The 115105-nt window shown below is 71.1% G+C and carries 99 protein-coding genes, 2 tRNA genes, 2 rRNA genes and 2 pseudogenes (2 of these 105 only partly in view); 33 read left to right on the top strand and 72 right to left on the bottom strand.

From position 1 onward, the window contains the following. From FDF13_RS08125 to FDF13_RS08115, 3 genes and pseudogenes are all read right to left on the bottom strand, one after another. Positions 1-442 (bottom strand): annotated as a pseudogene (locus FDF13_RS08125) (IS3 family transposase) (it extends 755 nt beyond the left edge of the window). A gap of 85 nt (positions 443-527) precedes the next feature. Further along, positions 528-917, bottom strand: a complete 390-nt coding sequence (locus tag FDF13_RS08120) for a Mu transposase C-terminal domain-containing protein (RefSeq protein ID WP_254668743.1) — start codon at positions 915-917, stop codon at positions 528-530. Between the two features lie 141 nt (positions 918-1058). After that, positions 1059-1956, bottom strand: a protein-coding gene (locus FDF13_RS08115) for an IS5 family transposase (RefSeq protein WP_175406849.1) whose coding sequence is annotated in 2 segments (ribosomal slippage) — positions 1059-1598 and positions 1600-1956 — 897 coding nt in all. Because the reading frame shifts where the segments join, the coding sequence is not laid out codon by codon here. An 89-nt stretch (positions 1957-2045) separates the two neighbouring features. Here FDF13_RS08115 and FDF13_RS08110 point away from each other — a divergent pair. Next, positions 2046-2363 carry a helix-turn-helix domain-containing protein gene (locus FDF13_RS08110; protein WP_010080477.1) on the top strand — a complete coding sequence of 106 codons (318 nt, stop codon included), beginning with the start codon at positions 2046-2048 and terminating at the stop codon, positions 2361-2363. A 17-nt stretch (positions 2364-2380) separates the two neighbouring features. Then, a complete protein-coding gene (locus FDF13_RS08105) occupies positions 2381-3439 on the top strand; it encodes a transposase (RefSeq protein ID WP_368074059.1) in 1059 nt (352 codons plus the stop codon). Here the strand turns inward: FDF13_RS08105 and FDF13_RS08100 are convergent. Both FDF13_RS08100 and FDF13_RS08095 read right to left on the bottom strand, forming a co-directional pair. Continuing rightward, positions 3322-4101: pseudogene (locus FDF13_RS08100) on the bottom strand (DDE-type integrase/transposase/recombinase); the annotation flags it as partial. The gene FDF13_RS08105 and the pseudogene FDF13_RS08100 overlap by 118 nt on opposite strands. Positions 4102-4108: 7 nt before the next feature. Further along, positions 4109-4705: a recombinase family protein gene (locus FDF13_RS08095; RefSeq protein WP_010534181.1), complete on the bottom strand. Its 597-nt coding sequence runs from the start codon at positions 4703-4705 to the stop codon at positions 4109-4111. A gap of 193 nt (positions 4706-4898) precedes the next feature. On the opposite strand from FDF13_RS08095, the gene FDF13_RS08090 reads away from it, so the two are divergent. Together FDF13_RS08090 and FDF13_RS08085 are read left to right on the top strand one after the other, a co-directional pair. Beyond that, positions 4899-5258 carry a helix-turn-helix transcriptional regulator gene (locus FDF13_RS08090; protein ID WP_006590980.1) on the top strand — a complete coding sequence of 120 codons (360 nt, stop codon included), beginning with the start codon at positions 4899-4901 and terminating at the stop codon, positions 5256-5258. Next, entirely contained in the window at positions 5255-5857 is a 603-nt protein-coding gene (locus tag FDF13_RS08085) for a cadmium resistance transporter (protein WP_016997609.1), read from the top strand. Before FDF13_RS08090 ends, FDF13_RS08085 begins: the two co-directional genes overlap by 4 nt. 704 nt (positions 5858-6561) lie before the next feature. On the opposite strand, the gene FDF13_RS08080 is transcribed toward FDF13_RS08085, so the two are convergent. Beyond that, positions 6562-7653: an ArsO family NAD(P)H-dependent flavin-containing monooxygenase gene (locus tag FDF13_RS08080; protein WP_137320433.1), complete on the bottom strand. Its 1092-nt coding sequence runs from the start codon at positions 7651-7653 to the stop codon at positions 6562-6564. Between the two features lie 13 nt (positions 7654-7666). Continuing rightward, positions 7667-8026, bottom strand: a complete 360-nt coding sequence (locus FDF13_RS08075; RefSeq protein ID WP_254668742.1) for a helix-turn-helix transcriptional regulator — start codon at positions 8024-8026, stop codon at positions 7667-7669. 77 nt (positions 8027-8103) lie between these two features. Between FDF13_RS08075 and arsB the strand changes: the two genes are divergently transcribed. From arsB to FDF13_RS08025, 11 genes are all read left to right on the top strand, one after another. Then, entirely contained in the window at positions 8104-9222 is a 1119-nt protein-coding gene (gene arsB / locus FDF13_RS08070) for an ACR3 family arsenite efflux transporter (protein ID WP_137319199.1), read from the top strand. After that, positions 9219-9653, top strand: a complete 435-nt coding sequence (locus FDF13_RS14990) for a low molecular weight phosphatase family protein (protein ID WP_217494835.1) — start codon at positions 9219-9221, stop codon at positions 9651-9653. Before arsB ends, FDF13_RS14990 begins: the two co-directional genes overlap by 4 nt. A 27-nt stretch (positions 9654-9680) precedes the next feature. Beyond that, positions 9681-10121, top strand: coding sequence for an arsenate reductase ArsC (locus tag FDF13_RS14985; RefSeq protein WP_217494834.1), 441 nt, complete (start codon positions 9681-9683; stop codon positions 10119-10121). Positions 10122-10133: 12 nt separating this feature from the next. Continuing rightward, entirely contained in the window at positions 10134-11117 is a 984-nt protein-coding gene (gene trxB, locus FDF13_RS08060) for a thioredoxin-disulfide reductase (protein WP_137319198.1), read from the top strand. Next, positions 11110-12456 (top strand): FAD-dependent oxidoreductase, encoded by a 1347-nt coding sequence (locus FDF13_RS08055; RefSeq protein ID WP_137319197.1) that lies wholly within the window; start codon positions 11110-11112, stop codon positions 12454-12456. Before trxB ends, FDF13_RS08055 begins: the two co-directional genes overlap by 8 nt. Before the next feature lie 12 nt (positions 12457-12468). Continuing rightward, a complete protein-coding gene (locus tag FDF13_RS08050; protein ID WP_137319196.1) occupies positions 12469-13098 on the top strand; it encodes an arsenate reductase ArsC in 630 nt (209 codons plus the stop codon). A gap of 205 nt (positions 13099-13303) precedes the next feature. Beyond that, a complete protein-coding gene (locus FDF13_RS08045; protein ID WP_175406915.1) occupies positions 13304-14092 on the top strand; it encodes a 2-phospho-L-lactate transferase CofD family protein in 789 nt (262 codons plus the stop codon). Next, positions 14089-15267 carry a coenzyme F420-0:L-glutamate ligase gene (locus FDF13_RS08040; protein WP_254668741.1) on the top strand — a complete coding sequence of 393 codons (1179 nt, stop codon included), beginning with the start codon at positions 14089-14091 and terminating at the stop codon, positions 15265-15267. The genes FDF13_RS08045 and FDF13_RS08040 overlap by 4 nt, the downstream gene beginning before the upstream one ends. Before the next feature lie 4 nt (positions 15268-15271). Continuing rightward, positions 15272-16036, top strand: a complete 765-nt coding sequence (locus FDF13_RS08035) for a TIGR03089 family protein (RefSeq protein WP_137319194.1) — start codon at positions 15272-15274, stop codon at positions 16034-16036. Next, a complete protein-coding gene (locus FDF13_RS08030) occupies positions 16024-16794 on the top strand; it encodes a CoA transferase subunit A (RefSeq protein ID WP_137319193.1) in 771 nt (256 codons plus the stop codon). Before FDF13_RS08035 ends, FDF13_RS08030 begins: the two co-directional genes overlap by 13 nt. Before the next feature lies 1 nt (position 16795). Beyond that, entirely contained in the window at positions 16796-17467 is a 672-nt protein-coding gene (locus FDF13_RS08025; RefSeq protein ID WP_137319192.1) for a 3-oxoacid CoA-transferase subunit B, read from the top strand. A gap of 108 nt (positions 17468-17575) precedes the next feature. Here FDF13_RS08025 and manA read toward each other — a convergent pair whose 3' ends face one another. The 7 genes from manA to FDF13_RS07990 all read right to left on the bottom strand — a co-directional run bounded on the left by manA (position 17576) and on the right by FDF13_RS07990 (position 26368). After that, positions 17576-18808, bottom strand: a complete 1233-nt coding sequence (gene manA / locus FDF13_RS08020; protein WP_254668740.1) for a mannose-6-phosphate isomerase, class I — start codon at positions 18806-18808, stop codon at positions 17576-17578. A gap of 240 nt (positions 18809-19048) precedes the next feature. Then, the gene (locus tag FDF13_RS14775) at positions 19049-19354 is read right to left on the bottom strand and encodes a C40 family peptidase (RefSeq protein ID WP_175406914.1); all 306 of its coding nucleotides are present in this window, start codon (positions 19352-19354) and stop codon (positions 19049-19051) included. Between the two features lie 187 nt (positions 19355-19541). Continuing rightward, a complete protein-coding gene (locus FDF13_RS08010; protein WP_175406913.1) occupies positions 19542-21650 on the bottom strand; it encodes an N-acetylmuramoyl-L-alanine amidase in 2109 nt (702 codons plus the stop codon). Positions 21651-21952: 302 nt separating this feature from the next. After that, on the bottom strand, positions 21953-23449 hold the full coding sequence (locus FDF13_RS08005) for an LCP family protein (RefSeq protein ID WP_137319189.1): 1497 nt from the start codon (positions 23447-23449) through the stop codon (positions 21953-21955). Positions 23450-23526: 77 nt separating this feature from the next. Next, complete coding sequence (locus tag FDF13_RS08000; RefSeq protein ID WP_137319188.1) at positions 23527-24675, bottom strand: acyl-CoA dehydrogenase family protein; 1149 nt, start codon at positions 24673-24675, stop codon at positions 23527-23529. A 20-nt stretch (positions 24676-24695) separates the two neighbouring features. Further along, positions 24696-25211 (bottom strand): 5-(carboxyamino)imidazole ribonucleotide mutase, encoded by a 516-nt coding sequence (purE, locus tag FDF13_RS07995; RefSeq protein ID WP_137319187.1) that lies wholly within the window; start codon positions 25209-25211, stop codon positions 24696-24698. After that, positions 25208-26368 (bottom strand): 5-(carboxyamino)imidazole ribonucleotide synthase, encoded by a 1161-nt coding sequence (locus tag FDF13_RS07990; protein ID WP_137319186.1) that lies wholly within the window; start codon positions 26366-26368, stop codon positions 25208-25210. Before FDF13_RS07990 ends, purE begins: the two co-directional genes overlap by 4 nt. A 210-nt stretch (positions 26369-26578) precedes the next feature. Between FDF13_RS07990 and FDF13_RS07985 the strand changes: the two genes are divergently transcribed. Then, positions 26579-27034, top strand: coding sequence for a GtrA family protein (locus FDF13_RS07985; protein ID WP_137319185.1), 456 nt, complete (start codon positions 26579-26581; stop codon positions 27032-27034). A gap of 140 nt (positions 27035-27174) precedes the next feature. On the opposite strand, the gene FDF13_RS07980 is transcribed toward FDF13_RS07985, so the two are convergent. Next, the gene (locus FDF13_RS07980) at positions 27175-28326 is read right to left on the bottom strand and encodes an alkaline phosphatase family protein (RefSeq protein ID WP_137319184.1); all 1152 of its coding nucleotides are present in this window, start codon (positions 28324-28326) and stop codon (positions 27175-27177) included. Between the two features lies 1 nt (position 28327). Further along, positions 28328-28912, bottom strand: coding sequence for a DUF5998 family protein (locus FDF13_RS07975; RefSeq protein WP_137319183.1), 585 nt, complete (start codon positions 28910-28912; stop codon positions 28328-28330). A gap of 138 nt (positions 28913-29050) precedes the next feature. Between FDF13_RS07975 and FDF13_RS07970 the strand changes: the two genes are divergently transcribed. Beyond that, a complete protein-coding gene (locus FDF13_RS07970) occupies positions 29051-31732 on the top strand; it encodes a GNAT family N-acetyltransferase (protein ID WP_137319182.1) in 2682 nt (893 codons plus the stop codon). A 197-nt stretch (positions 31733-31929) separates the two neighbouring features. Here the strand turns inward: FDF13_RS07970 and FDF13_RS07965 are convergent, their stop codons facing one another. After that, complete coding sequence (locus FDF13_RS07965) at positions 31930-32442, bottom strand: GNAT family N-acetyltransferase (protein WP_137319181.1); 513 nt, start codon at positions 32440-32442, stop codon at positions 31930-31932. Positions 32443-32592: 150 nt separating this feature from the next. Then, complete coding sequence (locus FDF13_RS07960; RefSeq protein WP_137319180.1) at positions 32593-33663, bottom strand: hypothetical protein; 1071 nt, start codon at positions 33661-33663, stop codon at positions 32593-32595. Positions 33664-34223: 560 nt separating this feature from the next. On the opposite strand from FDF13_RS07960, the gene FDF13_RS07955 reads away from it, so the two are divergent. After that, positions 34224-36911 carry a DNA topoisomerase (ATP-hydrolyzing) subunit A gene (locus FDF13_RS07955; protein ID WP_137319179.1) on the top strand — a complete coding sequence of 896 codons (2688 nt, stop codon included), beginning with the start codon at positions 34224-34226 and terminating at the stop codon, positions 36909-36911. A gap of 97 nt (positions 36912-37008) precedes the next feature. On the opposite strand, the gene FDF13_RS07950 is transcribed toward FDF13_RS07955, so the two are convergent. Beyond that, entirely contained in the window at positions 37009-38277 is a 1269-nt protein-coding gene (locus tag FDF13_RS07950) for an adenylate/guanylate cyclase domain-containing protein (RefSeq protein ID WP_254668739.1), read from the bottom strand. Next, complete coding sequence (locus tag FDF13_RS07945; protein ID WP_175406912.1) at positions 38274-39101, bottom strand: biotin--[acetyl-CoA-carboxylase] ligase; 828 nt, start codon at positions 39099-39101, stop codon at positions 38274-38276. Before FDF13_RS07945 ends, FDF13_RS07950 begins: the two co-directional genes overlap by 4 nt. A 64-nt stretch (positions 39102-39165) precedes the next feature. Between FDF13_RS07945 and FDF13_RS07940 the strand changes: the two genes are divergently transcribed. Further along, a complete protein-coding gene (locus tag FDF13_RS07940; protein ID WP_137319177.1) occupies positions 39166-40752 on the top strand; it encodes an acyl-CoA carboxylase subunit beta in 1587 nt (528 codons plus the stop codon). Continuing rightward, a complete protein-coding gene (locus FDF13_RS07935) occupies positions 40749-41060 on the top strand; it encodes a hypothetical protein (protein ID WP_137319176.1) in 312 nt (103 codons plus the stop codon). Before FDF13_RS07940 ends, FDF13_RS07935 begins: the two co-directional genes overlap by 4 nt. Positions 41061-41190: 130 nt before the next feature. Here FDF13_RS07935 and FDF13_RS07930 read toward each other — a convergent pair whose 3' ends face one another. Further along, positions 41191-42366, bottom strand: a complete 1176-nt coding sequence (locus FDF13_RS07930; protein WP_254668738.1) for an MFS transporter — start codon at positions 42364-42366, stop codon at positions 41191-41193. A 93-nt stretch (positions 42367-42459) separates the two neighbouring features. On the opposite strand from FDF13_RS07930, the gene FDF13_RS07925 reads away from it, so the two are divergent. Next, a complete protein-coding gene (locus FDF13_RS07925) occupies positions 42460-44163 on the top strand; it encodes a DUF885 domain-containing protein (protein ID WP_137319174.1) in 1704 nt (567 codons plus the stop codon). Between the two features lie 104 nt (positions 44164-44267). Here FDF13_RS07925 and FDF13_RS07920 read toward each other — a convergent pair whose 3' ends face one another. The 13 genes from FDF13_RS07920 to FDF13_RS07860 form a co-directional block, all read right to left on the bottom strand. After that, positions 44268-45476 carry an MFS transporter gene (locus FDF13_RS07920; protein ID WP_137319173.1) on the bottom strand — a complete coding sequence of 403 codons (1209 nt, stop codon included), beginning with the start codon at positions 45474-45476 and terminating at the stop codon, positions 44268-44270. Between the two features lie 147 nt (positions 45477-45623). Next, positions 45624-46817, bottom strand: coding sequence for an FAD-binding oxidoreductase (locus FDF13_RS07915; protein ID WP_137319172.1), 1194 nt, complete (start codon positions 46815-46817; stop codon positions 45624-45626). A gap of 17 nt (positions 46818-46834) precedes the next feature. Then, positions 46835-47395, bottom strand: coding sequence for a hypothetical protein (locus FDF13_RS07910; RefSeq protein WP_137319171.1), 561 nt, complete (start codon positions 47393-47395; stop codon positions 46835-46837). Then, positions 47392-48948 (bottom strand): sodium/proline symporter, encoded by a 1557-nt coding sequence (locus tag FDF13_RS07905; protein WP_137319170.1) that lies wholly within the window; start codon positions 48946-48948, stop codon positions 47392-47394. Before FDF13_RS07905 ends, FDF13_RS07910 begins: the two co-directional genes overlap by 4 nt. Continuing rightward, positions 48945-49148, bottom strand: coding sequence for a hypothetical protein (locus tag FDF13_RS07900; protein WP_137319169.1), 204 nt, complete (start codon positions 49146-49148; stop codon positions 48945-48947). Before FDF13_RS07900 ends, FDF13_RS07905 begins: the two co-directional genes overlap by 4 nt. 147 nt (positions 49149-49295) lie before the next feature. Further along, positions 49296-49592: a hypothetical protein gene (locus tag FDF13_RS07895; protein ID WP_137319168.1), complete on the bottom strand. Its 297-nt coding sequence runs from the start codon at positions 49590-49592 to the stop codon at positions 49296-49298. 30 nt (positions 49593-49622) lie between these two features. Beyond that, a complete protein-coding gene (locus FDF13_RS07890; protein WP_101651294.1) occupies positions 49623-50426 on the bottom strand; it encodes a Bax inhibitor-1/YccA family protein in 804 nt (267 codons plus the stop codon). Between the two features lie 124 nt (positions 50427-50550). Further along, positions 50551-52143: an AbgT family transporter gene (locus tag FDF13_RS07885; protein ID WP_137319167.1), complete on the bottom strand. Its 1593-nt coding sequence runs from the start codon at positions 52141-52143 to the stop codon at positions 50551-50553. Positions 52144-52350: 207 nt separating this feature from the next. Further along, a complete protein-coding gene (locus FDF13_RS07880) occupies positions 52351-53436 on the bottom strand; it encodes an inositol-3-phosphate synthase (RefSeq protein ID WP_137319166.1) in 1086 nt (361 codons plus the stop codon). Between the two features lie 256 nt (positions 53437-53692). Continuing rightward, positions 53693-55288, bottom strand: coding sequence for a peptide chain release factor 3 (locus FDF13_RS07875; protein ID WP_137319165.1), 1596 nt, complete (start codon positions 55286-55288; stop codon positions 53693-53695). Between the two features lie 75 nt (positions 55289-55363). Then, a complete protein-coding gene (locus FDF13_RS07870; RefSeq protein ID WP_137319164.1) occupies positions 55364-56074 on the bottom strand; it encodes an LUD domain-containing protein in 711 nt (236 codons plus the stop codon). Then, positions 56071-57567 (bottom strand): lactate utilization protein B, encoded by a 1497-nt coding sequence (locus FDF13_RS07865; RefSeq protein WP_137319163.1) that lies wholly within the window; start codon positions 57565-57567, stop codon positions 56071-56073. Before FDF13_RS07865 ends, FDF13_RS07870 begins: the two co-directional genes overlap by 4 nt. Continuing rightward, a complete protein-coding gene (locus FDF13_RS07860; RefSeq protein ID WP_137319162.1) occupies positions 57564-58460 on the bottom strand; it encodes a (Fe-S)-binding protein in 897 nt (298 codons plus the stop codon). The genes FDF13_RS07865 and FDF13_RS07860 overlap by 4 nt, the downstream gene beginning before the upstream one ends. 83 nt (positions 58461-58543) lie before the next feature. On the opposite strand from FDF13_RS07860, the gene FDF13_RS07855 reads away from it, so the two are divergent. Next, positions 58544-58915, top strand: a complete 372-nt coding sequence (locus tag FDF13_RS07855; protein WP_137319161.1) for a hypothetical protein — start codon at positions 58544-58546, stop codon at positions 58913-58915. A gap of 20 nt (positions 58916-58935) precedes the next feature. Here the strand turns inward: FDF13_RS07855 and FDF13_RS07850 are convergent, their stop codons facing one another. Further along, positions 58936-59874, bottom strand: coding sequence for an ArgP/LysG family DNA-binding transcriptional regulator (locus FDF13_RS07850; RefSeq protein ID WP_137319160.1), 939 nt, complete (start codon positions 59872-59874; stop codon positions 58936-58938). A 94-nt stretch (positions 59875-59968) separates the two neighbouring features. Here FDF13_RS07850 and FDF13_RS07845 point away from each other — a divergent pair, with 94 nt between their 5' ends. Next, the gene (locus FDF13_RS07845) at positions 59969-60544 is read left to right on the top strand and encodes a LysE/ArgO family amino acid transporter (RefSeq protein WP_137320430.1); all 576 of its coding nucleotides are present in this window, start codon (positions 59969-59971) and stop codon (positions 60542-60544) included. A 138-nt stretch (positions 60545-60682) separates the two neighbouring features. Here the strand turns inward: FDF13_RS07845 and hrpA are convergent, their stop codons facing one another. Then, positions 60683-64834 (bottom strand): ATP-dependent RNA helicase HrpA, encoded by a 4152-nt coding sequence (gene hrpA, locus FDF13_RS07840; RefSeq protein ID WP_137319159.1) that lies wholly within the window; start codon positions 64832-64834, stop codon positions 60683-60685. A 276-nt stretch (positions 64835-65110) separates the two neighbouring features. On the opposite strand from hrpA, the gene FDF13_RS07835 reads away from it, so the two are divergent. Next, positions 65111-66037, top strand: coding sequence for an AEC family transporter (locus tag FDF13_RS07835; protein ID WP_137319158.1), 927 nt, complete (start codon positions 65111-65113; stop codon positions 66035-66037). 72 nt (positions 66038-66109) lie between these two features. Next, positions 66110-67261, top strand: coding sequence for a TIGR01906 family membrane protein (locus tag FDF13_RS15260; RefSeq protein ID WP_254668737.1), 1152 nt, complete (start codon positions 66110-66112; stop codon positions 67259-67261). A 193-nt stretch (positions 67262-67454) separates the two neighbouring features. Here FDF13_RS15260 and ppk2 read toward each other — a convergent pair whose 3' ends face one another. Beyond that, the gene (gene ppk2 / locus FDF13_RS07825; protein ID WP_137319157.1) at positions 67455-68357 is read right to left on the bottom strand and encodes a polyphosphate kinase 2; all 903 of its coding nucleotides are present in this window, start codon (positions 68355-68357) and stop codon (positions 67455-67457) included. A gap of 225 nt (positions 68358-68582) precedes the next feature. Here ppk2 and FDF13_RS07820 point away from each other — a divergent pair, with 225 nt between their 5' ends. Then, on the top strand, positions 68583-69353 hold the full coding sequence (locus tag FDF13_RS07820; RefSeq protein WP_137319156.1) for an SGNH/GDSL hydrolase family protein: 771 nt from the start codon (positions 68583-68585) through the stop codon (positions 69351-69353). Between the two features lie 122 nt (positions 69354-69475). Here the strand turns inward: FDF13_RS07820 and FDF13_RS07815 are convergent. The 10 genes from FDF13_RS07815 to mfd all read right to left on the bottom strand — a co-directional run bounded on the left by FDF13_RS07815 (position 69476) and on the right by mfd (position 81755). Next, positions 69476-69552, bottom strand: a tRNA-Leu gene (locus FDF13_RS07815). Between the two features lie 182 nt (positions 69553-69734). Continuing rightward, positions 69735-71108: an NAD(P)/FAD-dependent oxidoreductase gene (locus FDF13_RS07810; RefSeq protein ID WP_137319155.1), complete on the bottom strand. Its 1374-nt coding sequence runs from the start codon at positions 71106-71108 to the stop codon at positions 69735-69737. A gap of 32 nt (positions 71109-71140) precedes the next feature. Further along, positions 71141-72655 (bottom strand): S8 family serine peptidase, encoded by a 1515-nt coding sequence (locus FDF13_RS07805; protein ID WP_254668736.1) that lies wholly within the window; start codon positions 72653-72655, stop codon positions 71141-71143. 43 nt (positions 72656-72698) lie between these two features. Continuing rightward, positions 72699-73655 carry a Ppx/GppA phosphatase family protein gene (locus tag FDF13_RS07800; RefSeq protein WP_137319154.1) on the bottom strand — a complete coding sequence of 319 codons (957 nt, stop codon included), beginning with the start codon at positions 73653-73655 and terminating at the stop codon, positions 72699-72701. A gap of 107 nt (positions 73656-73762) precedes the next feature. Next, a complete protein-coding gene (locus FDF13_RS07795) occupies positions 73763-74260 on the bottom strand; it encodes a DUF501 domain-containing protein (RefSeq protein ID WP_137319153.1) in 498 nt (165 codons plus the stop codon). Further along, the gene (locus tag FDF13_RS07790) at positions 74257-74898 is read right to left on the bottom strand and encodes a septum formation initiator family protein (RefSeq protein ID WP_175406911.1); all 642 of its coding nucleotides are present in this window, start codon (positions 74896-74898) and stop codon (positions 74257-74259) included. Before FDF13_RS07790 ends, FDF13_RS07795 begins: the two co-directional genes overlap by 4 nt. 182 nt (positions 74899-75080) lie before the next feature. After that, the gene (gene eno, locus FDF13_RS07785) at positions 75081-76361 is read right to left on the bottom strand and encodes a phosphopyruvate hydratase (RefSeq protein ID WP_137319151.1); all 1281 of its coding nucleotides are present in this window, start codon (positions 76359-76361) and stop codon (positions 75081-75083) included. A gap of 81 nt (positions 76362-76442) precedes the next feature. Continuing rightward, a complete protein-coding gene (locus FDF13_RS07780) occupies positions 76443-77246 on the bottom strand; it encodes a tyrosine-protein phosphatase (RefSeq protein ID WP_137319150.1) in 804 nt (267 codons plus the stop codon). Then, on the bottom strand, positions 77243-78127 hold the full coding sequence (locus tag FDF13_RS07775; RefSeq protein WP_137319149.1) for a MazG nucleotide pyrophosphohydrolase domain-containing protein: 885 nt from the start codon (positions 78125-78127) through the stop codon (positions 77243-77245). Before FDF13_RS07775 ends, FDF13_RS07780 begins: the two co-directional genes overlap by 4 nt. A 1-nt stretch (position 78128) precedes the next feature. Next, positions 78129-81755 (bottom strand): transcription-repair coupling factor, encoded by a 3627-nt coding sequence (gene mfd / locus FDF13_RS07770; RefSeq protein WP_137319148.1) that lies wholly within the window; start codon positions 81753-81755, stop codon positions 78129-78131. A 144-nt stretch (positions 81756-81899) separates the two neighbouring features. Here mfd and FDF13_RS07765 point away from each other — a divergent pair, with 144 nt between their 5' ends. Next, positions 81900-82592, top strand: a complete 693-nt coding sequence (locus FDF13_RS07765; protein WP_137319147.1) for a rhomboid family intramembrane serine protease — start codon at positions 81900-81902, stop codon at positions 82590-82592. 81 nt (positions 82593-82673) lie between these two features. Here FDF13_RS07765 and pth read toward each other — a convergent pair whose 3' ends face one another. From pth to FDF13_RS07740, 5 genes are all read right to left on the bottom strand, one after another. Continuing rightward, on the bottom strand, positions 82674-83279 hold the full coding sequence (pth, locus tag FDF13_RS07760; RefSeq protein ID WP_137319146.1) for an aminoacyl-tRNA hydrolase: 606 nt from the start codon (positions 83277-83279) through the stop codon (positions 82674-82676). Between the two features lie 228 nt (positions 83280-83507). Then, the gene (locus FDF13_RS07755; RefSeq protein WP_137319145.1) at positions 83508-84197 is read right to left on the bottom strand and encodes a 50S ribosomal protein L25/general stress protein Ctc; all 690 of its coding nucleotides are present in this window, start codon (positions 84195-84197) and stop codon (positions 83508-83510) included. A 330-nt stretch (positions 84198-84527) separates the two neighbouring features. Next, positions 84528-85499 carry a ribose-phosphate diphosphokinase gene (locus FDF13_RS07750; RefSeq protein WP_137319144.1) on the bottom strand — a complete coding sequence of 324 codons (972 nt, stop codon included), beginning with the start codon at positions 85497-85499 and terminating at the stop codon, positions 84528-84530. Next, complete coding sequence (gene glmU, locus FDF13_RS07745; RefSeq protein WP_137319143.1) at positions 85500-86957, bottom strand: bifunctional UDP-N-acetylglucosamine diphosphorylase/glucosamine-1-phosphate N-acetyltransferase GlmU; 1458 nt, start codon at positions 86955-86957, stop codon at positions 85500-85502. Between the two features lie 56 nt (positions 86958-87013). Continuing rightward, positions 87014-87085: transfer RNA gene (locus FDF13_RS07740), tRNA-Gln, on the bottom strand. A 58-nt stretch (positions 87086-87143) separates the two neighbouring features. Between FDF13_RS07740 and FDF13_RS07735 the strand changes: the two genes are divergently transcribed. Continuing rightward, positions 87144-87563, top strand: a complete 420-nt coding sequence (locus tag FDF13_RS07735; RefSeq protein WP_137319142.1) for a hypothetical protein — start codon at positions 87144-87146, stop codon at positions 87561-87563. Positions 87564-87703: 140 nt separating this feature from the next. Next, positions 87704-90157, top strand: coding sequence for a DNA helicase PcrA (gene pcrA / locus FDF13_RS07730; protein ID WP_137319141.1), 2454 nt, complete (start codon positions 87704-87706; stop codon positions 90155-90157). A 103-nt stretch (positions 90158-90260) separates the two neighbouring features. Here pcrA and FDF13_RS07725 read toward each other — a convergent pair whose 3' ends face one another. The 4 genes from FDF13_RS07725 to purN form a co-directional block, all read right to left on the bottom strand. After that, positions 90261-90458, bottom strand: a complete 198-nt coding sequence (locus FDF13_RS07725) for an antitoxin (RefSeq protein WP_137319140.1) — start codon at positions 90456-90458, stop codon at positions 90261-90263. Between the two features lie 104 nt (positions 90459-90562). Next, complete coding sequence (locus FDF13_RS07720) at positions 90563-90901, bottom strand: hypothetical protein (protein ID WP_247618793.1); 339 nt, start codon at positions 90899-90901, stop codon at positions 90563-90565. Between the two features lie 175 nt (positions 90902-91076). Then, complete coding sequence (purH, locus tag FDF13_RS07715; protein ID WP_137319139.1) at positions 91077-92687, bottom strand: bifunctional phosphoribosylaminoimidazolecarboxamide formyltransferase/IMP cyclohydrolase; 1611 nt, start codon at positions 92685-92687, stop codon at positions 91077-91079. A gap of 24 nt (positions 92688-92711) precedes the next feature. Then, on the bottom strand, positions 92712-93401 hold the full coding sequence (gene purN, locus FDF13_RS07710) for a phosphoribosylglycinamide formyltransferase (protein WP_137319138.1): 690 nt from the start codon (positions 93399-93401) through the stop codon (positions 92712-92714). 27 nt (positions 93402-93428) lie between these two features. Between purN and FDF13_RS07705 the strand changes: the two genes are divergently transcribed. Then, the gene (locus FDF13_RS07705; protein ID WP_137319137.1) at positions 93429-93881 is read left to right on the top strand and encodes a hypothetical protein; all 453 of its coding nucleotides are present in this window, start codon (positions 93429-93431) and stop codon (positions 93879-93881) included. Positions 93882-93921: 40 nt separating this feature from the next. Here FDF13_RS07705 and FDF13_RS07700 read toward each other — a convergent pair whose 3' ends face one another. Next, a complete protein-coding gene (locus tag FDF13_RS07700; RefSeq protein WP_137319136.1) occupies positions 93922-95139 on the bottom strand; it encodes a DUF6350 family protein in 1218 nt (405 codons plus the stop codon). Between the two features lie 213 nt (positions 95140-95352). Here FDF13_RS07700 and FDF13_RS07695 point away from each other — a divergent pair, with 213 nt between their 5' ends. After that, positions 95353-96591: a hypothetical protein gene (locus FDF13_RS07695; protein WP_137319135.1), complete on the top strand. Its 1239-nt coding sequence runs from the start codon at positions 95353-95355 to the stop codon at positions 96589-96591. Positions 96592-96714: 123 nt separating this feature from the next. Here FDF13_RS07695 and FDF13_RS07690 read toward each other — a convergent pair whose 3' ends face one another. From FDF13_RS07690 to clpS, 10 genes are all read right to left on the bottom strand, one after another. Continuing rightward, complete coding sequence (locus FDF13_RS07690; RefSeq protein ID WP_137319134.1) at positions 96715-98112, bottom strand: amidase; 1398 nt, start codon at positions 98110-98112, stop codon at positions 96715-96717. Further along, positions 98109-99953 (bottom strand): ABC transporter ATP-binding protein, encoded by a 1845-nt coding sequence (locus FDF13_RS07685; protein ID WP_137319133.1) that lies wholly within the window; start codon positions 99951-99953, stop codon positions 98109-98111. Before FDF13_RS07685 ends, FDF13_RS07690 begins: the two co-directional genes overlap by 4 nt. Before the next feature lies 1 nt (position 99954). Continuing rightward, positions 99955-101001 carry an ABC transporter permease gene (locus FDF13_RS07680; RefSeq protein WP_137319132.1) on the bottom strand — a complete coding sequence of 349 codons (1047 nt, stop codon included), beginning with the start codon at positions 100999-101001 and terminating at the stop codon, positions 99955-99957. Then, a complete protein-coding gene (locus FDF13_RS07675) occupies positions 100998-101945 on the bottom strand; it encodes an ABC transporter permease (RefSeq protein WP_137319131.1) in 948 nt (315 codons plus the stop codon). The genes FDF13_RS07680 and FDF13_RS07675 overlap by 4 nt, the downstream gene beginning before the upstream one ends. Positions 101946-101964: 19 nt before the next feature. Beyond that, positions 101965-103479: an ABC transporter substrate-binding protein gene (locus FDF13_RS07670; protein WP_254668735.1), complete on the bottom strand. Its 1515-nt coding sequence runs from the start codon at positions 103477-103479 to the stop codon at positions 101965-101967. A 215-nt stretch (positions 103480-103694) separates the two neighbouring features. After that, positions 103695-104300 carry an RdgB/HAM1 family non-canonical purine NTP pyrophosphatase gene (gene rdgB / locus FDF13_RS07665; RefSeq protein ID WP_175406909.1) on the bottom strand — a complete coding sequence of 202 codons (606 nt, stop codon included), beginning with the start codon at positions 104298-104300 and terminating at the stop codon, positions 103695-103697. After that, positions 104300-105037, bottom strand: a complete 738-nt coding sequence (gene rph / locus FDF13_RS07660; RefSeq protein ID WP_137319128.1) for a ribonuclease PH — start codon at positions 105035-105037, stop codon at positions 104300-104302. Before rph ends, rdgB begins: the two co-directional genes overlap by 1 nt. Beyond that, positions 105034-105900, bottom strand: coding sequence for an MBL fold metallo-hydrolase (locus FDF13_RS07655; RefSeq protein WP_137319127.1), 867 nt, complete (start codon positions 105898-105900; stop codon positions 105034-105036). The genes rph and FDF13_RS07655 overlap by 4 nt, the downstream gene beginning before the upstream one ends. Further along, on the bottom strand, positions 105900-106490 hold the full coding sequence (locus FDF13_RS07650; RefSeq protein WP_137319126.1) for a DUF2017 domain-containing protein: 591 nt from the start codon (positions 106488-106490) through the stop codon (positions 105900-105902). Before FDF13_RS07650 ends, FDF13_RS07655 begins: the two co-directional genes overlap by 1 nt. After that, positions 106491-106775: an ATP-dependent Clp protease adapter ClpS gene (gene clpS / locus FDF13_RS07645; protein ID WP_247618848.1), complete on the bottom strand. Its 285-nt coding sequence runs from the start codon at positions 106773-106775 to the stop codon at positions 106491-106493. 96 nt (positions 106776-106871) lie between these two features. On the opposite strand from clpS, the gene FDF13_RS07640 reads away from it, so the two are divergent. After that, positions 106872-108191 carry a nicotinate phosphoribosyltransferase gene (locus FDF13_RS07640; protein ID WP_137319124.1) on the top strand — a complete coding sequence of 440 codons (1320 nt, stop codon included), beginning with the start codon at positions 106872-106874 and terminating at the stop codon, positions 108189-108191. Between the two features lie 9 nt (positions 108192-108200). Here the strand turns inward: FDF13_RS07640 and FDF13_RS07635 are convergent, their stop codons facing one another. After that, positions 108201-109991, bottom strand: coding sequence for a DEAD/DEAH box helicase (locus FDF13_RS07635; RefSeq protein WP_137319123.1), 1791 nt, complete (start codon positions 109989-109991; stop codon positions 108201-108203). Next, complete coding sequence (locus tag FDF13_RS07630; protein WP_137319122.1) at positions 109992-110252, bottom strand: DUF3039 domain-containing protein; 261 nt, start codon at positions 110250-110252, stop codon at positions 109992-109994. It abuts the gene before it with no gap. Positions 110253-110284: 32 nt separating this feature from the next. Here FDF13_RS07630 and FDF13_RS07625 point away from each other — a divergent pair, with 32 nt between their 5' ends. Then, on the top strand, positions 110285-110905 hold the full coding sequence (locus tag FDF13_RS07625; RefSeq protein ID WP_137319121.1) for a flavin reductase family protein: 621 nt from the start codon (positions 110285-110287) through the stop codon (positions 110903-110905). Between the two features lie 99 nt (positions 110906-111004). Here FDF13_RS07625 and gdhA read toward each other — a convergent pair whose 3' ends face one another. The 3 genes from gdhA to FDF13_RS07610 all read right to left on the bottom strand — a co-directional run. After that, on the bottom strand, positions 111005-112348 hold the full coding sequence (gdhA, locus tag FDF13_RS07620) for an NADP-specific glutamate dehydrogenase (RefSeq protein WP_175406908.1): 1344 nt from the start codon (positions 112346-112348) through the stop codon (positions 111005-111007). 619 nt (positions 112349-112967) lie between these two features. Then, positions 112968-113084: ribosomal RNA gene (gene rrf, locus FDF13_RS07615) — 5S ribosomal RNA — on the bottom strand. Between the two features lie 201 nt (positions 113085-113285). Continuing rightward, positions 113286-115105, bottom strand: a 23S ribosomal RNA gene (locus tag FDF13_RS07610); it runs 1290 nt beyond the window's last position.

The following is a 115105-nucleotide window of genomic DNA, read 5'->3' as shown; positions in this document are numbered from 1 at the left end:
AGCGCCTCGCGACGCGCCTGCGTCGCCGTGAGGGTCCCGACTCGAGCCCGCCACGCGTAGAACGACGACCGGGCCACGCCCAGCTTCTGACACATCCAGCTGATCGGATAGTTTCCCTTCTCCGCCTCGATCAGGGCTGACTTCTCATTCAGTCCTGCTCCCTGGCGAAGAAGGCCGCGGCTTTTTTTAAGAACTCGTTCTCCATCCGCAGCCGCCGGACCTCGTCTTCCAACTCAGCCAGCCGAGCGTGATCGGCCGGCTTCAACTCTTGAACCGGTTCCGGGTTGTCCTGCCGGTAACGCTTGACCCAATTGCCCAAAGTCCCCGGATTGACCTGCAGCTCGCCGGCCACCTCGACGATCGGCCGATCGTTCTGCACGACCAGCTGGACCGCCTCAGCCTTGAACTGCGGGCTGAACTTCCGCCGTGATGCACTTGCCATGCTCTTGATCCTCTCCCATCAAGAGGAACTGTCCAAGAACCTTGATACACCCCATCTCGGTAGGTGCGGCCACGAGGGCGATGCGTTAGTTGATGCTGGCTCGCAGCGCTCGGCGGCGGGCGTTGCGCGCGGCCTGGATCTCCTTGAGGCTGACCTTTTGATCGTGGTGCTCTTGGTTGACGGCCTTGCAGACGAATTCGGCGTGATCGAAGACGCGGATCTCGGTGATGTCGCGGGGGTCGTAGCGGATCACGACCGAGCGTCCGACGTAGCCGGCCAGAGTTGGCGAGACGTAGCGCAGGCCCTGGAAGCGGATGCCATCGCGGCGCACGACGCGGGTCTTGGCGACGGTCAACAGCAGTCTGTCGAGGTCTTCCAGGCTGTCGGGCATTCGGGGCAGCCAGCCGTCCGCGATCCACGCGCTGCGCGGGGAGGTTCCGAGCTCGCTGTGCGTGCGGTCGTTGTAGGTGGCCACGAACGCCTCCAGGGCGCTATCGAGGTCGGCCAGGGACAGTTTCGGTGTCGGCCAGGGGTCCCCTTCGGTGATGTGTCCGGGCAGGGTGGCGAGTAGCTCGGTGTTGATGGTCCCGAAGAACCGCTCTGTCGCGCGTCAGACTTAGGGCGTGTCCGATAAATGGTGTAGCCACGCAATAGCCGCGTTGAGTACGACTGCTGCGCGGTAGACGATGGCGAGTTTGTCGTAGCGGGTGGCCAGGGCCCGCCACTGCTTCAGGCGGCTGTAGCCGCGCTCGATGACGTTCCTGCCCCGGTACTTCTCGGCGTCGAACTTCGGCGGCCTGCCTCCCTTGGAGCCGCGGCGCTTGCGGTGGCCCTGTTGATCTTTCGGCTCGGGGATGACTGCTTCAATCCGGCGGCTGCGCAGGTAGGCACGATTGGCCCGCGAGGAGTACGCCTTATCGCCCAGCAGTGCTGTCGGCCGGGTGCGGGCGCTACCGAGTCCGGGGCGCTGGACCCGCAGCTGATCCATGAGCGGGATGAGCATCGGGCAGTCGCCGTCCTGGCCGGCGGTGCACACGGTGACCAACGGCAGTCCGTGGCCGTCGACGAGCTGATGGGTCTTTGTCGACAGCCCACCCCGGGACCGGCCCAGCGCGTGGTCAGGCGGCTCGACGTCCGGATTCGTGTAGTTCGACGAATCCCTTTTTTAGGCGCGTGATGTTCGTTGAGTGTTGATGAGCACGCGCGATCGTGGAGTCCACCGACAGCGACCAGTCGAGCTCGCCGGCAGCGTCAGCGTGAGCGGTCAAGCGGGCCAGCGCGGTGTCCCAGGTGCCGTCGCCGGCCATCCGGCGATGCCAGGTCCATACCGTCTGCCACTTGCCGAACGTCTCGGGCAGGTCCCGCCAGGCGATCCCGCATCGGTAGCGGTAGATGATGCCCTCGACCATCTGGCGGGCATCAGCGAAGGGCCGGCCCCTGCGGCCGGTCGGAGCAGGCAGCAAGTCAGCAATCAGCGACCATTGAGCATCCGTGAGCAGTTGGAATCTCGACATGCTCCCAGGCTCTCAGCCAGCGAACCACATCATTGTCAGACACGCCCTAGTGGCAGGGTCGTTATGTAGGTCCTGAAGGAGAGTCAGACATGGGTAGACCACCCTCGATTCCGGCGGAGAAGAAGACCCGGATCGTGTTGAGCGTGCTGGCCGGCGAGATGTCCATCGCCGAAGCGGCACGCAAGGAGAAAGTCAGTGAGCAGTCCATCGGACGGTGGAAGGCCGAGTTCCTGGAAGCCGGCAAGACCGCCCTGGTGGCCGGCAGGTCCGGACCATCCTCCCGAGAGGAACAGCTGGAGGCCGAGGTCGCCGAGCTGACCCAGGCCTTGGGCGAGGCACACCTGGAAGCCAGGGTGTGGAAGAAGTCCGCGGAGGGCCGGCTGGGCCCTTCGAGGACCTCGAGGTGATCCGCGTGGAAGCGGGCATGTCGACCGCGAGGTTCTGCCAGCTCTTCGACATGCCCGAGCGGACCTGGCGCCGCTGGCAGGCCAAGGCCCGCACCGGGACGGCGGTGAAGGGACCGTGGCCGCAACCGGCACGGCAGGCCGCCAGCGAACTGGTGGTCACGCACGCGCTGGCCCATCCGGCGTGGGGGCATCGGAAGATCTGGGCAATGGTCCGCCACGACGGGCATGTGGTTTCCGAGGCGACCGTGCTGCGAATCCTGCGCGACGAGGGGCTGATTCTGCCCGCGCAGTACCAACGGGAGCGACGGAAGCCGGCCGAGCGGCGCAAGGCCGCGTTCGCCACCGAGCCGACCGGTCCGAACCAAGTCTGGCAGCTGGACTTCAGCGAGTTCGAGACCACCACCGGAGGGACCTGGCGGCTGGCCGGGTGCCGGGACTACTGGTCCAAGTACGAGCACCCCTTCCACGTTTTGCCCACCGGGAACCAGCACGACGCGATCGACGCGATCGAGTTGGCCCTGGCCGACTACGAGGCCATGTTCGGTCACCCGCTGGTCGAGGCCTGCCCGGTCGATCCCGAGACCGGTGAGCTGTTGCCCGTGGTGACCATCGTGACGGACAACGGCGGGCCGTTCCGGTCCTTCCGCTTCGAGTCCTTCATCGCCGCCCACCCCGAGCTACACCACGTGCGCACCCGAGTGAAGACCACGGGGCAGAACGGGTCCCGTGAACGCGGCTTCGGCACGCTGAAGTACGAACGGCTCTACCTGGACGAGATCGACGACGCGATCGTGCTCGCCGAGCGGGCCGAGGACTACCGGATCGAGTACAACGAGCTCCGGCCCCACGAGGCCATCTCATGGAACCGGCCCAAGGAGGTGCACCCGGGGCCTGGCCGACCCCACCACCCCGACATTCAAAACCAAGGAAATCCTGCCAACTACTTGACGCGGGACAGCTCGATCTTGCCCCGTCCCTGGGGTCGGGCGACGGTGGAGTGGATCAGTCGGATATGGAGGTCGACGGCGGTGTGGGCGAGCTGGTCACTGGTGAAGTCGCTGCCGTGGTCGACGTAGAGCACGTCGGGCAAGCCGCACATCGGCCAGGCCGGGTCGGTCTTGTGCCAGATCGCTTGGCGCAGCGCCAGGGCGGTGTTCATCGCCGACGGTGCGCCCAGGAAGACTGTGTAGCCGCAGACCGCCCGGGAGCAGTCGTCGAGGATCGTTGTCAGCCATGGCCGTGCGGGCTTGCCGTCGGTGCCCACCACCAGGATGTCGAGCATGGTGTGATCGGATTGCCACATCGCGTTGGGCAGCTCTGCTTGCCGGCGTAGCACCAGCTCGTGCTTGTCGCGGTAGGACGCTGCGCCCTCCAGGGCGAGGGTGACCATGCCGGGATCCAGGGTCCGCACGATGTCCCACACCACCGAGTAGGAGGGGACCGGCCATCTCCGGGTGGCGCAGATGCCGGTGACTTTGCGATGGATCGTGGCGATGGCCGGCCGCGGCTTGCTCAGTGCCAGGCCCTCGATCAGGTCGACGAGGTCGGGCGGAAGGCGGCGGGTCCCGGTGTCCGCCCGTGAGGCTGTCTCCAGTCCGGCGTAGCCGTCGGCGCGGTAGCGGGCGTGCCAGCGCTCCAGGGTCCGCAGCCCTACATCGGTCTCGCGAGCTAAGCGCGCGAGGGGCACCTGGTCCTCGACGTGGAGCCTGAGGATTCGCCACCGCGCTCGAGCGTCCACGACGCACCTACTGCAAGGCGTTCTCGCGCCCGCGCTCGGCGCGCTGAAGGGCGCGGTAGACCGTGGAGCGGCCCACGCTGAACAGCTCGGCCAGCTCGCCCACGGTGTGCTCGTCGGCGGCATGTAGCTGGACGAGGTGAGCTTCTTGCCGGGGGGTGAGTTTCGGTGACTTCCCGCGCAGCCGGCCCTTGGCCTTGGCGACCTTCATCCCCTCGCGGGTGCGGGCACGGATGAGGTCGGCTTCGAACTCGGCGACCATCGCCAGCACGTTGAACAACAGTTTCCCCATCGGGTCGGTCGGGTCGTACACCGATCCGGCGATGCTCAGCTTCACTTCCCGCGCCGCGAGGTCGTCGGCGATCTGGTGGGCATCACGGACTGAACGCGCCAGCCGATCGAGCTTGGTGACCACGAACGTATCGCCGTCCCGACAGGCAGCCAGCGCCTGCCGCAGGCCCTCACGGTCGGCGTTGCGGCCCGTGAGCCCGTGATCGACGTAGATGCGCTTGGGATCGACGCCGAACGCCGCGAGTCCGTCACGCTGCGCGGTCAGGTCCTGCTCGTCGGTGGAGACTCGGGCATAGCCGACCTTCAAGGGGGACATGCTCCCCAGTGTGTCATATAGCCTCCCTTCACCGGACAGTTCACCGGACGGGTCTTACGGGACAGCCCGCCAGGCGTGCCGTCGTTCCTCTCGATAAGTAGCGGTGGTGTCCGGTGAGGGTTCCCCTTACGGGCATGCGATCTGGGCTGACGCCTGTGACCGAGTGTTCAGTGCGCGCTGTATAGTTCAGTCCATGCTGACTATTGCTTCGCGTCTCGACGTGATGAACCGCCTGGGTCGTGCACTGGCCGACCCCACTCGATCCCGGATCATCTTGACCCTGCTCGACCATCCCGCTTACCCGGCGGAACTGGCCCGAGATCTGGACCTGACACGCCCGAACGTGTCCAACCACCTGGCATGCCTGCGCGATTGCGGGATCGTCGTCTCCGAGCCCGAGGGTCGTCGGACACGATATGAGATCGCCGATTCGCACCTGGCGCAGGCGCTGACGGCACTGGTCGATGCCACCCTGGCAGTGGACGAAGACGCCCCGTGCATCGATCCCGCCTGCTCGCTTCCCGGATGCGACGCAGCTGGGGAGGGCGCATGATCCTCACCTCGGTCTTGCAGGCGATGGGCCTGTTCGCAGCGACCAACATCGACGACATCATCGTGCTCTCCCTCTTCTTCGCGCGAGGGGCAGGCCAGCGCGGCACTACCGCCCGCATTCTGGCCGGCCAGTACCTCGGATTCGCCGGCATCCTCGGTGCCGCGGTCCTGGTGACCATCGGTGCCGGAGCATTCCTGCCCTCGGCAGCCATCCCGTACTTCGGTCTCATCCCTCTGGGCCTCGGCCTCTGGGCCGCATGGCAGGCCTGGCGCGGAGACGATGACGACGATGACGACGAGGCCAAGGTTGCCGGCAAGAAGGTCGGCGTGTGGACAGTCGCAGGCGTCACCCTTGCCAACGGCGGCGACAACATCGGCGTCTACACCCCTGTCTTCCTCAGCGTGGAACCTCTCGCAGTAGTCGCCTACTGCATCGTCTTCCTCGCGCTCGTCGCGGTCCTGGTGGCCCTGGCAAAGTTCGTCGCCACCCGCCCCCCGATCGCCGAAGTGCTCGAACGCTGGGAGCACATCCTCTTCCCCATCGTTCTCATCGGCCTCGGCATCGTGATCCTCGTCAGCGGCGGAGCCTTCGGACTCTGACGTAGCGGCAGCGATCCAAACGGCCCCGACCGGGCGCACCCCTCTCGGTTCAGACCGCGACACCTACCTGCAGCCAGTCCTGCGTGATCGCGGCAACAAGACCGCCACGGAGCGCTGCAAAAACCCCGCCACCAAGCGAACGAAGCCACAGATTTCTCCTGGTGCCGACGACGATGCGCCGGTGGCGCGATGTCTTGTAGCGAAAACGGTCGTTACTGCTACAGCCGCAGCCTGACCGCGTTGTCGGTGAGATAAGCAGGCCGGAGGAAGCCCCCACCTGCTGAGGGTGACGATCATGGATCGAACCGCGATCAGAGATGGATACAGCCGCAACTGTGCCGAGTTAGAGGCTGCCTGCCCTGCACCGCGCGAGCGGCTCCGAGGCGCGACGGGGCAGCAACGGCACCCGATGGACGTGTACGCCTACCCGATCCGGCATTTCGACTTTCATGCATCCCAGCTCAGCCTGCCCGGAACCCGGACGGCTTCTGCTTGAGACGAGCAGGATCGCCCTGGGTGCGGCCGACCAGAATATGGTCACTCGTGGCGAAGAGCGTCATGCATCGCGCGCAGTGCCATGGTCGCCCGCGACGGCCAGATCCTCACAGCAGCAATCCGGATACTGCTCACAGGCGCGCACGATCACGCCCCGCCTGACCGCGCATCCGCAGTCCGCGCACATCATCTCCATGCGCTGATGGTACTCACCGTGCTCGTGCAGAGATGGCCGCAGCAGTCGTGGCGGACTCAAGATCGCCGGCGATGGCGCCGACCGTGGCTTTCGCGGTGGATCCGACTCCGATGAGGGTGGCCGATCCGGGGCCGGTCCAGTCCCCGTAGCCTGCGAAGTAGAGACCCGGGATCCGGGGTGAGGCCGTTCCATTGAGCTTGATCGTCCCGTCTGACTCCCGGAGGTTGAGTTTGTGCAGATGGCGCAGCGCCGGTCGGAAGCCGGTGCACCAGATCACCGTGTCGATCCGGCGTGTGCTGCCGTCATTCCAGATCACGCTGTCGGGGGTGAAGCGTTCGAACATCGGGTGCGGGATCAGCAGCCCTGCGCCCCGCGCTTTCTTGACGGGTGGGACGGCGACGATGTCGCCCAGGTCCGCGACGCCGCCGGAGTCCGGCTCTCCGGCGGCCAGTGCGCGCACCCGCTGGCTGGCCACCCGGAAAAGTTCACGCCCGTCGACGCCGTCGGGCAGGTAGCGCGGCGCACCGCGCAGGCACCAGGTCACCGTCGCGGCGTCGACGAGATCGGCTGCGATCTGCGCAGCTGAGTTCGCTCCGCCGACGACGAGGACGGATTGGCCCTCGAACTGCTGCGGGCCGCGATAGTCGGCACTGTGGATCTGGCTCCCGCGGAAATTCCTCTGTCCGGGCATGGTTGGCCAGAAGGGCTGAGACCATGTGCCTGTCGTGTTGACGACGGCACGCGCCCGCCACTCGCCGGCATCGGTGAGCAGCTGGAATCCCTCGCTGGTTTGGACGACCTGATCGACTCGAACCGGGCGTACGACCGGGAGCGAATACCGCTCCTCGTAGTCGGCCAGATACCGGATCACGTGATCGGGGTCCGGGTTGCCACCGGCGGTCCTCGGCATCAGTCGGCCGGGCAGTGATGAGTACTCTGCCGGCGAGAACAGCCGCAGCGAGGGCCACACGTGCCTCCAGGCCCCACCGGGGTCCTCCTGGTCGTCGAGAATCACGAAGGACAATCCGGCGCGGCGCAGGTAGTAGCCGACTGCCAGGCCGGCCTGTCCGCCACCGATGACGGCAACATCGACTCGTTCTCTCACGTCCACTGCGCGGTCATCCGTCCAGGGCGAGGAACTGGCGCAGTTCGGCGAACGCTTCGTGCAGCACGGTGTAGTGCGCCCACTTCCCACGCTGTTCACGGGTCAGGAGGCCTGCCTCGACGAGTTTCTTGAGGTGGTGGCTGATCGTCGGCTGGCTGATGCCGAGTGTCTCGGTCAGGTCGCAGGCGCACACCGCGTCGCATCCCTGTGCGACCACATGCGACAGCACCCGCAGCCGAGTGGGGTCGGACAGCGCTTTGAGCTTTTTCGCCATTTGCTCGGCCTGGTCCGCGCTCAAGGGTGCGACTGCCAGCGAGCAGCAGTCGTTCGCATGGAGTGTGAGCAGTGTCACGTTTTCGAATGCAGTAGCCATCACTACATTATACATTGACGGCTATCGATGCGTCGGTTTAGTCTTCTCATAGACGTTCGTCGATACGAGGAGTTTGGATGAGTACCACTGCCACCACCCCCGCGCCTGCTGCGGCGCCGGTTCTGAAGGAGATGTCGTTCCTGGACCGGTGGCTGCCGGCGTGGATTCTGCTGGCGATGGCGGTGGGGCTATTGCTGGGTCGCTTCATCCCGGGACTGAACACCGCTTTGGAGGCGGTGAAGATCGGTGAGGTGTCGCTGCCGATCGCGATCGGCCTGCTGGTCATGATGTACCCGGTGCTGGCCAAGGTCCGCTACGACGAGACCCACCGCGTCACGGGTGACAAGCGCCTGCTCACCCTGTCGCTGGTCCTCAACTGGATCGTCGGCCCGGCGCTCATGTTCGTGCTGGCGTGGATCTTCCTGTCCGACCTGCCCGAGTACCGCACGGGACTGATCATCGTGGGCCTGGCCCGGTGCATCGCGATGGTGTTCATCTGGAACGACCTGGCCTGTGGCGACCGCGAGGCCGCCGCCGTGCTCGTCGCCATCAACTCGGTGTTCCAGGTTGTCGCCTTCGGCGCCCTCGGCTGGTTCTACCTGCAGCTCCTGCCGTCGTGGCTGGGACTGCCCACCACCTCGGCGGACTTCTCCGTCTGGGCGATCGTGGCCTCGGTCCTCGTCTTCCTCGGCATTCCGCTCCTGGCCGGCTTCCTCACCCGCGTGTTCGGGGAGAAGGCCAAGGGTCGGCAGTGGTACGAGGAGACGTTCCTGCCCAAGATCGGTCCCTGGGCGCTCTACGGACTGCTGTTCACCATCGTGCTGCTGTTCGCGCTGCAGGGGGATGCCATCACCTCCCAGCCGCTGGACGTCGCCCGGATCGCAGTGCCCCTGCTGCTGTACTTCGTGCTGATGTTCGCCATCAGCCTCTTCGCATCCAAAGCTGTGGGACTCAACTACGCGAAGTCGACCGCGGTGGCGTTCACCGCCGCGGGCAACAACTTCGAACTCGCGATTGCCGTGGCGATCGGCACCTTCGGAGTCACCTCCGGGCAGGCGCTGGCAGGAGTCGTCGGCCCCCTCATCGAAGTCCCCGTCCTCGTCGGCCTCGTCTACGTGTCACTGTGGGCCGGCCGCAGACTCTTCCCCAACGACCCGACTGTCCCCGCACGCAGAACCTCTGGAGTCCGAGCATGACCAGCACCTCTGACACGAACAAGCCCAGCGTCCTCTTCGTCTGCGTCAAGAACGGCGGCAAGTCCCAGATGGCCGCCGCGCTGATGCGCCACCATGCCGGCGACGCGGTTGAGGTGCACTCGGCCGGCACCAAGCCCGGCACCTCCCTCAACAACCTGTCCGCCGACGTGGTCGCCGAGGTGGGCGCAGACATGTCCGGAGAATCGCCCAAGCCCATCGATCCCGAGCTGCTGCGCCGGGTCGACCGGGTCATCGTCCTCGGCGAGGAAGCCCACGTCGAACCCGTCGACGGTATGACCGCCACGATCGAAACCTGGAACACCGATGAGCCCTCGAAGCGCGGCATCGAGGGCATCGAACGGATGCGGCTGGTCCGCGACGACATCGACGCCCGCGTGCAGGCTCTGCACTCTGAACTTCTCAACGACTGAATACCCACTCCCGGATTGGATGGTCCTATGACCGCTGCCCCCAACACCACCACGACCAAGCCCAGCGTGCTGTTCGTGTGCGTCCACAACGCCGGCCGCTCCCAGATGGCCGCCGGCTACCTCACCGAACTGTCGGGCGGCCGGATCGAGGTCCGGTCGGCCGGCTCGGAACCCGCCGACCAGATCAACCCGGTCGCCGTCGAGGCGATGGCCGAAGACGGCATCGACATCACCGCCGCGTCCCCGAAGATCCTCACCACCGACGCCGTCAAGGCCTCCGACGTCGTCATCACCATGGGCTGCGGGGACGCGTGCCCGATCTTCCCGGGCAAGCGCTACGAGGACTGGGACCTCGCAGACCCGGCCGGCCAGGGCATCGAGGCGGTCCGCCCGATCCGCGATGACATCAAGGCCCGCATCGAGCAGCTCGTCTCCGAGCTGCTGCCGGCATCGACCGGCGCGAAGTGAGGCGCTGACACCATGACGACCACCAGCACCCAAACGGATGAGCTGATCATCATCGGGTCCGGCCCCGCAGGTTATACCGCCGCGATCTACGCGGCACGCGCCGGGCTGTCCCCGCGCGTGATCGCCGGATCCGTCACCCACGGCGGCGCCTTGATGAACACCACCGACGTCGAGAACTTCCCCGGATTCCCCGGCGGCATCCAGGGCCCGGAACTCATGATGGGACTCAGCGAGCAGGCCGCAAACTTCGGGGCCCGCATCGAGTACGACGACGCTTCCGCCGTCGACCTGACCGGGCCCCTGAAAGAGGTCACGACCCTGTCCGGTGCCACCTACCGAGCACCGGCCGTCATCGTCGCCGCGGGTTCGGCGTACAAGGAGCTGGGACTGGCCGATGAGAAGCGGCTCACCGGGCACGGCGTGTCCTGGTGCGCCACCTGCGACGGGTTCTTCTTCCGCGACCAGCACATCATCGTCGTCGGCGGTGGGGACTCGGCCATGGAGGAGGCACTGTTCCTGACCCGGTTCACCGCGACCGTGACCGTGGTGGTCCGGCGCGACACCCTGCGCGCATCGAAGATCATGGCCCAGCGGGCACAACAGAACGAGAAGATCCGCTTCCTGTACAACAGCCAGATCACCGCCATCCACGGAGACGAAAAGGTCACGGGCGTGAGCGTGACCGACTCACTCACCGGCAACACCAGCCAGCTGGATGCCACCGGGATCTTCGTCGCCATCGGGCACCTGCCCCGCACCGAACTCGTCAAGGGCCAGCTGGAACTCGACCCGGACGGCTACATCGTCGTCGACGCCCCGACCACCGCCACCAACCTGCCCGGCGTCTTCGCCTGCGGCGACGCGGTCGACCACCGCTACCGGCAGGCCATTACCGCCGCCGGCACCGGGTGCGCCGCCGCCCTAGACGCCGAACGCTTCCTCGCCGCCACCGAACCGGCAACCGCCCCCGTCCTTCAGGAGACCAGCCATGGCTGACACCACCAACCACACCGAGAGTCTGCCGGTCGTCGTCATCGGCGCCGGCCCCGTCGGGCTGGCCACCGCCGCCCACCTGCGCGAACGCGGCCTGACCCCGCTGGTGCTGGAGGCCGGCAGCACCAGCGGCGCCGCGATCCGCGACTGGGGCCACACCCGCCTGTTCTCGCCGTGGCGGTTCAACATCGACGACGCCGCCCGCCGCCTCCTCGAGGCAGACGGCTGGCAGGCCCCGAACCCGGAAGTCCTGCCCACCGGTCACGAGCTGATCACCGACTACCTGACCCCGCTGGCAGACGCGCTGGGCGACGTCGTCCGCACCGACGCCCGCGTCATCGCGGTCTCCCGGGAAGGGATCGACAAGACCCGCAGCACCGGCAGGGAGACCACCCCGTTCCTCGTCCGCATCGCCTCCTCCGACGGATCGTCCGAGGACGTGTTGGCGCGCAGCGTCATCGACGCCTCGGGCACCTGGCACCAGCCCAACCCACTCGGCCGGTCCGGCCTGCCCGCCCCCGGAGAAGCCGAGGCGACAGCCCGCGGCCTCATCACCCAGCCCCTGCCCGCCGTCACCGGTGTCGACCGTGACCGGTTCGCCGGCCGCCACGTCCTCGTCGTCGGCGCTGGCCACTCCGCGGCCAACACGCTGCTCGACCTCGCCGAGCTCGCCGACGACAACCCCGCGACCCGGATCAGCTGGGCCGTCCGGTCAGCGGACGCCTCCCGCGCCTACGGCGGCGAAGACCGCGACGAGCTCGCCGCCCGCGGCGCCCTGGGCACCCGCCTCCGGGACCTGGTCGAATCCGGCCGAATCGATGTCCACACCTCGTTCGTGATCACCGGCTTCGAAACTCACGGCGAGCAGCTGCACGTCCAGGCCGCAGGACCCAGCGGCGCCGAGAAGCTCACCGTGGACGTCCTCGTCCCGGCCACCGGGTTCCGCCCCGACCTGTCGATGCTGACCGAGCTGCGCCTCGACCTCGACCCGACCGTCGATGCACCCCAGAAGCTCGGCCCGCTCATCGATCCGGAGTTCCTCTCCTGCGGCAGCGTGCCCCCGCACGGCGAACGCGTGCTGGCCCACCCCGAGCCCGGGTTCTACATCGTCGGCATGAAGAGCTACGGCCGCGCACCGACGTTCCTCATGGCCACCGGCTACGAACAGGTCCGCTCCATCGCCGCAGCACTGGCAGGTGACCGGGTCGCCGCCGACACCGTCCACCTCGAACTGCCCGAGACCGGCGTCTGCACCACAGACCTCGGCGGATACTGCGACGTGCCAGCCGGGCCACTCCCGGTGACCATCGGCGGCGCACCCACCTCCTCCTGCTGCTCCTGAAAGGACCAGGCCATGGCCGCCGACACCCCGCCGCTCGACACCCAAGTCCTCCAACACACAGCCGATGACCTCGCCCGCAAGTACGAGGGAATCTTCTCCCCGGAGACCATCGAGCGCTACGTCTTCGAGTCCTACACCACCCTGTCGCGGACCGCGAGAATCCGCGACCACCTGGCGATCCTCGCCGAACGGTTCGCCGCCGACCGCCTCCGCGCTCTCGCCCTGGCACAGGGCAAAATCGAGACAACCGTCCCGCAGGTGCTGTTCGTCTGCGTGCACAACGTCGGACGCTCCCAGATCGCCAGCGCCCTGCTGGCCCACTACGCCGGCGACCGGGTCGAGGTCCGCTCGGCCGGCTCGCTGCCCGGATCCGAGGTCCACCCCCTGGTGATCGACGCGCTGGCCGAACGCCACATCGACCTGTCCGGAGCCTTCCCCAAACCACTGACCGACGACGTCGTCCGCGCAGCCGACTACGTCATCACCATGGGCTGCGGCGACGCCTGCCCCATCTACCCCGGCAAACGCTACCTGGACTGGGAACTGGCCGACCCCGCCGAGGAGACACCGGAACGAATCCGCGAAATCGTCGACCAGATCGACGACCGCGTCCGCGCCCTGTGGACCGAGATCCAGAACTGACGACGGCCCACCGGGCAAGAACAGAAGCACCCGGAGCCGCCAAGCGAAACTGCGATTCCCCGCCATCTCCCGCTAACAGTCACACCCATGATTCTCCTCGCACTCTCCCCCACCGGGTGGGCGCCGTGCTGCAGTGGTGCGCGCGGGGCCGCGCTCGCGGTCGCGCGGTGGGCACGGCCGGTCGAATCCTGAGAACATGGAGTCCATGAGAATCACAGTGCTGCCGCTCACGGACACCTCGACCGACGTGCTCGCCGACGTCCTCGCCTTCACCTCCGACCGGACCGAGGACCGGGTCACCGTCATCGCCTCGACGTTCACCGACGTCACCGTGCACGGGCTGCGCTTCAGCCCGGACATCGACGCCTGCCTGCTCCCGCCGAGCACCGCGCTGCCCGGCGGTGCGGTCGAGGAGCTCGCCGCCTATCACGTCGACGCCGAGTGGTTCCCGATGACCGAGGCGAGCCTCGCCGCCGCAGTGCTGCGCACCCGCCTGCTCGCGCTCGGCTACCCGCTGTCCCAGGTCGTGCAGGCGATGGCGAGCCGCTTCTCCCCCGCCTTCAGCCTGCTGCCGGCCTCCGACGACGCCGTGGAGACCCTCGTCGTCGTGGAGCGCGACGGCCAGGAGGAGGCGTGGCCCGCCCGCCGGTTCCGCGCCGCCGACCCGCAGCGGGTGACCCGGGTGGTCCGCACCGGGATCGAGGGCGCGACCGCCGCCCCGGGGGTGCTGCGCGCGCTGCGCCAGGCCGACGCGATCATCGTCCGCGCCGACGAGTACGCCGCCCTCGACACCGTGCCGGTGCTCGAGCTCCCCGGCGTCCTCGACGCGCTCACCGGCACGCGCGCCACCGTGCTCCTCAGCGGCGGCGACTCCCTCCCCTCCGAGCTCCGCAGCCGGCTCGGAGCGACGGAGATCACCGGCGCCGTCGCCGAGGCGCTCGCCGGCGTGGAGCCCGCGGCACCGGCCGGCACCACGGTCTGGGACCGGGCGTGAGCGCCGAACCCGGCGCGTCCGCGCCCTCCCGCCTCCTCACCGCCTACGCGATCGCCGGCATCGAGCGGATCGCCCCGGGCACCGACCTCCCCGCAGTGCTGTGCACGGCGATCGACCGGAACCGGATCGAGATCAAGGACGGAGACGTGCTCGTCGTCGCCTCGAAGATCGTCGCGAAAGCCGAGGGACGGATCCGGCAGGCGGGCTCCCGCGCCGCCTTCGAATCCCTCGTCGCCGAGGCGAGCCTGAGCGAGGTCGCCGCCCGCACCTTCGACTCCGGAGCCGGGCCCGCCGTCGTCACGGTCGCGCGCACCGCCGCCGGCACCGTGCAGGCCGCCGCCGGGCTCGACCGCTCCAACGCGGACGGGCACGTCGTGCTCCACCCCGCCGACCCGGACGGCTCGGCGGCGATGCTGCGCGCCGCATTCGAGCGCTGGTTCGGCGTCCGGCTCGCCGTCGTCGTGTCCGATTCGACCTCGCGCCCGTGGCGCCGCGGCGTGTTCGACTTCGCGCTCGGCTCCGCAGGTCTCGCCGGCCTCGATTCCCAGCGCGGGCGCCCCGACGACGACGGCCGGGTGCAGACCGCGACCGAGCGCGCGGTCGCCGACGAGATCGCCGCGGCCGCCGACCTCGTCAAGGGTGCCGCCCGCGGGCTCCCGCTCGCCGTGGTGCGCGGGGTCGGCGACCTCCTCGACGAGGCGGACCCGGGGGCCCGCGCCCTCAACCGGCCCGAGGCGGAGGACTGGTTCCGCACCGGGCACGTCGAGGCGGTGCACGCGGCACTCGACTCCACCGGGCTCGCATGGCCGCCGGCCTCGGCCTCGGGCGACGACGACGTCCTCACCCGGGTGACCCGGGCGCTCGGCGCCGCCCGCGGCCGCACCGGGCGCACCCCGGGTCAGGACCGGTGGCGGCTGCGCGTCGACGGCGCAGGCGCCCGGATCCTCGTCCAGCGCAGCGGCTCGAACCCCCTCCCGGAGGCCGAGGGCCATCCGCTCGTCGAGGCGGCGATCGGTCTCGGAGCGCTCGTCGAGCGCCTCCACACCGCGCTCCACGCCGAGGGTCTGCGTGCCCGCGTGCGCTACGACTGGGCCGCCGATGCCTCGCCCAAGGGCGCCGCGCTCGCGATCGAGCTCGACCTCGCGCCCGGCACCAATGCCCCCGAGAGAGGATGAACCGATGAGAGACGTCGTCACCGCCCTGTCCGCCCGCTCCGAACCCGCCCTGATCTCCGTCACCGGCGACGGCGAGCGCCTCGAGCTCACCGGTGCGGTGCTCGGCAACTGGGTGCACAAGTCCGTCGGCCTGCTCGGCGAGCTCGAGATCGGGACCGACACCGCGCTCGGCATCGTCTGCCCCGCTCCCGCCGCGCTCCACTGGCGAGCGCTCGCAGCAGCGCTCGCCGCCTGGTCGCTCGGCGCCCCCGTCCACCTCCTCACCCAGGACTCCCCCGCTCCGGACGGACCGTGGGTCGCCCTCCGTCCGGAGGCGCTCCCGGGCGCGGGGTCCGGCATCGACGACTCCGCTGCCGAGGAGGTCCTCGTGTTCGCGACCGCCGCCCTCGCCCTGCGCTCGGAGACCGAGCCCGGCTGCACCGACTTCATCGCCGCCGTGCGCGCCCACCCGGACGTCGCCGCCCTCGGGAACCCGGCCTCCGCCGTGCTCGTCGGACCAGACGGCGACGCCGGGCCGATCCCGCTCGACCCGGCGGCCCTCGACGCGGCCGCCGCGGCCGCCGCACCGTCGGGCGATGGCGCTGCGGGCGACCCGGGCCCGCGGGCGCTGCTCGCCGGTCTGCCGGATGCCGCGGAGGTTCCGCTGCTGCTCGCGGCGCTGCGCTCCGGCGTGCTCGTCCTCACCGACACCGACGACCCGGTCCGGCTCGCGGAGCTCAGCCGCCTCGACGGTGTGGTCCATGGCACAATCGGGGCATGGACAAAGTAGTTGCATCGGCCGCTCAGGCGGTCGCGGACATTCCAGCCGGCGCGCAGATCGCGGTCGGGGGTTTCGGTCTCGTCGGGGTCCCGCAGGTGCTCATCAGGGCGCTGCGCGATGCCGGGGTCGGTGACCTCGAGGTGATCTCGAACAACGCCGGGGCCGGAGACTTCGGACTCGGGATGCTGCTGAATACGAAGCAGATCCGGCGCATGATCGCCTCCTACGTCGGGGAGAGCAAGGAGTTCGCCCGCCAGTACCTCGAGGGCGAGCTCGAGGTCGAGCTCACCCCGCAGGGCACCCTGGCGGAGAAGCTGCGCGCCGGCGGCGCCGGGATCCCGGCGTTCTACACCATCACCGGGTCCGGCACGCAGGTCGCCGAGGGCGGGATGCCATGGAAGTACGCCGCCGACGGCAGCGTGGAGATCGAGTCCCCACCGAAGGACACCCGGGTGTTCGACACCTTCGGATCCGAGCACACCTACGTCCTCGAGGAGTCCCTGGCCCCGGATTTCGCGCTCGTGCGCGCCGCGGTCGGGGACCGGCACGGCAACCTCGTGTTCCATCGCTCGGCCAGGAACTTCAACCCGCCGGCCGCGCAGGCCGCCCGGGTCACGATCGCGGAGGTCGAGAAGCTCGTCGAGCCCGGGGAGATCGCCCCGGACGAGGTGCACCTGCCCGGTGTGTTCGTCCACCGGGTGGTCGAGCTGACCGCGGAGCAGGCGGCGGACAAGAACATCGAGAAGCGGACTGTGAGGGAGGCCTGAGATGGCACTGACACGCAACCAGATGGCCGCCCGCGCGGCCGCCGAGCTCGCCGACGGCTCCTACGTCAACCTCGGCATCGGGCTGCCCACCCTGGTCCCGAACTACGTGCCCGACGGGGTGCATCTCGTGCTCCAGTCGGAGAACGGGATCCTCGGGGTCGGCCCCTACCCCACCGCCGAGGAGCTCGACGCGGACCTCATCAACGCGGGCAAGGAGACCGTCACGGTACTGCCCGGGGCGAGCTTCTTCGATTCCGCGACGAGCTTCGGGATGATCCGCGGCGGCAAGATCGATGCCGCGATCCTCGGGGCGATGCAGGTCGCGGGCAACGGCGACATCGCGAACTGGATGATCCCGGGCAAGATGGTCAAGGGCATGGGCGGGGCGATGGACCTCGTCCACGGGGCGCAGAAGGTCATCGTCGTCATGGAGCACGTCGCCCGCGACGGCTCCCACAAGCTCCTCGACACCTGCCTGCTGCCGCTGACCGGCAAGGGCGTGGTCGAGCGGGTCGTGACCGACCTCGCCGTGCTCGACGTCACCGGCACCGGGTTCCGCCTCCTCGAGCGCGCCCCCGGCGTGACCGTCGAGGAGATCACCGAGAAGACCGGCGCGAGGCTCGACATCCCCGACGAGGTCCCGGAGATCGAGGTCCCCGCCCACGTGAGCTGAGCTCCGGCCTCCCGGAGCCTCCCCTGCGCAACTGTGGGGCTTTCGGTGAACCGTGGTGGCGTTGATGCCACCACACTCCACCGAAAGCCCCACATTCGTGTGCGGCCGTCAGCCGCTCAGGCGGGTGCGGGCAGGCCAGTGGTCGCGACGAACAGCTGCCCGGTGCCGGTGACGTGCGGCAGCGGCTCGTCGGCGCCGACGAAGACGCTGTCCCCCGCCGGCGAGCTCCGTGCTCTCCTCCCCGCTGCGCACGGTGAAGCCGCCGGCGGTGCACAGGAGGATCGCCGCGCCGCTGCGCGCGATCGGGAGGTCGGCGGCGGAGTCGATGCGCTGCAGGGCGAAGTCGTCGGTGGCCCCGCGCACCACCCCGCGGGCGTCGGGCGCCGCCCGCCGCGGTTCGACGCTGTCGTAGACGACGACCGCATCGAGCTCCGCGAGGTCGATGTGCTTGCTCGTCAGCCCGCCGCGCAGCACGTTGTCCGAGGACGCCATGATCTCCACCCCGAGGCCTCCGAGGTAGGCGTGGAGCACCCCCGCGTCGAGTGCGAGCGACTCCCCGGCCCGCAGGCGCAGGCGGCGCAGCATGAGCGCGACGAGAGTCCCCGCATCCCCGGGGAAGTCCGCAGTGACCTCGCGCAGGGTGTCCTGCGGGTCGACCGCGCTGCCCTGCCTGCAGGGATGGTCCGCACCGACGCCGGGGAGGTCGAGGGCGGCGAGGCGATCGGCGAGCGGTCCGTATTCGGCGGCGCGGCCGAGCACCAGATCGGTCGCCTCCCGCAGCGCCGCGGCCTCGTCGTCCTGCCCGCCGGAGGGCGTGAGCGCGGTCAGCCAGGCCTCGAGCAGCGGTCGGTCGGCCGGGGAGGCCGCGGCGCACAGGCGTTCCACGGTGGCCCGGATCGCCGGGAGCGGGCGGAAGCCGCAGAGCGCGTCGAAGTCGCCGAGCGCATGGATGAGCTCCGGTTTGTGCCAGGTGTCGCGGTAGTTCCGATGCGGAGCGTCGACCGGGACTCCCGCGGCGTCCTCGCGCGCGTACCCGGCCTGCGCCTGCTCCCGGGAGGGGTGCGCCTGGATCGAGAGCGCGGTCCGGGCGGAGAGGATCTTGAGGAGGAACGGCAGCCGCTCCCCGTAGACGTCCACCGAGCCGGCTCCGAGCCGCGTGTGCGGGTCCCGCGCGATCCACTCGCGCAGATCCGTGTCCTCGACGCCCGAGGGCGCTCCGGGGTGGGCGCCGATCCACAGTTCCGCGGCCGGCGTGCCGTCGGGCTCGCGCCCGAGGATCTCGGGGATCCCCGTCGGGCTCCCCCAGGGGTAGTCGCGCACCGTGTTCGTCAGCTTCTGCATCCTCGTCGTTCCCTGTTCTCCGTCCGCCGGCCGGCGCCCCTGCAGGACCGCCCTGTTCGCCTCGGTCAGCCTAGGCGAGAGCGCGCGGGGTCGCGAAACCGGGGAACCCGGGGCGGGGCCGGGAGCGGCTCGGGGGGCTCGGGCGGTGCCGGGAGGCCGGGAGCGCTGCACGCCCGGGCCACGCACGAGGCGGCCGGCATGCTCTTCGCATGCCGACCGCCCCATCGGAGTCAGGGTCCGTCAGATCACCCGGACGAACACCGCACCCCGCTTGAGCATCCAGTCGTAGCTGCGCTTGCTCGTGTTGGTGCGGGTCGATCCCGCGTCGTACATCTGGCCCTCGGTCTCGGACACGATCCCGAGGTGGCCGGGGATCCAGATGAGGTCGCCGGGCTTCGCCTGCGAGGCCGGGATCACTTCCCCTGCCGCTTTCTGCGCCCCGGAGGAGCGCGGCAGCTTGATCCCGTTCTGCGCGTAGACGTACTGCACGTAGCCCGAGCAGTCCCAGCCGGAGCGCGGCGAGGTCCCGCCCCACCGGTACTTCACGCCGAGGTGCTTCTTGGCCGTTGCGATGACCGCGTCGCGCTTCTCCTTGTCGAGCTGCTCGGCGCTCTTCTTCGGCTTCTCCTTCTTCGGCTCGTCCTTCTTCTCGGACTCGTCCTTCTTCGGAGTCTCCTGCTTCGGCTCCTCCTGCTTCGGAGTCTCCTGCTTCGGCTCCTCCGCCTTCGGCTGCTCACTCGGAGCCGGTGCCGGAGACGGAGTCTGCGAGGGTGCCGGCGACTGCTCGGTCTCCGGATCTGCTGAACCTTCCCCGGGTCCAGCAGGCCCGGAGCCGGGCTCCCGCGGACTCGTCGTCCGCGGAGCCGGGCCGGGACGCGTTGAGATCGCGCGCCCCTCCGGAGATCTCGCCGCGCGGTGAGAACTCCGTCACCCCGTAGCCTTCGGCCCAGACCAGCCGGGCCCCTTCGTAGAGCTGCTCGCACCGGCCGTCGGAGCACTGCGGTGCGGACTTCGGGTAGCCGATGTGGCCGTTCTCGTAGCCCTTCTGGGCCCAGTAGCCCTGGAGCACGCCCCAGGTCGGCTGGGCGCCGGACTTCGACGACCAGTGCATCGAGCCGCCCTGGAACTTCTGGAACGCGCCGCCGCCCTTGAGGCCGCCCTGCTCCCCGGTGACGGGGAGGCCGAGCTCGGTGCGGGTGGCGCCGTTCCAGGCCGAGGCGATCGCGCCGGTGATGACGCGCGGACCGGTGGCCTTCGACCACGTGATGTAGCCGCGCTCGTAGTTCTTGACCTTGCCGCCGGCGAGGTCCCATTCCTGCGAGGTGGGCTTGCCGAGGACCTTCTCCTTGCCCTCGTAGTGCGTGTCGATCGCGGTCTTCTTGGGGGCGGGCTTCGGGGTCTCCTTCTCGGGAGACGCCGGGGCCCCGCCCTGCTGGAGCTTCTCGATGTCCTTGCGCATGCTGCCGAACTTCGAGTAGAAGGCCGCTCCCGGGCACGAGGTGGAGCCGAGATCGCGGTGTCCGACGACGGCCGGGATGCTCCGGCCGCCCACGGTGGCGCGGTCGTTGACGGACACGCCGCTGCCCGAGAGCTTCCACGCGATCGCGTGGTTGACGGCGTTCAGCGCCGCCTGCGGCGGGGCCGACTTCCCGTAGGAGCCCATGACGGAGATGCCGAAGGTCCCGGTGTTGTAGCCGGCCACGTGGGCGCCGATCACCGCGCGGTCGATGCCGCCGGCGCGGCCCTCCCAGAGGCGGCCGTACTTGTCGACGAGGACGTTGTAGCCCACGTCGGACCAGCCGCGGCCCTTGGTGTGGAAGCTGTAGATGCCGCGCAGGATGCCGGGCACGTCGCCGGCGCTGTAGCTGTTCGAGCCGGCGGTGTGGTGGACGACGGCGGCGCGGACCTTGGGCGCGTAGGACGCCTTGCCCTTGCGCAGGCGCTCATTGGCGCCCCACGACTTGCGCGAGCCGATCTTGGGCTGCGAGACCTTCTTCACCGCGACGGTCTGCGCGGTGGCCGAACCGGGCGCTGCGGTCGCGGGGACCGCGGCGGCCGGCTGCGCGGCGTAGCCCTCGGCCCCGGCGGCGGCGCCCTCGGCGGCCGCCTCGTCCGATGCCTCGGCGCCCGGTGCCGGCGCGGCGACCGGGGCGTTCTGCTCGACGGCCTGCTGGTCGGCGGCGGAGTGCTTGGGGTCGATGACGAGCAGGCGCGCGTCGTCGGGAGCGGCGTCGCCGAGCACGCGCATCTGCACCTCGCTCGCGCCGCTCACGACGAACGGCTCGGTGCCGGGGGTGCCCTCACCGACGACGTCCTCCTCGAGCTCGTCCCAGGCGGACCAGCCCTCGCCGGTCCGGATGCGGACCTCGATGGTGACCTCGGTCTCGGTGTCGTAGGTGACGCCGACGACGGAGGACCGGGACTCGGGCACCTCGAGGACGTCGGAGATCGCGGCGATGTTCACGCCGTCCTCGGTCTTCTCGCGGACGCCGCCGGACATGTCCGGGGTCTCCGTGGGTGCCGGGGAGGTCTCCTCGGCCGGCGCGGGGGCCGATTCGCCCGGGGTGCTCGACTCCGATTCCTGCAGCGAGACCGGCGAGATCGCCGTGCCGCCGGAGCCGAAGGTACCGAGCGGGGCCATGCCGAGCGCGTTCACGGCGCTCGGGGACCGCAGGAGGTTCGGCAGGTTGGTCGTGCTCGAGTTGGTGACCTGTGCGGTGACGGGCGAGGACTCGCGCGCACCGGGCGCATCGAGGCCGTCCTCGCTCACCTCGGTGAGCGCGTGCTCGTCGATGGTCGGTGTGACGGTGGCGGATCCTGCAGCAGCGGCGGGGACGGTCAACCCGAGGGTCGAAACCATCACCGCGGATGCGCACGATGCCACGATGGGCAGTGCAAATCTCATCGTTTCAGCCTTTTCGAGGAAGTCAGGGAAGAGAGGCTTCACGAGATGAACTCGTCATTGGAAGGATGACGAATCAGCTCAACATCTCAGAATTGTTACACACTTTTCGGCGTGTCGGACTGGATTTTTCGACGTCGAGCGGAGTTACACGGATGTCGTTCCGCGAGATCTCGCGGCGACACGCGGCTGAAAGATTTTCGAGGAATCCGGGAGGAAACCTCGAGAATGCCGGGAGGACCTCAGGGCACGTAACAGATGGCCCGGTCCTTCTCGTCTTCTCCTCCCTCGGTCGGGGCGGCGGCGAGAACCGCCCCGGGCACGGCTCCGGCGACCGGATCGAGCCCTGCGGGAGCGGCTCCGGCGGCGAGCACGCTCGGCCCGTCCGGGGAGGCGGCGCGCGCCTCGGCGGGCTCGAGCGCCTCGGCGACGAGGGCGTGGACCGCGGCGTAGTCGGGGTCGGCGGGGATGACCTCGGGCGGGGTGAGGTTGAGCGAGCGGATCTTCTGCGCCTTCGCCTTGAGCGCGAGGTCGACGAACCGGTCGACCTGGAGCTGCGGGATGTCGGTGGACACGACCTCGGGCGCAGCCTGCGCGATCGACTGGTAGCGGGTGAGCACGGTCGCCGGGTCGAGCTGGGCGATCATCGCCTCCTGCACGCAGCGCTGGCGGACCATCCGCTCGTAGTCGCTGGCGAACTCGCGCGAGCGGGCGTACCAGAGGGCGTGGAAGCCGTCGAGGTGGAGCTCGCCGGGCTCGATCCAGCCGCGCACCGGGCCGTGCTTCCCCGTCGCCTTGTCCACGGGCGCGGAGATCGGCACGCGCTTACCGGAGACCAGGGAGATGCCGCCCATCGCGTCGATGAGGGCCTCGAAGCCCTTGAGGTCGATCATCGCGTAGTAGTGGACGTCGACCCCGGTCACCCCGCTGATCGCGTCCTTCATCGCCTGGGCGCCGGCCGGTGAGCCCTCGTCGAATCCCTCGGGGTGCTGCTCACCGAGCTGGTAGACGGCGTTGATGAGACACTCGTCGCCGCAGTCGTAGCCCTGCGGGTACTGAGACCGCAACGGGGAGTCCTCGGCGAAGGGGACGTTCTGCAGGTTGCGCGGCAGCCCGATGATCACCGACTCCCCGGTGCGCGCGTCGATCGACACGAGGGAGATGCTGTCCGGCCGGATCCCCTCGCGCCCCTTGCCGGCGTCGGTGCCGAGCAGCGCGACGTTGTAGCGGCCGTCGCTCGGCCGCACGCCGAGCCCGCCGGCGAAGATCTCGCTGATGAGCTGCCGCTGGCTATTCAGCGTCACCGTGCCCCAGGCGAGCCCGCCGCCGATGACGAGCACACTGGCGAGGGCGGCGGCGACGACGCCCAGCCGGGTGCGCGGGGACAGCCGGACGAGCCGGATCCGGCGCACGGTGTCGACCAGCGCCACGAGCCACACCACCGCGAGCACGAGTGCCCAGAGGGTGAGCAGCGCGAGGATGAACGGGTTCGTCGCGAGCGTGAACACGAGCTGCCGGCGCAGGAGTGAGGCGAGCCCGACGAGCACGACGAGTGCCCAGGTCGCCAGGGACAGGCCGAGCGCGAACCGGGCGAACCGCCGCACGCCGAACAGCGACTGCACGCTGCCGGGCAGCAGGATCGTGGAGACGAGCAGGATCCAGCCGCGCACATCACGGGTGCTCCGGTCCGCGTACTCGGGGAAGCGGATCGGGTCGGTGTACTTCGGAGTGCGGGGCATCCCTCACCTGTCGGATCTCTGCGTGCGGTCGGCGGTCGGCCGGGGGCAGCCGCGCGGGGCGGGTGGCGCGGGGCGGCTCAGGCGAGCAGCTTGCGGCCCATGACGAGGCGCTGCACCTGGTTCGTGCCCTCGTAGATCTGCGTGATCTTCGCATCGCGCATCATCCGCTCGACCGGATGGTCCTGCACGTAGCCGGCACCGCCGAGCAGCTGCACGGCGTCGGTCGTGATCTCCATCGCGACGTCGGAGGCATAGGCCTTCGCCGCCGCCCCGAAGAAGCCGAGGTCGGCGTCGTCGCGCTCGCTCTTGGCCGCCGCGACGTAGGTGAGCTGGCGGGCCGCCTCGAGCTTCATCCCCATGTCGGCGACCATGAACTGGATCGCCTGGAAGTCCGCGATGTGCTTGCCGAACTGCTTGCGCTCCTTGATGTAGCCGATCGCGTAGTCGAGCGCGCCCTGCGCCACACCCACGGCCTGCGCGGCGATGGTCACCCGCGTGTGGTCGAGGGTCTTGAGCGCGATCTTGAGCCCGTCGCCGACCTCGCCGACCACCCGGTCGCCGGGGATCCGGCAGTTCTCGAAGAACAGCTCCCGGGTGGGGCTGCCCTTGATGCCGAGCTTGCGCTCCTTCTCCCCGAACGTGAAGCCCTCGTCGGACTTCTCGACGACGAACGCGGTGATGTTGCGCCCGCGCGGGCCGTCAGGATCGGTGACGGCCATGACGGTGTAGAACTCGCTCTCCCCGGCGTTGGTGATCCACGTCTTCACACCGTTGAGCACCCAGTCGTCGCCGTCGCGGACCGCACGGGTGCGCATGCCCGCGGTGTCGGAGCCGGCCTCCCGCTCGGACAGCCCGTAGGAGAACCCGCACTCGCCGGAGGCGACCCGCGGGAAGTACTTCGCCTTGATCTCCTCACCGCCGCCGATCTGCACCGGCATCGATCCGAGCTTGTTCACCGCCGGGATGAGAGAGGAGGACACGCAGCCGCGCGCGATCTCCTCGATGACGATCGCGACGGCGAGCGCATCGGCCCCCACGCCCCCGTACTCCTCGCCGATGTGCGGGGCGAAGAAGTCGGTGGCGACGAGCGCCTCGTGCGCCTCGCGCGGATAGCGCGCCTCGGAGTCGACCTCCGCGGCGTACGGCGTGATGCGGTTGTCGACGACGTCACGGACGGCCCGGCGGAGCTCCTCGTGGTCCTCGCTGAGCTGGTAGAGATCGAACATGCTGCTCCTCACATACGGTTTCAGGTCTGCCGGCGGCGCTCGGACAGCGCCGCACCCTTCGCCTCGGCGACGGCCCGGAGGTTCTCACGATAGTCGTCGAGCGCGGCCCGGATGCGCTGCGCCTCGGGGTCGCGGCCGATTCCCAGGATCCTCGCCGCCAGCAGGCCGGCGTTCTTCGCCCCGCCGATCGACACCGTGGCCACCGGCACCCCGCCGGGCATCTGCACGATCGACAGGAGCGAGTCCATGCCGTCGAGGTGGGCCAGCGGCACCGGCACCCCGATGACGGGCAGCGAGGTGACGGAGGCGATCATGCCCGGCAGGTGCGCCGCTCCCCCGGCCCCGGCGATGACGACCTCGAGGCCGCGCGCGGCGGCGGTGGAGCCCCATTCGATCATGTCGTGGGGCATCCGGTGGGCTGACACCACCTCGGCGGTGCACGGGATGCCGAGCTCGTCGAGGACGTCCGCGGCGGCGGCCATCGTCGGCCAGTCGGAGTCCGAGCCCATGACGATGCCGACGGTCGGGGTGCTCATGCGGTGTCCTTCCGCTCGGGTTCGGGATCGGTGTCGACCCCGGCGATGAAGTCCGCGGCGTGCCGGGCGCGGGCGAGCACGGCTGCGGCGTCGTCGCCGTAGACGTTGACGTGGCCGAGCTTCCGGCCCGGGCGCACCGACTTGCCGTACATGTGGACCTTGACCTGCGGGTCGTGGGCGAGCACGTGGAGGTAGGCGCGGTAGAGATCGTCGCGGTCGGCGCCGAGCACGTTGACCATCGCGGTGGCCGGGGTGCGGGCGCTCGGGTCGCCGAGCGGCAGGTCGAGCACGGCGCGGAGGTGCTGCTCGAACTGGGAGGTGACCGAGCCGTCCTGGGTCCAGTGGCCGGTGTTGTGCGGGCGCATCGCGAGCTCGTTGATCCGGTAGCCGTCCGGGGTCTCGAACATCTCCATCGCCATCACCCCGGTGACGTCGAGGGCGCCGGCGACGGTGAGGACGTCGGCGGTGATCCGCCGCGCGAGCTCGGGGTCGAGTCCGGGCGCGGGGGCGACGGCCTCCTTGCACACGCCGTCCTGCTGGTAGGTGGCGACGACCGGCCACACCGCGGTCTGGCCCATCGGCGAGCGCGCGATCATCACCGCGAGCTCGCGGGTGAAGTCGATCTTCTCCTCCGCGAGCAGCACGGGGTGGGAGGCGAGCCAGTCGGCGGCGTCGGCACCGCTGGTCACGACGCGCACGCCGTGGCCGTCGTAGCCGCCGCGCGGGGTCTTGAGGACGACGGGGAAGCCCACCTCGTCGCCGAACCGCTGGAGGTCCTCGGGTGAGTGGACCTCGGCCCAGCGCGGATTGGGCAGGCCGAGCTCGTCCATCCGGCGGCGCATGACGATCTTGTCCTGCGCGTGGATGAGTGCTTCCGGCCCCGGGTGCACGGCGTGCCCGGCGGCCTGCAGGGCGCGCAGGTGCTCCGGCGGCACGTGCTCGTGGTCGAAGGTGATGACGTCGACGGTGTCGGCGAAGGCCTGGAGGGCCGCGAGGTCGGTGTGGTCGCCCACGGTGACGCGGCCGGCGACCTGCGCGGCGGACGACTGGGCGGATTCGGCGAGGACGTGGAAGCCCACGCCGAGCGCCTCTGCTGCGGGGGCCATCATGCGGGCCAGCTGGCCGCCGCCGATGACGCCGATCACGGGAGAACTCACCACTCCACTCTAGCGAGGGTGCGGCGGGACCGCCGCGCACCGGCCTCCCGGCGCGCCGCGCGCGGCGGTCCCACAGCGGGCCCCCAGGCGGGTTCCGGTACCGTTGTCCGGGGACTTCCGCACGGATCGCGGCCGCCCGGCACGGAGCGGCACCGCTCCGCCGGACACCGGTCCCGCTTCTTCATTCATCGGACGACGGACGGGTACGGGATGCGCTTACGCAAGGAGGCCAAGCGCGTCGCCAAGTTCTCCGTCGTCGGCGGCATCGCGTTCATCGTCGACTTCACCCTGTTCAACGTGCTCCGGCTCGAGGCGGTGGGGATCGGGCCGATGTGGGCGAAGATCATCTCCGTCACCGTCGCCACCACGGTGAGCTGGCTCGGTTCCCGGTACTGGACGTTCAAGGACGGGCGGAACCGCTCGGCGGGCAAGGAGGCGATGTGGTTCTTCCTCGTCAACGCCGGCGGCCTGCTCATCGCGATGGCCTGCCTGTGGTTCTCCCACTACGTGCTCGGGCTGCGCTCCGCGCTCGCCGACAACATCTCCGCGAACGTCATCGGCGTCGGCCTGGGCAACATCTTCCGCTACCTCATGTACCGCTCGGTGATCTACCGCGTCACCCCGCGCCGTCCCGCGCAGCGCCGCGAGGTGCTCCGCTTCGACTAGGAGACCGCCGCGCCGGGCGGGACCGGGAGCACCGCCGTCGACACCGGGCCCGAGCCCGACGGCGCGCACTGAGGAGCACACCGGTGACCGAGCCGCGCGCCGTGCTGCGCAGCTCGGCTCGGAGGTCCTGAGCGCTCGGCTCAGCCGCGAGCGCGCAACAGCGGGATCTCGAGCTCGCGCTCGGTGATCCCGCCGTGGTGGCCGAGCAACGCGAGCGCCGCCGGCGAGTCGTGCTCGGAGTCGATGATCCCCACACCCGCGTCGCAGACGACGACGAGGTCGCCGATCCGAGCCCGGTTGACCGGCCGCACGGGACCGAAGAATCCCCGGCCGATCGCATCGTCCCGGGTCAGCACGAGGGCACGCTCACCGAGCACGCTGCGATAGGCGGCGCGCACCTCAGCCGCGGCGCCGGGCTGCGCGTAGACGTGGACGGCGCGCGGCTCACCGCCGATGGCGCGCACCCCCGCCCGCAGCTCCGGGGTCTCCGCGAGATCGATCCGGGAGTCGTGGGGCACGTCGACCATGCCGTGGTCGGCGGTGATGAGGAGCTCGGCATCCGCCGGGAGCGCCTGGGCGAGCGCGGCGAGCCGATCGTCGAGGTGCTCGAGCTCCTCGAGCCACTCCCAGGAGTCGACGCCGTGGACGTGCCCGGTCTTGTCGAGGTTCCCCCAGTAGAGGTAGACGAGCCGGCGGCCCGGCCGGCGGATCTCCTCGCGCGCCTGGTCGACGCGCTCGGACAGCGTCTGCGAGCCGCGGAACCGGCCGCCGCGCAGCGAGGCCTGGTTGAGGCCGCGCCCGGCGAACTTCGGCTCGCCGAGGCTGACGACGTCCACCCCGGCGTCGCCGAGCCGCTCGAACAGGGTGGCGTCGGGCACCCACTGCTCCGGGTCGACCTCGGGGTCCCAGGTGAGCTGGTTGAACACGACGTCGCGGTCCGGGTCGAGGAGGCGGTAGCCCATGACGCCGTGGGATCCCGGCAGCAGCCCGGTGCCGAGCGAGGACAGCGAGTTCGCCGTCGTCGAGGGGAACCCGGCGCTCAGCGCCCCGGCGTCGGGCAGCAGGCCCCGGAGGAACGGGGCGTGGGCGGCGCGGTCGCGCAGCAGGCGCGCGCCCATCCCGTCGACGAGCACGACGACGGCGACCCGCACCTCTGCGTCGAGGCCGAGGCGCGCGGCGCGCTCCTGGGCGCCGGCGTCGAGGATCTCCCCGGCGCCGAGGCCGAGCGCGGCGGCCGGCACGAGGTCGGACAGGAGCGCGGCGGAGGCGTAGTCGGGCGGGGCGGTGCGCATGTCAGGAGGCCGCCCGGCGGGCGGCGAACACCGCGCGGCGCAGCTGCAGGACGAAGTCCTCGGCCCGGTCGACCGCGCCCTGCCCCTCGGCCTGGGCGGACACGCGCAGGGTGACGTCCTCGGAGAACAGGGAGCCGCTGTAGCCGTGGTCGCCGTCGCAGTCGGGGTCCCCACAGGTCTCCGGGAAGGTCTCGATGCGGCGCACTGCACCCCAGCCCAGGGTGATCGCGACCTCGACCGGCCGGTCGGAGGACCGGTACTCCGCCGGGTCCTCGTAGGTGCGGCTGATGAGGACGGTGCGCAGGCGCTCGAGCGGGATGTCCTCCGTCGACGTGACCCCGCGCGGACGGTGGCCGGGGACGGCGTCGGGCTCGTCGTCGACGTGGGCGAGGAGGAGCCGGGTCGGCGTGACGAGGAAGGCGGTGACGTGCCGGTGGATCGCGTCGAGGTCGACGTGGGTGTCCATGTGGACGTAGTGGGCGAGGATGTCCTCTCCGAACAGCGCTTCGATGAGCATGCTGCCGGTGAGCTGCGGGTAGTAGCCCGCGGCCTGCAGGTCGGAGGCGAGAGTTTTCGGAAGAGCCATGGGCACCATTGTGCCGCAGGGCGCGGACACGGCCGATCCGGAGGGACGCATCCGCCCGCCGGGACCGCCGCGGGCTCCGCGTCAGGGAACTCCCGCGGCGGTGGTGACCGGGTCCGTGCGGATCACTATGCTGGGTGCATGGAACCCTATCCGTCGTACTGGGAAGCCGATGTCGTGCTGCGCGATGGAGCGACGGCGCACGTGCGGCCCATCCGCCCCTCGGACGCCGACGGCATCCAGACCATGCACAGCAAGCAGTCGCCGGAGTCGATCTACCTGCGGTTCTTCGCTCCGCTGCCGGTGCTCCCGGAGAAGGACCTCGCCCGGTTCGTGCAGGTCGACCACCGCGACCGGGTGGCCTTCGTCATGACGATCGGCGAGGAGATCATCGGCGTCGCCCGCTACGACCGGATCGACGACACCGCCGCGGAGGTCGCGTTCAACATCGCCGATGCCCACCAGGGGCGCGGGATCGGGTCGATCTTCCTCGAGCACCTCGCCGCGGCCGCCCGCGAGCGCGGCCTCGAGGTCTTCACCGCCGAGGTCCTCCCCCAGAACCGCTCGATGCTCCAGGTGTTCGCCGCCGCCGGGTACGAGGTCTCCCGCGAATTCGACGACGGCGTCGTCGCCGTCCGCTTCGAGATCGACCCGACGGAGAAGTCGATCCAGGTGCAGGAGGCCCGCGAGCACCGAGCGGAGGCGAAGAGCGTCCGCTCGATCCTCCACCCGGGCTCGGTCGTCGTCATCGGCGCCAGCCGCAAGCGCAACTCCACTGGCAACCTGCTCCTGCGCAATCTCACCGCTGCCCGCTTCACCGGCACCATCACCGTCGTCCACCCGGAGGCCGACTCCGTAGCAGGGTTCCCCACCGTGCCCTCGCTCGACGCAGTGTCCGAGCCGATCGACCTCGCGGTCATCGCGGTGCCCGCCGAATCGTGCGCCCAGGTGGTCCGCGACTGCGCCGCCCGCGGGGTGAAGTCCGTCGTCGTCATCTCCTCGGGCTTCGCCGAAACCGGTGAGCACGGCCTCGAGCTCCAGCGGGAGATGGTCGCCACCGCCCGCTCGCACGGGATGCGCGTCGTCGGACCGAACTCCTTCGGCCTCGCCAACACCGCGCCCGAGGTGTCCCTCAACGCCTCGCTCGCCCCGTTCCTCCCGGACGCCGGGACGCTCGGGCTGTTCAGCCAGTCCGGAGCGCTCGGCACGGCGCTGCTGGCCGCGGCGAAGACCCGCGGACTGGGGATCTCGACGTTCGTGTCCGCCGGCAACCGCGCCGACCTGTCCGGCAACGACCTCCTCCAGTACTGGGAGGAGGACCCGGCCACCGCCACCGTCGGGCTCTACCTCGAGTCGATCGGCAACCCGCGCAAGTTCTCCCGGATCGCCCGCCGGGTGTCGCAGGTCAAGCCGGTCATCGTCGTCAAGTCCGCGTTCACCGGCCGCGAGCTCCCGCCCGGCCACCAGGTGCGCGTGTCGAGCCTGTCGGCGACCGCGCTCGACCAGGTCCTCACACAGGCCGGAGTCGTCCGCGCCGACACCATCCACCAGCTGTTCGACGTCGCCCAGGTGTTCTCCTTCCAGCCGCTGTCGGCCGGCCGGCGGGTGGGCGTGGTGGGCAACTCCGCGGCGCTCTCCACACTCGTCGTCCAGCGCGCCCGCTCCGAGGGCCTGCGCGTGGAGACCGCCCCGGTGTCCCTCCACCCGGAGGTGCATGCCGAGGAGTTCGCCGCCGCGCTCAAGGACATGTACGCCGACCCCACAGTCGACTCCGTCGTCGTGACCTTCGCCCCCTCCGCCGGCGCGGAGGAGCGCGAGATCGCCGCGGTGCTCGCCGACGAGGCGGCGCGCTCAGGCATCACGACGGTCGCCTGCTTCCTCGGGGTGCACGGCGTCAAGGACGAGCTCACCGCGTACACGCCGCAGGAGGACGGGTCCCGGGCGGCGCGCAGCGTGCCGAGCTACATGGGACCGGAGGACGCCGTGTGGGCACTCGCCCGTGCCACCGAGTACGCGATGTGGCGCAAGTCCGACCGGGGCCGCTACCCGGAGCTGGAGAACGTCGACCCGCGCGCCGCCAGGGACATCATCGAGCGCAATCTCGCCGGCGTGGAGCCCGGGGAGACCGTGTTGCTCGGGCGCGACGACACGCGCGCGCTGCTCGGCGCCTACGGGCTCGAGTTCCTCCCCTACCTCACCGCCCGCACCGTGGACGAGGCGCTCGCCGCCGCAGACACCCTGGGCTACCCGGTCGCACTCAAGGCCGTGCACAAGCGGCTGCGCCACCGGATGGAGCTCGGCGGGGTGCGCCTCAACGTCGACGACCCCGAGGAGCTGCGCGAGGACTGGGCCGGGGTCTCCGCGGTCATCGACTCGGTGCTCGACCCCGGGGACGATCACGGGATCGACGTCCAGGCGATGGCCCCTCCCGGCTCGGCCTGCGTGATCCGCGCCGGGGAGGACCCGCTGCTCGGCCCCATGGTGTCGTTCTCGCTCGCTGGGGACACCTCGGAGCTGCTCGACGACGTCGCCCACCGGGTCGCCCCGCTCACCGATGTCGACGCCGCCCAGCTCGTGCGCTCGCTCAAGGCCTCTCCGCGCCTGTTCGGCTACAAGGGCCTGCCGGTGATGAACATGGAGCCGACGGAGGACGTCCTGCTGCGGCTGTCCGCGCTCGTCGAGGCGTTCCCGGCGATCCGCGACGTCGAGATCCAGCCGATCGTCGTCACCGAGTCGGACTCGCACATCCTCAGCGTCAAGGTCGAGCTCGAGGCCTCGGCCGACCGGATCGACTCCCAGCGCCGCCGCATGAGCGGAGGCTGAGCCCCGCGGACCCGGCCGGCCGGCAGGGCTCAGCTGGCCGGGCTCAGCGGGCCGGGCGCGGGTGTGGTGGTTTCGTGCAGGTGTGCGACCGTTGAAGCCACCACTCTCGATCTGACGTCCCACCGTTCCGGCCGGGCCAGCATGCGGGTGACCGTTGCAGCACCAGTCCGCGCGCCGGGCACGAGGCGGGCGCACCCTCAGCCGGCAGCGGGCTCCCAGGCGTACTCGGTGAGGATCGACCCGGTGTCGATCTCGACGTCGCGCACCCGGGCGAACCCGGCCTTGCGGTACATCCCGATGCCCGGCGGGTTGTCCTGCGAGGTGATGACGAACAGCCGCTGCCCGAGCTCCTGGGCCTGGCCGAGGAGGCCGGAGGCGACGCCCTTGCGGTGGTGGGCGGGGTCGACGATGACGCGCGTGACGAAGAGCCCGGCCTGCCGCTGCGCGAGCACGACCGCCCCGCGCACCTCGGCGATGGTGTCGATGCTCCCGGTGTCCCCGGTTCTCACGGTGCTCGGATCCGCGTGCTCGACGACGTCGGCGATCCAGCGCAGGCCCGGCGCGGTGATGTCCTCGACGGTCTCGTAGAGGTAGGGGATCCGGTCGTGGCCGAGGATCTCGGCCTCGATGCGGAAGGCCGCGACCTGGATCCGCAGCAGCTCGTCGGCATGGGCGGCCACCTCGGCCGCGGTGAGTTCGCGCACAGTCATGGCCCCACCCTGTCACAGCTCCCCCGGCAGCCCGCGGTCGGGCGCGTCTCGCCCCATCGAATCCGAGTGTGGTGGTATCGGCGAAGTGTGGTGCCGTTGTCGCTCGTACACATCACCGAAACCACCACACTTCCACGCGCGAGGTCTCGGTCAGCGCAGGGCCCCGACGCTGCGGAGGGCTGCCACGAAGCGCTGCGGATCGATGACATCCGCCCATTCGAGGCGGAGCACCCGGAACCCGAGCGCGCGGATCGCGTTCTCCCGCCGCTTCTCCCGCAGGAGCGCTCTGCGGTCCATGAGGATCGTTCCGGACGCACGGTACTTCGATTCGCCATCGACTTCGATGACGAGGCCGAGGCGCTCGAGGAGGAAGTCGACCCGCCCGATGAACGCACCCTGGTCCGTGTACAGCTCCGCCTGCTGGACGACGTCGCCGATGCCGACGCTGTGGAAGCCGAGCAGCGCCAATGCCTCGGCCGGGGATTCCGAGAGCCCCGTGCCGAGATCGAGCACTCTGCGCAGGCGCGCGGCACCCCAGCCGTCGAGAAGTCGACCGGCCGCATCGCACAGCACCGCCTTCCGCCGCTGTCGCGCGGCGGCCGGCAGCGGGAACCGTCCCGGGCGCCCGTGCTCGTCGGTACCGGGGCGCCCGAGAAAGCACTCCGCGGCCATGATCCCGGTCTCCGTGCCGCAATCGCGGATGAGGTCGACGACTGTGCGCGCCCGCGAGGTCACCCGGAGCGACCCGATCGGATGCGCCTCGACGATGTCCTCGTCCGCGATGACCCGCTCCCGTCGCCGCAGCCCGGGGGTGGTGATCCTGCCGTGCGGGCTGCTGACCTCGAGCCGGGTCAGACGGCCGGGCAGGAGCGGGAGGTCGTGCACCATCGCGGCCGAGCGGTGGCTGACGATGTCGCCCGGTGCGATCCGTCCGGTGCAGGCGAGCCACCCCACATGGTCGAGGCGATCGCGCTCCCACCGGGAGAGCGTGCCCGGGTGCGGTCGTGCGCGATCCGGCGCGGCACCTCGGCTCCGGGCGAGGAGCAGCGCGGGATCCTCGAGGAAGTACCGGAGCCGCGCATGGGCGGGGTGCGAGCAGTCCGCGGCGACGGCATAGATGCCGCGGGCGACCCGGATGAGGCAGCAGGCGAGGGACGACTGGAGGAGGGCGGGCTCGATCCCGATGGCCCGGGCCTGAGCTCGGGAGAAGACGTTGTACATGGCCCCAGCCTGGAATGGACGGCGCGCGTGTGCGAGAGGGCTTGCGAACCTGTGGACGGCCGATCCTCGTCACCGGTCGATGTGACCTCGCGCTGCATCCGCCTGTGACCCGAGGATGCGCGCACCGGTCGCGTCTGCCGTGGACGACCCCGGCTCCCCGGCGCGGATGCTGCGCCGCACCCCAGGGGGATGCGCCCCGGCACCGCCGCACCCCGCTGCCGCTCGGACCAGCGGCCGTACCCGAGCCGGCCTTGCACCTCGCGTCCGCGACCGTGGTGGTTCCGGACAGGAGTGCCACCGTTGATGCCACCACGTTCCGACTTTTCCACCACATACTGCACACGCGTCGTCGAGGGCGGGCACGCGCCTCGCGCTCGGGAGTGTGGTGGTTTCGACTGAGTGTGCCGCCGTCAATGCCACCACCCTTCTCCGAAACCACCACAGTCCCGGAGCAGGCCGGTCCGGGCCCGACGCGCACCCGGCGCGAACCGCGGGATCCCGGGCTCGAGGCGGGTTCGCGGGTAGGATGAGCCTGTCGTTTTCGCAGTGTGAGGAGTTCCATGGCAGAGCCGGTCGCAGGCCAGATCGTCGACATCGACGTCTCCGAGGAGATGGAGACCTCCTTCCTCGAATACGCCTACTCGGTGATCTACGCCCGGGCCCTGCCGGACGCCCGCGACGGCCTCAAGCCCGTGCAGCGCCGGATCATCCACCAGATGGGCGAGATGGGGCTGCGCCCCGAGCGCGGGCACGTCAAGTCCTCGCGCATCGTCGGCGACGTCATGGGCAAGCTCCACCCGCACGGCGACACCGCGATCTACGACGCGCTCGTCCGCCTGAGCCAGGACTTCATCATGCGCGTCCCGCTCGTCGACGGGCACGGGAACTTCGGCAGCCTCGACGACGGGCCGGCCGCCCCCCGCTACACCGAGGCGAAGCTCACGCCCGCCGCGATGGCGATGATCGCCGGGCTCGACGAGGACGTCGTCGACTTCGTCCCGAACTACGACAACACGCTCACCCAGCCGGAGATCCTGCCGGCGGCATTCCCCAACCTCCTCATCAACGGCGCCTCCGGGATCGCCGTCGGCATGGCGACGAACATGGCCCCGCACAACCCCGGAGAGGTCATCGCCGCCGCCCGCCACCTCATCGAGAACCCGCAGGCCGGTCTGTCCGAGCTCATGCGCTTCGTGCCCGGCCCGGATCTGCCCTCCGGCGGCCGGATCATCGGGCTGGCCGGGGTGCGTGAGGCCTACGAGACCGGGCGCGGCACCTTCCGCACCCGGGCGACGGTGAAGTTCGAGAATCTCACCGCCCGCCGCAAGGGCATCGTCGTCACCGAGCTGCCGTACCTCGTCGGTCCGGAGAAGGTCATCGAGAAGGTCAAGGACGCGGTGCAGGCGAAGAAGCTCACCGGCATCGCCTCGATCGACGACTTCTCCGACCGCAAGCACGGCCTGCGCCTGGTCATCGGCATTAAGAACGGGTTCAACCCCGACGCGGTCCTCTCCGAGCTCTACCGGCTCACCCCGATGGAGGACTCCTTCGGGATCAACAACGTGTGCCTCGTCGACGGCCAGCCGCGCACGCTCGGGCTCAAGGAGCTGCTCCAGGTCTACGTCGACCACCGGCTCTCCGTCGTGCTCCGCCGCACCCGCTTCCAGCTCCGCAAGGCCCAGGACCGGCTCCACCTCGTCGAGGGTCTGCTCATCGCGATCCTCGACATCGACGAGGTCATCCAGCTCATCCGCTCCTCCGACGACGCGCCGACCGCCCGCGGCCGGCTCATGGACGTGTTCGACCTGTCCGAGCTCCAGGCGACCTACATCCTCGACCTCCAGCTGCGCCGCCTGACGAAGTTCTCCCGGCTCGAGCTCGAGGCCGAGCGCGACGAGCTGCGCGCCCGGATCGCGCACCTCGAGAGCATCCTCGCCTCCGATGCGAAGCTCCGCGCCCTCGTCTCCGCCGAGCTCGGGGAGGCCGCCGATGCGATCGACTCCGCCCGCCGCACCGCGCTCGTCGAGGGCACCCAGGAGGTCACCGGGGCACGCCGCAGGGCCGGCACCCCCGAGCTCACCATCGCCGACGAACCCTGCTGGGTGCTCCTGTCGACCTCCGGCCGGATCGCCCGCACGAACAGCCTCGCCCCGCTGCCGACGACCGGCCGGCGCGTGTCCCACGACGCCCTGCGGTCCCAGATCGCGACGACCACGCGCGGCACCGTCGGCGCGATCACCACCGCCGGGCGCCTCCTCACCGTCGACGTCGTCGCGCTCCCCGCGCTCCCCCCGCAGGCCACCCGGCCCGGCCTGGCCGGCGGGGTGCGGATCGGGGAGTTCGTCACCCTCGACGCCGGCGAGCGGGTGCTCGCCCTCGTCGACATCGGCACGGACTTCTTCCTCGGTACCGCCGGCGGCGTCATCAAGCGCGTCGCCGGGGCCGAGGCGCCGGCGAACAAGGACTCCTGGACCGTCGTCAACCTCAAGCCGAAGGACTCCGTGGTGGGCGTCGGGCAGCTCCCCGACCCCGAGGCCGCCCGCCTCGTCCTCATCGCCTCGAACGGCCAGCTCCTCACCTACGGCGCGGACCTCGTACGCGCGCAGGGGTGGAACGCCGGGGGCGTGGCGGGGATGAAGGTCGCCGCCGACGCCCGCGTCATCGCCGTCGACCTCGTCGACCCGGAGGAGGACAACACCGTCGTCACCGTCGCCGACGGGGTGAACTTCAACGGGGAGCCCGCGCTGTCGATCAAGCTCACCGCGCTCGCGGAGTTCCCCACGAAGGGCCGGGCGACCGGCGGCGTGCGCGCCCACCGCTTCCTCAAGGGCGAGACGGGCCTCGCGCTCGCCCACACCGGTCCGTCACCGCAGGCCGCGGCCGCCGGCGGCGGGGCGCGCGCGCTGCCCGAGGAGTTCGGCCGCCGCGACGGCACCGGCACCCCGCTGGAGACGAAGATCGACGCGCTCGGCGCCCTCCCCCATGCCCGCGGGGCCGAGCCCGAGGCGGACGAGGCGGCCGCCGCCGAGGCCGCCGAGGCGGCCGGGTCCGCGCCCGGTGGGGCCGCGGGGAGCGCACCGGGCGGGGAGGACTCCCTCGACCTGCCCGCGCACGCCCCGCGCCGCCGGGATCCCGACCTCGAGGCGCGCCGCGAGGAGATCGCGCGGGCGCGCACGGACGAGGGGGACGCCGCGGTGATCATCAGCCGCGACGAGGACGACGACGCGGAGCCCGGCTCCCTGTTCTGAGCCGCGCCGCATCGAGCAGCACCGTCCTGAGCAGCGCCGCCCTGAGCAGCTTCGACCCGGCCGCGGCCGACCGAGGCGGATCCCGAACCGCTGCCGCTCAGCTGTCGCCGGTGATGTCCATCGCCAGCGGCTCCGCGGTGCCGCGCTCCATCTCGAGCACGGACACCTCGCCGAGCCCCTGGAGGTTGAGGGTGCTGTGGCCTGCGAACTCGTAGTCATCGGTGCGCTGGATGATGTGGGCGGTGTCCCAGTCCGTGACGACCTTCCCGGGGTCCGCGACCGCGGTGAGCCGGGCGGCGAGGTTGACCGTCGACCCGAAGATGTCCCCGAGGCGGGAGAGCACCCGCCCCCAGGCGAACCCGACGCGGGCCTTCGGCAGCTGCACGTCGGCCTGGATCTCCTCCTGCAGGCGCAGCGCGATCTCCGCCCCGTCGTGCGGGGTCTGCGCGGCGAAGAACACCTCGTCGCCGACGGTCTTGATGACGCGCCCGCCGCCGGTCGCGACGACGTTGTAGGCGAGATCCTGGAAGCGCTTGACCATGAACGCGAGCTGACGCGGCTCCATCTGCTGCGAGAGCCGCGTGTAGGACACGAGGTCGACGAAGCCGACCGCGCGGGCCAGCGGCATCGAGGAGTCGTACCAGCCGTGGCCGGCGTCCACCGGATGACCGCTGGCCGGATTGATGTTGAGCCGGCCGAGCGCGCCGGCCAGGTTGCGCTTCCACGAGTAGACGAGCACCGCCTCGAGCGGGTCGAGGATCTCCTCGAACAGGTCGAGGACGACGGCGCGCGCCTCGGAGTCGGAGTAGCCGCGCTCATCGGAGAGGTACTCGACGATCGTCTCCATCTGCCACACGACGAGCCGGTCGGTGGTCTGGCCGGTGGCGCGCATGAGAGAGAGCACCGTCTCCTCGTCGAGCTGGTCGGTGCCGACGATCCGGGCGACTTCGCTCAGCGCGGTGGCGTCGTTGACGGTGAAGGCGACCTGCCCCTCGGGCACCCGGGCGAGGCCCAGGGTGCGCCAGAACTTGCGGGCGGAGATCGTCGACACCCCGGCGAGCTGGGCGACCTCGCGGCGGGTCAGCACCCGCTTGCCGCCGAGCAGAGTCTCCTCGAGCCGGGCCGCGGCCGAGCGCATCTCGAAGATCGTGTCCTCGATCTCCCTGCGCTCCCGCTCCCCGATCACCCCGGGATCGATCTCCTCGTCGGGATCGACGTCCGGGGCCGACCAGTCATCGGGACCGAGCGGCTCCTCGGCTCCCCCGTCGAGCCCGGGCCTGCCGTCGAGCCCGGCCGTGGGCGGATCCGGGTCCGGGCCGGCGCCGTCGGGATCCGGCTGGGTGCCGTCGTCGAACGGAGCGCTCACAGCGCCCTCGCGTGGACGACGTCACCGGCGCTCACCCGGCGGCGCGCGCCGCCGACGTCGACGACGAGCGCGGCGGTGTCGTCGAGCGCGACGGCCCGGCCGGTGAAGTGCTCGTCCCCGGGCAGCTCGACGCGCACGTCCGCACCCAGGGTGACCATCGCCTCACGGACCCCGGCGGCGGATGCCGAGGCGCCGGCCCCCTCCCCCGCCGCGAGCACCTCGGCGACGGCCGGGCGCAGGCGCGCCAGCACACCGGCGAGCAGCGCCTCGCGGTCGGTGGAGGCCCCGGCGAGCAGGAGCGAGGTCGCGGTCGGCACGGGCAGCTCCGCGGCGGTCAGCGAGACGTTGATCCCGATGCCGATGATGACGATCGTGCCGCCGACGGCGGGATGGGCGCGGGTGAGGATGCCGCAGATCTTGCTTCCGTCGACGAGCACGTCGTTGGGCCATTTGACGCCGGCACCGGCACCGCCCGCGCCGAGCGCCTCGGCGACGCACCAGCCGGTGACGACGGGCAGCCAGCCGATCATCTCGATCGGGAAGGCCGCCGGCACGCGGACGGGCACGGAGAAGGTCAGGCAGGCGCCGGGCGGCACGGTCCACACGCGTCCCAGGCGCCCGCGACCAGCGGACTGGAAGTCGGTGCCGAGGACGGAGAAGTCGGGCCAGGAGTCCGGATCGGCGGTGAGGCGGGCGGCGAGCTCGTCGTTCGTCGAGCCGAGCTCGGCGGGCCATTCGAGGTGCGCCACCGGGGTCCGGGATCGCTCGCTCAGCTCCTGGAATCGGGGCAGGTCGAAGGGACGGCGGGAAGGTTCGGTGTGCACCAGATCACCCTATGGGGTTTGGCACCCGGATACAACGGCGCACCCCCGCCGTTAGGCTGACACCATGAGTGAGACTTCTGTGCCGCGTACGACCGCCGACCGCATCGCCGCTTTCGAGGACCGCCGCCGGGCGGCCCACGCCGGCAGCGAACGGGCCGTGGAGAACCAGCACAAACGGGGCAAGCAGACCGCCCGGGAGCGGATCGACCAGCTGCTCGACGACGACTCCTTCCAGGAGATCGACGAGTTCGTCCGCCATCACAGCACGCAGTTCGGGATGCAGGCCAACCGGCCCGACGGCGACGGCGTGGTGTGCGGCCTCGGCACCATCGACGGGCGCACCGTCGCGGTGTTCGCCCACGACTTCACCGTGCTCGGCGGTTCGCTCGCGGAGGCCAACGGCCGCAAGATCGTCAAGGTGCAGGAGCTCGCGCTCAAGCTCGGCTGCCCGATCATCGGCATCAACGACTCCGGCGGCGCGCGGATCCAGGAGGGCGTCGGCTCGATCGCGCTGTTCGCGGAGATCTTCCGGCTCAACGTCGCCTCCTCCGGCGTGATCCCGCAGATCAGCCTCATCATGGGACCCTCGGCCGGCGGTGCCGTGTACTCCCCGGCGCTCACCGACTTCACGATCATGGTCGACGGCACCTCGCACATGTACATCACCGGCCCCGATGTCATCCGCACCGTCACCGGCGAGGACGTCGGCCACGAGGAGCTCGGCGGCGGGCGCACCCACAACTCGGTGAGCGGCAACGCCCACTACCTCGCCGCCGACGAGTCCGACGCGCTCAACTTCGTGTGCGACCTCATCTCCTTCCTGCCGTCGAACAACCTCGACGAGGCCCTGCCCGTCCACGCCCCGGCCGACCTCACTCTCGACTCCGACGACGAGGCGCTCGACGCCCTCATGCCCGACTCCCCCGCGCAGCCCTACGACATCCTCGAAGTCGTCACCACGGTGCTCGACGCCGGGGAGTTCCTCGAGGTGTCCGAGCTGTTCGCGCCGAACGTCGTCACCGGGTTCGGCCGCGTCGAGGGCCGCAGCGTGGGCATCATCGCCAACCAGCCCATGCAGCTCGCCGGCACGCTCGACATCGACGCTTCGGAGAAGGCCGCCCGGTTCGTCCGGTTCTGCGACGCCTTCAACCTCCCGATCCTCACCTTCGTCGACGTCCCCGGGTTCCTGCCTGGCACCGACCAGGAGCTCGGCGGGATCATCCGCCGCGGCGCCAAGCTCATCTACGCCTACGGCGAGGCGACCGTCCCGCTCATCACGCTCATCACCCGCAAGGCCTACGGCGGTGCCTACTGCGTGATGGGCTCCAAGCAGCTCGGCGCGGACCTCAACCTCGCCTGGCCGAGTGCGCAGATCGCCGTCATGGGCGCCCAGGGCGCGGCGAACATCGTCCACCGCAAGACGCTCAAGGCCGTCGCCGACGCCGGTGAGGACGTCGACGCGAAGCGCGAGGAGCTCATCCAGGAGTACGAGGATGCGCTCCTTAACCCGTACCTCGCCGCCGAGGAGGGCTACATCGACGCCGTCATCGCCCCGCGGGAGACCCGCGAGCGGATCGTGCGCGGACTGCGGGCGCTGGCGAACAAGCACGTGGAGGCGAGCAGCCGCAAGCACGGGAACATCCCGCTGTGACCGGGGAGCACACCGACGGACAGGAGCGCGCCGAGGTGCACGCGGCACCCGCTGGGGCGCAGTCCGCGCCGGCCGGGGCGCACGCACCGGACCTGCCGGTCGCCGTCGAGCCGCTGCCGGGGTCCGAACCGCTGAGCCCGGAGCGGGAGCGCGAGCTCGCCCGGGCGGCCGTCGTGGCCGCGCTCGTCGCACTCCGTCACGTCGAGGCGATGCATGCCGACGCCCCGGAGCCGCGCACCTCGCGCTTCGCCGCTCCGGCGCGCGCCCACCGGCGCACCCCGGCCGGGTCCTGGCGCCACCGCTTCTGAGGCCGACCGCTTCCGAGCCCGACCGCGCGGATCCCGCGCACGCCGGACCACTCGCTCTCGGCCGCCCGCCCCGGCTGCGCCGGCAGACCCGACCGACAGCCGTGCTGCGGGTGCGCGCTCGCCGGTGCCCTCAGCCGCGCGTGCCCGGTCTGCCGCCGCGGCTGCGCCCGTGGAACAGGTAGTACACCCCTGCGGCGAGCACGACGAGCCCGGCGCAGATGAGGTACACCCCGGACAGCCCGAGGCGCGGGACGAGAGTGCCGAGCACCACCGGCCCGAGCCCGGTGCCGAGGTCGAGCATGATGAAGAACGTCGAGATCGCCAGGCCCACCCGGTGGGGCGCGGTGACGGTGACGGCGATCGCCTGCGCGGACGGGAACAGGGATCCGAAGCCCAGGCCCATGGGCACCGCGGCCACGACGATCATCCACCCGGAGTCGGCGAGCGCGATGAGCACGAGCCCGAGCGTGAAGAGGGCGAAGATCGGGTACATCACCACGTCGTCGCCGTGCCGGTCCTGGATCCGGCCGACGAGCAGCCGGGCGGCGAGCATGACGAGCGCGAACAGGATGAAGAAGGCGCTCGCGGCGTCCGGCGCGCCGAGCTGGGCGGTGTGGGTCGCGAGGAACGCGAGCACGATCGAGTAGGCCATGCCGGTGAGCAGCATGACGGAGGCGATGCGCAGCGCCCCGAGGTCCATGATCGAGGTCAGGGTGAGCCGCCAGCGGTCGGCGCGCTCCTCCTCGGTCGGGGTGCGCTCGGGCAGCCGCAGGCCGAGCGCCATGACGAGGCCGGCGACGGAGAACACCGCGCAGGCGAGGAACATCGCGGCGTACCCGAGCTGCTGGGCGAGGACCACAGCGAGGAACGGGCCGACCGCGGTGGCGAGCGTCGTCGAGGTGCCGAAGTACCCCGTGCCCTCCGCGCGGCGGGCCGGCGGGATGATCGTCTGCACCGCCGCCATGACCGCGGTGTTCCCCGCCCCGAACGCGATGCCGTGAACCACCCGCACGGCGATCACCGCCCACACCCCGGTGAGCGGGACGTAGAGCGCCGCGCACGCGACGAACACGACGAGAGCGCCGAGGATCATCCGTCTGCGGCCGATGAAGTCGAGGTACTTGCCGGCGAACACCCGGGCGATGAGCGCGCCGATGATGAATCCGCTCGAGGCGAGCCCGGCGACGGAGTCCGCGGCCCCGAAGCGCTCGATCGCGTAGCCGGCCATCGAGGTCATGAGGAGGTAGAAGGTCAGCGACATCGTGAGGTTGACGAGGAACGCCAGGACGAAGTCCCGGGTCCACAACCGCCGCTGCTCCACTGGCCGTCCGTCCTCCCGCCCGGCTCCGTCCCGAACGGATCAACTCTACCGGGCGCCCGGATCGGTAGGGTGGTGGCCATGACCACCGAGACCCAGCACCGCACCCCGTCCGCCATCGACGCCGTCGCCGAACAGCACACGGAGCGGCTCATCGAGATGTCCCCGGCCCTGCGGGTCGAGCTCGGCCGGCCCGGCGACGAGACCGTGCTCGACGACTACTCACCGGCCGGCGCCGCCGCCCGCGACGCCCTCAACGCACGCACCCTCGCCGCGCTCGACGAGGCCGAGGCGGCGATGGCCGCCGACGGCACCGCGCCCGACGCCGTCGATGCGGTGACGCTCGATACGATGCGCGAGCGCCTCGGCGTCGAGCGCGACCTCCACGCCGCGGGCCTCGACATCGGGCAGCTCAACGTCATCGCCTCGCCCCTGCAGGAGGTGCGCGAGCTGTTCGACCTCGTGCCGACGGAGACGACGGCCGACTGGGAGCACAGCGCGGCGAAGCTCCGGGCGGTCGACACCGCGCTCGCCGGGTACCGCGAGAGCCTGCTCGCCGCACGCGAGGCCGGGCGCGCCCCGGCCCGCCGCCAGGTGGAGCGCGGCATCGAGCAGGCGCGCGAGGCGGCGAAGGCCGGCGGGCACTTCGACCGCTTCGTCGCGAAGGCGACCGCGGTGCCCGAGGCGCTCGCCGCCGAGCTCGCCGAGTCCGCGAAGGCCGCCCGCACCGCCTATGTCGAGCTCGCGGAGTTCCTCGCCGAGGAGATCGCTCCCCACGCCCGTGAGGAGGACGCCTGCGGGCGCAAGGACTACCGGCTGCTGAGCCGTGCGTTCCTCGGTGCCGAGGTCGACCTCGACGAGACCTACGCCTGGGGCCTCGCGGAGCTCGAGCGGATCGATGCCGAGCAGCGCCGGATCGCGGAGCGGATCGCCCCCGGCAAGGACGTGCTCGCCGTCATGCGCGATCTCGACGCCGATCCCGCCCAGCAGCTCCACGGCCTCGACGCGCTGCGCTCGTGGATGCAGGAGAAGGCCGACGCCGCGATCACCGCGCTCGGCGGCTCCGCCTTCGACATCCCCGAACCCGTCCGCACGATCGAGTGCATGGTGCTCGCCGACGGCACCGGCGGCATCTACTACACCCCGCCGACCGACGACTTCTCCCGGCCGGGCCGCATGTGGTGGTCCGTGCCGGCCGGGGTGGAGACCTTCTCGACCTGGCAGGAGCTCACCACCGTCTACCACGAGGGCGTGCCGGGCCATCACCTGCAGATCGGGCAGGCGGTCGTCGTCAAGGACACGCTCAACACCTGGCGCCGGCAGATCTGCTGGGTGTCGGGCCACGGCGAGGGCTGGGCGCTCTACGCGGAGAAGCTCATGGCCGAGCTCGGCTTCCTCGACGATCCGGCCGACCGCCTCGGCATGCTCGACTCGCAGCGTGTGCGGGCCGCCCGGGTGTGCGTCGACGTCGGTGTGCACTGCGGCCTCGAGGCACCGGAGTCCGTGGGCGGCGGGATCTGGGACGCGGACAAGGCGTGGGAGTTCCTCACCGCCAACGTCGCGATGGATCGCAGCTTCCTCGCCTTCGAGCTCGACCGGTACCTCGGCTGGCCCGGCCAGGCGCCGAGCTACGCGATCGGCCGCCGGCTGTGGGAGCAGGCCCGGGAGGAGGCGCGCGCCGCGGCCGAGGCGGACGGCCGTGCCTTCGACCTCAAGGCGTTCCACTCCCGCGCGCTCGACCTCGGCTCGGTCGGCCTCGACACCCTGCGCCGCGCCCTGGCCTGAGCCCCGGAGCCGGGCTCGGGCCCGACTGCCGTCGAGTGGTCACTTCTCTTCGAATACCCGCGCGTAACCGAAGAGAAGTGACCACTCGATGCTCGACCTTGGGGTCAGCCGGCCCGGCGCCCACCGCCTCGGACGCGGCGGCGGGCGAAGCGGCCGTGGACGAGGAGGTAGAGGACCCCGGCGGCGAACACCACACCGGCGGCCACGAGGTACATCGCCTCGTAGGAGAACGTGCCGACGAGCGTGCCGAGGAGGATCGGGCCCATCCCGAACCCGAGGTCCATCATGAGGAAGTACGTCGAGGTCGCCACGCCGACGCGGGCCGGGCCGGCGGCGGTGATGGTGATCGCCTGCGCGCTCGCCATGAGCGAGCCGAAGCCCACCCCGGCGAGCATCCCGGCGAGCACGATCATCCACGTCGCCTGGGTCGCGGCGACGAGCACCATCGCGGCGAAGAAGCACACGAACAGGGGGTAGACGACGACGTTGTCGCCGTACCGGTCCTGCACCCGGCCGAGCGTGAGCCGGGCGATGAGCGAGAAGCAGGCGAAGGACAGGAAGTAGTAGGGCGCGGCGTGCGCCATCCCCATCTGCGAGGTGTACCCGAAGAGGAACGCCATGACGGAGGAGTACGCGATGCCGCAGAGGAACATCACTCCCCCGATCCGCAGCCCGTCGCGGTCGAGGAGGTTCCGCGGGTGGAAGGTGGTGAGCCCGACCCGCGGCACGTAGCGGCTGTCGAGCTCCGGGACGCGGAGGAAGAACAGCCCGACGAAGCCGACGAGGGTGAAGGCCGTCGACACGACGAACAGCCAGTCGTAGCCGAGGTCGGCGATCACCGTGAGCGCGATGAACGGCCCGAGCGCGGCGGCCAGCGTGGTCGAGGTGGAGAAGTAGCCGGTCCCCTCGGCGCGGCGGGCCGGCGGGATGATCGACTGCACGGCGGCCATGATCGCGGTGTGCCCCACCCCGAACGTCATCCCGTGGAGCAGCCGGACGACGATGAGCAGCCACAGCGAGTCGGCGAGCAGGTAGAGCAGGGAGGCCGCGACCGAGGCGCCGAGCGACACGATGAGCACCCGGTACCGGCCGAGGACGTCGAGGAACGCGCCGGTGAAGATCCGGGCGATGAGCGCGCCGACGACGAAGGCGCTCGCGGTGAAGCCGGCGACCGTGTCCGAGGCGGCGAAGCGGGTCACCGCGTACTCCGCCATCGAGGTGACGAGGAGGTAGAAGACGAAGGAGAGGAAGATGCAGATGACGAGGGCGAGGATGAAGTCCTTCGACCACAGCCTCCGCTCCGGCTCCGCCATCACTGCACCGCACTCCTCGTCGATCGGTTCCCGCAAGCCATTACATCACGGTGGAGTGACGCGCCTCACGCCGGGTCGGGTGGGCGCGCGGCGCCGTTACGGGTGGGCGCGCGGCGCCGTGACGGCAGGGGTGGGCGGCGCAGCCGCTCAGCGCTCACCGGTGAGGATGTGCTCGGCCATGCGCTCCCCGGTGACGGGTCCGAGGACGATCCCCCACATCCCGTGGCCGGTGGCCACGTATCCGCGCCGGGCGACGCGGCGGAGCACCGGCCGGCCGTCGTCGCTCACCGGGCGCGGCCCCACCCAGTGGTCGGTGGTGTCGGTGAGGTCGATGCCGGTGACGAACGGCGCCAGGGTCGCGGCGATCGACTCGATCCGGCCCGCGCGCGGCGGGGCGTCCGGCGGCAGGAACTCCATCGTGCCGGCGACGCGCACGCCCGAGCGGTACGGGGTGAGCACGATGCGCTGGGTGGGGAAGTACACCGGGCCCTCGGGCAAGGCCCCGGGGGCCACGGCGGCGGTGAAGGAGTAGCCGCGGCCGCTCGTCTGCCGGGTCCGCGCACGGGTGCCGAACACCGGGCCGAGCACCTCGTCGGACCAGGCGCCGGCGGCGACGAGCACGGTGTCGGCGGTGTGCGCCGCACCCGCGGAGTCGATGAGGCTGACCGCGGAGCTGCCCGCGTGCCCGGCGACGACCTCGACCCCCTCGCGGATCTCCACGCCGGCCGCGCGCGCCGCCCGGGCGAGCTCCGCGCAGTACGCGCCGGGATCGATGTACGCCTGCCCGGTGATGGTGAGCGCGTGGGTGACCCGCGCGGAAAAGTACGGCAGGTCCGCCGCCGGGGTGCGCCGGGCGGCGAGCTCGACCCCGGTCGCGGCGAGCAGCTCGACCTCGTGCTCGAACGCGGCGATCGTCGCGGCGGACTCCGCGCCGAGGTGGTAGTCGGCGCGGATGACGGGCGCCTCGACCCCGGCGGCGGCGAGCCGGTCGAACGCGGCGAGCGCCTCGCGGGTGAGCGGGGCGTTCGCCTCGACCGCGGCGGAGAACCGCCGGGTCGTCATCTGGGCGGCGAACCGGGCGAGGAACCCGAGGACCTGCGGGGTGGGGCGCGGCACGGACAGCGGGGCGTCCGGGTCGGTGAGCGCCTGGATCCCGTGGCGCCACCCGCCGGGCTCGGCGAGCGGGGCGACGAGCCCGGGGCACACCCAGCCGGCGTTGCCCCAGCTCGCCCCGGCGGCCACCCGGTCGCGCTCGAGCACGGTGACCTCCGCACCCGCCCGGGCGAGGTGGAAGGCGCTCGCGAGTCCGACGATCCCGGCCCCGACGACGATGACGTGCATGGTGGGTCCTCCCGTGTCTAGAGCGCCTGGGCGCTGATGACGAAGTGGGTGCCGTCGAGCCCGTCGACGAGCATCTGCACGGCGTGCGTGCGGTCGCGGCCGCTGACGAGCCAGTTCGGTTTGAGCACCCCGCGGACCGGTTCCGCGATCTCCACCCGGTAGCCCATGCCGAGCTTCCAGCGGCGCTGCACCCGGGTGCGCAGGAGGTTCCGTGCGACCTCGACCGCGTCGTCCTCCGGGATCGGTGTGCGTTCGAGCGCGGCGACGAACTCCGCCTCCTCGACCGGCTCCCCGTGCGGCTCGAAGGCCGCGATGAATCCCTTGCCGGAGTAGACGTCGACGAGCACGTCGACGATCTCGCCGAGCGGGTCTCCCCCGCCTGCTCCCGCACCGGCACCTGCTCCTCTGCCGGCTCTGCGGAGGCCGGTGCGCCGCACCCCGGCGCGCACCCACCAGTACGGGTGGACGACGGCGGTCGCGCTCGTCGCGGCACCGGGCAGGCGCCGGACGAGCACGGCCCGCGCCTCGGCGGCGCCGCACACGACCGGCAGGCGCAGTGCGCCCGGGAGTGCGCTCACGCCCGGTCGGCGGATCCGTGGGTGCCGGGCACCTGGCCGCCGAGCGCGGGGTTCTGCCCGGTGAGCAGGCGCGCCGGGATCGGACCGACCCGGTCGGTCTCCACGAGTGCCTCGTGGACATGGGCGGGCACCGGGCTGGTGCGCTGGGTGGCGAGTGAGCCGATGATCATCGCGAGCGTCGAGGCGAGGATGCCCACGCCCATCGGGTCGATCCCGGTGACGTCGACGAGCCCGGAGAACTGCCACGCGACGACGACGACGGTGCCGACGATCATCGAGGAGATCGCGCCGACGGTGTTCGCCTTCTTCCACCAGGCCGCGCACACGTAGGCCGGCACGAAGGCCGCGCCGAGCACCGTGGTGGAGAAGATGACGACCTGGGCGACCGCCGGGGCGCCGACGATCGCGACGACGTAGCCGATGATCGCGAGCAGGAGCACCGTGATGCGGGAGACCCACACCGACTGCCGGTCGGTCATGCGCGGGTTGATGAACCGGCGGAAGAGGTCGTAGCTCGCGATCGTGCCCGACTGGAGCAGCAGGGCGTCGGCGGTGGACATGATCGCGGCCATGATCGCGGCCATGACGATTCCGACGGCGAAGGCCGGCAGCACGATGTCCGCGACCTCGAAGATCGCGAGCTCCGGGTCGGCGAGGTTGGGCACGATGATGAGGGCGAGCACGCCGATGAGGTAGGGCGCCGGGATGAAGAGGAGGTTGTAGACGGTCGCGTAGAGACCCGCCCGGCGGGCCACCGAGGGGTTCTTCATCGCCATGTGGCTGACGTTGACGTGGGGCCAGCCCATGTAGCCGATGGAGAACACGAGCAGCGCGCCGATGATCACGCCCCACTGCACCCCGGCGATCCCGTCCGGACCCCACATCGACAGCAGGTTCGGGTTGATCTCCGCGACCGCGGTGTTGCCGGCCGTGAGTCCGCCGACGGCCATGAGGGTGGCGATGAGGATCCACAGCATGCCGATGACCATGATGATCGCCTGCACGAAGTCGGTGTAGGCCACGGCGAGGTACCCGCCGAGGAAGGTGTAGGCGACGATGACGCCGATCGCGATCGCGAGCGCCCACACGTAGGGGACCCCGGTGACCATCTCGAGCCCGCGGCCGCCGGCGATGAACTGGCTCATGACGTAGAAGAAGATGCAGAACAGGGCGATCGGCGCAGCGATCAGCCGCGTCCACCTCGAGGGATACCGGTGCTCGAGATACTCGATCGAGGTGAGCGAGCCGAGGATCTGGGAGAGCTTGCGCATCCGGCGGCCGAGGATTGACAGGTTGAGCACGCCGCCGCCGATGTCGCCCATCGCGTACCACATGCCGAAGTAGCCCTGGGTGTAGCCGAGCGAGCCGGCACCGAGGAACATGTAGCCCGACATCGACGAGCTCTGCAGGCGCAGCGCGGTGACCGCCGGGCCGAGGCTGCGGCCGCCGAGCAGGAATCCCTCGGAGTCCTGGGTGCCGCGGCGCATCGCCCACACGCCGATCGCGATCATCGCGATGAAGTAGATGATGAGGAAGATCGTCTCGAGGTTCATCGCACGTCACCCCCCGTCGCACCGGCGGGTCCGGCCGGTGTCCCGGGGCCGGCAGGTGCGCTCGGGCCGCCCGGGGCATCCGTGTCTGCGTCCTCCCGTGCCCAGTTCCGCGACACGACGAGGAACCCGATGGTGTAGAGGACCCAGAAGAGAGGGATCCCGATGAGGACCGCGGTGGTGACCGCCGGCAATCCGAACATGAGCGCTGGCCTTCCAGTGAGGTGCGAGCAATTCCGCGACGAGCCCCCGGCCGGCAGCGGCGCTCCGGTTCCGCGCGGACTCGTCCGGCTCACCCTATCCTGCGCCCGATCCGGAAGGTGACCCGGGTCACCCGGCCGGGACCGGACTCAAGCCAGGTCCCGCCGCAGCTCCACGGCGATCTGCAGCGCCCGGGCGGTGACGGCGGGTGCGGCGCCGTACTCCGGCAGGCAGTCCTGGAGGAGCACGACGAGCTGGTCGCCGAGCACCCGGTCGGCGAGTACGGGCACGGGGCGCCCGGCGGCGGACAGGGCGGAGAGCGCGGCGAGCGCGGCGCGGATCGCCGCGCGCCGGCCGGCGTCGAGCTCGGGACCGCTGAGTCCGGCGATCCGAATGCGGAGGCGGCGGACCTCCGTGTGGAGATCCGCCGCCGTGTCCGGTGTCATGTGGGGCCTGTGCCTCGGTCGTCCTGTGCCTCAGTTGCTCCGGAAGTACGAGAGCAGGCGCAGGATCTCGATGTAGAGCCACACCAGGGTGACCATGAGCGAGAACGCGCAGGTCCAGGAGTAGCGCTCCGGGATCCGGTGCTTGACGCCGTCCTCGATCATCTGGAAGTCGGCCACGAGGGTGAGCGAGGCGAGCACGACCGCGACGATGCCGATGAGCACGCCGAGCGGCATGGTGACGCCCATGATCGAGATCTCCACGCTGCGCGCGCCGCCGGAGCCGGTGGCGAGCACGAACACGAAGTTGACGATCGAGAACAGGGCGTAGCCGCCGACGGCGAGCATGAGGAACTTGGTGAACCCCTTGCTCATCCGGATGACGCGGAACCGGAACAGCGCGAACATCAGCCCGAACACGCACAGCGTGGCGAGCACGGCCTGCATGACGATGCCGGAGTAGCTCGCCTCGAAGATTCCGGAGATGCCGCCGAGGAACACGCCCTGGATGCCCGCGTAGAGCAGGATCAGGGCCTTGTTCGGCTCGCGCTTGAAGGCGTTGACGAGGCCGAGCACGAGCCCGACGATCGCCGCGGGCAGCGCGAGAATCGGCATGAACCAGCCGACGACCGCACCGGCGAGGAGCACCGCGAAGCAGAACGCGGTCTTCATCAGCACGTCGTCGTAGGTCATCGGCCGCTCGGCCGGTGCCGTCGGGCGCTCTGCCGAGGGCATGCGGTACATCTGGTCGAGCTGCTCGGCCGACGGGGCCGGCGTCTGGGAGCGCCCGGCCTGGATCCCCTGTTCGAGGCCGCGGCGTACAAGCGGATTGCTCATAGAATTCCTTTCGAGGGCGGATGTCGTCCGTCCACAACAGTACAGTCCGAATCTGACAGAACCCTTGAGTCCAGGGGTCCCCGAGCGGGCGTTACAGACCTGTTATGCGCAGGCCCGCGGGCGTTCAGCCCGGCAGCTCGTAGCTGATCGCCGCACCGGGTCCCCACGGGATGCCGAGCGCCCACCAGACGAAGAACAGCAGGCCCCAGACGATGAACATGCCGATCGACAGCGGGATCGTCAGGGACAGCAGGGTGCCGATCCCGGCGTCCTTCTTGTAGCGCTGGATGAAGCCGAGGATCATGACGAAGTACGGGCTCATGGGCGACACGATGTTCGTCGTCGAGTCGCCGATGCGGTACACCGCCTGCGTGGTCTCCGGGGAGATGTTGAGCAGCATGAGCATCGGCACGAGGACCGGGGCCATGAGCGTCCACAGGCCCGAGCCCGAGGTGATGAAGAGCGCTCCGACGGCGACGAGCAGGTAGGCGCCGAACAGGATGAGGAAGGTGCTCGCACCGATCTCCTGGAAGAACTCGGCGCCGCGGATCGCGAGGATCTCGCCGAGCGCGGACATCTTGAACAGGGCGAGGAACTGGGAGGCGGCGAAGAACAGGACGAGCACCTGGACGAAGGGCGCGACGCCCTTGACGATCATCTCCGGGACGTCGTTGGGGTGGCGGATCGAGCCGGTGACCACACCGTAGACGATGCCGATGACGAAGAAGCCGAAGCCGATGATCGCGGCGATCCCGGCCATGAGGCCGGACTCGGGTCCGAAGGCGCCCTCGGTGTCGCGGAGGAAGGAGTCCGCCGGCCAGGCGAGCGCCACGACGATGCCGACGCACACGATGAGGGTGATGAGGGCGGCGATCATGCCGCGCTTCTCCGCCGGGGTGACCTTCGTGGTGAGGTCGCGGTCCTCCCCCTCGGGCACCTCCTCCTCGGTGAGCTCGAGCTGCTCGCCGCGCTTGTTGAGGAGGAGCTCGGTGACGATGGTGATCGCGATCGCGACGGCGAACATCGACACGAAGTTGAAGTAGAGGTTCGCCACCGGGGTGACGGTGTAGCTCTCGTCGATGATGTGGGCGGCCGAGGTGGAGATGCCGCCGAGGATCGCGTCGAGGCTGTTGACGAACGGGGCGGCGGAGTAGCCGCCGGAGGTCGCGGCGTAGGCCACGGCGCAGCCGATCACCGGATTGCGGCCGACGGCCTTGAACGCGAGCCCGCCGAGCGGGATGACGATCATGTACGAGGCGTCGGAGGCGATCGAGGCCGCCGCACCGGTGAGCGCGACGATGAGGGTGATCCAGCGCGGCGAGGTCTTCGCCATCGCCGAGCGCATGAGGGTCGGGATGAGGCCGGAGCGCTCGGCGACGGCGACTCCGAAGAGCACGACGAGCACGAGGCCGAGTGCCGGGAAGGTGACGTAGTTCGTCACGACGTTCGCGACGATCTCGCGGAGGTTCTCCTGCGAGAGCAGGTTGACCGCGGTGACGGTCTCACCGGTGGCCGGGTTGACCGCCGAGGTGCCGGCGTTCGCGAGGATCCACGACAGGATCATGACGATCACCGCGAGGCTGAGGAACAGCCAGAACGGGTGCGGCAGCTTGTTGCCGGCCTTCTCGATGAAGACCAGGGAGCGCATGAGGAAGTTGAGGTTGTCGTCGGTCTTGCCGGGCGGGGAGCCCTGCGTGCCTGCCGCTGCTGTCGACATCGGTCGCCTTTCGGCCTCGGGGGCGGGGACGCGGATGTCGCCGCCAGGGGTTGGGACTGGTTCAGAGTAACAGCAGGTGGGCGGCCTCCAGAAGCCCGCCCAGGACCTTGCGGACCGGTCGCCGATCACCTGTCGACGAGCGCCCGGAGACGCCGCAGGCCCGCCGCGATGCGGCGGGCCCGGAACGGTGGAGTGCGCAGAGGCGCGTCAGCGCTCGATGTCACCCCGGATGAAGGCTTCGACGGCGGCCTTCGCGGCGTCGTCGTGCTGCTGCTCCGGCGGGGACTTCATGAAGTACGAGGACGCGGAGATCAGGGGCCCGCCGACGCCGCGGTCGAGCCCGATCTTCGCCGCGCGCACGGCGTCGATGATGACGCCGGCGGAGTTCGGCGAGTCCCACACCTCGAGCTTGTACTCGAGCGACACCGGAGCGTCGCCGAAGTTGCGGCCCTCGAGCCGGACGAAGGCCCACTTGCGGTCGTCGAGCCAGGCGACGTAGTCGCTCGGGCCGATGTGCACGTCGCGCTCGGACAGCCGGGCGGAGGTGTTCGAGGTGACGGCCTGCGTCTTCGAGATCTTCTTCGACTCGAGGCGCTCGCGCTCGAGCATGTTCTTGAAGTCCATGTTGCCGCCGACGTTGAGCTGGTAGGTCCGGTCGAGGATGACGCCGCGGTCCTCGAACAGCTTCGCCATGACGCGGTGGGTGATCGTCGCACCGATCTGGCTCTTGATGTCGTCGCCGACGATCGGCACGCCGGCGGCGCGGAACTTCTCGTCCCACTCCTTCGTCCCGGCGATGAAGACCGGCAGGGCGTTGACGAAGGCAACGCCGGCGTCGATCGCGGCCTGAGCGTAGAACTCGGTGGCCTGCTGCGAGCCGACGGGCAGGTAGCAGACGAGGACGTCGACCTCGCGCTCGCGGAGCACCGCGGCGACGTCGACGGGCTCCGCGGTCGATTCCTCGATGGTCTCGCGGTAGTAGCGGCCGAGCCCGTCGAGGGTGGGCCCGCGCTGCACCTGGACGCCGGTGGCGGGCACCTCGGTGATGGTGATCGTGTTGTTCTGCGAGGCCTGGAGGGCGTCGGCGATGTCGAGGCCGACCTTCGCGGCGTCCACGTCGAAGGCGGCGACGAAGTCGAGATCGCCCACGTGGTAGTCCCCGAAGTTCACGTGCATGAGGCCGGGGATCTGCTCATCGGGTGCGGCGTCCTTGTAGTACTCGACACCCTGGATGAGCGAGGTCGCGCAATTGCCGAGACCGGCGATCGCGACTCGGATCGGTTGGTTTGCCACTTGGTCGAACTCTCCTTCTCGGACCTGCACTGGGATTCTGCAGCGAATGTGTGAGGAACCCGAAGCGGGGCTCTTCCGCCGAGCGCCGCACGCGCGCGCGGAAGTCTCAGGCACAACACTCCATCCTAGTCCTCCCCCGGCACCCGACCAAAAGCCGCGCCGAGGCGCCTCGCCGGTGCGCCCCAGGTCCCCGGGTGGTGCCCCCGGACGGTGCTGAGCGCCGGCCCGCGGCGCCCATCGACCTCCCGTCGGCGATTCAGGAAACGACGAGCGGTTCGAGCACGAGGTCGGGATGCTCGCGCTCGACCCCGGCCAGGCGCCAGCGGTCGGAGAACAGCGCGAGGAGCTCGCCGTCGGATCGGGACAGGACCTCGACGGAGCGCTCGCGGGCGAGCGTGCTCACGCATTCGAGCGTGGTGCGGCGGGCGAGCGAGTAGTTGAGGCGCTCGAGCGTGCACGGGGCGTTGAATTCGTTGACCATCCGGTCCTCGGCGACCTCGAACTGCATCGGGCCGACGGCACCGACGACGGGCGCCTGGTCGCCGCGCAGGTCAGAGCGCAGGACCTGCACGACGCCTTCGTGGTCGAGCTGCTGGATGCCGCGGCGGAACTGCTTGTACTTCGAGGAATCCTTGGCGCGGATGACCATGAAGTGCTCGGGCGAGAAGGTCGGGATCTCGGGGAACACGACCTTCTTGTCGAGGTAGAGGGAGTCGCCGACGCGCAGCGCGGAGGCGTTGACGAGGCCGACGACGTCACCGGGGAACGCCTCGTCGACGACCTCGCGGTCGCGGCCGAACACCTGCTGGGCGTACTTCGTGGCGAAGGGCTTGCCGGTGGAGGCGTGGGTGACGACCATGCCGCGCTCGAACACGCCGGAGCACACGCGGATGTAGGCGAGCCGGTCGCGGTGGTTCGTGTCCATCCCCGCCTGCACCTTGAACACGAAGCCGGAGAAGGGCGCGTCGACGGGGCGCGGCTCGCCGTCGCGGTCCGGCCGGGCCTCCGCGGCGGGCGCGATGTCGACGAGGGTGTCGAGGAGCTTGTGGACCCCGAAGTTGAGGACCGCGGAGGCGAACATCACCGGGGTGGTGCGGCCGGCGAGGAATGCCTCCTGGTCGTGGTTCTGGTCCTCGAGGTCGAGCAGCTCGGACTCCTCGACGGCGTTCGTGAAGGCCTCTCCCTCGGCGGCCTCGGCGGCGGCCGCGTCGAGGGTCTCCTCGCCGGCGATCGTCGCGCCGCCGTCGGTGCGGGTGAAGCGGGTGAAGGTGCCGCCGGCCCGGTCGAGCACGCCGCGGAAGTCGCCGGACTGCCCGACCGGCCAGGTCAGCGGGGTGGGCGTGAGACCGGTGCGCTCGAACACCTCGTCCATGAGGGCGAGCGCGTCGAGCCCGGGCCGGTCCCACTTGTTGATGACGGTGATGATCGGGATGTTCCGGTGGCGGCAGACCTCGAACAGCTTCATCGTCTGCACCTCGAGGCCCTTCGCGGCGTCGACGAGCATGACCGCGCAGTCGACGGCCGACAGCACCCGGTAGGTGTCCTCGGAGAAGTCGGCGTGGCCGGGGGTGTCGAGGAGGTTGATGACGGTGTCGCGGTACTCGAACTGGAGGGCGGCCGAGGAGATCGAGATGCCGCGATCCTGCTCCATCTTCATCCAGTCCGACACGGTGGCCCGGCGGCCGCCCTTGCCGTGGGTGGCGCCGGCCTGCCCGATCACCCGGGCATGGAGTGCGAGCGCCTCGGTGAGCGTGGATTTACCCGCGTCGGGGTGCGAGATGACGGCGAAGGTGCGGCGACGCGCAGCTTCGCGGCGGATGGTGGCCGGGTTCGGCGTGCCTGCAGAAGTCACCGCCACAGTCTACGCGCTCGGGCTCTCCAGGCAGGACCCGGTGCCGGTGCCCCGGACCGCCCCGGGGCACCGGGATCAGCCGGTGACGAGGATGACGTCGAGGGTGCGCGGGCCGTGCACCCCGGCGACGCGCTCGAGCTCGATGTCGGAGGTCGCCGAGGGCCCCGACACCCAGGTCTGAGGGTGCTCGACGAGTCCGCGCTCCTCGATGATCTCCACGGCCGCGGGCACCCGGTTGACGATGTCGGCGGTGCGCACGAGGCAGATGTGGTGGTCGGGCACGAGAGTGATCGCGCGCCTACCGCACTGCGGGCCGCTGAGCACGATCGTGCCGGTGTCGGCGACCGCCGCGGTCGAGGCGGTGACGACGGCGTCGACGGAATCGAGGGTCGCGAGGTCGAGCGGGGCGTCGGCGGAGTCGGGGAGCACCTCGGCGGTGAGCCCGGCGAGGTGGGCGGGGTCGAGGTCGTGCGGGGCGACGATCGTGCGCGCCCCGGTGAGGAGCTCGGCAATGCGGGCGGGCACCTCGGCCGCGGTGAGCAGGGAGACGCTTGCGTCGTAGTCGAGCAGCCGGTCGGTGAGCAGCTCGATGAGCGCGTCCCCGTCCGGGTGGGGGCCGGGATCGGCCGGCGCGGGGCCGACCTGCGCGGCGGCCGCGGATGCCGCGGCCGAGGTTCCGGCCGGGCCGGACGGCTCGGCGGATGCGCTGCCGGCGGGTGCGTCGTCGCGGCGGAGGGCGGAGCGGATGCGCGCGAGCACCTCGGCGCGGGCGGTCTGCGGGCTCATCGGGTGCCACGCTCCTTCTTCCACCAGGACCGGAACGACTGTTCGGGCGGCTGCGGCAGAGTGCGCGAGTGCGTCCACTTCCCCGCCACGCCGGGCAGGCTGCGGATGCCCTCGGGGCCGGTGAGCAGGTGGGCGAGCGGCAGGCTCTTCTCCGCGACCGCCATCCGGCGGCCGTCGGACATCACCCAGGAGGCCGCGGTGAGCGCGGCGTCGAGCTGGGTGCGGGGCAGCCGACCGGTCTTCCGGGCCTTCGTCTCCGTGTCCTCGTTGCGCAGGCGCACGAGCATCTGCGGGATGTCGATCTTCACCGGACAGGCGTCGTAGCAGGCCCCGCACAGGCTCGAGGCGTACGGCAGGGTGTCGTTGGCCCCGGCGTCGGTGCCGGTGAGCAGTGGGGACAGGATCGCGCCGATCGGCCCGGGGTACACCGAGCCGTAGGCATGCCCGCCGGTGCGCTCGTAGACCGGGCACACGTTCATGCATGCCGAGCAGCGGATGCAGTGGAGGGCCTGCCGGCCGTGCTCGTCGGCGAGGGCGCGGGTGCGGCCGTTGTCGAGGAGCACGACGTGGACGTTCTGCGGTCCGTCGCCAGGGGTCACGCCGGTCCAGAACGAGGTGTAGGGGTTCATCCGCTCGCCCGTCGAGGAGCGCGGGAGGAGCTGCATGAAGGTGCCGAGGTCGGCGAACCGCGGCAGGATCTTCTCGATCCCCATGACGGTGATGAGGGTCTCGGGCAGGGTCACGCACATCCGGCCGTTGCCCTCGGACTCGACGACGGACAGGGTGCCGGTCTCCGCGATGCCGAAGTTCGCCCCGGACACCGCGACCGGGGTGGAGAGGAACTTGCGGCGCAGGTGCTTGCGGCTCGCCTCGGCGAGCGCGGTCGGGTCGTCGGTGAGGTCAGGATCGACGTCGGGCATCTCGCGCAGGAAGATCTCGCGGATCTCCCGGCGGTTGCGGTGGATGGCGGGGACGAGGATGTGGCTGGGCCGGTCGTGGCCGAGCTGCACGATGAGCTCGGCGAGATCGGTCTCGTAGGCGTCGATCCCGATCTCCTCGAGGTGCTCGTTGAGGCCGATCTCCTGCGTCGCCATCGACTTGACCTTGATGACCTCGCGCCGGCCGGTGTCGAGCACCGGGGCGTGCTCCTCGACGAGCCGGGCGACGATCGCGTTCGCCTCGTCGGCGTCGCGCGCCCAGTGGACGTGGCCGCCGCGCGCGGTGACGTTGTGCTCGAACTGCTCGAGGAGCTCCGGCAGACGGTCCATGACCGCGGTCTTCACCGCCGAGCCGTGGTCGCGCAGCTCCTCCCAGTTCGGCACCTCGGCGACGCGGGCGAGCCGCTTGCCGCGGATCGTCGAGGTGGCCCGCGCCAGGTTCGTGCGCATCTGGATCTTGCCGAGCTCGAGCTCGGCGACCTGCGGGAACGGCGAGGGCTCGACGATGTTGCCCTTGCCGGGCACGGTCGGCATGCCGAGGTGGGTGACGCTCATCGCAGGGCTCCCGTCGTCCGGTCGGTCGGTGTGCTCCTCAGCGTCGCGCGCAGCCGGGAGGCGCGGCTGCTCCGCGCCGGTGTCCGGGACGCGGGGGCGTCCAGGGGTTCGAGCACGAGCGGGTCCTCCTTCGTCGAGGCGAGGATCTCCGCGAGGTGGACGGTGCGCGGCACGCCGGCCTGAGCGGGCATGAGCTCGCGGGTGCGCTGCAGCCCGCCGCCGATGTGCATGAGGCACGAGGCGTCCCCGCCGGAGCACACGGAGGCCCCGGTGGTGACGAGCGCGTCGACCTTGTCGCTGAGCATCGCCGCGGACACCTGGGGGTTCTTCACCGAGAACGTGCCGCCGAACCCGCAGCACGCATCCGGGTGCTCCGGCTCCACCACGGTCGCCCCCTCGACGCTGCGGAGCAGGTCGAGCTGCCGGTCGCCGAGCCGGAGCAGGCGCATGCCGTGGCAGGAGCTGTGGTGGACAACGGAGTACGGGAAGTACGAGCCGAGCTGCGCGGCGGCGTCGGTCACGCCGAGCACATCGGTGAGGAGCTGGGCGAGCTCGTAGGTGCGGGAGGCGACGGCGGAGGCGCGCGCGGAGAGCTCCGGGTCGTCGTTGTGCTCGGCGATCATCGGGTGCTGGTGGCCGAGGCTCGCAACGCAGGAGCCGCTCGGGGCGACGGCGTGGTCCCAGTCCTCGGCCTCGAAGGCCTCCACGTGGTTGCGGACCACGGGGTAGGCCTCGCGGAACTTGCCGGAGTTGATGTGCATCTGCCCGCAGCAGGCCTGGCCGGCCGGGAACACGACCTCGTGGCCGAGCCGCTCGAGGATGCGCACGGTGGCCTTGGCGACATCGGGGTACATCGCGTCGACGATGCAGGTGGCGAACAGCGCTATGCGCACGGGCGGCTCCTCGAGAAGCTGAGGCACCGGGTGGGTGCCGGGTCACCTGCATCCTATCGTGTCAGCGGCTACTGTGGGCGGTGATGGAAGAGTCCGAGTACTCGCGGGTCGCCCGCGACCGCACCGCCGGCGACCGCTGGCTGCGCCGCCTGCCGCTCATCGCCGCCGCGCTCGGCGCGCTCCCCCTGCTGTGGCTGTCCGTCCAGTTCTCCCTGCTCATCGGGCAGATCGGCTTCTACGTCGTCAGCCTCGGCACGGACACGTGGACGATCGTCGGGCTCGTGCTCCTCACGCTCGCCGGCTTCGTCTCCCTGCTCGGCACGCTCGTGTGCCTGTGGGTGGGCACGCGGCGCCGGACGTGGCGCTGGCGGGTGGGCTGGGCGCTCGGCGCACTCGCCTGCGCCGCCCTGCTGCCGGTGAGCTGGCTGCTCTTCGGCCTCACCGGCCCCGCCTGAGCCGCGGCGCCCGCCGCCGTTCACCTGCGGCGCCGTGCCCCCTCCTCGAACGGCCGCAGCACGCGCGCGGCATCGACGACTGCGGTCTCGAGGCGCTCGAGCACGTCCGAGGGCATCTTCCACCGGTGCCAGTGGATCGGCACGTCGATGTGGTTCCGACCGGCAGCCGCGATGGGCATGAGCTCGGCGGTGCTGCCGGCGAGCTGGAGCTCGGGGAGCATGCCCCAGCCGAGCCCCGCCTCGACCGCGGCGAGGAACTCCGCGGAGCTCGGCACGAGGGTGCGCCGCTGCGGACGGACGGCATCCCAGCGGGCGAGGAACCTCCCCTGCAGCTCGTCGTCGGGCCCGTAGTCGACCATCGGCATCCGGTGGATGTCGGCGTGCAGCCCCTGCGGCGCTCCGGGGCCGGCCGGACAGCGTTCGAGGAGCTCGGGCACGGCCACGGCGACGTAGCGCATGACTCCGAGCGGAGTGACCCGGCAGCCGTGGTGGGGCCGGGCGCGCGACGAGGTCGCCCCCATCGACTGCGCCTCGGCGACCGCCCGGTCGGCCTTGTCCTGGTCGGCGATCTCGACCTGGAGCACCGCATCCGTCCACGTCGCGGCGGCGTCGAAGACCGGTCGGAACCACGTGGCGAGCGAATCGGCGTTGACGGTGATCCGCAGGGCGAGCACCTCGGCCCCGCCCCCGCTCTCCGCGTCCGCGGTGCGCCCGGGCAGGCGGGACAGCGCCTCGGTCTCCAGCAGGTCGATCTGGCGGGCGAGGCGGAGGATGACCTGCCCGGCCTCGGTGACGGCGACCGGCAGGGTGCGCAGGACGAGCACGCTGCCGACGCCCGCCTCGAGCGTGCGGATGCGCTGGCTCATGGCCGAGGGCGTGATGTGGAGCGCACGGGCTCCGGCCTCGAAGGAGCCGTGGTCGACGGCGGCGCGGAGAGCGGCGAGCTGATCGGCATGCATGAAGCAATTGTGCATCACGATGATTTTCTTGCGCTTCACTTGATACCGGGCCGGATCTAGAGTCGACTGCGTGCTCACACATGTCATCACCGGGATGTTCACCGGCTGGTCCCTCATCATCGCCGTCGGCCCGCAGAACGCCTTCGTGCTGCGGCAGGGCATGCGGCGCGAGTACGTCGCGCTCGTCGTCGTCATCTGCTCGGTCGCCGACGCGCTGCTCATGGTGCTCGGCACCGCGGGGATCGGCGCGGTGGTCGAGCGCGCGCCGATCCTCCTCGACCTGCTGCGCTGGGGCGGCGCGGCGTACCTGCTGTGGTTCGCCTACACCTCGTTCCGCTCCGCGGCGAAACCCGAGGGGCTCACCGCGGCCCGGGGCTCCGTGCGGCTGCGGACCGTCATCATCACCACGCTCACGCTGACCTTCCTCAATCCCGGCGTCTACATCGACACCATGCTCCTCATCGGCAGCCTCGCGAACCAGCTCGGGACGGACCGCTGGGCGTTCACCGCCGGCGCGGTCCTCGGATCGATCACCTGGTTCGCAGCGATCGGGTTCGGCGCCCATGCGCTCGCCCCGTACGCCGCCCGGCCCCGGGTGTGGCAGATCGTCGACATCGCGATCGGCATCGTCATGGTGCTCATCAGCCTCCGCCTGATCTTCGGCCACTGAGCCCGCGGCCGAGCGCGCCCGGCCCGTCTGGACGCGGAAACCCCGCGATTCCTGCACCCTCCCCCGGATCCTGGTCAGGGTGCGCGGGAGATTGCAGGAATCGGGGGACCTTCCATTCGCCGGCAGGCCTGCGCGGCCTCAGATCTTCGCGAGCGCCTTCGCGATGCGCTGCTCGGACACGGTGTGGGCGGTGCCGAGGTGCGGGGCGAAGAGGGAGACCCGCAGCTCATGGAGGTCCCACAGCACGCGGTTCCAGTCCTCCCCCAGCCGGGCGCTCAGCTGCGCGGTCGGGGCGGGCTCCAGGCGGGTGGTCCGGGTGAGCTTGGTGCGCACGCTCGCCTCGACGGCGCGGACGCGGTCCATGAGCTGCTTGTCGCGGCCGGCGGACTCCCCCATCTTCTCCACCCGGTGCAGCGCGGCGGCGAGGTACACCGGCAGGCGGCGCAGCTGCGCCGGCGGGGTCGCTGAGACGAAGCCGACGGCGAGCAGGTCGGCGCGCAGGTCCTTGACGTCGGCGAGGTTGGCGAGCAGCGTCAGCGAGGAGGCCTTCGTCACCGCACGGTCGAGCGTGTCGCCGAGCCGCAGGATCTCCGCGACGAGCGCCGCGGTCGATTCGAGGGCGGCGATGATCGCAGCGTTCACCCGCACGGCGAGCGCTTCGAACTCGACTTCCGTCCGCACCGCCGGACCGTCCTCCTGCACTGCCGGCAGTCCGGCGATCGCTGCGAGAACCGCGTCCTCGAGCGGGTCGTGGCCCGGGGTCCGGTGGGCGCCGAGCACGAGCTTGTCGGCATTGGGCAGCTCGCGGGTGACGTGCGCGAGCGCCTCGGTCTGGCGCAGGGCGAGGAGTCGGACGATGCCGCGCTGCGTCTCCCGGCGCGCCTCGTCTGCGTCCCGGAACACGGTGAGCGTCACCGCGTCGCCGTCGTCGCGGAGGCCGAGGTGAAGGGTCACCGACCCCTGCTCGATCGGCCCCGGCAGCTCCCCGAAGGTCCAGCCGGTGAGCCCGGTGCGCTCGGCGAACCCGGTGCTGGTGGCGCGGGCTGCCGGTGCCGGGGCGGGGACCGCGGTGCGCAGGGCGCCGAGGTCCCGGTCGCGGGTCACTGCCGTGTCCCCGCGCATGACGGCGAACTCCATGACGAGGTGGGGCGGGATCCGGGTGCGGTCGAAGTCGTCGGCGGTGACGGTGATCGGCACGAGGTCGGTGAGCTCCCCTCCCCCGGCGCGGGCGGTGAGCGACGCAGCGAGCACCTCGGGCAGCCGGCCCTCGTACGGGGTGAGGCCGGCGAGGACCTCGGAGGCGACGTCGGGGGCGGGCACGAAGTAGCGGCGCTTGGCCTTGGGCAGGGAGCGGATGAGCGCGGTGACGAGCTCGTGGCGCAGGCCGGGCACCTGCCAGGTGAAGGCGTCGGCATCGGCGGTCTCGAGGGCGTCGGCGGGGATCTCGACGGTCACCCCGTCAGACGTCGAGCCGGGGTCGTAGGCGTAGCGCAGCCGGGCGGCGGTGCCGTCGGGCAGGGGCCACTCGAGCGGGAAGTCGGCGGCGGCCCGGGAGGACAGCTGGGCGGAGTCGTCGCTCAGCAGCGCCTCGACCGGGATGTCGAGGAGCTCGGGCTGGTCCTGCCGGACCGTCTTCCACCAGGAGTTGAAGTGGGCGCCGGATACCACGGTCTCCGGCAGGCGGGCGTCGTAGAAGTCGAAGAGCACCTCGTCCTCGGCGAGCAGGCGTCGGTTGCGGACCCGGGAGGCGAGCTCCTCGGCCTCGGCGATCGCGGCGGCGTTGCGGCGGAGGAAGGCGTGGCTCTCCCGCCATTCGCCGTCGATGAGCGCGTGGCGGATGAACAGCTCGCGGGACACGACCGGATCGATCCTCCCGTAGCCCACCCGCTGGTCGCTGCTCAGGGTCACCCCGTAGAGCGTCACCGTCTCGTAGGCCATCGCCGAACCGCTGCGCTGCGACCAGTGGGGTTCGCTGTGCCGGCGCAGCGCGAGCGGTCCGGCGGCCTCGATGATCCATTCGGGTTCGACGACGGCGACGGTGCGCGCCCACAGCCGCGAGGTCTCGACGAGCTCGGCGGCCACGACGACCTCCGGCCGTGACCGGCTGAGGCCGGAGCCGGGGAAGATCGCGAACCGGGTGCCGCGCGCACCCTGGTACTCGCGGCCCGGCCCGCCGCGCTCACCGCGCCCGGAGCGTCCGCCCGCCCGGTCGCCGCGCCCGGTCTCGGTGCGCACGCCGATCATCGACAGCAGGCCGGTGAGCAGCGCACGGTGGATCTGCACCGCTTCGTCGTCATAAGGGCCCCGGGGCTTCCCACCCTGCTGGGCTTTCCCACCCTGCTGAGCGCCTAGCCGTCCGCCGCCGGCGTCCCCGGCAGGCGCACCGACCGCCCCGGCGGCACCGGATTCCTCCTCCTCGAGGGGGCGCCACCGGGAGCGCTCGATGTGGACGCCGGCCCCACCGAGCAGCGAGCGGAGCTGGCTCACGAGATCCTGCCATTCGCGCACCCGGACGAAGTTGATGAACTCCGCCTTGCAGAGCCGGCGGAACTTCGAGGACGACAGGGTCGCCGCGGAGTCCTGGAGATGGTTCCACAGGGTGAGCAGGGAGAGGAAGTCGCTCGCCTCGTCGCGGAAGCGGGCGTGGAGCGCATCGGCCTCGGCGCGCACCTCGGTGGGGCGCTCGCGCGGGTCCTGGATGGAGAGCCCGGCGACGATGACGGCGACCTCCCCGCCGCATCCCGCCTCGGCCCCGGCGAGCAGCATCCGCGCCAGCCGGGGATCGATCGGCAGCCGGGCGAGCTTCCGGCCGATCCCGGTGAGCCGGATCGCGTCCCCGTCGTGACGCAGCGCGCCGAGCTCGCCGAGGAGCATCCGGCCGTCGCGCACCGCGCGGGGGTCGGGCGGGGTGAGGAAGGGGAAGCCGGTGATGTCGGCCTCGGTGCGGGCGAATCCGAGGGAGCACATCTGGAGGATGACGCTGGCGAGGTTGGTCCGCAGGATCTCCGGATCGGTGTACTCGGGGCGGGAGGCGAAGTCGTCGGCCGAATAGAGCCGGATGCAGATGCCGTCGCTCGTGCGCCCGCAGCGGCCCATCCGCTGGTTCGCGCTCGCCTGCGAGATCCGCTCGATCGGCAGGCGCTGGACCTTGGTGCGGTTGGAGTAGCGGGAGATCCGGGCGGTGCCGACGTCGATGACGTACTTGATGCCGGGCACGGTGAGCGAGGTCTCCGCGACGTTCGTGGCGAGGACGATGCGCGGGTTCCGGTGGGCGGCGAACACCCGCTGCTGCTCCGCGGACGACAGCCGGGAGAACAGCGGGATGACCTCCCAGTGCTGGGTGCGCGGGCGGCGCGCGAGGTGGCTGCCGAGCGCCTCGGCGGTGTCGCGGATCTCCCGCTCGCCGGACAGGAACACGAGGATGTCGCCGGGGGGTTCGGCGAGGAGCTCGTCGACCGCGGCGAGGATCCCCTCGGTCTGGTCCGCCGCCCCGGCCTCGTAGTCGCCGTCGGCACCCGGGCCGTCGGCGTCGTCGTCGGATGCGGCGGTGTCATCGGTGAGCGGGCGGTAACGGACCTCGACGGGGTAGGTGCGGCCGGAGACGCGGATGATCGGGGCGTCGTCGAAGTGGGCGGCGAATGACTCCGGGTCGATCGTCGCCGAGGTGATGATCACCTTGAGGTCCGGGCGCTCCTTGAGGAGCCGGGCGAGGGAGCCGAGGAGGAAGTCGATGTTGAGGCTGCGCTCGTGCGCCTCGTCGATGATGATGACCTCGTAGGCCGACAGCCGGCGATCGTGCTGGAGCTCGGCGAGGAGGATGCCGTCGGTCATGACCTTGACCCGGGTGCTGTCGGCGACCTGCGAGGTGAAGCGCACCTGGTAGCCGATGCCCCCGCCGAGCTCCGCGTCGAGCTCCTCGGCGAGGCGGGCGGCGACCGCGCGGGCGGCGATCCGGCGCGGCTGGGTGTGGCCGATCATCCCGTCGATGCCGTAGCCGAGTTCGAGGCAGATCTTGGGGATCTGCGTCGTCTTCCCCGAGCCGGTCTCACCGGCGATGATGACGACCTGATTGTCACGGATCGCCGCGGCGATGGTGTCGCGGTGCTCGCTCACCGGCAGCTGCGGCGGATAGGTGATGTGCGGGGCGAAGCCCTGGCGCGCGGTGCGCAGGGCGGCGCTGCGGCGGTTCTCGCGCGGGCCGCGGCGGCCGCGGTCGTTCTCCTGGTGGCCGCGGCCCCGGGAGCGGGAGCCGCGGCGGCGGGCGGGGCGGGACGATCGGTTCTCGGTCATGACGGCTCCCAGACTACCGGGACGCGAGGTGCCGGCTGGCGAGCACGGGCTGCGGGCACGGGTGGCGGGGTCATGCCGTTGGGCGGCGGGCACGGGTGGCGGGCACGGGTGGCGGGCACTGCGCCGCGGCCGTGCACCGTGCCCGCAGTGCGGTCGGCCGCTCGCCTCCGCGGCTGCGGGTCTAGGCTGGGTCGCGGCACGCAGGTGGGCCGAGGCGCACGGGCGGGCCGGCCGGCCCGTGCGCGGGACCGGGCGCGGAGCGAGAAGGAGGCAGCGGTGATCGGAGTGCTCGAGGGCTTCGGCGTCATCACCGTCGTCGTGCTCACCGGCCTGCTTCTCGGCCGCAGCGGGGTGCTCGGGCCGTCCGGGCAGCAGGTCATCGCCAAGCTCGTGTTCTACGCCGCGACCCCCGCGCTCCTCTACGTCACCCTCGCCGAGACCGATGTCGGGATGATCTTCTCCTCCGCGCTGCTGGCGACGGGCGGTTCGGCGGTGCTCCTCGCGGTGCTCGGCTTCATCGTGACGAAGTGGTGGCGGAGGCGCTCGCTCGGGGAGTCGACGATCAGCGCGATGTCGATCGGCTACGTCAACATCGGCAACCTCGGCATCCCGATCGCCACCTATGTGCTCGGCGATCTGAGCTACGTCGCACCGGTGCTCCTGTTCCAGCTCGTCGTGCTCGGTCCGGTGAGCATGGCGCTGCTCGACGCGACCCGGCCGGGTGCGACCCGGGAGTGGTGGACGGCGATCGTCGTCGTGCTCCGCAACCCGATCGTCATCGGTGCCGCTGTGGGCGTCGTGTGCTCGGTCGCCGGCGTGCGGCTGCCCGGAGTGATCCACGAGCCGCTCGGGATGCTCGGGGCGATCGCGGTGCCCGGGGCGCTGCTCGCGTTCGGGATCTCCCTCAAGGACGGCTGGACGCTGCCGGCGCCCGGCTCGCGCCGCCAGCTCACCCTCATCACCGTGCTCAAGCTTCTCGCCCAGCCGGCGATCGCCTGGGCGATCGGCGGTCCGCTCCTCGGATACTCCGGGCTCGACCTGCTCGGCATCGTCGTGACCTCCGCGCTGCCGACGGCGCAGAACGTCTACATCTACGCGATGCAGTACAACCAGGCCGAGCGGCTGGCCCGCGACGCGGTGTTCATCACCACGGTGCTGTCCGTGCCGACGATGATCGTCGTCGCGGTGCTCCTCGGCGGCTGAGCGGCGCCCCGAGTTCGGCGCTAGTGCGTGTCGGTCCGCCGCGCGGCCGGGCCGGGGACGAACAATGGTGGGGTGGCTACCGATGACCCGAAGAACTCCGATGACCTGCTCTCGCGCCGCCTGAGCTCCGGGACCGAACCGTCCCGCGCCCCGGCGGCCGACGACCGGGCCTCCGGTTCGCATCTCGAGGACACCCAGGCCTTCGACACCTTCCACGACGACCCCGGCCCCACCCGGGAGACCCCGGCACGCTCGGCCGGCACCGACACCGCGGCGAAGCCTGCTCAGGCAAGTGCCGACACGGGCGCGGGCTCCGGGAAGCCGGCGTTGCTCTCCGATGAGGAGTGGGCGATCCTCGGCGGCGGCACAGCAGCCGGCGCAGGCGCCTCGGCGGCGGGCACGAGCGGTGCCGGGAAGACCGGGAAGACCGGGAAGGCCGGCCGGAAGGGCACTGCGGATGTCCGCGGAGACCGCTCGCGCGAGGTCGACGTGCCCGGCACCGGCCGATTCGGTGCGCTCGACGTCATCGGCACGATCTGGATCACGCTCGCGATGCCGTTCGTCCTCGCCGCGATCGCGGTGCGCGCAGTCGCCTCCGGCCTGTTCCTCAAGTTCGAGTACTTCTACCGTCCCGGGTTCCCGGTCGACGACTACGGCTTCACCTCCGACGACCGGCTCCACTACGGCTCCTATGCCGTCGACTACCTCAACAACCTCGACTCGAGCCGCTACCTCGCCGATGTCGTCCTGCCCAACGGGGTGCCGGTGTTCGCGGCCGAGGAGATCACGCACATGGCCGACGTCAAGGCGCTCGTCCAGCTGCTCTACCTCGTCGGCGTCATCGCCGCGGTCGTCGGCGTCGTGTTCGCGCTCTACCTGTCCCGCCGCACCGGCCCGGGTCTGCGCCACAGCATCCGCTGGGGCGCGCTCCTCACGCTCGTCGCCGCGGTCGCCCTGGCGGTGCTCGCGATGCTCGGCTGGGACCGGTTCTTCACCGGCTTCCACACCCTGTTCTTCGATCAGGGGACCTGGCAGTTCTACCTCGACGACGCGCTCATCCGCCTGTTCCCCGCCCCGTTCTGGATCGATGCAGGGATCGCGGTCGGCGTCATCATCCTCCTCGGCGCCCTGATCCCGCTGCTCCTGAGCTTCATGGGGGCGGGCGCGCGCCGGAAGGCCCGCAAGGCCGAGCGCACCGAGGCGAAGCGCACCGGGACCGTCTGAGCCAAGGCCGCGGCGCGGACCGAACGCAGGCCGCCACACACGTGGGGTCGGGTGGCTTTCCCCTGTCACCCGGCCCCGTTCTCTCTCGCTCTACACGCGAACTGCGCGGTATCCGAGACGAAGCGCGCAATTGCGCGTCGCTCTTCGGATACCGCGCAGTCGGACAGGATCTGCCCGTGCGAGGCCCTGCGGTTCAGTCGCCGACGGCGTCGCGTCCGCGCTGCACGAGCTTCTCGTCGGCCGGGTGGACCACCGAGTCGTCGCGGCCGTCGTACTCGAACTGGTTGAGGAAGTAGCGCATCGCATTGAGGCGGGCGCGCTTCTTGTCGTTCGACTTGATCGTCACCCACGGTGCGTAGTCGGTGTCCGTGCGGAGGAAGGTCGCCTCCTTCGCCGCCGTGTACTCCTCCCACTTGTCGAGCGATTCGAGGTCCATCGGCGAGAGCTTCCACTGCCGCACCGGGTCGAGCTGGCGGATCGCGAACCGCGTGCGCTGCTCGTGCTGGGTGACGGAGAACCAGAACTTCGTCACGTGGATCCCGGAGTCCAGGAGCATCTGCTCGAACACCGGGGCCTGACGCATGAAGGTCTCGTACTCCTCGTCGGAGCAGAAGCCCATGACGCGCTCGACGTTGCCGCGGTTGTACCAGGAGCGGTCGAACAGCACGATCTCGCCCACCGTGGGCAGGTGCTGGACGTAGCGCTGGAAGTACCACTGGCCCTGCTCGCGGTCCGAGGGCTTGTTGAGCGCCACGACGCGAGCCGCACGCGGGTTGAGGTGCTCGGTGAAGCGCTTGATCGTGCCGCCCTTGCCGGCCGCGTCGCGCCCCTCGAACAGGAGCACGTGGCGCAGGCCGTTGTCCTGACCCCAGTACTGGAACTTCAGCAGTTCGATCTGGAGCTTGTACTTCTCCATCTCGTAGGATTCGCGATCGAGCCGCTCGTCGTACGGGTAGCCTTCGCGCCAGGTCTCCACGGCCTTGCCGCCCGGGTCGATGAGGTCGGGGTCCGCAGTGTGCCCCTCCTGGACCGTGTACCCCTCGAGCCGCAGCTTGTCGATGTACTCGCGCAGGTTCTCGCGCTGGTGAGGATGCATGATTCTCCTTCGAATGGCCGTGTTCCCAGTCTATTCACCCGCATGTGAACTGCGAGTGAACCGCCGCAGTGTGAGCATCCCGGTCCTGTCATTCCCCCGGACTGCCGCTCCCGAGGTGCCCGCCGCCGGTCGAACCCGCGTCACCGGGGCAGGTGGGACCGGCACCGAGACCGCCGGTACGATCGTGAGCGGCCCAGCACACCGCCCGCATCCCGAAGGAGCCCGGTGGCACCTCGTCCCCGCACCACTCATCCCCGCACCGCCCGACAGTCGGTCCGCGGCACCCTCCTCGCCGTCACCGGGCTCGCCGCACTCCTCCTCACCGCCTGCACCGGTGCCCCGCGCCAGGCCGACGGCCCCGCGGAGGGCGCGCCGAGCGGCGACCCGACCGCCGCACACGGCTGCCTCAACGAGCCCACCGCCGTGTTCATGGGCGATTCGTTCACCGTCGGTGCCGGCGTCGACACCGAGTCGGAACGCTGGTCGACGATCGTCGCCCGGCAGCAGGGATGGAACGAGGTCAATATCGCGGTCAGCGGCTCGAGCTACGCGGTGAGCAATCGGGTCCGCCCGAACACGGCCTACGTCGACCGGGTCCCGGAGGCGATCGAGGCGGAACCGGACATCGTCGTCGTGTCGACGGCGGCGAACTCCGCCGACGCCGATCAGCGGGCTGCGATCGCCAGGACCCTGGGAGGCCTGCGCGATGCGCTGCCCGACACCCCGATCGTCGCCACCTCGCCGTTCCACCGCGACGACGTCCCTGCCGAGCGGCTCGACGAGCTCGGGGACGAGATCCGGACCGCGGCCGAGGCGCGCGCGGTCGAGTACCTCGACCTCGGCTATCCGCTCCGCGGCACCGTGGACACGCTCTCCGACGGCCTGCATCCCAACGCCGAGGGCTACTCGATCATCGCCGGTGCATTCCTCGCCGCGTACTCCGCCCACGAACCGAGCGGCTCGGCGTTCCCCGACTGCGGAGGCCCGCAGGACTGAGCACACGCCGGCACCCCGCAGTCCATCGCCGTGGCCTGCGACATCATCATGTTGGCCGCGGCGGTCGTGCCCGGCTGGGGGCTCACCGCCCGCTCCGGGGGTGAGAGTGCGACACGTGACGCTGGTGCCCCCGGCGGGACTCGAACCCGCACTGAACCGATTTTAAGTCGGCTGCCTCTGCCGATTGGGCTACGAGGGCGCAGGCTCCGGGTGTGCATCACCACCGCGCGGAGCCGGTGATCTCAGCCTACACAGGGATGCGATTACGAGTCGCACCCTCCGTCGACCCGCACCACCGCAGCGCAGACGCACCGCGCCCCGCCTCGGAGTCCGAGGCGGGGCGCGGCGGCGTCGGTCACGTGGACCGGCAGGCCGGGGTGATCAGGCCTTCGCGGGCTCCTTCTTGGGAGCCGGCTTCGAGTGCGCGGCCTCGACGAAGGCCTTGCGCGGCACGTCGAGATCCTTGAGCGGCATCGAGTCGCGTCCGAAGACGAGGTTGAGCGCCCAGTTGCCGAACACACGGGCCTTGCGGTCCACGGTCGGGATCGCGTAGCCGTGGTAGCCGCGGTGCATGAGCCACGCGAGCAGGCCGCGTGCCTCGAAGTTGCCCATCTGCGACACGCCCTTGTACGGGCCGAGACCCGCCACGGAGCCGATGGTCTTGTGGAAGTACTGCTGGAACTCGGTCTCCCCGCGCAGCGCGGCGAGCAGGTTCGCGGCGAGGACCGGGGCCTGGCGCACGGCGTGCTGGGCGTTCGGCACGCAGAAGCCGCCGACTCCCCCACCGGACAGATCCGGGACGGCGGCGTTGTCGCCGGCCGCCCAGGCGCCGTCGACGACGCCCTCTTCGCCCTCGACCCGGAGGTCGGCGCGCACGGTCACGCGGCCGCGCTCGTCGATCGGCAGGTCCGAGTCGACGAGGACCGGGTTGGCCTTGACGCCGGCGCTCCACACGATGGTGTCGGCGTCGAACTCCTCGCCGTTGGAGAGCTTGCAGTGCTTGTCGGTGCAGTCCTGGAGGAAGGTCTCGAGGTAGACGTCGATGCCGCGCTCGCGCAGGTGATCGACGACCCAGCGGGCCTGGGCCTCCCCGACCTCGGGCATGACGCGACCCATCGCCTCGACGAGGACGAAGCGGAGGTCGGCCTCGGTGAGGGTCTCGTACTGGCCCACGGCGGAGCGGGCGAGGTCCTCGAGCTCGGCGAGCGCCTCGATGCCGGCGAAGCCGCCGCCGACGAAGACGAAGGTCAGGGCGCGGCGGCGCTGCTCGTCGTTCTCCATGAGGGACGCCTCGCCGATGCGGTTGAGGACGTGGTCGCGCAGCGCGACGGCCTCTTCGATGCGCTTGAGGCCGATGGCCTCCTCGGCCACACCCGGGATCGGCAGGGTGCGGGCGACGGAGCCGGCGGCGAGCACGATCTGGTCGTAGTCGAGCTCGAACGGCTCATCGCCCTCGGGCTCGACGACGACGAACTTCGCAGCGTGGTCGATGCGGGTGACGGCCCCGGTGATGACCTCCGCGCCCTTGAGGTTGCGGCGCAGCGGCACGACGGCGTGGCGCGGCTCGATGTTGCCGCCGGCGACCTCCGGGAGGAACGGCTGGTAGGTCATGTACGGGTTCGGGTCGACGACGGTGACCGTCGCCTCTCCCCGGCCCAGGTTCTTGAGCAGGTGCTGAGCAGCGAGCAGGCCCACGGAGCCGCCGCCGACGATGAGGATACGAGGACGCAGTTTGCTGTTTCTGATCAAAGCCATGTCCTCATGCTAACGCTTTGTGAAAACTTTCACTACCGGGTTCCGCGGCCCTCCCCGGGGCTGTCTGCAGGGTCCTCCCCGGGATCGTCTGCCGGGCCGTCCGCGGACTCCGCGGGGGCTGTCGCCCGGGCGGCGCGGCGGGCCCGGACGAGGGCGAGCGCGGCGAGCGCGAGTGCGGTCGCGCCCCCGGTGATGAGCACGACCGGTCCGAGCACGGGGGTGCGGGCCGCGGGCCGCGCACCACCGGGTTCGGTCGCGGCCTGCGATTCGGGCGCGCCTGCGGATGCGGTGGGGCCCTCGTCGTCCTCGGCGGGGGCCTGCCGGTGCATGTGGACCCAGGAGGCGAGCTCCTCGGCCGCGACGGGCACCTCGGCGGGCGGTCCGGACTCGAATGCGGACACCGGCTGGATCCTCCCCCAGCCGATCACCGGGTCCGGTGACTCCGGAGTGCTGCGCCCGTCGTGGCCGGGCACCGCGGTGGCCGTCGATTCCAGCGCGGCGACGACCTCGTCCGCGCTGAGCTCGGGGTGCGCGCTGCGGAGCAGTGCGACGACGCCGGACACCACGGGGGCGGCGAAGGAGCAGCCGGCGGCCTGCGCGTAGCCGCCGGTGTGGAAGGGGACGGGGATCTCCTCGGCCGGGCCCATGACGTCCACGGCGGTGCCGGGTGCGGTCGAGGGGTGGCGCACCTGACCGTCCTGGCCCAGGCCACCGACCCCGACGACCCCGGGGACGGTGGACGGGGACCACGCCTGGGTCGCACCCTGCGAGCTGTTGCCGACGCAGGCGACGATGACGACGTCCTTGCTGTAGGCGTAGGCGAAGACCTCGTCCCAGGACTCGGGCCAGGCCGGGTCGTCCCAGCCGAGCGACATGTTGATGACCGAGGCGCCGCTGTCCACGGCCCAGCGGATCGCGTCGACGGCCTGCTCGCGGGAGGACTTCGCGCCCTCGGGCAGGCCGGAGCCCAGCCACATCGAGGCGGACAGGAGCTCCGCGTCCGGGGCCACCCCCGTCGGCCCGGCCCCGTCGCCGTTGCCGGCGATGACCCCGGCCACCGCGGTGCCGTGGTGCTGGTTGGCCTCCGGTCCGATCGGGGTGCGGCCGTCGGTGCCCGAGCCGCTGAAGTCGCGCGCATCGCGCACGGTGTCGGTGAGGTTCTCGTGCGCATCGTCGACCCCGGAGTCGATGACGGCGACGCTCACCCCGTCCCCGGTGGTCTGCTCCCACAGCTCGTCGATGCCGTAGTCCTCGATGAACCACTGGCCCGGGCCGGCCGCGGGGCCGCCGTCCGGGGCGGTGCCGGGCGCGGACTCCTCCGGTGCCGGCTCGGGTTCGACCGCGGACTCCGGCGGCGCGACCCCGGTGCCGGGCACCGCCGCCGAGGTGGGCACCGCGGCCGCAGACGGCACCGCGGCCGAGGCCGGGAACGCCGCCGAGGTGGCCGCCGCACCGTGGCCGAGCACCTCGCCGGCGACGGCGAGCGCAGGCATCTGCCCCCCGAGGAGCAGCGCGAGCGCGCACACCCCGCCGAGTGCACCGCGCACCGCGCCAGGCGCCCGCGCGCCGCCCACCGGAACCCGCGTCATCTCAGGCCTGGGCGTCGCGCGCCCGGCCCAGCGCGATGCCGTCGAGGATGTCGGTCTCGCTCGTGAGGATCCGCAGCTCGCCGCCGGCGTCCCGGACGCGCTGCCCGATCCGCTCGAGCAGCCGGGCGTAGATCAGGGCGCCGGCGCCCATGACGTCGGCACGGCCCGGGTGCATGTACGGCAGCCCGGCGCGCTCCTCGCTGGTCATCCCGAGGAGCCGCTGCGTCGTGTCTGCGGTCTGCTCGGCGGTGAGCTCGGCTCCATGGATGGCCTCGCGGTCGTAGGCCGGGAGGTCGAGAGCGGCAGCGGTGATCGTCGTGATGGTCCCGGCGACGCCGACGAAGGTCCGGGCGCGGGACACGTCGACGTGCTGCTCGGCCTCGGCGAACGCGGCGTCGATGTCGGCGAGCGCGGCTGCGACCTCGCCCTCCGTGGGCGGATCGGAGCGGAGGTGGCGCTCGGTGAGGCGCACCGAGCCGATGTCCATGCTGAAGGCCTGCTCGACCGTGTCGGTGCCGAGGACGAGCTCGGTCGATCCCCCGCCGAGGTCCATGACGAGGTAGGGCGCTGTGGTCGACGCGTCCGCGACTCCCGACACCGCGCCGAGGTAGGACAGCTCGGCCTCCTCCCGGCCGGTGATGACCTCGGCATCGAGGCCGAGGCGCTCGCGCACCCCGGTGAAGAACTCCTCCCGATTGCCGGCGTCGCGGCTGGCGGAGGTGGCGACGAAGCGCTGCGCCTCCGGGGCCAGCGGTCCGACGATCGCGGCGTACTCCTCGCACGCGGCGAAGGTCCGCGCGAGCGCCTCGGGCGCGAACTCGCCGGTCGCGTCGATGCCCTGGCCGAGGCGCACGATGGTCGTCTCCCGGGCGAGCTCGGTGATCCGGTCGCCGGTGATGTCGGCGACGAGGAGGCGCAGGGAGTTGGTTCCGCAGTCGTAGGCGGCTACACGTGTCATGGCTTCACTCTAGGACAGTCGGCGTCCGGTCCGAGCCGGGCGGGGGCCTGCGGATGCAGGCGGCGCGGGTGCCGCCGGCCCGTGCCGCGTGCGGCGTCCGGGCGGGTTCAGGCGGGCTTCGGCACGCCCTCGAGGAGGTCGAGGGCGCGGTCGCCGATCGGGTTGACGCCGCGGCCGGCGGCGAGCGCGTGGCCGACGAGCGCATGGAGGCACTTGACGCGGGTGGGCATGCCGCCGGCGGAGAAGTCGCTGATCTCCTCGACCTCGGCGAGCCCGGCATCCTTCCCGATCCGCGAGCGAGCGGCGAGGTAGGCGCGGTGGGCGGCCCGGTAGGCGGCGGCGAGGTCCTCGTCCGCGGCGACCTCGGCGGTCCACTCGGCCATCACCCCGGAGGCCTCGAGGCGCGAGCACTCGGCGACGTAGTCCGGGTGGGTGAGGTAGTAGGTGGTGGGGAACGGCGTGCCGTCCTCGAGGCGCGGCGCGGTGGCGACGACGAGCGGCTCGCCGGCCGCCGACCGGGCGGCGACTCCCACGACGCCGCGCGGCATCCGGCCGAGCTGCTCGCGGATCGTGGCGGTGTCGGCAGTGGTGCACGGGGTGATCATCGGCTGTCCTCGGTTCCGGTCTCGGTGCTGTGTCGCGCGGCGGCCGCGTCCCGCTCCTCGTCGCCGCTCCCGCGCTCGGTCTCCTCCGGCGGGGCGGATTCCTTGGTCGCGTAGCCCACGGATCTGAGGGAGTCGAGGAGCTCGATGTACCAGGGCTGGGACCGGACGGGACGGTCGACGCGGTCGCCGGAGGCGTCGGTCGAGGCGCCTTCCGCGGTGGTGTCGCCGACGGTGTCGTCGACGACGATGTAGGCGTCCTCCCCCGGCTTGACGTAGAACTGCTCCTCCCGCGCCACGCGCTCGATGTAGCGCGGGTCGTGGAGCTGCTCCTGCTTGTCCTTGAGCTGCTCGACCTCCTCGCCGGTGGTCGCGATGTCCTTCTCCAACGCGGAGATCTGCTGCCACTGGCGGATCCCGGTGCTGATGCTCGGGGCGAACATCAGCACGAGCACCACCGCGACGGCGATGAGCATGAGGCTGCGCAGGGAGATCCGCCGGCCGGCCGCGGTGACGTCGACCGATTCGGGATCGGCGGCCGCGACGGCGGCGGGGCGGGTGCTGCGGAAGGTGCCGGTGCGGCTGCGCGGGGGCGCGGCAGAGGCCGGTCTCGACCTGGCTCGCCTGCGCTGCTTGCTCATGACACCTCGGGAATCGCACATAGGGGAAGGGAAGGCGCGACACACCCAGTGTGCCCTGCCTTCCCTTCCCCGACGGGGATTGACCCCGGTGTGTCCGCACGGATCGGCCCTGCTCAGCGGGCCCGGACCCGTCTCCGGCTCATCCGGGCGAACTCACCCGGGCCGAGCGATCGGACCCGTGCTCAGGCGCGGAAGCGCGGGAACGCCGCACGCCCGGCGTACCGCGCAGCGTCGCCGAGCTGCTCCTCGATCCGCAGCAGCTGGTTGTACTTCGCGACGCGCTCGGAGCGGGCCGGCGCACCGGTCTTGATCTGCCCGGCGTTCGTCGCGACGGCGAGGTCGGCGATCGTCGTGTCCTCGGTCTCGCCCGAGCGGTGGGAGATCATCGCGGTGTACTGGTGGGTCTGCGCGAGCGACACCGCATCGAAGGTCTCGGTGAGCGAGCCGATCTGGTTGACCTTGACGAGCAGTGAGTTCGCGGCACCCGATTCGATGCCGCGCTGCAGGCGCTCCGGGTTGGTGACGAAGAGGTCGTCGCCGACGATCTGTACGGCGTCGCCGAGCTCGTCGGTGAGTCCGATCCAGCCGTCCCAGTCGTTCTCGTCGAGCGGGTCCTCGATCGACACGAGCGGGTACTTCTCGACGAGCTCGGCGTAGTAGGCGGTCATCTCCGCGGCGGTCTTCGACCCGCCCTCGAAGGTGTAGGTGCCGTTCTCGCAGAACTCGCTCGAGGCGACGTCGAGGGCGAGCGCGATGTCCTTGCCCGGGCGGCGGCCGGCGTTCTCGATCGCCTCGATGATGAGGTCGAGGGCTTCGGCGTTGGAGTCGAGGTTGGGGGCGAAGCCGCCCTCGTCGCCGAGCCCGGTGGACAGTCCGCGCTTCTTGAGCACGGCCTTGAGCGCGTGGTAGACCTCGGCACCCCACTGGAGGGCCTCGCGGAAGGTCGCCGCTCCGATCGGGGCGATCATGAACTCCTGGATGTCGACGTTCGAGTCCGCGTGGGAGCCGCCGTTGAGGATGTTCATCATCGGCACCGGCATGACGTGGGCGTTGGGCCCGCCGAGGTACCGGTAGAGGGGCAGGTCGGCGGACATCGCGGCGGCCCGGGCCACGGCGAGCGAGGCGCCGAGGATCGCGTTGGCGCCGAGTCGGGACTTGTTGTCGGTCCCGTCGAGGTCGATCATCACCTGGTCGACGAGGCGCTGGTCGTCGGCCTCGATGCCGGCGATCGCGTCGTTGATCTCGTCGAGCACGGCGTCGATCGCGCCCTGCACGCCCTTGCCGAGGTAGCGCTCGGGATCGCCGTCCCGCAGCTCGACGGCCTCGTACTCACCGGTCGATGCGCCCGACGGCACTCCGGCCCGGCCGACCGAGCCGTCCTCGAGCAGCACCTCCACCTCGACGGTGGGGTTGCCGCGGGAATCAAGAATCTCTCGTGCATTGGCTGCAAGAATTTCGGCCATGCCTGCTCCTCTGTCGCGTTCACAGTTCGACGGCGGAGAACTCCACCACGGCCCACCCTAGTGCAGGCCGGAGACCGCGGCTCACCCGTGGGTCAGACAGACCTTGCGCAGCCGGTGGATCTCCGCCGGTGCGAGCCCGTGGCCGGTGAGATAGGACTCGACGGAGCCGTGCTCGGCGTCGACGCGCGCGAGCAGGTCCGCCATGTACTCCCGCGGCGCCTGGGTGGCGGTGTGGGAGAGGTTCGCGACGATCCCGGCCTGCGCGAAGTTGCGGCTGATCGCTTCGAGGAACTCCGCGCCGAGGTAGCGCTCGGTGGCCTGGTAGTCGTCGAGCACGTCCGCCCGGTCCACCCCGAGCAGGGTGAGGACGAAGGCGGAGACGATCCCGGTCCGGTCCTTGCCGGCCGAGCAGTGGAAGAGGACCGGAGCCGAGGCGTCGGCGAGCAGCCGGATCGTGTCGGCGATGCGCTCCCCGCAGTTCTCGACCACGGCCGCGTAGATCGTCGGCAGGGAGTGGTCGGGCAGCTGCAGCCGCTCGGGGTGGTCGGCCTCGAGCGGGTAGTAGCGGTCGCCGAACAGCGGGAGCCGGATGTGGTCGAGCGCAGGGCCCGCCGGGCGCACCGGTGCACCGAGGGCGTCCGGGGCGGAGGCGGACTCCTTGGTCTCGCGCAGGTCGATGACGGAGCGGATGCCGAGCGCGTCGATCATCCGGTGGGAGTCGGGGGTGAGGTGGGCCAGCCCGTCGGAGCGGAACAGACGGCCCGTGGCCACGGGTCCGTCGGGGGCGAGGTGGCCGCCGAGATCGCGGAAGTTGAAGGTGCCCGGCACGGGGATGCGTGCGGAGGCCTGCGCCGTCGACGGCGCGGGTTCGGTGGTGTGCGTCATGGGCGCTCTCCTCCCCGGGGCTCCCGGGCGGCAGCGCGGATCGCCGCCGCTTCCACCTCGGAGGTTACCCCACGCAGCGCGGCCTCGGCATCGATGCCGGCGGCCTGGGCGCGCACGGCGAGGTCGAACAGCTCGTCACCGATCGCGGCGGCCTCGCCCTGAGCGCCCGGAGCGTCCGGCACGGGCAGCTCGAGGCGGTCGATGCGGCCGAGCACGGATTGGGCGCGGGTCAGCGCAGGCAGGGTCACCGGGACCGAGGCGAACGAGGCGCGCGCCTGCTCCGCCCGATCGCTCGTCGCCTCCCCTGCCGGGGGCGCTGCCTCGGGACCCGGGGTAGGGTGCGCAGGCTGCTCCCCCGCCGCGCCGGCCGCGGCGCGCTCGGCGGCCTTGACCGCCTCGTAGCGGCGCTCGACCTCCCGGAGATCGACGGGTCCGTCGGAGTCGAAGACGTGGGGATGGCGGCGGATGAGCTTGGCGGTCAGCCCGGCGACGACCTCGTCGATCGCACGGGGTGCGGCCGGCTCCCCGCGGAGCGCGGTCGCCGGGGGAAGGTCGCCCGCAGCGCCGTCGCTGTCCCCGCCGCCATCGTCACCGTTCGCCTCACCGCCGTCATCGTCACCGTCGGCGGCATCGAGCAGGGCAGCGTGGAACAGCACCTGGTAGAGGACGTCGCCGAGCTCCGCGACGACCTCGGCCCGGGTCACCGGGGTCCCGGCGGCCGCGTGCGCGTCGAGCGCGGCGATGAGCTCGTGGGTCTCCTCGAGCAGGTACTTCTGCAGGCTCGTGTGCGTGTGGGCGGCCGCCCACGGGCAGCGGGCGCGGATGTAGGCCATGACCTCGGCGGGTGCGAGGGTGCTCGTGTTCGGCCGCTCCCACTCCATGTCAGGCCGTCCCGGCGGAGGTCCCGGCAGACGCCTCGGCGGTCCCGGCGGGCACCTCGGCCGCATCCGGGGCGGGTACCGGGTCCGGGGCGGGGAGGATCTGGTCGAGGAAGCCGGTGACCCAGTCGATGAGCTCGGTATCGGTCATGTCCCGCTTGTCGAACCCGGTGCCGGCCTGCGGCTTGGGCACGAGGATCGAGCGGATCGCGGGTTTGACGAGCGACTTCGGGTGGAGGCGCTTGAGGCGGACGAGCTGGGAGTCGGCGAGCTCGACGGGGGCGAAGCGGATGAAGTTCCCCTGCGCCACGATCTCCGCGACCCCGGACGCCCGCGCCCGGATCCGCAGCCGCGCGATGTCGGCGAGCACCTCGACGGAGGCCGGGTAGGGGCCGTAGCGGTCGGTGAGCTCGGCGAGCACCTCGGCGATCTCCTCCTCCTTCGCCGCGGCGGCGAGCTTGCGATAGGCCTCGAGCCGGAGCCGCTCGTGGGACACGTAGTCGGTGGGCAGGTGGGCGTCGATCGGCAGCTCGACGCGCATCTCCGGCTCCTCGACGGGCCCGTCGCCGCGGAAGTTCGCGACCGCCTCGCCGACGAGCCGGACGTAGAGGTCGAAGCCCACACCCTCGATGTGCCCGGACTGCTGGCCGCCGAGCAGGTTGCCCGCACCGCGGATCTCGAGGTCCTTCATCGCCACCTGCATGCCCGCGCCGAGCTCGGTGTGCGAGGCGAGCGTCTGCAGCCGGTCGTGCGCGGTCTCGGTGAGCATGTGGTCGGGCGGGTAGAGGAAGTAGGCGTAGGCGCGCTCGCGGCCGCGGCCCACCCGGCCGCGCAGCTGGTGGAGCTGGGACAGCCCCATCCGCTCGGCGCGGTCGACGATGAGGGTGTTCGCGTTCGCGATGTCGATCCCGGTCTCGACGATCGTCGTGCACACGAGCACGTCGAAGCGCTTCTCCCAGAAGTCGACGATGACCTGCTCGAGGCGCGCCTCGCTCATCTTGCCGTGGGCCACGGCGATCCGCGCCTCGGGCACGAGCTCGGCGAGGTGGCCGGCGACCCGCTCGATGTCCTGCACCCGGTTGTGGATGTAGAACACCTGGCCCTCGCGCAGCAGCTCGCGCCGGATCGCGGCGGTGACCTGCCGGTCCTCGTAGCGGCCCACATAGGTGAGGACTGGGTGGCGCTCCTCCGGCGGGGTCGCCAGCGTCGACATCTCGCGGATCCCGGTGACGGCCATCTCGAGGGTGCGCGGGATCGGGGTGGCGCTCATCGCGAGCACGTCGACGTTCGTCCGCAGCGCCTTGAGGGTCTCCTTGTGCTCGACGCCGAACCGCTGCTCCTCGTCGATGATGACGAGGCCGAGGTCCTTGAACCGGACCTCGCCGGAGAGCAGCCGGTGGGTGCCGATGACGACGTCGAGGGTGCCGGCAGCGAGGTCGTCCTTGACCTTCTGGCTCTCCGCCGGGGTCTGGAAGCGCGACAGCGCCCCGACGCTCACGGGGAAGCCGGAGTAGCGCTCGGCGAAGGTCCCGAGGTGCTGCTGGACGAGCAGCGTGGTCGGCACGAGGACGGCGACCTGCTTGCCGTCCTGGATCGCCTTGAACGCCGCGCGCACCGCGACCTCGGTCTTGCCGTAACCCACGTCGCCGCAGATCAGGCGATCCATCGGGATCTCCTTCTCCATGTCGGCCTTGACCTCGTCGATCGTCGTGAGCTGGTCGGGGGTCTCGACGTAGTGGAAGGCGTCCTCGAGCTCCTGCTGCCAGGGCGAGTCCCCGGAGAACGCGAAGCCGCGGGTGGCGCGGCGGGCGGAGTAGAGGCGGATGAGCTCGCCGGCGATCTCCTTGACCGCCTTGCGGGCGCGGGCCTTCGTCTTCGACCAGTCCGAGCCGCCCATCTTGTTGACGCTCGGGCTCTCCCCGCCGACGTAGCGGGTGACCTGGTCGAGGGAGTCCGAGGGCACGTAGAGGCGGTCCCCGGGCTGGCCGCGCTTGGACGGCGCGTACTCGATGACGAGGTACTCGCGGGTGCGGGCGGCCTCCCCGCGGCCCGAGGTGCGCTGCACGAGCTCGACGAAGCGGCCGACGCCGTGCTGCTCGTGGACGACGAAGTCCCCGGGGCTGAGGTCGAGCGGGTCGACCTGGTTGCGCCGGCGGCGGGCCGGCAGGCGGCGCATGTCCTTCGTCGAGGCGGCCGCCGCCCGGCCGAGCACGTCGGCCTCGGTGAGCACGGCGAGCTTCTCCGACTCGATGACGTAGCCGCCGTACGCCGCGGCGGTCGTCACCGTCACCGTGCCCGGGGTGCCGGGGGCGGCGAGGTCGTCGGCGAAGGCGGCGGGCACCTCGGCCTCGGTGAACACCTCGACGAGCCGGGTCCCGGGCCCCTTGCCCTCGGTGAGGACGTAGACCTGCCAGGACGCGTGGGTGAGGGCGCGGACGTCGGCGAGGATCGCCTCGACCTCGCCGGAGTAGCCGCGCGGGGCGCGGGCGTCGATGTCGATGACGACCTCGGAGTCGCCGACGAGCTCGGAGTCGACGGCGAACCCGCCGACCTCCCACCACGGCAGGCCGATCGCGGCGGCGGCCTCGCGGGTCTGTGCGAGCGTGCGGAAGCTCGCCGCGGACAGGTCGATCGGTGCCTCGCCCCCGCCCGAAGCGCCGGTCCAGGCGGCGGCGAGGAACTCCGCCGTCGTGGCGACGAGGTCCTCGGCGCGTGCGGTGACCTTCTCCGGGGAGGTGACGACGATCCGGGTGTGCTCCGGCAGGCAGGCGATGAGCGGCTCCATGCCGTCGGCGAGCACGGGGGCGAGCGACTCCATGCCCTCGACCGCGATGCCGTCGGCGATCTTCTCGAGCATCTCGCGGGCCGCGGGCAGGATCGGGATGAGCGTGCGGGCCCGCTCGCGGACCGCCGAGGTCAGGAGCACCTCGCGGCAGGGCGGGGCCCAGAGCCGGAACTCGGCACCCTCGGCGACGGGCAGGGAGCGCTGGTCGGCGACGGCGAAGGGGCGGATCTCGTCGATCTCGTCGCCGAAGAACTCGAGGCGCAGCGCGTGGTCCTCCGTCGGCGGGAAGATGTCGAGGATGCCGCCGCGCACCGCGTACTCCCCGCGGCGGGACACCATGTCCACGCGCGAGTACGCGAGGTCGGACAGCTGCGCGGCGAGCGCGGAGAGCTCGACGGTGTCACCGGTCGCGAGCTCGACGGGTGTGAGCGCCCCGAGTCCCTTGACGAGCGGCTGGAGCAGCGCACGGACCGGAGCGATGACCACGGACAGCGGCGCGTCGGGGCGCGGGTGGGCGAGCCGCCGCAGCACGGACAGGCGGCGGCCGACGGTGTCGGAGCGCGGCGAGAGCTTCTCGTGGGGCAGGGTCTCCCAGCTCGGGAACACGGCCACCCGGTCGGGCGCCAGGTGGTCGGCGAGCGCGGTCGCGAGCTCTTCGGCCTCGCGGCCGGTGGCGGTGACGACGAGCACGGTGCCGGCGGCCGCGGCGTCGGCGACGAGCGCCGGCCACAGGCCCTTGACGGCGTTGATGGTACCGGCCCGGTGGCTCGGGTCGGCGAGCGCGGAGACGGCGTCGGCGAAGGTCGGGTGGGCGCGCAGGGTGGTGGTGATTCCGGTCAGAGGCACGCGCTCCAGTCTACTCGCGGCACGCGCGCGCCACACGCGGGGCGGGGCCGCGGCGGTCGTCCGGAGTGTGCTCCGCGCCGGCCCTCGCAGGAGGGCCGGGTGCCTGTCGATCCGACGCTCAGGCGGTTCTGGGACACTGGGCGCATGAGCCCGCTCCAGCCCTCGTCCCCGCCCGCCTCCGCTCCGACCGCCGAGCTCGGCCGGACGCTGACCCGCTTCGTCCACCCGCTCGCGCTCCTCGCCCTCATGTGGGTGATCCGCGCGGCCGATTTCGTGCTGCCGGGCACCTTCAACACCTACGGCATCCGCTCCTGGGACGTGACGAGCGCCTTCGGCCTCGTCCTCGCGCCGCTCCTCCACTCCGGCTGGGGCCACCTCATCGCGAACTCGGTCCCGCTCCTCGTCCTCGGGCTGCTCGTCGCGGCCGAGGGAGCGCGCCGGTTCTGGCTCGTCACCGCGCTCATAGCGCTCGTCGGCGGGGTCGGCACCTGGCTCGTCAACTTGCCCGGCACGGTGACGGTGGGCGCCTCGGTGCTCGTGTTCGGGTACTTCGGATACCTGCTCGTCCGCGCCTTCGTCGTGCGGTCGATGGCGCACCGGATCGGGTACGCCGTCGTCGCCGTCGTCGTGGTCATGGTGTTCGGGGCGTCGATGCTCACCGGGGTGCTGCCGCTCTATCCCGGCATCTCCTGGCAGGCGCACCTGTTCGGGGCGGTCGGCGGCGGACTCGCCGCGGTGTGGCTGGGCCGCGGGGACAACCGCAGGCTCGCCCGGAGCCGGGCGCAGCAGGCACGGCGCGACGACCCCTACGGTCTGCGCGAGCTCGGCCTCGAATGACGGTCCGGGAGAGCACCGCGCTCCGTCCCGCATCCCACGCGGCGGGCCGGCCGGGTCACCCTGCCGGGTCGGCTCGACGGATCAGACAGCAGTGCTGCGGCCGTGGAAGCGCTGCTGGGCGGCCTCGAGGCCCTCGGCGGTGAGGAGCTCGACGGCGTCGGCGAGGTCGTCGACGAGGATCGGCAGGGTCGTGAGCTCCGCGGCGGTGAAGGGCTTGAGCACGTAGTCGGCGGTGTCCATCCGGCCGGGCGGGCGTCCCACCCCGGCGCGCACCCGCAGGTAGTCCTTGGTGCCGAGCGACTGCGTCATCGAGCGCAGGCCGTTGTGGCCGCCCTCGCCGCCGCCGCGCTTGAGCTTGATCGAGTCGAACGGGAGGTCGACGTCGTCGTGGATCGCGATGATCCGCTCCGGGTCGATCGAATGGAACTGCGCGAGCTGCGCCACCGGCGGCCCGGACACGTTCATGTAGGTCAGCGACTTCATCACGACGGCGCGCGGTCCGGGCACTCCCCCGCGCATCCCGAGCCGACCGGTCGCGGCGACCGCCTTGGCGCGGGTGCTCGTGAAGCTCGCGCCCATCCGCGCAGCGAGTACGTCGGCGGCCATGTGGCCGATGTTGTGCCGGGTCCGGGCGTACTGCCGCCCCGGGTTCCCCAGCCCGATGATGAGCCACGTGTCGCCGGCCACCGCTCTCCCTCCGTCGCTGCTCGCACGCGCTCCGTGCGCGTGGATCGCCGCCCCCACTGTACCGGCCCGCACCTCGGCTGGCCGGCTCCCCGTCCGCACCGCGGCCGGACATGACTGTGGGGCGTTCGGTGGAGAGTGCGACCGTCGTGGCCACCACTCTCCCCCGAACGCCCCACACTCGGGCGCGGTGCGTGCGGACGACCCGGGCCGTCCGCACACGCGCGGGGATCAGTCCTCGGACTTCTCCTCGTCGGAATCGCCCTCGGCGTCCTCGGTGCCGGCCTCGGCGTCCTCGTCGGACTCGGCGCCGGTCGCGGCTGCGACCTCCTCGTCCACGGCCTCGGACTCGAGCTCGGCCTCGAGCTGCTCCTCGGAGAGCTCGGCGGAGATGTTGACGATGAGCATCTCCGGGTCGGCGATGAGCTCGACACCCTTGGGCAGGGTGACGTCGGCGGCGTAGAGGTGGTCGCCCACCTCGCGGCCCTCGACGGAGACCTCGAAGTACTCGGGGATGTGGGTGGCCTCGGCGGACACCAGGAGGGTCTGGTTGTCGACCGACACGATGGTGCCGGGCGCGGCCTCGCCGTCGACGTGGATCGGGATGTCGACCTCGATCTTCTCGCCGCGCTTGACGATGATGAGATCGACGTGCTCGATGTGGCGGGTCACCGGGTTGACCTGGACCTCGCGGGCGATCGCGAGCTCGTTCTTCGTCGCGTCGGGGTTCTCGATCTCGAGCAGCGCGTTCGAGGTCTTGAGCGCCATCATCGTGGCGTGGCCCTCGAGCGTGAGGTGGATGGGGTCCTGGCCGTGGCCGTAGAGGACCGCGGGGATCCGGTCGGTGCGGCGGATGCGGCGGGCTGCGCCCTTGCCGAATTCGGTCCGGCGCTCGGCGATGAGTTTGGCGTCGACTGCCATGTGAAGCTCCTTCGTGAGTGGTGTGGGCACCACGGCGAACAATCCTCGTGGTGCCGACTCAGCGAGCCGTCACGTGAAGACCGCGTCGATAACGGAGTGCCGGGGAACCGGCCTCCCTCGCCGAGGCAACCCGTCCAGTGTAGTCCCTCCCGGGCCGCCGCCGCCACTCGTCGGGGGATCGCCCGCCGGCGCCCTCCGGACCGCACTCCCGGGCGGGTACCCCACCGACGCCGAGGCGCCCGCCGGCTCGGTGGCCGGTGGGCGCCTCGGGTGCGGCTCCCCGCGGGGAGGTCCGGGCCGGGCAGGCCCGGTTCGGACGGTGGACGGGCCTCAGATGTTGAACAGGCTGGTGACCGAGCCGTCCTCGAACACCTCGTGGACGGCGCGCGCGAGCAGCGGGGCGATGGAGAGCACGGTGAGCTTGTCGAACTTCATGTCCTCGGACAGCGGCAGCGTGTTGGTGACGATGACCTCCTTGGCCACCGAGTCCCGCAGGCGCTCGACGGCCGGGCCGGAGAACACCGCGTGGGTCGACACGATGACGACGCCGGTGGCCCCGGCCTCCATGCAGGCGTCGGCGGCCTGGACGATCGTGCCGCCGGTGTCGATCATGTCGTCGACGAGCACTGCGGTGCGGCCCTCGACTTCGCCGACCACGCGGTTCGCCTTGGTCGAATTGGGCCGGGAGATGTCGCGCGTCTTGTGGATGAAGGCGAGCGGCACGCCACCGAGGCTCGCCGACCAGTTCTCCGCGACCTTGATCCGGCCGGCGTCCGGGGACACCACGGCGAGGTCGCCGGGGTGGTTGGCCTTGACGTAGTCGGCGAGGATCGGCAGCGCCACGAGGTGGTCGACCGGCCCGTCGAAGAACCCCTGGATCTGCGCGGTGTGGAGGTCGACGGTGATGATGCGGTCCGCGCCGGCGGTCTTGTAGAGGTCCGCGACGAGACGGGCGGAGATCGGCTCGCGGCCGCGGTGCTTCTTGTCCTGCCGGGCGTAGGGGAAGAACGGGGCGATGACGGTGATCCGCTTGGCCGAGGCGCGCTTGAGCGCGTCGACCATGAGCAGCTGCTCCATGAGCCAGTCGTTGATCGGCGAGCAGTGCGACTGCATGACGAACACGTCGGTGCCGCGCACGGACTCGGAGAACCGGACGTAGATCTCGCCGTTGGCGAAGTTGTAGACGTCGGTGGGCAGCAGCTCGGTGCCGAGGCATTCGGCGACCTGCTCGGCGAGCTCCATGTTGGCGCGGCCGGTGACGAGGACGAGCTTCTTCTCCCCCGCGGTGGTGATCGAGTTCACTTAGTCGGACTCCTTCTTCGCCTGTGCGGCTGCTTCGGCCGCCTGCGCCGCAGGCGTGCCCGGTCGCTGTTCGACGACCCAGTTCTCAACATTACGCTGTGGCGCGACGGTCATGGCGAGTGCACCCGGGGGAACATCCTTCCGGATCACCGTGCCGGCCCCGGAGTAGGCGCCGTCCCCCACCGTCACCGGGGCGACGAACATCGTGTCGGAGCCGGTCCGCACGTACGACCCCACGGTGGTGTGGTGCTTGGCCACCCCGTCGTAGTTGACGAACACCGAGGAGGCGCCGATGTTCGAGTACTCCCCGATCGTCGCATCGCCGACGTAGCTCAGGTGCGGGACCTTCGAGCCGGTGCCGATCCGCGCGTTCTTCGTCTCCACGAAGGTGCCGATCTTGCCCTCGGCACCGAGCAGGGTGCCCGGGCGCAGGTAGGCGAACGGGCCGACGGTCGCACCGGCCCCGACCACCGCGAGCTGGCCGTGGGTGCGCACGATCTGCGCGCCGGCTCCGACCTCGGTGTCGGTGAGCGTGGTGTCCGGGCCGATCACCGCGTGCGAGGCGATGTCGGTGGCGCCGTGGAGCTGCACCCCGGGCAGCAGGGTGACATCGGAGGCGAGCGTGACGTCGGAGTCGATCCACGTGGTGTCGGGGTCGATGACGGTGACCCCGGCGCGCATCCAGTCCTCGACGATGCGCCGGTTGAGCTCGCGGCCGAGCTGGGCGAGCTGCACGCGGTCGTTCGCGCCTTCGACCTGCCACACGTCCTCGGTGGTGAGCGCGGCGACCCGGGCGCCGGAGCCGCGGGCGATCTGGATGACGTCGGTGAGGTACTTCTCGCCCTGCGCATTGTCGGTCCCGACCTGCGCGAGCGACTCACGCAGCACGGCGGCGTCGAAGGCGTAGATGCCGGAGTTGATCTCGGTGATGCGCTTCTGCTGCTCGTCGGCGTCCTTCTCCTCGACGATCCGCTCGAGGTCGCCGGCGGCGTCGCGCACGATCCGCCCGTAGCCGCGGGGGCGGGCGACCTGCGCGGAGAGCACAGTGACGGCGCCGCGGTGCTCCTCGTGGTGCTCGACGAGCGTGCTCAGCGTGTGCGCGGTGAGCAGCGGGACGTCGCCGTAGGTCACGACGACGGTGCCGGTGAGGTCGTCGGGCAGCTGGGTCAGCGCGCACTCGGTAGCCCGGCCGGTGCCCGGGATGTCGTCCTGGTCGGCGACGAGCACGGTGCGGTCGATGACCTCGGCGATCCCGGCCACGTGCTCGGCCACCTGGTCGCGGGCGTGGCGGAGCACGACGACGAGGTGCTCCGGGGCGGTGCCGGCGGCGGCGTTGATGGCGTGGTGGAGGAGGGACCGCCCCCCGATCGGGTGGATGACCTTGGGCGTCGCGGACTTCATCCGGGTGCCCTCGCCGGCGGCGAGGACGATGACCGCTGCGGGGCGGTGCTGAGTCATGGAAGAGGGCTCCTCTGCACAGAGAATTACGGTGGCGACCGGCCTGCCGGACGTCGCTCCGCCTCTAGGACTCGAACCTAGACTGCACGGCTCCAAAGGCCGGCGTGCTGCCATTACACCAAGGCGGATCGGCACAGCGACGACCCCGTGCCGGGAGCCACCATTATTGCCACTAAGGTTGATCCTATGGAAATTCTTCGCGATCTTCTCGTCTTCATCCACCTGCTCGGCATGGCGATCATCATCGGCTCGTACTTCGCCAATCTGCGCGCGCCGCGAGTCGTGTCCGGAATGCTCCACGGCGCCTACCTCCAGCTCGTCACCGGGCTGCTCCTCGTCACCGTCCTCGAATTCACCGAGGGCGTGGAGATCAACCACATGAAGATCGGCATCAAGCTCGTCCTCGCGATCCTCGTCGCCGTCTTCGCGTTCATCGGCGCCCGCAAGGAGAAGGCGGCCCGCGCCGGCGCCGGCGCCCCGGCCCGCACCGACGGCTACGCCGGCGACACCGCACCGCCGGCCCCGGTCGTGCACCCCTCGGCCGCGATGGCGCACCTGACCTTCGGCGCCGCGGTGATCGCCACCGCCGTCGCCGTCTTCGTCTGATCCCTCGCCCGGTGGACGGGTCCTGCCCGATCGCCCGTCCGTCCCGGCCCACGACCGGGGACCGCCGCCGCGGCCCCCGGTCGCTTCGCGTCCGCCGGCCCGCGGCGGCCGACCTCGCCCGTGTCCGCACCGCCAGGTAGATTGCGTGTCACCATGACTTCACCGTTCGAGTTCCTCAACGCTCCCCCGCGTCCGAGCCGTCCAGCACCGCCGCATCCGCCGGTGCCCCCGCGGGCCCCTCGGCCCAGGAGCCCGCCGCCCCCGGCCCTGCTGCTCCGGCCACCGCGGCCGCTCTCGTCGAGGGCCTCAATCCGCAGCAGCTCGCCGCCGTCGAGCACACCGGCTCCCCCCTCCTCATCGTCGCCGGCGCCGGCTCGGGCAAGACCGCCGTGCTCACCCGCCGGATCGCCTACGCGCTGCGCACCGGGCGCGCCCACCCCGGCCAGATCCTCGCGATCACCTTCACGAACAAGGCCGCCAAGGAGATGGTCGAGCGGATCACCGAGCTCGTCGGGCCGGCCGCCCGCGGGATGTGGATCTCGACCTTCCACTCCGCGTGCGTGCGGATCCTGCGCCGCGAGGCCAAGGCCCTGGGGATGAAGTCGAACTTCACGATCTACGACTCCCAGGACTCCCTGCGCCTCATCACGCAGTGCGTCCGCGAGGCCGGCCTCGACTCGAAGAAGTTCACCCCGCGCTCCCTGCAGCACCGGATCTCCAACCTCAAGAACGACCTCCTCACCGCGGACGACTACGCCTCCCGGGCGCAGGAGAACAATCCTTCCGAGCAGGCGCTCGCCGAGATCTACCGCCGCTACTCCGAGCGCCTGCGCCTGGCCAATGCCTTCGACTTCGACGACCTCATCATGGAGACCGTCCACCTGCTCGACGCGTTCCCCGACATCGCGGCGAACTACCGGGCGCGCTTCGCGCACATCCTCGTCGACGAGTACCAGGACACGAACCCGGCGCAGTACCGGCTCATCCGGGCGCTCGCCGGCGCGGACCTCCCCGCACCCACCGCGGAGCTCACCGTCGTCGGCGACGCCGACCAGTCGATCTACGCCTTCCGCGGCGCGACGGTGCGCAACATCGTCGAGTTCGAGGAGGACTTCCCGCAGGCCCGTGTCATCCTCCTCGAGCAGAACTACCGCTCCACCCAGAACATCCTGTCCGCGGCGAACGCGGTGATCTCCCACAACGACGACCGCAAGGACAAACGCCTGTGGACCGACGCCGGCCCCGGGGATCCGGTGACCGGCTGGGTCGCGGAGTCCGAGCAGGCCGAGGCCCGCTTCATCACCGAGCGGATCGACACCCTCATGGACTCCGACTCCCTGACCTACGGCGACTTCGCGGTGTTCTACCGCACGAACGCGCAGTCCCGCGCGATCGAGGACGCGCTCATGCGCGCCGGCATGCCGTACAAAGTGGTCGGCGGCACCCGCTTCTACGAGCGCAAGGAGATCAAGGACGCGCTGGCCTACCTGCGGGTCATCGCGAACCCCGACGACGACGTCAACCTGCGCCGCATCCTCAACGTCCCCAAGCGCTCGATCGGCGACCGCACCGAGGCGCTCGTCGGGGCGCTCGCCGAACGCGAGCGGATGAGCTTCGCCGCCGCCCTCGACCGCGCGGAGGAGGCCCCGGGCCTGTCGAGCCGCTCGCTCGGCCCGATCACCCGGTTCCGCGAGCTGCTCGCCGACCTCCGCACCACCGCGGAGGGAGCCCCGGTGTCCCGCATCCTCGAGTCCGTGCTCGAGCAGACGGGCTATCTCGCCGAGCTCCACCGCAGCACCGACCCGCAGGACGAGTCGCGGGTGGACAACCTCGCCGAGCTCGTCGCGGTCGCCGAGGACTACGGCCGGACGAATCCCGAGGGCACGCTCGACGAGTTCCTCGAGCAGGTGTCCCTGTCCTCCGATGCGGACCAGATCCCGGATCAGGACGTCGGCGAGGTCACGCTCATGACCCTCCACACAACCAAGGGGCTCGAGTTCCCCGTCGTGTTCCTCACCGGGCTCGAGGACGGCACGTTCCCGCACCAGCGGTCCTTCAACACGAGCGCGGAGCTCGCCGAGGAGCGCCGCCTCGCCTACGTCGGCCTCACCCGGGCCCGGCAGAAGCTCTTCCTGTCCCGCGCGGAGACCCGCAGCATGTGGGGCCAGCCGACGTACAACCCGCCCAGCCGCTTCCTCAGCGAGCTCGGCGACTCGCTCGTCGACTGGGAGAGCACGGGATCGCTGAACACCTCCGGAGCCGACCGTGCGTTCTCCGGCGCCTGGTCCCCCGGTTCCCGCTCCGGCGGCGCGGGCTCCCCGGCGAACGGGTCCGGGGCGTCCGGCTCCCGCGGCGGTCGCCGCGGCGGGGCGCGCGCCGGGACGTCCCCGGGCGGGTTCCCCAACCGGATCCGCCCCAACCGCGAGGTGCCGCAGGTGGAGCCGGGCGACAAGGTCTCCCACGACTCCTTCGGACTCGGCACCGTGGTCGAGGTCGCCGGGGCCGGGGACAAGACCGTCGCCACCGTGGACTTCGGCTCGGAGGGCACCAAGCGCCTCCTCATGCGCTACGCCCCGGTCGAGAAGATCAGCTGAGGCGCGGACACAGCTCAGGGCCGGCACCTCTCGGGTGCCGGCCCTGAACGTCCGCAGATCCGCCGCCGGCGGCGCTCACGCGGTGGGGGTCAGTGGTGGAACGTCACTTCTCGTCGGCGCCGTCGTCGCCCACGCGCTGGTCGGCGGCGTCGCGGCCCTGCTGGATCTGGTCGTCGAACTTGCCGCCGCCCACACCGGAGGCCGCGTCGTGCGCCTTGTCGATGCCCTGATCGCTGATCTGCTCGCCCTTCTCGGTGTTGAGAGCGTCCTGTGCCTTGTTTCCCAGGTCTCCGAGTCCCATGGTGATTCTCCTTCGCTATCGGGATCAGGCGGGGGTCCCCCCGCCCACGCATTCATCCTGACATCGGATGCGGGCGGCTGTAAACAGTCGATCCCGGGCACCGCTCAGACGTTGGGGACGGTGACGGTGAGGGAGAGCAGCAGGACGGCGACGAGGACCATCGTGGCCATGTCGACGCCCCGGGAGCGGTTGATCCAGATCTCGCCCCACGGCGACGGCATCGCGCGCAGGCCCGCGAGCGCGAGCGGACAGGCCGCCAGCGCGATCCCGCCGAGCCGGAAGTCGACGAGGCTCAGCGCCGCGGACGCGAGGATCCACAGCAGGCAGATGAGGAGCAGCCAGTCCCGGCGGGTCGGGTTCGAGTACCGGCGGCGCCAGTAGATCCAGCGCTTCGCGATCGGGTTGCGGCCCTTCGAGGTGCGGCGCAGGGGCGGGCGTCGCACCGCATGCCGTCGTGCCGGATCGCCGCTCGCCGCCGCGTGCCGGGCCGCCCCGGTGTCCCCGGGGGCGGCGTGCACCGGAACGTGGGCGCTGCGCGCGGCGTGCCGAGCCCCGGCATCCGCCGCCCGGGCCCGCGCCTCGGCGCGGGTGCGGGGCGCCGAGGCCGCGGACTGAGGATCAGTGGAAGAAATGGCGGGTACCCGTGAGGTACATCGTGAGTCCTGCGGCCTCGGCCGCGGCGATGACCTCCTCGTCGCGGATCGACCCGCCCGGCTGCACGACGGCGGTGACCCCGCCGGCGATGAGCACCTCGAGGCCGTCGGCGAACGGGAAGAAGGCGTCGGAAGCGGCGACCGCACCGCGGGCCCGCTCTCCTCCGGCGCGCTGCACCGCGAGGTGAGCGGAGTCGACCCGGTTGACCTGGCCCATGCCGACGCCCACGGAGGCGCCGCCGCGGGCGAGCAGGATCGCGTTCGACTTCACCGCCCGGCACGCGCGCCAGGCGAATTCGAGGTCCGCGAGCGCCTGCGCATCGGCGGCGGGACCGGCTGCCAGCGTCCAGTTCTCCGGGGAATCGCCGGGGGCCTGGAACACGTCGCGGTCCTGCACGAGCAGGCCGCCGGAGATCTGCCGGAACTCGGCCTCCGGGGCGGCGGGCTCACCGAGCTCGAGCAGACGCAGATTCTTCTTCCGCTGGAGCACCTCGAGGGCGGCAGGTGCGAAGGACGGCGCGGCGACGACCTCGGTGAAGATCGGGGCGATCGACTCCGCCAGCTCGACGGTGACCTCCCGGTTGACGGCGATGACGCCGCCGTACGCGGACACCGGATCGCACTCGTGGGCGAGGCGGTGCGCCTCGGCGACGGTGTCGGCGGTGGCGATGCCGCACGGGTTGGCGTGCTTGATGATCGCGACGGCCGGGGTCCGGAAGTCGTTCGCGGCGCGGATCGCGGCGTCGGTGTCCTGGTAGTTGTTGTAGGACATCTCCTTGCCGTGGAGCTGCCGGGCGTTCGCGATCCCCCCGGCACCCGGGGAGGCGTAGACCGCGGCCTTCTGGTGCGGGTTCTCCCCGTAGCGCAGATCCGCGGTCTTCTCCACGGCGAGCCCGAAGAACCCCGGCAGCGCAGCCGTGCCGGTCTCGATTCCGTCACCTGCCGCGGCGCCGCCTGCCCGGCCGGCGATCTCGTCGCTGCGGGAGTCCTGCTCGCCGAACCACGTCGCGACGGCGACGTCGTAGGCCGCGGTGTGCTCGAAGGCGGCCTGCGCCAGCCGGCGCCGGGTCGCCAGGTCGAAGCCCGCGCCCGCGGCGGCCTCGACGACCTCGGCGTAGCGGGCCGGGTCGGTGACGACGGCGACGCTCGGGTGGTTCTTCGCCGCGGCGCGCACCATCGAGGGCCCGCCGATGTCGATCTGCTCGACGCACTCGTCGAAGCCCGCGCCCGAGGCGACGGTCTCGCTGAAGGGGTAGAGGTTGACGACGACGAGGTCGAAGGCCTCGACGCCGAGCTCGGCGAGCTGGTCGAGGTGCTCGGGCTTGCGGGTGTCGGCGAGGATGCCGGCGTGGACGCGCGGGTGCAGGGTCTTCACGCGGCCCTCGAGGCACTCGGGGAAGCCGGTGAGGTCCTCCACCGGGGTGACGTCGACCCCGGCCTCGGCGATCCGGGCGGCGGTGGAGCCGGTCGACACGATCGTCACGCCGGCGGCGGCGAGGCCGGTGGCGAGTTCGGTGAGTCCGGACTTGTCGTACACGCTGATGAGTGCGCGACGGATGGGCCGTACGGCTTCCACGGGTTCTCCTTCGTTGGGTGCGGTTCAGATCCGGCCGGCGGGCGCCGGCACGAAGCCGGTGACGCGCCGCCCGGAGACATCCAGGGGGTGCTCGGCCAGGGAGGCGAGCAGTTCGACGATGCGTGCGCGCTCGACGGCGCGGATGCGCTCGTGGAGGGTGTCCTCGGTGTCGTCGTCGCGGACGGCGACCGGGAACTGGGCGATGATCGGCCCGGTGTCCACCCCGTCGTCGACGAGGTGGATCGTGGTGCCGGTGACCTTGACGCCGTGGGCGAGCGCGTCGCGCACCCCGTGCGCGCCGGGGAATGCCGGGAGCAGCGCGGGGTGGGTGTTGATGATGCGCTGGGCGAAGCGGGTGACGAACGTCGGGCCGAGGATGCGCATGAAGCCGGCCGATACCACCCAGTCGGGCCGGTGGGCCGCGACGGCCTCGGCGAGCGCATGGTTCCAGGCGTCCCGGTCCGGGTGGTCGCGGGGGGCGACGACGAAGGTGTCGATCCCGGCGCGCGCCGCCCTCTCGAGTGCTCCGGCGGAGGCGGTGTCCGAGCCGACGGCGACGATCTCCACGCCGCTCGCGGGCCCGGTCGCCGCACCATCGCTGCGGCCGGAGGCCGGGCCGGGTGCGGCCGCGCCGGCGGGATCGGGGACGACGAAGGCGTCGAGCACGGCCTGGGTCAGGCTGCCGGATCCGGAGGCGAGGAGAACACAGCGCACGCGGCCATTCTATGCCAGACTGAACGGGTGAGCCCCGTCGACCAGAAACCCCGCACCGAGCCCGACCGGACCGAGGACGCGGAGACCCGCGCGGCCGCCGCGCGCAACCGCGAAGGCACGATCCTCGCGCTGTTCTTCGGCGGGGCGCTGCTCGCCACGACGTTCCCCCTCCCCTATCGGATGGCCGCCGGCGTCTTCGCCGTCCTCGCCCTCGTGTGGGTGGTCCGCTACTTCATCGCCGGCGCCCGGACGAAGAAGAAGGGCAGCTGGATCGTCCTCGGGATCCTCGCCGCCCTCAGCTGCCTCTACATGCTGCTGGCGACCCTCGGCACGATCGCCATCTGGCCGGTGCAGGCGCAGTACGAGACGTGCATCCGCGAAGCGATCACCGAGCAGGCCTCCGTCGGCTGCACGGCGGAGTACAACTCCGGGCTCTCCACCTGGTTCGAGAAGACGACCGGACAGCCGTACCCCGGCTGACCGCTCAGAGCGCAGCGGGCCTCGATGCAGCGTGCGGCGCTCAGTCCGCGGCGCGGCCCCGCCCGGCCAGGCGCACCAGTCCCCAGCCGATCGCCGCTCCCAGTGCGATCTCCCCGGCCACCGCGAGGGCGAACAGCACCGGCTGCAGGCCGAACCCGGCGAGGCCCCCGGGGCCCACGGCCCCGGACGCGAACAGGCCGACGAACAGTCCCGCGAGCAGCATCTCGATCCCGATCACCGCGACCGCTCGCAGATCGACGAGGTGCCAGGCGGGCCGCCCGATGACCGCGACGATCCCGCACAGCACGACGGCGAGCGGGACGAGGACGAACGCCCCGGCCGGGTCCTGGGGCACCGCGGCGAGCACGGGGAACCCGGCGACGGGCACCTCGACCGCGGTGAATGGTGAGGCGAGCGCGCCGGAGGCGAGGACGACGCCCGCCCCGGAGGTCCAGGCGAGGCCGAGCACCACGAGTGTCGGGGCGAAGAGGAGCTGGACGGCGGTGAGGCCGACCGCCGCGGCGGTGGCATCGGAGTAGAGCGCGAGCACGGAGGCCGCCTGCTCCCAGCGCAGCGCGAGCGCGGCGCCGAGGGCGAGCAGGCCCACGACGAGCGCGGCGAGCCCCGCCCTCCGGAACACCGCATGGCCGGCTGCCAGCGCCTCGGCCCAGTGCGGCCCCGCCAGGTCGCGCACCCGGGCGCGCACCGGCTCGGCGTCGGGCCGCCATCCGAAGCCGAGCAGCACCGCGCTGCCGACGAGCACGATGATCCGGGCGAACCCGAGCACGCTCGCACCGATCGCTCCGAAGCCGAACGCGAGCACGAGGACGAGCAGGAGGTGGGTGCCCGCGAGCACGGACCCGGCGATGAGGCGCGGGCGGGTGAGCACCAGTGGGGCACCGGCGGCGGCGAGCCGCTCGTTGGCGTGCAGTGCGCGCCGGGTCCGGCGCGCGGCCTGGAGCACGAGCAGCCAGACGAGCAGCGTGAGCGAGGTGGGCGGCAGGGAGTGCCGATGCGTCTCGAGGTCGGCGTTCAGACCGTGGACGACGCCGAGCCCGGTAGCCGCCCAGGCGGCGATCGCGGCGAGCGGCCGCTGCTCGGCGATGCCGATGAACCACGCGACGGCGGCCAGGAGGAGAGCGGTGAGGACGAGCAGGAGGAGCACACGGGCGCTCTCGAACAGTCCGATGACGGCCGGGTGCCGCCCGATCATGCCCGGCGCCCGCCCGGAGTCCGCTGGTCCCTTCACCCATGCCATGATGCCCGAACCGTCATGGGATGTTGCCGCTTCGACACACCCCGGTCCGGGCCTCCGTGATAATTTTGATCCCAGTGTCCCATGCCCCCCGACAACTGTGAGGAACGGATCCTGATGAGCTCCGGAAGCAATCTCCCCCCTGGCTCCCCGGGCGATCCCCGCGGTCCGCAGGGCTGGCAGCAGCCCGGCCCCCCGGCGAAAGGCCCCGGTGGCGTGCCGCCGCGTCCCGGCTACTCGCCGCAGGGCGAGTCCGGCGGCGGCTGGGGACAGCCGGAGCACGGCACCCCTCCCCCGGCCTACTCCGCCTCGGGACCGGCCCAGGGGTCCCCTCCCCCGGCCTACTCCGCCTCCGGCCCCGGTATGGGTGCCGCCGGTGCGACACCGCAGCCGGCACCGGCCCCGGGTTACGTCCCGCCCGAGCAGCAGCAGGCGAAGAAGAAGTCGAAGCTGCCGCTCATCCTCTCGCTCACCGCCGTGGGCGTCGTCATCCTCCTCGTCGTCATCGGCGCGATCGTGGTGAATTCGGTCAACCGCTCGCAGTACGGGCCGGACACCGTCGCGCAGGAGTACCTCACCGCGCTCGAGAACCAGGACATCGCGGCGGCGAACGAGATCGCCGCGCCGACCGTGCCCGACGGTGCCAACGAGCTGCTCCTCGACCCGAAGTTCGCCGCGGCCTCCGAGGACGTCATCACCGACGCGACGGTGGAGAACACGACGATCAACGGCGACACCGCCACCATCGACGCCGTCTACACGCTCGGCGGCCAGCCGCACGAGCTCACCCTGACCGCGAACAAGGAGGGCCGCCAGGGCCTGTTCTTCGACAACTGGGTGCTCACCGGCCCGGTCCTGCAGACGATCGCGGTCGAGCTGCCCAAGATCGAGGGCGCCACGGTCAACGGCGAGGAATTCAACCCCGAGGAGGGCGGCCGCACCGAGTATGCGGTGATGCCCGGCACCTATGCGGTGGCGACCCCGGAGAGCAAGTACTTCCAGGCCGGATCGGATCAGCTCACCGTCGGCTTCTCCCCCACCGAGCAGCCGCAGCCGGCGTCGATGACCATCGACGTGCAGGCCACCGACGCGTTCAGCACCGACGTGCAGAAGGCTGTCGAGGACGCGCTCAACGAGTGCGCGAAGAAGAAGGACCTCGAGCCGGAGGGCTGCCCGTTCGGCATCGGCGGCACCGACTCGCGGACCGGCGTCGAGGCGCTCGACGACGGGGTGGACGGCAGCGTGGACTACACGATCAGCAAGCAGCCCAAGGTCTCCGCGACGATGAGCTCGGATCTGTCCGCCGGCTCCTTCTTCACCTCCTCGCTCGGCAAGATCGAGTTCACAATGGACTCCAAGACGCAGGGCAAGGGAGCGTGGACCGGCAGCGGTGACCTCAGCGTCTCCGGCTCGGTCGCGATCGAGGGGGACGCCGTCTCGGTCTCGTTCTTCTGATCGGCCCCAGCGCTTCGGGCCCGCACCTCGCGGGATGAATGCAGCGGCGGCCCCGGCCATTCGGCCGGGGCCGCCGCTGCGGTCTCGGGGAGCGCTGCCGCGCACGATGGTCCGCGGCCGCGGTCAGCCGACGGTGCGCTCCGGTGCCGCGATTTCGGCGGAGCGCTCGAACCACTCCGCGGCGGCGAGCACCCCGGCGTCGTCGAAGCGGCGGCCGGCGAGCTGCAGCCCCACGGTGCGCCCGTCGGCCGTGTACCCGGCGTTGACGCTCGCCGCCGGCTGCTCGGACATGTTGTAGGGCACGGTGAAGGAGATGTGCCCCATCGGCTGGTCGGGGTCGTTGAAGGGCATCGGCCACTCCGCCGGGAACGCCGCCACCGGCGCGACCGGGGACAGCACGAGGTCGAAGGGCTCGGTCGCCGCGACGGTCGCCTGCCGCATCGTCTGGATGCTCTGGTAGCAGCGGAGCAGCTCCGCGCCGGGGACATCGGCACCGGCGGTGCACCAGCGGGCCACATAGGGCAGGATCCGGCGCTGGTCCTCGATGTCGAGGCCGTGGTAGTCGACCCAGGAGCGCACCCGCCAGAACCGGTCGACGTCGACGAGCAGCTCCTCGGACATGAACGGCGCGATCCGGGTCACCTGCGCCCCGGCGTCCGCGAAGCGCTGCGCGGCGGCGTCGACGACGGCGGCCACCTCCGGGTCGGTGGGCATGCCGCACCCCGCCTCGGTGTGCACCGCGACGCGCAGGCCGCTGACGGAGAAGTCCGGCACCCGGTAGTCCCCCGAGTAGGGCGGGAGCTGGGAATAGTCGCGCGCATCGGGCCGTCCGATCACCGTCATCGCCGCGCGCAGGTCGTCGACCGTGCGGGCCAGCGGCCCGGCGCAGCGGCCCAGGTAGGGGGCGTCGAGCGGGATCCGGCCGAAGCTCGGCTTGAGGGTGGCGAGGCCGAGCCAGGTGCCGGGGAGCCGGATCGAGCCGCCGATGTCGGAGCCGATGTGGATCGGCCCGTAGCCGGCGGCGGCCGCCGCACCCGCCCCGGAGGACGAGCCGCCGGTGGTGAGGGCCGGGTCGAGCGGGGACCGGGTGATCCCGTGCCGGGAGGACACCCCGGAGGACAGCATCCCCCAGTCGGGCATCACCGTGGAGCCGACGATGATCGCCCCGGCCTCCTCCAGCCGCTCGGTGATGGGAGCGTCGTGGTCGGCGGGCTGCGGGTCGCCGGCGGCGTGACCCGAGGGCATCGCCACACCCTTCCGGGCGATGTTCTCCTTGATCGTCACCGGCACCCCGTCGAGCGCGCCGCGGGGCTGCCCGGAGCGCCAGCGGGCGCCGGATTCCTCCGCCCGGGAGCGCGCGGCGGCGAGGTCCTCGTGCCACAGCGCGTTGATCGTCGGTTCGCACGCGGCGATCCGTTCGGCGACCGCGTCGAGCACCTCGCCCGGGGAGAAGTCGCCGGCCTGGTAGCCGGAGCCGAGCTCCGCGGTGGAGAGGTCGGCGAGAGTGCGGGGGAAGGTCATGGTCGCTCCCTGGGGTCGGATCCGGCGTCGGCGAAGACTGCCGCGAGGGTCGGGGTGGCGGCGACGAGGTCGGCCGTGTACGGGTGCTGGGGGTCGGTGTAGATCTCCTCGACGGGGCCGGACTCCACGATCTCCCCGCCGCGCATCACCGCGACGTCGGAGCACAGGTGGCGCACGACTCCGAGGTCGTGGGAGACGAACACCAGGGTGAGCGCGTACTCCTCGACGAGGTCGGTGAGCAGGTTGAGCACCTGCGCGCGGACGGAGACGTCGAGTGCGGACACCGGTTCGTCGGCGACGAGGATCCGCGGTCGGCACACGAGTGCGCGTGCGATCGAGATACGCTGCCGCTGCCCGCCGGAGAACTGGTGCGGGTAGCGCTGCGCGGAATCGGCGTCGAGGCCCACCGCCTGCAGCACGTCGGCGACGCGGGAGCGCCGCTCGCCGGCGGCGACGCCCATCGGGACGAGCGGCTCGGCGATGATGTCGGCCACCCGCATGCGGGGGTCGAGGGAGGCGAAGGGATCCTGGAACACGATCTGCAGATCCTCGCGCATCCGGCGCAGCTCGGCTTCCCCGGCGGAGCCGACCTCGACGTCGCCCACGCGCACGCGCCCGCTCGTCGGGGTGTCGAGCCCGGACAGGATCTTGAGCAGGGTGGATTTGCCGGAGCCGGACTCGCCGACGATCCCGAACCGTCGGCCGGCGGGGATCGAGAGCGAGATCCCGCCGAGCGCGGGCACCTCGTCGGCGCGTCCGAACAGCGAGGACTTGGTCCGCCGGTAGGTCTTGACGAGGTCGGTGACCTCGATGAGCGGCGCATCGGGATCGGCCGAGGTGCCCACTCCCCCGCGCGTCGCCTCGCCGGCCGGAGTGCTCGTCGCCGCGCCCGTCGTGCGGCCCGGGTCGCTGTCCGTATCGCTGCCCGCTTCGGCGCCGGAGTGGTACTGCGCGGCGGTGGCGATGGTGAACAGGCGGCCGCGTGCGTCGGTGGCGGTGAGGTCGGAAGCGGCGAGGAGTCCGCGCGTGTACTCGTGCTGGGGGTCGGTGAAGATCTGTTCGCTCGTCCCGGACTCGACGAGCTCCCCGCGGTACATCACCATGACCCGCTCGCACACCCCGGCGACGACGGCGAGGTCGTGGGTGATGAACAGCAGCCCGGTGTTCTCCCTCTCGACCGCCTCGCCGATGAGTTCGAGGACCTGCGCCTGGACGGTGACGTCGAGCGCGGTGGTCGGCTCATCGCAGATGAGCAGGCGGGGCGAGTTCGCCAGTGCCATGGCGAGCATGACGCGTTGGCGCTGGCCGCCGGAGAGCTGGTGCGGGAAGGCGCGCGCGGCGGCTGCGGGGTCGGGCAGCCGGACGCTGTCGAGCAGCTCGACGGCGCGCTCCCGGGCGCGTGCGGCACCGGCGGTGCGGTGGATGCGCATGACCTCGGCGACCTGGTCGCCCACCCGCATGAGCGGGTTGAGGGCGCTCATCGGCTCCTGGAACACCATGCTCATCTCCCGGCCGCGGAGCCGGGCGAGCTGCGATTCGGACTGCTGCAGCAGGTTGCCGGAGCCGCCTGCGAGCGCGATCGAGCCGCGCGCGGTGAGCTCCTGGGGCAGCAGGCCCATGATCGCCTGCGAGGTCAGCGATTTGCCCGACCCGGATTCCCCGATCAGCCCGACGCGCTCGCCGGCGCCGATGGCGAACGAGGTGGGGTGGAGCAGGGTGCGCCCGCCGGCGCTGATCGTCAGGTCCTCGACGGCGACGAGCGGTGCGTCCGCGGTGCTGTCCGTCGTCGCGGGGCCGCCGTTCGCGGTGTCGCGGGCCGCGGGTGTGTGCGGTGTGCTCATCTCACTCCCGTCCTCGGAGCTTGGGGTCCATCCGGTCGCGCAGTCCGTCGCCCAGCAGGTTGAAGCCGAGCACGGCGATCGCGATGAACAGGCCGGGGAACAGTGCGAGCTCCGGCCGGGTGCCGAGGAACTGCTGGGACTCCTGGAGCATCCGGCCCCAGGACGGGGTGGGTGCCTGGGTGCCGAGGCCCAGGAACGACAGGCCGGCCTCGGCGAGCACGGCGAGCGCGAACGCGACCGAGCCCTGGACGACGACCATCCCGGCGATGTTCGGCAGCACGTGGCGCGCGGCGATCGCCGGCGCACGCCGGTTCGCAGCGCGCGCGGCCATGACGTACTCGGTGCTCATCACCTGCATCGTGCCCGAGCGGGCGACGCGGGCGAACCCCGGGATCGAGGCGATGCCGAGCGCCACCATCGCCGGTCCCGTGCCCGGCCCGTAGACCGCGGAGAACACGATCGCGAGCAGGAGCGCCGGGAACGCGAGCAGGAGGTCGTTGCCGCGCATGATGAGCCCGGAGAGGATCCCGCTGTTCGTCATCCCGGCGATGATGCCCAGCGGTACGCCGATGAGCATCGCGATCGCGACGGACACGATGCCCACGAGCAGGGTGATCCGGGAGCCGTACATGATCCAGGTGAAGGTGTCGCGGCCGTACCGGTCGGTGCCGAACCAGTGGTCCCCCGTCATCCCCTGCAGGCGGTCGTCCGGGACGGCCTGCGTCGGGTCGTACGGGGTCCACAGGTAGGACACGAGCGCCATGAGGACGACGATCCCGACGAGCACCACCCCGATGACGAGCGAGGCGTTCCAGCCGACCCGCTGCCGGGCGGGCGCCGCCGGGCCGGTCGGATCGGTGCTGTCCGGGTCGGTGCCGTCCGGGGCCGTGCGGTGCTGGTCCGCGCCGTGCTGGTCGGTGCTGCGAGGGTCGTTCCCGTTCGGGATCGGACTGCGCGGAGCTGACCCGGCCGTCGCGGCGGGAGCGGTGCGCGCCGCCGCCGACGGTTCGGGAGCGGCGGGGTCCGGGTGCTGCGGTTCGGGGGTCATGCGGCCCTCCTGACACGCGGGTCGAGCACGCTGTAGAGGAGATCGACGATGAGGTTGAGGAGCAGGACGAGGACGACGAGCACCATGACGATGCCCTGCACCGTGAGGAGGTCGCGGTTGGACACGGCGCGGACGAGCTCGGAGCCCATCCCCGGCAGCACGAACACCTGTTCGATGACGACGGCGCCGATGAGCAGCGTGGCCAGCTGCACGCCGGCGACGGTGACGACCGGGATCGCGGCGTTGCGCAGGCCGTGCTTGACGAGCGCGCGGCCGGCGGTGAGCCCCTTGGCGCGGGCGGTGCGGAGGAAGTCCTCGCGCATGACCTCGAGCACGGCCGAGCGCACGTAGCGGGTGAGGATCGCGGCCTGCACGAGCGCGAGCGCGGTGACGGGCAGGACGAGCCGCTCGAGGAACTCCCCGATCCCCTCGATCGGGGCCCGCCAGCCGCTCGACGGGAACCAGCCGAGGCCGAGCGAGAAGATCATCACCAGGATGATCGCGGCGAGGAAGTTCGGGATCGCGATGCCCACCTGCGAGGCGCCGGAGATCGCCACGCCGGCGGCACGGTTGTGGAACACCGCGGCGGCGGTGCCGAGCGGCACCGCGATGAGCAGCGCGAGCGCCATCGAGGCGATGACGACGATGAGCGTGACCTGGATCGAGTCCGAGATCACCGGGGTGATGTCGGCCTCGGTGACGTAGGAGCGGCCGAAGTCGCCGATGACGACCCCGCCGATCCAGTCGAGGTACTGGACGACGAGGGGGCGGTCGAGCCCGTACTCGGCCTCGAGCCGGGCGACCGCCTCGGGTGTGGCGTTCGTGCCGAGCGCCACCTGCGCGGCGTTGCCGGGCAGCACCTGCATGAGGGCGAACACGATGATCGAGGCGATCCAGGCGGTGAGGAGGAACTGGAGCACCCGGACGAGGACATAGCGCAGCATCGGTGTCAGGATCCCGCCGTCAGCTCCACGAGAGCGTGGCGATCGGGAACGCGTCGGACACCCAGTTCTCCGGCAGGCCCTGCACCGCGGGGTCGGCGACGATGAGGTTGGGGAAGAGGAAGGCGAAGCCGGCTCCGGCGTCCTCGGTGATCGTCCGGGCGACCTCCTTCATGCCCTCGACGTACTCCTCCTCGGTGCCGGCATCGGCCTGCGCGGCGAGCTCGTCGATCCGGGTGTGGTCGTAGCCGGTGTAGGACCCCTCGCCGAACACGGTGAGGATGTCGCGTGCCTCGACGTGGTTGATCACCGACATGTCGTAGTCGTGGTTGGTGAAGGTCCGGTCGAGCCACACCGCCGGGAACTCCTGGGACTCGATCGTCGCCGACAGACCGGCCTCCTCGAGCTGGGACACGACGATGTCGCCGATCGCGGTGGCGTACGGGAGGTTGGGCACCGCGAAGCGGATCTCCTCGCCGGCGATCCCGGCCTCCTCGACGAGCTCCTGGGCCTTCTCCACGTCGTGCTCCCACACCCCGGTGAGGTCCTCGTAGTAGGGGTCGGTGGGCGGCACCATGCCGCCGATGAGCGTGCCGTAGCCGCCCCAGGCGGTGTCGAGGATCGTCTGCTCGTCGATCGCGTAGAGGACCGCCTCGCGCGCCTTCTGGTCGGCGAACACGCCGTCGGCGTTGTTCATCGAGAGCACGACCTCGCCGTTCGAGGTCCCCTCGATGACCTGGAACTCGGTGGACTCGAGCTCGCCGGCGAGCTCGGGGGCCTGGAGGTTGCCGATGACGTCGACCTCCCCCGAGCGCAGCGCATTCGTCGCGGCGACGGAGTCGCGGAAGTATTTGAAGGTGACCTCCTCGAGCGCCGGGGCCTCGCCCCAGTAGTCGTCGCGGGCGTCGAACACGATCTCCTGGCCGCGGGTGAAGGCCGAGACCTCGAAGGGTCCGGTGCCGACGGCCTGGTTCGCGAGGTCGTTGACGGCGTCCTCGCTGAACACCGCACCGACGAGCGAGGCGAGGTCGAACAGCCAGCGGTTCGAGGGCTGGGTGAGCGTGATCGTCACGGTGGAGTCGTCGGGCGTCTCGATGCTCTCGACGATGTCCATCTTCGTCTTGAGCTGGTTCTGCCAGGCGTCGGACTTCACGCGCTCGTACGAGAACTTGACGTCGGAGGAGGTGAACTCGTCCCCGTTGGAGAACGTCACCCCGTCCTGCAGGTCGAAGGTGTACTCGGTCCGGTCCTCGCTGACCTCCCAGCTCGTCGCGAGCGCGGGCTGGAGCTCACCGGACTGGTCGATCCGCACGAGCGATTCGTAGACGTTCTCCATGAGCGCCTGCGGGATGGCGGCACCGGCTGTCGTGGTGAAGTCGAGGTTGACCGGCTCCGCGGTGTGCGCGACGACCATGTCGGTGCGGGACTCGCCGCCCTCGCCCTCACTCGTGCTGCTCGCGCCGGCGCTGCATGCGCTCGCGGTGAGCGCGATCGCGGCGGCGGCCGCCAGGGTTCGAATAACGCGACGATGTCCCATGGATCTCCTCATTCTCACTGTGCCCGCGGCGATGCCGCCGCTGCCGGGCGCACCCGAGTGCCGAACGATCGTTCGGCCAGTCTGGATCACAGTGTAGCGGAGATCACGTCCTGGTCAGCAGGGTGATCGCAGAATGTCGGGCCGCCGCCGGCGCTCGCCGTGCGGACAGTCGACGCCCGCCGTCCCGACGGTGTGGGCAGGCGGCCGGCGCAGCCTCAGCGCAGCGCCGGCGGGAGGTCCGCGGCGAGAGCGGTGAGAGCGAGGAACCGGTGGGACCGGGCGTTCTTCTCCGCCGCGGTGAGCTCTGCGGCGGTGCGCTCCTCGCCCTCGGGGACGAAGATCGGGTCGTAGCCGAAGCCGTTGTCCCCGCGCGGCGAGCGGATGAGGCGGCCGGTGAACCGGCCCCGGTGCACCCGCTCCGCCCCGTCGGGTCCGACGTAGGCCGCGGCGCAGACGAAGGCCGCGCCGCGGTGCTCATCGGGCACGTCGGCGAGCTGGTCGAGGAGCAGCCGGAGGTTCGCGGCGTCGTCGCCGTGGCGGCCGGCCCAGCGGGCGGAGAAGATCCCGGGCGCCCCGCCGAGCACGTCGACGGCGAGCCCGGAGTCGTCGGCGATCGCCGGCAGCCCGGAGGCCGCGGCCGCCGAGTGCGCCTTGAGCAGGGCGTTGGCCTCGAAGGTCACGCCGGTCTCGGCGACCTCGGGCAGGTCGAGGTCGGCAGCGGTGAGCACCTCGACGTCCTCGCCCAGCGCCTGCCCCAGGATCGCGGAGAGCTCGACCCGCTTCTTCTCGTTGCGGGTCGCGAGCACGAAGCGCCGGGTCATCAGCGCTCCAGCGGGGCGGCGAGCGCGGTGCGCTGGATCTCGGTGAGCCGGGCGCAGCCGGTGGTCGCGAGGTCGAGCATGGTGCCGAGCTCGGTGCGGTCGAACGGCGCGCCCTCGGCGGTGCCCTGCACCTCGACGAAGGCGCCGGAGCCGGTCATCACGACGTTCATGTCGGTCTGCGCGGTGGAGTCCTCGACATAGGGCAGGTCGAGGACCGCGGTGCCGTCGACGATCCCCACGCTCACCGCGGCGACGGAGTCGGTGAGCGGGTCGACCGCGGCGGGGATCCAGCCGCGACTGCGGCCGGTGGAGATCGCATCGGCGAGCGCGACGTAGGCCCCGGTGATCGCCGCGGTGCGGGTGCCGCCGTCGGCCTGGAGCACGTCGCAGTCGAGCTGCAGGGTGTTCTCCCCGAGCGCCTTCATGTCGACCACCGCGCGCAGCGCGCGGCCGATGAGGCGGGAGATCTCGTGCGTCCGGCCGCCGACCTTGCCCTTGATCGATTCGCGCGCGCTGCGGGTGTTCGTGGCGCGCGGGAGCATCGCGTACTCAGCGGTCACCCAGCCGCGTCCCTGGCCCTTGAGCCAGCGGGGCACGCCCTCGGTGAGTGAAGCCGCGCAGAGCACCCGGGTGCGCCCGAACTCGACGAGCACGCTCCCCTCCGCATGGTCGAGCCAGCCGCGGGTGATCCGCACCTCGCGCAGCTCGTCGACTGCGCGTCCGTCGGGTCGTGTCATCGGGTCTCCTCGAAGGTGGGCCGGCCGGCGGCCGGGATGGGGTCGATGGTCCAGGCGCCGCCGGGGGCGGCGACGCCGATCGGGCCGGCGAATTCGGCCGCGGCTTCGGCGCGCACGGTCCCGGTGTCGGTCCACGGCGGGATGTGGGTGAGGACGAGCGCCCGTGCCGCGGCCGCGGTCGCGACCCGGCCGGCGCGCAGGCCCGTGAGGTGGATGCCGCGCACCGTGTCGCGGTCCTCCTGGAACGCCGCCTCGCACAGGAACACGTCGGCGTCCCGGGCGGCGGCGACGAGCGCCTCGCACTCGTCGGAGTCCCCGGAGTAGGTGAGCACGCCGCCGTCGGGCCCGGTGACCCGCAGGGCGTAGGCCTCCACCGGGTGATCGACGAGGAAGGACTCGATCGCGAAGGGCCCCACCTCGAAGCGGGCCCCGGGCGTGATGTCGTGGAAGGCGAACACCGTGGTGAGGTCGGTCTCGTGCGCCTGCTCGGCGCACGGGCTCAGCCCCGGGTCGGTGTGGTAGGCCGCGGCGAGCCGCCGCTCGGTGCCGGCCGGCCCCCACACCGGGAGCGGGGCGCGCCCGCCGCCGGGTTCCCCGGTGGTGAAGAAGTGATCGGGGTCGTAGCAGCGATGGACGTAGAGGCCGGTGACGTCGAGGCAGTGGTCCGGGTGGAGGTGGGTGAGGACGACGGCGTCGATCTGGGCCGGAGAGCAGTGGGCCTGGAGCGCGCCCAGCGCACCGCTGCCGAGGTCGAGCAGGATCCGGTGCGTGCGGCCGCCCGCCTCGGCTTCGAGGAGGTAGCAGCTCGCCGCCGAGGTGGGTCCGGGGAACGAGCCCGAGGTGCCGATCGCGGTGAGCCGCATCAGGGGTCCTCTTTCTCGGGTGGGGTGAGGGAGTCGAGCAGGATCCCGGCCAGGCGCTCCTGCGCCCAGGTCAGGAAGTCGTACACGGTGACGAGCATCGCCTCGCTGTCGGGCAGCTCCTCCTCGCGGGCGTAGAGGTCCTCGAGGTCGGCGTCGGTCTCGAGACCGAGCCGGCTCGCGACGACGAGCCGCACATCGGTGAGCGCGGTCAGCCATGCGCGCTGCGCGGGACCGTCGAGCTCGACGCGGCCGCTCGCCCCGAGCGAGTGGAGGGCGATCCGGAGATTGGCGAGCTTGGACTCGCGGAGGTCGAGGTCGGTGAGGCGGCGGAACTCCGCGGAGCGCTCGGGATCGTCGGGGTCGACGTCGGGCAGGAGCCGCAGGAGTGCGGGGTCGGTGGGGCGCTCGACCTCGCCGCCCATCCCGACGAGCCGGGCGAGCTGCTCGGCCTCGCTGAGCTCACCGGCGTCCCGTCCCTCGTCATGGCCGAGCAGGGCGGCGGTGTCGGAGAACACGGAGACGAAGACGCTCTTCTCCGCGCTGCTGAGATCGAGGCGGGCGGTGCCGCGGGGTCCGGGGGTGATCTTCACTCAGGAGTCTCCCTGGTCGGCCCGGCGACAGGCGGCCCACAGGCCGAACCCGTGCATCGCCGCGGTGTCGCGCTCCATCTGCTCGCGGGAGCCGGTGGCGACGACGGAGCGGCCGTCCTCGTGGACCTCGTACATGAGCTTCTCCGACTTGAGGCGGGAGTAGCCGAAGTAGCTCTGGAAGACGTAGGTGACATAGCTCATGAGATTGACCGGATCGTTGAACACGATGGTCACCCAGGGGGTCTCCGGCCGGGTCCCGGTCCGGACCTCGACCTCAGGTTCCAGTACGGCCTGGGAGCCCGCGGAGGTGGATGTCACCCGTCCACTGTAAGCGATCCCGCGCAGCTCGACGGCCCGGAAGTGTGCAATAGGATCGTCCTTATGAGTGATCTCACACCCTCGTCGCCGTCGACGGCGCTATTCACCGACCACTACGAGCTCACCATGCTCCAGGCCGCGCTCGCCGCGGGCACCGCGCAGCGACGCAGCGTGTTCGAGGCGTTCGGCAGACGGCTGCCGCACGGTCGCCGCTACGGTGTGGTCGCCGGCACCGGTCGGATCCTCGAGATGCTCCGGGACTTCCGCTTCACGGGTGAGGAGATCGACTTCCTCCGCAGCACGGGCGTCGTCGACGCCCCCACCCTCGACTGGCTCGCCGACTACCGGTTCAGCGGCACGATCCGCGGCTACGCCGAGGGCGAGGTCTATTTCCCCGGATCGCCGCTGCTGTCCGTGGAATCGAGCTTCGCCGAGGGCGTCGTGCTCGAGACCCTCATCCTGTCCGCCCTCAACTACGACACCGCGGTGGCCTCGGCGGCCTCCCGGATGAGCGGCGCCGCCGGGGACCGGCCGTGCGCGGAGATGGGCTCGCGCCGCACCCATGAGGCCGCCGCCGTCGCCGCCGCGCGCGCCGCCGTCATCGCCGGTTTCGCCTCGACGTCGAACCTCGAGGCCGGGCGCCGCTACGGCCTGCGCACGATCGGCACCTCGGCCCATTCCTTCACCCTCCTCCACGACACCGAGCGGCAGGCCTTCGCCGCCCAGGTGGACTCGCTCGGGAAGGACACGATCCTCCTCCTCGACACCTACGACGTCGACACCGCGCTCGACACCGCGATCGAGATCGCCGGCCCGGAGCTCGGCGGGGTGCGGCTCGACTCCGGCGACCTCGGGATCCAGGCCCACGAGGTGCGCGAGAAGCTCGACGCGCGGGGGGCGCGGAACACCAAGATCACCGTGACGAGCGATCTCGACGAGTACGCGATCGCCGCGCTGCAGGCCGCCCCGGTCGACGCCTACGGGGTCGGCACCCGCGTGGTCACCGGCTCCGGCGCACCGACGGCGAGTCTCGTCTACAAGCTCGTCGCACGCCAGGGAGCCGAAGGCACCTGGGTATCGGTGGAGAAGGCGTCGAAGTCCAAGGCCTCGCACGGCGGCATCAAGCAGGCGGTGCGCAGCTACGACGGGTCGATCGCGACCGAGGAGTCGATCGGTGTTCCCGCTCTCCCGGCGGACTTCGACGGCCGGGCGCTGCTCGTCGACCTCGTCGTCGACGGGGAGATCGACGACGCGTTCACCGGGGCCGAGGGCGTGCGCCGCGCGCAGGTGCGGCACGCGGAGTCCGTCGGCGAGCTGCCGCGCTCGGCGCATCGCCTGCAGGACGGCGAGCCGGCGATCCCCACGGTGTACTACTCCGGCTGAGCCGCCGGCTCAGGAGCGGCCGACGAACCAGGCCTGGAGCTTCTTGATCCGGGCCTGGATCTGTGCGCGGCTCGCCTGCGCGACCGCCGGCCCGCCGCAGGCGGCGCGGAGCTCGACGTGGATCTTGCCGTGCGGCTTGCCCGTACGGCGCGCCCAGGCGCCGACGAGGCTCTGCAGCTGGTTCCGCTCCTCCTTGAGCGCGCGGTGCTCGAGCTCGTCGCCGGTGTCGGCGACCGGCCCGGGGCCGGCCCCGTTCGTCTTGCGCTTCGTCTGCTCTGCCTGGCGGGTGCGCAGCAGCGCGGTGACCTGGTCGGGTTCGAGCAGTCCGGGCAGGCCGATGAAGTCGAGCTCGTCGTCCGAGCCGACCGCTCCCCCGGCACCGAACTCGCCGCCGTCGAACAGCACCCGATCGAACGATGCCTGTGCGTCGAGGGCCTCGAAGGCCCCGAGCAGGTCGTCGGAGGCGGACTCCGACTGGTTGGCGCGCTCGAGTGCCTCGTCGTCGAAGGTCACCGTGCCGTCGTCGTCGGGGTCCGGCTTCCGATCGAGCGCGTGGTCGCGCTCGGCCTCGAGCTGGTTGGCCAGCGCGAGGAGGATCGGCACGCTGGGGAGGAAGATCGAGGCGGTCTCCCCACGCCGCCGGGCGCGCACGAAGCGGCCGATCGCCTGCGCGAAGAACAGCGGGGTCGACGAGGAGGTGGCGTACACGCCGACGGCGAGCCGCGGCACGTCGACGCCCTCGGACACCATCCGCACGGCGACCATCCAGCGGCGCTCGGAGTCCTGGAACTCCTCGATCCGCCGGCTCGCTCCGGCCTCGTCGGACAGGACGACGGTGACCGGCTCCCCGGTCAGCTCCGTGAGGCGCTTCGCATAGGCGCGCGCGGTCTCCTGATCGGTGGCGATGACGAGTCCGCCGGCGTCGGGGACGGTGCGGCGGACCTCGGTGAGGCGCCGGTCCGCGGCGGTGAGCACGGCGGGGATCCATTCGCCCCTGGGGTCGAGCGCGGTGCGCCAGGCCTGGGCGTGGATGTCCTTCGTCGCCTCGGCGCCGAGCACCGCCGACATCTCGTCGCCGGTCTTCGTCCGCCAGCGCATCTGGCCGGAGTACGTCATGAAGATCACCGGGCGCACCACGCCGTCGCTGAGCGCCCGGGCGTAGCCGTAGGAGTAGTCCGACTGGGAGGTGCGGATGCCCTCGTCGTCGGGCGCGTACTCGACGAACGGGATCGCCGAGGTGTCGGAGCGGAAGGGCGTGCCGGTGAGCGAGAGCCGGCGCCGGGCGGGCTCGAAGGCCTCCCGGATGGCCTCGCCCCAGGACAGGCTGTCGCCGGCGTGGTGGATCTCGTCGAGGATGACGAGGGTGCGCGCGGCGGCGGTCCGGTTGTGGTGGAGCACCGGCTTCGCCGCGACCTGCGCGTAGGTCACCGCCACACCGTGGAAGCCGGCGCCGTGGCGGCCCTGACTGTTCTTGAAGTGCGGGTCGAGCCGGATGCCCACGCGCCCGGCGGCGTCGGCCCACTGCGTCTTGAGGTGCTCGGTGGACGCGACGACGGTCACCCGGTCGACCTTCTGCTGGGCGAGGAGCTCGGCGGCCAGCCGGAGGGCGAACGTCGTCTTGCCGGCGCCGGGCGTGGCGACGGCGAGGAAGTCGCGCGGTTCGGTGCGGAAGTACTGCTCCAGGGCCTCGGCCTGCCAGGCACGCAGCTTGCCCGCGGTTCCCCACGCGGCGCGTTCGGGGAATGCGGGTGGCAGGTGCTCTGCCGCTGAGGTTCCCGGGACCCTCTGCGGACCCGTCATCTACTCCTGGGGTCCTTCGGGCATCGTCTCGAAGATCTCCTTGCACTTGGGGCACACCGGGAACCGCTCGGGGTCACGGGTGGGCACCCACACCTTGCCGCACAGCGCGATGAGCGGGGTGCCGGTGACCATGGACTCCATGATCTTCGCCTTGGGTGCGTAGTGGGAGAAGCGCTCGTGGTCGCCGGGCTCGACGAGCTGCTCCTGGGCCTGGCGCTCGATCGTGGCGGCGCCGCCGGACTGCGGAATGGTTTCGGACATGCCCCCATTCTAGGACTCCTAGACTGGAGTGCATGTCCGACGACCCTCGCCCCACGCCCGCCTACCACCCGCCCGCCGCACCCGTCGACCCGTCTCCGGCGTCCCCGGAGGCGCGCCCACCAGGCCGTTCCGCGGCGCTCGGGGACCCGGGGTTCGTCGACGCCTACCGAGGTCTGGCCGCGGAGATCTCCCGGGGTGTCGCGGTTCTCACATGCCTGCGCGCCGGGAAGCCGCAGGCGATCACCGTCGACTCGTTCCTCGACGTGTCATGGGACCCGCCGACGATGGCGGTGAGCGTGTACAGCGGTTCGCGGATGATGGAGGCGCTCGAACGCGCCGACTCCTGGGCGCTCAGCGTCCTGTCCGCGCAGCAGAAGGGGACGGCGCAGTGGCTGGGCGAGCCCGGGCAGCCGCTCCACGGCGTCCTCGACCCGGTCCCGACGTTCCGCTCCCCCGGCGGGCTGCCGATCGTCGCCGAGGCGCCGGTGTGGTTCGAGCTCGCGCTGACGCAGCGGCTGGAGGTCGCCACGCACACACTCATCGTCGGCGAGGTCCGGACATGCGGAACGGCCGGCACCCGGGGCACCGGCCGTCCGCTCATCCGGTTCGGGGAGGGGTACGGGACGTTCGCGCCCCGCGCCGGTTCCTCCTAGGGCTCCCGGGGCCCGGGGCCCGACCGCGTCGCCGCGATCGCTCCGCACTGTTCCCCACCTACGGGGTCTGCGGGAGGGGTACGCCGGGCGGTACGCGGCTCAGACGACTCCCTGGGCCCGCATCGCCTCGGCGACGCGGACGAAGCCGGCGATGTTCGCCCCGGCAACGTAGTCGCCGGGGGTGCCGTACTGTTCGGCGGCGGCCGCGCAGCGCTCGTGGATGCCGGACATGATCTCGTCGAGCTTGTGCTCGGTGTAGGCGAAGTCCCAGCTGTCGCGCGAGGCGTTCTGCTGCATCTCGAGGGCGCTCGTGGCCACGCCGCCGGCGTTCGCGGCCTTACCGGGGCCGAACAGCACGTTGCCCTCGGTGAAGATCCGCACGGCGGCCGGGGTGCACGGCATGTTCGCGCCCTCCGCCACGGCGACCACGCCGCCGGCGACGAGCGCCCGGGCCGAATCCTCGTCGAGCTCGTTCTGGGTGGCGCACGGCAGGGCGATGTCGGTGCTGATCTCCCACACGTTGCCGTCCTCGACGTAGCGGGCGCTCGAGCGCTGCTCCGCGTACTCGGAGATCCGCAGCCCGTCGGTGAGCTTGATCTGCTTCATGAGCGCGATGTCGATGCCCTCGCGGTCCTCGATGTAGCCCGAGGAGTCCGACATGCCGATGACCGTGGCGCCGAGCGCCTGGGCCTTCTCCGCGGCGTGGATCGCCACGTTGCCGGAGCCGGAGACGACGACGGACTTGCTGCCGAGGTCGATGCCACGGACGGCGAGCATCTCGCGGACGAAGAACACGAGACCGTAGCCGGTGGCCTCGGTGCGGACCATCGATCCGCCGTAGGCCAGCCCCTTGCCGGTGAGCACGCCGGCCTCGAAGCGATTGGTGATGCGGCGGAACTGGCCGAACAGATAGCCGATCTCGCGCTCGCCCACGCCGATGTCGCCGGCCGGCACGTCGGTGTACTCACCGATGTGCCGGTAGAGCTCGGTCATGAGCGACTGGCAGAAGCGCATGATCTCGAGATCGCTGCGCCCCTTGGGGTCGAAGTCGGAGCCGCCCTTGCCGCCGCCGATCGGCATGCCGGTGAGCGCGTTCTTGAAGGTCTGCTCGAAGCCGAGGAACTTGATGATGCCGGAGTTCACCGTCGGGTGGAAGCGCATGCCGCCCTTGTAGGGGCCGAGCGAGGAGTTGAACTCGACACGGTAGGCACGGTTGATCTGCACCTGGCCGCTGTCGTCGACCCAGGGCACCCGGAAGATGATCTGGCGCTCGGGTTCGCAGAGGCGCTCGATCGCGGCGAGCGAGAGGTACTCGGGGTGCTTCTCGACGACGGCGCCGAGGGAATGCAGAACCTCGTGCGCGGCCTGGTGGAACTCGGACTCGCCGGGGTTCCTCCGCAGGACGGTGTCGAAGATCGGCTGAAGGCTGGTATGCAAGGACATGAGTGCAATGATATGCGGTCAACCGGTTGGTCCATCACGCGGCCCATCCCCCGAGACTCCCGCCCCTCCAGAGGTCAATATCCGAAGGTTCCTGAGAGCGGAACAGCCGATCTGTGCAAGGTCACCGTGTCCCACCGGAAGCCCCGCGACCGACCCGCAGCCCGGGACGCGCCCTCAACCGCAGAGACAACGCACTGACACCGGGTAGCGCACTCGCCGGCCAGCAACGAGGGATCTTGGTGAGACGTCGGCATCCGGGGTCGAGGTGCCCGCGATGCGAAGCAGGACCGGAGCACATTCGGGGAGCCGGCAGCATCAAGGGAGACGCCACGAATACCGGGAGCTGCCTCCGCACCCAGTGGACGTGATGGGTGGCGGGACCCGCAGGGTTCGCGGACCGAAGATGGTGCCGACCCGGGGCGACGAAGGGCAGCCACCGGAACCCGCGGTTCCGGGGTCTCGTGTCGGTGGGTGGTGCCTGTGGGTGAATGAGAGAAGGCACACCCGGGCGTGGGTGTGCCTGACGATGGGACGACGACAATCGGTCGGGGTGTGCTTGGTGTTGAATGGGCGAAGGCCCCGAAACACTGGGTTTCGGGGCCTTCGCTCGTGAAGAATATTGCGGCGGTGACTTACTCTCCCACACCCTGTCGAGTGCAGTACCATCAGCGCTGGCAGGCTTAGCTTCCGGGTTCGGAATGGGACCGGGCGTTTCCCTGCCGCTATGACCACCGCAAAACCATGGGACGAACACGCTCGCACGTGTCCGGTTCCTGCGGAACCACCCAGGACCGCTGCCGGCCGGGATGGTCATTGTTCTAGTGGACGCGAAGCATACTCACCAACCCGACGGTTGGCGTGTGCTCTCATAAGAGGATTCAAACACGGTGTTGTGTGTGCTTGTGTTACCCGACCCGAACACACCCGGAAAAGGGTGGTGGGTGAGTGATCGGCGTATTAGTACCAGTCAGCTCCACGCATTGCTGCGCTTCCACATCTGGCCTATCAACCCCATAGTCTGTAGGGCGCCTCAATGGAAATCTCATCTTGAAGCAGGCTTCCCGCTTAGATGCTTTCAGCGGTTATCCTTTCCGAACGTAGCCAACCAGCCATGCACCTGGCGGTACAACTGGCACACCAGAGGTTCGTCCGTCCCGGTCCTCTCGTACTAAGGACAGCCCTTCTCAAATTTCCTACGCACGCAGCGGATAGGGACCGAACTGTCTCACGACGTTCTAAACCCAGCTCGCGTACCGCTTTAATGGGCGAACAGCCCAACCCTTGGGACCGACTACAGCCCCAGGATGCGACGAGCCGACATCGAGGTGCCAAACCATGCCGTCGATATGGACTCTTGGGCAAGATCAGCCTGTTATCCCCGAGGTACCTTTTATCCGTTGAGCGACCGCGATTCCACAATCCACGGCCGGGTCACTAGTCCCAGCTTTCGCTCCTGCTCGACACGTCCGTCTCACAGTCAAGCTCCCTTGTGCACTTACACTCGACACCTGATTGCCAACCAGGCTGAGGGAACCTTTGGGCGCCTCCGTTACTCTTTGGGAGGCAACCGCCCCAGTTAAACTACCCATCAGGCACTGTCCCTGAACCCGATCAGGGTCCGAAGTTAAGGAATCCACTATGGCCAGAGTGGTATTTCAACGATGACTCCACACACACTGGCGTGCATGCTTCACAGTCTCCCACCTATCCTACACAAGCCACACCGAACACCAATACCAAACTGTAGTGAAGGTCTCGGGGTCTTTCCGTCCTGCTGCGCGTAACGAGCATCTTTACTCGTAGTGCAATTTCGCCGAGTTCGTGGTTGAGACAGTGGAGAAGTCGTTACGCCATTCGTGCAGGTCGGAACTTACCCGACAAGGAATTTCGCTACCTTAGGATGGTTATAGTTACCACCGCCGTTTACTGGGGCTTAAATTCTCCGCTTCGAACCGAAGTTCTAACAGGTCCTCTTAACCTTCCAGCACCGGGCAGGCGTCAGTCCGTATACATCGTCTTACAACTTCGCACGGACCTGTGTTTTTAGTAAACAGTCGCTTCTCCCTGGTCTCTGCGGCCACCACCAGCTCAGAAGAGAAAATCTTCCTCACCAGGATGGCCCCCCTTCTCCCGAAGTTACGGGGGCATTTTGCCGAGTTCCTTAACCACGATTATCTCGATCGCCTTAGTATTCTCTACCTGACCACCTGAGTCGGTAATAGGGTACGGGCGGCTAGAACCTCACGTCGATGCTTTTCTCGGCAGCATAGGATCACCGGATCACCCACCAGATGTGGGTGCCCATCAGCTCTCAGACACATGACAGACGGATTTACCTACCTGTCGTCCTACGACCTTAGACCACGACAACCATCGCGCGGCCCGGCTACCTTCCTGCGTCACACCTGTTAATACGCTTACCTACTACACATTCAGGTCCCACCCTCGACCGCACACCCGTCCCGAAGGACAGGAGACAGTCTCGGCTGGTTAGTATCACATGCCTCGGTATTGGCGGTTCTTCGCCGGTACGGGAATATCAACCCGTTGTCCATCGACTACGCCTGTCGGCCTCGCCTTAGGTCCCGACTTACCCAGGGCGGATTAGCCTAGCCCTGGAACCCTTTGGTCATCCGGCGGACGGGTTTCTCACCCGTCTTTCGCTACTCATGCCTGCATTCTCACTCGTATAGCCTCCACCACTGGATCACTCCGCAGCTTCACCGGCCATACGACGCTCCCCTACCCAATACCACA

The sequence above is a fragment of the Brevibacterium sp. CS2 genome, from assembly GCF_005280295.1.
Classification (GTDB): domain Bacteria; phylum Actinomycetota; class Actinomycetes; order Actinomycetales; family Brevibacteriaceae; genus Brevibacterium; species Brevibacterium pityocampae.
Note: the sequence above shows the minus strand (reverse complement) of the source record. Positions and strands in the feature narration are given on the sequence as shown.

Excerpts from the sequence above, each read along its gene's own strand:
- FDF13_RS08110 (WP_010080477.1), top strand. The coding sequence starts at position 2,046 with ATGGGTAGACCACCCTCGATTCCGGCGGAGAAGAAGACCCGGATCGTG.
- FDF13_RS08105 (WP_368074059.1), top strand. The coding sequence starts at position 2,381 with ATGTCGACCGCGAGGTTCTGCCAGCTCTTCGACATGCCCGAGCGGACC.
- FDF13_RS08095 (WP_010534181.1), bottom strand. The coding sequence starts at position 4,705 with ATGTCCCCCTTGAAGGTCGGCTATGCCCGAGTCTCCACCGACGAGCAG.
- FDF13_RS08090 (WP_006590980.1), top strand. The coding sequence starts at position 4,899 with ATGCTGACTATTGCTTCGCGTCTCGACGTGATGAACCGCCTGGGTCGT.
- FDF13_RS08085 (WP_016997609.1), top strand. The coding sequence starts at position 5,255 with ATGATCCTCACCTCGGTCTTGCAGGCGATGGGCCTGTTCGCAGCGACC.
- FDF13_RS08075 (WP_254668742.1), bottom strand. The coding sequence starts at position 8,026 with ATGGCTACTGCATTCGAAAACGTGACACTGCTCACACTCCATGCGAAC.
- arsB (WP_137319199.1), top strand. The coding sequence starts at position 8,104 with ATGAGTACCACTGCCACCACCCCCGCGCCTGCTGCGGCGCCGGTTCTG.
- FDF13_RS14990 (WP_217494835.1), top strand. The coding sequence starts at position 9,219 with ATGACCAGCACCTCTGACACGAACAAGCCCAGCGTCCTCTTCGTCTGC.
- FDF13_RS14985 (WP_217494834.1), top strand. The coding sequence starts at position 9,681 with ATGACCGCTGCCCCCAACACCACCACGACCAAGCCCAGCGTGCTGTTC.
- trxB (WP_137319198.1), top strand. The coding sequence starts at position 10,134 with ATGACGACCACCAGCACCCAAACGGATGAGCTGATCATCATCGGGTCC.
- FDF13_RS08055 (WP_137319197.1), top strand. The coding sequence starts at position 11,110 with ATGGCTGACACCACCAACCACACCGAGAGTCTGCCGGTCGTCGTCATC.
- FDF13_RS08050 (WP_137319196.1), top strand. The coding sequence starts at position 12,469 with ATGGCCGCCGACACCCCGCCGCTCGACACCCAAGTCCTCCAACACACA.
- FDF13_RS08045 (WP_175406915.1), top strand. The coding sequence starts at position 13,304 with ATGAGAATCACAGTGCTGCCGCTCACGGACACCTCGACCGACGTGCTC.
- FDF13_RS08035 (WP_137319194.1), top strand. The coding sequence starts at position 15,272 with ATGAGAGACGTCGTCACCGCCCTGTCCGCCCGCTCCGAACCCGCCCTG.
- FDF13_RS08030 (WP_137319193.1), top strand. The coding sequence starts at position 16,024 with ATGGACAAAGTAGTTGCATCGGCCGCTCAGGCGGTCGCGGACATTCCA.
- FDF13_RS08025 (WP_137319192.1), top strand. The coding sequence starts at position 16,796 with ATGGCACTGACACGCAACCAGATGGCCGCCCGCGCGGCCGCCGAGCTC.
- manA (WP_254668740.1), bottom strand. The coding sequence starts at position 18,808 with ATGCAGAAGCTGACGAACACGGTGCGCGACTACCCCTGGGGGAGCCCG.
- FDF13_RS08005 (WP_137319189.1), bottom strand. The coding sequence starts at position 23,449 with ATGCCCCGCACTCCGAAGTACACCGACCCGATCCGCTTCCCCGAGTAC.
- FDF13_RS08000 (WP_137319188.1), bottom strand. The coding sequence starts at position 24,675 with ATGTTCGATCTCTACCAGCTCAGCGAGGACCACGAGGAGCTCCGCCGG.
- purE (WP_137319187.1), bottom strand. The coding sequence starts at position 25,211 with ATGAGCACCCCGACCGTCGGCATCGTCATGGGCTCGGACTCCGACTGG.
- FDF13_RS07985 (WP_137319185.1), top strand. The coding sequence starts at position 26,579 with ATGCGCTTACGCAAGGAGGCCAAGCGCGTCGCCAAGTTCTCCGTCGTC.
- FDF13_RS07980 (WP_137319184.1), bottom strand. The coding sequence starts at position 28,326 with ATGCGCACCGCCCCGCCCGACTACGCCTCCGCCGCGCTCCTGTCCGAC.
- FDF13_RS07975 (WP_137319183.1), bottom strand. The coding sequence starts at position 28,912 with ATGGCTCTTCCGAAAACTCTCGCCTCCGACCTGCAGGCCGCGGGCTAC.
- FDF13_RS07970 (WP_137319182.1), top strand. The coding sequence starts at position 29,051 with ATGGAACCCTATCCGTCGTACTGGGAAGCCGATGTCGTGCTGCGCGAT.
- FDF13_RS07965 (WP_137319181.1), bottom strand. The coding sequence starts at position 32,442 with ATGACTGTGCGCGAACTCACCGCGGCCGAGGTGGCCGCCCATGCCGAC.
- FDF13_RS07960 (WP_137319180.1), bottom strand. The coding sequence starts at position 33,663 with ATGTACAACGTCTTCTCCCGAGCTCAGGCCCGGGCCATCGGGATCGAG.
- FDF13_RS07955 (WP_137319179.1), top strand. The coding sequence starts at position 34,224 with ATGGCAGAGCCGGTCGCAGGCCAGATCGTCGACATCGACGTCTCCGAG.
- FDF13_RS07940 (WP_137319177.1), top strand. The coding sequence starts at position 39,166 with ATGAGTGAGACTTCTGTGCCGCGTACGACCGCCGACCGCATCGCCGCT.
- FDF13_RS07925 (WP_137319174.1), top strand. The coding sequence starts at position 42,460 with ATGACCACCGAGACCCAGCACCGCACCCCGTCCGCCATCGACGCCGTC.
- FDF13_RS07920 (WP_137319173.1), bottom strand. The coding sequence starts at position 45,476 with ATGGCGGAGCCGGAGCGGAGGCTGTGGTCGAAGGACTTCATCCTCGCC.
- FDF13_RS07915 (WP_137319172.1), bottom strand. The coding sequence starts at position 46,817 with ATGCACGTCATCGTCGTCGGGGCCGGGATCGTCGGACTCGCGAGCGCC.
- FDF13_RS07905 (WP_137319170.1), bottom strand. The coding sequence starts at position 48,948 with ATGAACCTCGAGACGATCTTCCTCATCATCTACTTCATCGCGATGATC.
- FDF13_RS07900 (WP_137319169.1), bottom strand. The coding sequence starts at position 49,148 with ATGTTCGGATTGCCGGCGGTCACCACCGCGGTCCTCATCGGGATCCCT.
- FDF13_RS07895 (WP_137319168.1), bottom strand. The coding sequence starts at position 49,592 with ATGACACCGGACACGGCGGCGGATCTCCACACGGAGGTCCGCCGCCTC.
- FDF13_RS07890 (WP_101651294.1), bottom strand. The coding sequence starts at position 50,426 with ATGAGCAATCCGCTTGTACGCCGCGGCCTCGAACAGGGGATCCAGGCC.
- FDF13_RS07885 (WP_137319167.1), bottom strand. The coding sequence starts at position 52,143 with ATGTCGACAGCAGCGGCAGGCACGCAGGGCTCCCCGCCCGGCAAGACC.
- FDF13_RS07870 (WP_137319164.1), bottom strand. The coding sequence starts at position 56,074 with ATGAGCCCGCAGACCGCCCGCGCCGAGGTGCTCGCGCGCATCCGCTCC.
- FDF13_RS07865 (WP_137319163.1), bottom strand. The coding sequence starts at position 57,567 with ATGAGCGTCACCCACCTCGGCATGCCGACCGTGCCCGGCAAGGGCAAC.
- FDF13_RS07855 (WP_137319161.1), top strand. The coding sequence starts at position 58,544 with ATGGAAGAGTCCGAGTACTCGCGGGTCGCCCGCGACCGCACCGCCGGC.
- FDF13_RS07850 (WP_137319160.1), bottom strand. The coding sequence starts at position 59,874 with ATGCATGCCGATCAGCTCGCCGCTCTCCGCGCCGCCGTCGACCACGGC.
- FDF13_RS07845 (WP_137320430.1), top strand. The coding sequence starts at position 59,969 with ATGTTCACCGGCTGGTCCCTCATCATCGCCGTCGGCCCGCAGAACGCC.
- hrpA (WP_137319159.1), bottom strand. The coding sequence starts at position 64,834 with ATGACCGAGAACCGATCGTCCCGCCCCGCCCGCCGCCGCGGCTCCCGC.
- ppk2 (WP_137319157.1), bottom strand. The coding sequence starts at position 68,357 with ATGCATCCTCACCAGCGCGAGAACCTGCGCGAGTACATCGACAAGCTG.
- FDF13_RS07810 (WP_137319155.1), bottom strand. The coding sequence starts at position 71,108 with ATGGCTTTGATCAGAAACAGCAAACTGCGTCCTCGTATCCTCATCGTC.
- FDF13_RS07800 (WP_137319154.1), bottom strand. The coding sequence starts at position 73,655 with ATGACACGTGTAGCCGCCTACGACTGCGGAACCAACTCCCTGCGCCTC.
- FDF13_RS07795 (WP_137319153.1), bottom strand. The coding sequence starts at position 74,260 with ATGATCACCCCGTGCACCACTGCCGACACCGCCACGATCCGCGAGCAG.
- FDF13_RS07790 (WP_175406911.1), bottom strand. The coding sequence starts at position 74,898 with ATGAGCAAGCAGCGCAGGCGAGCCAGGTCGAGACCGGCCTCTGCCGCG.
- eno (WP_137319151.1), bottom strand. The coding sequence starts at position 76,361 with ATGGCCGAAATTCTTGCAGCCAATGCACGAGAGATTCTTGATTCCCGC.
- FDF13_RS07780 (WP_137319150.1), bottom strand. The coding sequence starts at position 77,246 with ATGACGCACACCACCGAACCCGCGCCGTCGACGGCGCAGGCCTCCGCA.
- FDF13_RS07775 (WP_137319149.1), bottom strand. The coding sequence starts at position 78,127 with ATGGAGTGGGAGCGGCCGAACACGAGCACCCTCGCACCCGCCGAGGTC.
- FDF13_RS07765 (WP_137319147.1), top strand. The coding sequence starts at position 81,900 with ATGAGCCCGCTCCAGCCCTCGTCCCCGCCCGCCTCCGCTCCGACCGCC.
- FDF13_RS07755 (WP_137319145.1), bottom strand. The coding sequence starts at position 84,197 with ATGGCAGTCGACGCCAAACTCATCGCCGAGCGCCGGACCGAATTCGGC.
- glmU (WP_137319143.1), bottom strand. The coding sequence starts at position 86,957 with ATGACTCAGCACCGCCCCGCAGCGGTCATCGTCCTCGCCGCCGGCGAG.
- FDF13_RS07735 (WP_137319142.1), top strand. The coding sequence starts at position 87,144 with ATGGAAATTCTTCGCGATCTTCTCGTCTTCATCCACCTGCTCGGCATG.
- FDF13_RS07725 (WP_137319140.1), bottom strand. The coding sequence starts at position 90,458 with ATGGGACTCGGAGACCTGGGAAACAAGGCACAGGACGCTCTCAACACC.
- FDF13_RS07700 (WP_137319136.1), bottom strand. The coding sequence starts at position 95,139 with ATGGCATGGGTGAAGGGACCAGCGGACTCCGGGCGGGCGCCGGGCATG.
- FDF13_RS07690 (WP_137319134.1), bottom strand. The coding sequence starts at position 98,112 with ATGACCTTCCCCCGCACTCTCGCCGACCTCTCCACCGCGGAGCTCGGC.
- FDF13_RS07685 (WP_137319133.1), bottom strand. The coding sequence starts at position 99,953 with ATGAGCACACCGCACACACCCGCGGCCCGCGACACCGCGAACGGCGGC.
- FDF13_RS07680 (WP_137319132.1), bottom strand. The coding sequence starts at position 101,001 with ATGACCCCCGAACCGCAGCACCCGGACCCCGCCGCTCCCGAACCGTCG.
- FDF13_RS07675 (WP_137319131.1), bottom strand. The coding sequence starts at position 101,945 with ATGCTGCGCTATGTCCTCGTCCGGGTGCTCCAGTTCCTCCTCACCGCC.
- FDF13_RS07670 (WP_254668735.1), bottom strand. The coding sequence starts at position 103,479 with ATGGGACATCGTCGCGTTATTCGAACCCTGGCGGCCGCCGCCGCGATC.
- rdgB (WP_175406909.1), bottom strand. The coding sequence starts at position 104,300 with ATGACCCGGCGCTTCGTGCTCGCGACCCGCAACGAGAAGAAGCGGGTC.
- rph (WP_137319128.1), bottom strand. The coding sequence starts at position 105,037 with ATGACACGACCCGACGGACGCGCAGTCGACGAGCTGCGCGAGGTGCGG.
- FDF13_RS07655 (WP_137319127.1), bottom strand. The coding sequence starts at position 105,900 with ATGCGGCTCACCGCGATCGGCACCTCGGGCTCGTTCCCCGGACCCACC.
- FDF13_RS07640 (WP_137319124.1), top strand. The coding sequence starts at position 106,872 with ATGAGTGATCTCACACCCTCGTCGCCGTCGACGGCGCTATTCACCGAC.
- FDF13_RS07635 (WP_137319123.1), bottom strand. The coding sequence starts at position 109,991 with ATGACGGGTCCGCAGAGGGTCCCGGGAACCTCAGCGGCAGAGCACCTG.
- FDF13_RS07630 (WP_137319122.1), bottom strand. The coding sequence starts at position 110,252 with ATGTCCGAAACCATTCCGCAGTCCGGCGGCGCCGCCACGATCGAGCGC.
- FDF13_RS07625 (WP_137319121.1), top strand. The coding sequence starts at position 110,285 with ATGTCCGACGACCCTCGCCCCACGCCCGCCTACCACCCGCCCGCCGCA.
- gdhA (WP_175406908.1), bottom strand. The coding sequence starts at position 112,348 with ATGTCCTTGCATACCAGCCTTCAGCCGATCTTCGACACCGTCCTGCGG.